This is a genomic window from Photorhabdus africana (assembly GCF_035181445.1).
In the GTDB taxonomy this organism is placed as follows: domain Bacteria; phylum Pseudomonadota; class Gammaproteobacteria; order Enterobacterales; family Enterobacteriaceae; genus Photorhabdus; species Photorhabdus laumondii.
Map to the genome: position 1 here is coordinate 1 of NZ_JAXBVE010000005.1, position 115,343 is coordinate 115,343.

The following is a 115,343-nucleotide window of genomic DNA, read 5'->3' on the forward strand; positions in this document are numbered from 1 at the left end:
TTGGCGCTTTAACCTTAAAAAAACATTCGAACAGCTTATTTATTCATGTATCCGGGCAGCACCTATACCTGAGTATTTACTCAAGCTAGCTGAGATTCGATGGTAATCAGGATTGTTTTTGATATTAAAGCAGCCGCATCCCGCCTCGAAATCTCCGCCCAATATTGGACGGAGATTTCCGACAATGTTGACTACAAAGAGATAACCCGTCGTGCGGCACCTATCGCACTGGTTCCATAATCTATCGCATTGGCGATCCCGGTTGTGGTCAGAACCCTGCCTCTGATCTGATTACCAATCATGCCAGCAAGATGATCTATACCACTACCAGCAGCACTTAGCCCTCTGGAAACCCAACTGTCTCTTCCCATCACTCTGTGCAGACCAGTTCCAATGCCACCGGCAAGCCCGCCGAGAACACTAAATATCGGCTCAAAGACAGGTCTGGCTATACTGAAATGCACTAATTGTCTGGCTAAACCGGCGGCATATGGGCTGACAGCCCGGCCTAAGAATCTACCCAAAAATCCGCCACCTATTACTCTGTTGATAGCCATTTCCGCCCCCAAACCAGCAGCATAACCCACCGCGTAATTCGCTAAATGCCCGGCGGGGTTACTGGCGACATCTAAACCAAAACCAATCCAAGAGCCATAATAAGTGCCAATACCGGCATGGATCCCGGCTCTAGTACTCCCTTGTGTACCGGTAATCATCCCACCAGCCGCACCACCCGCGGCTGCCGCTACTTCGTGTGTAAGGGTGGAGGAAGTCCCCAACATGGTATCAATGGTGCCTACCGCACTCCCGGCCCCAATAGCGCCTCCTATCCCTCGGTCAGCATTATTGATCCATGATCCCACCGCGCCCGTTACCGCCCCGGCGGCTGATGCAACACCAACGCCTTGCGCTCGGGCACCATAAGCCGCGGCTGAACCCGCCCCAGCAGCAGCGCCGGCCGCTGACTGTACTAACGTCGATTTTCCCTGTACGAGTCGAGAGAGTAATGCCCCGCCTTTTTCCAGCAAGCTACCGACGTTATATCCCATCAACGCACCAATCCCTGCGCCTACGGCCGCAACCCCCAGAATGACGGGGAGAGCCGCGCCAGCCGTACCCGCAATGGCAGCCGCAAGACCGCCAATCGCAAGCCCGCCAGCAATGGCTCTGCCAATTTTTTGTCCCCGTCTCATTGACGCAGACATCCCTTCATCAGGTTTACGAAACAAAAATGAAGCAAACCAAAATGTATTCCGATTTCGGTTCGGAGACGGTGCTAATCCGTCATGGTCCGTCAATGTGATGGGGTTATTCCTCACCATTCGGTACAAATTCAGCCCATCCACAGTTCCCGCCGGATCAGCACTCAACCAGCGGCCCACCCAAGGCTGATAATAGCGGTAGCCGTAATAATACAATCCGGTGGCATCCCGCTCTTTACCGGAGTAACGAACAAATTTGTAGCTGGCTTCTGTCTGATTTTTCGCTGCCCATACCGCGGTGCCGCCATACGGATAATACTCTTCCTGACTGAGAATCTGCCCTTCGCTATCCAATTCAAGCTGGCTGGAGCCAAGCAGATTATCGTAACTGTAGCGCACCTGATTGTTATCGATATCTGCTGGTTTGCCGCTTTCCCAGTGCAATACCCTTACCTGTGCGCGACCCGCTTCACCTACCGTAATCACCTGCAAATTTTGAGTTGTTTTATCTGCAATCTCAGTTGTACGTAACTCTAATCCCGGTAGATAAGCCACTCGTTGTACTTGAGTACTGCTACCCGTCTGCTGTTCGCTCACTTTTAGCAGCCGTACGCCATCACTGCTATAACGATACCATTCACTGTCACTGCTATTTTCGCGGTTCACCGGTGTTACTCGTTGCAATTCACCACGGAGATTCCAATCCAGATTCTGCCCCGGTATTAACGTCTTCTGATGACCGCCGGAATCAAATAGCGCATCCACTTGGGTTGGATCTGTCGTTAACGTACTCAATACCGCCCGGTTATTGCGGCTTGAAATGGTCATCTCCGTGGTGTAACTATTTTGAGTCGCGGGTGAACGGTGTCGGATTTGAACCAAATTACCGCCACGGTCATAACTATAAGTACGCTGGTAATTGGTATAGGTGCTGTTGTCGGCAGGAACAGGCATAGCAGGTGAAGGGTGTTGGTTGCTTTGCTGGCCGATATTAGCCATTTCACGCCCTGTCGCACTCATAAGCTGATACAGCGAATCATAAACATAGCGGTTCTCAGGCTCCACTTTCTGATTGCGCCAAAAGCGGGTGGCTTCGGCATCATTATGGATACTGATGACATTCCCCACCGGATCATACTCATAGCGGAGATCCTGCAATACTCTCGCCTCTGATTGGCTCTCTCCGGCACGTCGGGTGGTAATACCAATCAGCCGTTGAGTTTCCGGTTCATAACTGTACTCGGTAATCACGCCGTTACCGTGCTCTTCACGCAGCTTATAACCTGCGGCTGACCAGCTCAGGGACTTAACAATCACCTGCTCACGCTGGCCTTTCACCGTCAACCAACTGCCTTTTAACTGACCGGCAATGTCATAAGCCAGACGCTGAATATTGCCTTTCGCATCGGTTTGAGTCAGTAAAGCCCCGATGGCATTGGTTGTGCTTTGTGTCGTATAAACCTCACCTGCCAGCATTCGCTGCCAGACAGTTTCGTCGTCACCGCTCCAGTTAGCCTCCTGCCGCTCAGCCAGCAATTGGTGAGACTGGGATAACATGGCACCCGCCAGTGACTGACTCATTAACTGAGTGACTCCCGCCGTGTCATAGTGGCGTATACACAGACCGGAGAGGTTATATTCTTTCTCCGCTGTGGTATTCTCCGCCCAGATAAAGCGCTCTGTCACTTGAGAAGTTTCCTGATCAAAAACTTGTTCACTCACAGATAACAAGCGACCGGGCAACGTGTTGTCTTCATAGCGACGAGTCTGACGAACACCTGTCGCATTCATCGTCATTACCGGGCGACCTTCAATATCATTTAATGTGACAGTACGGCCAGCATCGACACTCTCTATCCGCAGAGCATGACCGGCCAGATCATGCTGCCAGACAAAATTAGGCTTCACCGAGTTATTGGTCTGTTTTGCATCATACAAGCGTGGGTCAATACTATAATTCAGGTGTCCACGGACATCATACTGGTAACGGGTGACGCGGGTATCAGTATCCCCGCCGATCACTACACGCTGAAAACCGATATCACGAATGGACAGGCCGCGATTATCTAACACGCTGACTGTTGGGGTTTGAGTATAAAGAGCAGCATCAGATGGACTCATATCATATTCCTTTTATTTTGTTTTAAAGCTTCCCTTCCAATGAAATGGAGAAAGATCGCAAGATTGATTTTAGGTATGACAGACCCTCTCCCACTCTGGCGACCAGAGTGGGAAGTCTTAGTTAAAAGTTAATTTAAAACAGTGTTTTCTTGACTTGGCTCGCAAAGCTGGCACCGCCGTCACAGGCGGTATAATGTACCTGCACCAGTACATCATCCATATTCGCCAACAGTGACACCTGTGTGTCATCCGCCTTCAATGTGTTGCCATCAATATGTTCATCCACCGAACGCGGGAAAGTAAGCGTCCATTTAGAAACCGCCCCCGTGCCCTCAAACGATAAATAGCGCTCATCTTCCAAACGCAGCTCAAAGCTACCGGCATCATTAATGCCAGAAGAGAGCGCCACTTGCTGGCTGGCCCGCAGATTGGTGACAATATGCGTCGCATCCCCCTCTTTACCTGTCGGATCATTGAGGCGTTTAACACCATTGATATCTGCTGCTAACAATGTACTGCTGCTGGTCTGGGTGAGCGTTGCCTTCACGTTTTGATATGGCCCGATCAACGTCGGCAACGTCACCGACACGGTTTTAATCTGGCGCAAATAGTGCCCCGGATAGTCGTTGTCAAACAGCTTTTCGCCTAATGTAAAATCAACTTTGCCCTCAGTTTTTAACTTATTGAAACCACCATCGCCCAATAAGCTTTTGAGCGACACAGTACGGATCACATTAAGACGGCGTTCGTGACGAACCAAATAGGCCGCTTCCATCTGGTGCAAGTTAAGTTGCAATGTCTCCCCCACTTGCAGACCACGGTAATGGTCGTTCCAAGTACCGGTCTGAATAAACGTGGTGGCGTAATCACCCAATTCATACTGCCAGCAAGCTTGGGCAGAGAGGCAGAGAGCAACCACGGCATCATACGCTTGATAGTACAACGCGGATAATTGACCACTCAGCCACTGGTACAGAGTCGCCTGGGTAAAACGGGTAGTCAGGTAAGTCAGCATGGTCCGAATTTGCACCTGCTGTGCCTTTGCCTGTTGCAGGGAAGTCTGAGCCGCTTTCTCGCGCACCGCCAGCGCATCCAACTGTTTCTGTAATGCGTCGACCTCAGATTGTGCCTGCTGGTACTGGATTTGCCACTCTTCACGACGGCGGCGGTAACTCTCTGTGGTTGCCAAACGATCAGCCACCACGCTAGTAGCCTGACCGGCAGCCATTAACCCGATGGCAATCGCTTCCGTTACCCCTTCATAGCGCGAGCCACCATCAGCCAAACCAAAGATATTCGGGATCACTTTCAATGCGCCACTGGCCGTTTGTACGCCAGTGGAGGAAGATATTAGGGATTGTGCTGACGTTTGGGTATCCATCACCAGTTGTTCCGCACTGGAAATGTTGTTTTGATACAAGGTGTAATAGTGGTCATGACGCTGTTGCGCCGTCGCTTGACTAGCCAACAGCGCCAGACGATCCGCCGCCAATCCATCCAACGCCTGTTGTTGCAATGTGATGGCATAGCTGGACATATCCAACAGTTGCTGTTGCGCCAGTTCTTCTTGACCGGCCCGTTCGCTACGTTCCAACAAGCTAAGCAGATTCTGACCAAAACTAGTCAGCGTCCCCACAGCGCTGTAAGCCCGCGGCAACATAGCGCTGAAACGGTATGGCGGCACCGTCAACATGGCGCCACTGACGCCATTCGTCAACGTGCCGGACTGAGCGCGTTGAGCCAACAACGCTACCGGATCAACTGGCGCAGCATACAGCGGCAGTGAAAGCGGCTTGCCATCAACAGTCAGGTTATGACGCAGATTGTATAACCGTGCATCCAACGTATCCCAGTGGGACAACATCAGAACATTGAGCGGTTGATTAAAGTAGCCATTATCTGACAGTTTCAAGTAGCTGACATTGCGGCCCGGCAATGCAGGTAAAGCGGTATTACTGTTAGCCAATTGGTGCTCAAAGTCACGTAACGCTGTTTTTTGCCCGGCGGCCAAGGTATCGAGGGTTTGCGGTATCCAAGTGCTGCTCAACGACACATCAGGACGAGGCCCTAACAATTCAGCGGCCAGATTGTAATAGACACGAGCCTGAGTCAAACCATCACGAGTCAACTGGCGATACCACATATCTCCCTGAGCAATCAGATTACTGACATAGGCGATAAACACTGCTTTCTGGTATATCACCGGATGGGCATAAGCCTGAGTATCCGGATCAATCGGATCGCCCAAATGACGTGAAAGATCGCTGTGTACTTCAACCAACGGACGTACATTCCAGTAAGCCGGAGCATTGTGTGGCTTGTTTTTCATCGCCGGATCAAAGATGTAATGCAAACTCTTTTGTGCCGGCGAAAATTGCTGTTCGTTGGCAAAGCGTGTAGCAACTAAAAACGGCAAGTGAAAGAATAACTCCCAGAAATAGAGACCGTTTGAACCATCAAAGTCCATCGGCTCACTTTTGCCGTCAGTGACCAGATCGGCCTCCAGAGAAGGATCTGCCTGCAAGGTGTAATCCAGCAAACTATCCAATCCCAGATTAGCCTTCTCAATCAAAGTACGCACAAAGGTGGTGTTAAGACGAGTTTTCGCAGGTAATGATGAGGTCCAGAAGTCTAAATACTGCACCAAGCCACGCTTGCTATCGTAACGGGAAATCAATCGAGGAATGGCATCCGGTACCTTACTATCCTGCAACGCGACATAGACATTGAACCACTTACTAATCCAAGAATAAGCCCCTTTTTTCCCTGATGGGCGGTCATAATGATCCCAAACAACATTCAAACAAACCTGTAGGTAGTTTTTATCCGGATCAGTGGAGAAATCCGCCTCGGACAAGGTATAAGTTGTAGAATAAGTTGCACCGCTGGCAAGTCTGAAAGTTTGCTCACTGTAACGTTTAAACAAGTTGCGTCCATCCGCCGTCTCAGCATTGATTTCCTGATAGAATTTGCGGTTATCGGCAATTTTACTGAAATTTTTGATAGTGGTTAGTGTTGGCCAATCTGGAGACGTAAATACAGCCTCAAGCTTATTAAGACCAATAGCAAAATTTATTTTATCAAACCAATCTAGCAACACGGTACCGTCTGGAATATACAGATTATAACCGGTAGGTGTCTCCCCTTCCCAAGCTATATAACTGCCCTTCACAGTAACAGTATGGAGAGTATCAAGCAGGGGGGCAATAGCCCATCCTTCATTAACCCTTTGCTCTAACGCCCACGTTCCATTAGGAACAGATCCTCCACCATATCCGGCAGGATAATAGGTGATTATTGCATTATGGAAGGTGTAATAATTGCCATCATGGTAATCCAGATAAAAACCTTCATCCCCTGACCAAGAAAAACCATAACCAGATTTAGAATCGTTTTCTCTGTCAGCACTCCCAAACGTATGGCGGTTAATAAAATCCCCATTAGTTGTGGTTTGGATATGGAGTGTCAGACCATCTTGATCGATATACACATAAGCGCCTGTGGTGCCCTGTTTCAAGTCATCAACTTTACCTACCCAACCGGTACTTTCAGGATCTTCTGTTGAACCTGCAATAACCTTAGTAATCACATACTTTTTATCATATACCGCAAATTGTAAGCAGTTCTGATCACTTGTTTCATCACGGTAAGTACTGAACAAAAAGTTCTTACTCAACGACCTGAGAACATGACGATTGAAAGCTGAGTCACAGTAGAGATAACCATAAACGGAGGGTTTATTTTTTCTATTGGCCCCATCGCCTTCAAATTGGCGTACAAACACTCCTAACATCAAACGGCCATACGGGTTACTGTCCGTTTCCTCCGTCGGGTCAATACTAAAATCAGTGGTAGCCAGTAAATTAACCTGCCGCAGTGTAGTCTTCGATTCATCAATCAGCAGGCTGGATCGCTGTGTTTCTGAACTTTCATCTGCTTGCTGCGTCATCAGCGTGGTGGTATTCGGTGCCGTCCAGGTATCATCATAACGTTTATAGCCAAATTTTATGCTGTAGGTATGGGTTTTTCCGATATTTTTACCGCCATCATCCTTCTGTACTGCCGGATCTCTTTCAACCCAAGCCACATACAGTCGATCGTTATAAAACACCGGACGTACTGTGTGCTCCAATACCGTATCACCAGACAGCGGTAAGGTGATTTCCTGCCAATCATTCCAGCAATTTGGCGTCACCGGATTCCCTGCTGGATCTTGACGATTTTTACTCAAATCCATCTGACGCCAGTAATACCGATATGGTTTGGTGGTGGTACGACCAATAAAATAGTAAATGGCCTGATCAAATTTATCCTGATTAATATAACCACTGAGCACATACAGATTACTCACCGCCTCAAACTCATTGAGGTATCCCAGAACAGCATCCTGCACACGATCCGGATCGAGTCGGTTCTGGTTTAAAGTCGTTTCCAGCTCCGAGAAATAATGGCTTTTTTCCTGCCGGGTGATGGGCGAAATATAGTTTTCAGCGTAATTTCGAACCTCTGCCCCCGCAGCCCAGATAGCATATTGGCTATCATTGTCACGCCATTCGTTAGCGGTAGAAGGTTCCATCGCCTGACGCCCCGGTTCGGAACCATTGACCAGACGAGTCATATATTGCTGTATGCTGGCAATCGCTTGAGCAACTCGGCTGGTCTCAACCTCATCAGCCACTTCCGGGTCAATCAGCAAATATTCGTACAAATCTTCCACTGTCACCGGCTGACCACTGACGCCTTTCAGTGTTGGCGCCACAAAATTCATATAGCCGGTCACCAACGCATCACGCTGGGATTCATTCAGTTGCTTTTCCATTGTCGATAACATAATTACACCTGCCTTACTTAAATGGCGGTTTAGAAATAGCCTCATTGGGCCATACGGAAAAATCAAATCCACTCAGGTAGTGAGCTTCTGCCATGCTCAGTGACTACCCTTAACATGAGATACGCCAGCCACCAGCGCCTGACCGGTGCTTTGCCAAAGGGTATAATCACTATCACGGCTCAGGACATAGCCTTGCTGTTGCTGTGTAACGCCAAGGCCAGTCTGGCTCTGTGCCTGTTGCAGACGCAGAAGCGTATCCAGTTGCGGTGTGGTTTTAGCAATCCCACCCAATACTGACCAAGCGGCTTGCAACTCGTTAGTCTCCCAACCCAGTAGCGTTGCCAACGTTTGTGCAGCATCAGCCTGACTCAACGGCGTAGCAGCATTAGCCACGCGCAGGTAGGCCAACACATCATCTTCCGTACCACCACCGGCTTTACCCACCTGGAGCAGTAGATCGCTGTAACGGCTTAAGGTATAGAGCATCCACAAACTGATATCGGTCACTGTTTCTGCGGAAGCGCCAAAATAGGCTGGATAGTCCAGCAAGGTTTGCACCATTGCAGGACTCAACGTAAATTGTTGGGTCAATAAGGAACGGCGTACCACTTCACGTAATTGACGCAAATAGTCAGCAGGAATATCGGCCGCGGTCTTAACGGTATTCTTCAATGCCCAAGTTGCACTCAGCCACCGGTAGGTTGTTTGCCCACTCCAGCGCAACAACAACGCAGGCAGTGACTGACTCACGTTCAGAGTTTGCGCCAACAGACTGACGGCCACGCCTTGCTGAGTTTGCTGCGCTTGATTCAACGTATTCGTCAGAGTAGTCATTGCCAACTTCTTATCTTCATCAGATAAGCTTTGTGTATTGACCACCATTGCGATAACACTTTCTATACCGGCATCGGTCACCAGACCAACCTGATCCATAAGCGGGCTATTACCTGCCGAGAGCAGAGCAAACCAGTCAATAGCGTGACCGTTGGTATCAACTAATGGTGCACCACTACGGGATAATAATGTTGCACTCACAAATGTACTGCCCAAGTTCTGCCACACCTGACGGATAAAATTCAATTGATCGTCAGTGCTCTGCCCGGTAAAGGTAGAACCGCTACTCAACAGTAAAAGTAAGGTTTCAATGGGTAAATCGTGCTGTTGTTGCCATTGAGCGATCGCACTTAACGCTTGCAGCAAACTCAGAATATCCGCCACCAGTGGGGAATCTTTTTGCGGTGCAGTGATGATGGGTTTCCCTGCCAGTTGCTGCCAGACGATGCCTGTACCTGCATCTAATCGATCAGCCAAAGCACAGAAAGCCTCTGGATTTATCTCCAATGTACGTGCCAGATTAGCCAGACGGTAGAACGCTGACACCACAAACAGATTACAATTGAGTGTACTTTGCGTGACATTCCCCTGTTGACGGGCAATATTATCCGCCAATAACAGGAACTGACGATGATTAAGGCCCAGTGCCGTGCTGATATGCTTAACACGTGCCCCATCACCTCCGGTGGTCAATGTATAGACAAAATCCTGATTATCTATCACAAACGGTGTATCAAAGGTGCCGGCGGAGTTAAATACCTGATCTAAGAATGGTGTTGCGGGTGTAATGGCAAACGGGGTTACCACGCGCAGCCAGCCAGCAAATTGTTTGGCGGTAACACCGTACTTCGCCTGATAATGTTTGAACACCCCCAACATACGCAGCGTATTGTCATTCATCAACAGCGCAGTATTTCCTGCTTCCGCATCCATAGCAGAAGTCACCAACAGGTCAATATCCTCATAGGGCAGATTCAGCCATTTTTGCAGGCGCACTGTGCGGTTAATACGGTCCAACTTGTCATCGGTCAGATTGTTAACCGTCAGCGCAAAATGCGCCTCCGATCCACTGCGACTCAGAGTAATCGCCTCCGGCTTACCGGCATGAATAAAGCGAGCACCGTAAGCAAATGGCGTCGCTGTCGTGTCACCAGAACTGACATTATCAGACTTAACCACCGTAGAACCCCCAACCGTTGAACACAACATCAGTTCTACCTGGGGTACAGTCAAACTTGTTCTATCAGTCAGTATGGTCATGTCGCTGAAACTGTTCGCCGTCAGCGAACTATCACCATAATTTAGCTGATAGAAATCCTGACCGACGGTTTCCACCATGATTTTCTGCTGCTCTGGCGAAAGCTGACTCGCCATGATTTGTAGTCGAGTCAAAGCACCGGCAGTCGCATCACTGAGTTTTCCTTTTGCTGTTGCCCAGAAGTTTTGCGGTAGATCCAGCGTCTGTGGCAAAGTGATATCTTGCAACGTGGTACCTAATACCGACTGAGCCGTCTGAATCTGCTGGTGACCATAATGATATGGCAAATTATTCGGGTAACGGGTGGTGGAGAGTTTGGCGTTTACCGCTTCTAGATCAGTCAAACTCAGTTTCTTCTGAATGGCTTTGGACAGAATTTCATTGACCAATTGTAATTGCGGTATCACCTCATTGATCGCTTTATCATTAATCAACAAAGCCCCGATATCAGGTCGGCGCTCCACCAGCGTATTCATAATGGCACTAGCACCACTCTTTTCCTGATCAAGGGCCAATTGATAAATATGAGTCAGATAAGCTACCGGCGCATCATTCGCTTCTGGTGACCCACTAGGTGCTTTATCTTTCCAGCCAGTATTTGCATCAAGAAACTGATTGGCGTAATCGGGACCTGACACAGAGAACGGACTTCTCAAGCTAAACTGAACCGCTTCACTAAGAGCATTACGGCGAAAATGGTGTAACACCTGATGGGCATAGCCCACTGCCAGGTCATACATTTTTTCAGCACTGCGCCCGAGATCAGCACGATGCTCACGAATAAAACGCTCACGCGGCATACGTACCACATCAAACACTGAGGTATAACCAAGATCGGTCAACTTACCGGGCAGGCTGTGGATCTCTTCGGTACGGGAAATCAGGGGACTGGCGAGTTGATTCATACGGACTCCTGAATTGAGGTTTATCATGAGAAACAGGTTTTTTCGCGCAAAAAATAATCACCATCGTTATGTGTAAGAAAGGCACCAGAACAAACACACGCCTTTAGAACATCAGTTAGCACGACCTTCCAAAGACGCTACACACAATGATGATGTGTGAGGAAAAATATAATAAATCACAAAACTTGCTTACATTAAAAAACAAAATACAGACAATAAAATAACTTTACCTTTATATAATTATTTAGAATAAATATTTACTTATATTGATGATTAATTTACAAAACAATCAATATAATGAATATCATTGGTGTATTTTCATTGTTTTTTTAAGAAAAATAGTTTATTGAAAAGTAATGAGAAATGAATAAGTCAAATTCCGCATATCCGAATAGTTAAAGCTCTAAATAAGAGTCTCTTTATTGATTACCAACGGATTTCTGAGGTAGGTAAAAAAGTCACTAGTCTGACTCGCTCCAGCAAATCGTAATCAACCTGCATGCTAATTGGAATACGGAAATCCAATAAGGTATATAATTCAGTCCAGCCAATTTCTCTAGTTAACCTTCGCCTTGGTGGAAGTGATTTTTCAGGTTCACCAAAATGTTCATGAATCCATTGCCGGGACATCAGCGGTATCAAAGGGGAAGGCAATTCATTAGAAAATATAAAATTAGGTCGTTTGTGATCAATTAAAGTTAACGTTATTTCAGTAAGTATTTTATTTTCTCGCAAAAATGATAAAAAAATCCCTTCCTTAACCATATCAAGAGATATATCAGAGTCTCCGGGATAACCTGATGGCTTAGTTTTATAAGGAATTAGTCCTTCATCGAAGATTTCCTGATAAGTTTTGCCTAAACTATTAATTAAAGCTTCAATGTTGATAGCCATTATTTATATCACCTCTGTTCTTGATTCAGCTAATTCATCTACAACTCTATTTTTCAAACTACCCGCAAATGAATTGGCTTTTAAAAAGAACCTATCATATATATTGATTACCAACGTACTTCTGAAGTGGGTAAGAAAGTCAAAGATTCAACCTGTTCAGTGATATCATAGGAAATCTGCATACTTGTGGGAATACGAAAATCAAGTAATGTATATAATTCTGTCCAACCAAACTGGTGCCTCATTACCATCTCGGGGGGATGAGATTTCTCAGGCTCACCAAACTGTTCATGAATCCATTTACGTGACATTTTAGGGATTAATGGTAATGGCAATTCACCAGGGAATAAATAAGCAGGTTTATCATTAACTAAAGTTAATGTAATTTCCTTTAATTTTCTATCTTTCCTATAAAAAGACAAAAAAACCCCTTCCCTTACCATATCCAAACATATCACTTCATCACCAGGAAAACCTTTTGGTTTCGTTTTATCGGGAATTAATCCCTCATCAAAAATTTCCTGATAAGCTTTCCCCAAGCTATTAATTAGGGCTTCAACGTTGATAGCCATTATTTATATAACCTCTATTCTTGGTTAAGCTAACTCATCTTCAATTTAACTTTTCAAGCTGTTGATTAATGAATTAGCTCTCAAAAGAACCTTCCCTTTCTGCTAACTACCAACGCACTTCACTTGTAGGTAGAAATGTAACTCGACTGACTCGATCTAGAACATCGTGCGATACTTGCATACTAATTTCCGACTTACCCTGATAGTAATAAAGATATGTCCAACCAAATTTATATGTCAATGCTTCAAATGGAGGTGCTGATTTAATTGGTTTACCTAAATTCTTATCTACCCATTGGCGGTTCATTTCCTTAATTAAGGGATATGGCATGTTGTTCGGAAAAACAAAACCGGGACGCTCAGGTATAAGTAAAGTTAAAGTCATCTCTATGAATGTCTTAGTTTCTCGATCAAATGATAAGAAAGTCCCTTCTTTAGCCATATCAAGAGATATATCAGAGTCTCCGGGATAACCAGATGGCTTGGTTTTATAAGGAATTAGCCCTTCATCGAAGATTTCCTGATAAGTTTTGCCTAAACTATTAATTAGGGCCTCAATGTTGATAGTCATTATTTATATAACCTCTTCTCTTGGTTTAGTTTATGCATCTTAGTGCGAGCTTCTTCTATCTGCTCTTCTGTTGCCCCATAGCTTTTCAACGCCGGCTTTATAGTATCTAAATCACGATTTAAGGCTGTTCTTAAGTCTTGTGCATCCTGCTTTATTTGAGACGAAGTATTCCGGCCTCCATAGGTAGCACTAAGTTTCTGATGGACCTCTGCTGGAATAATAATAGCCGCTACGTCTTTAGCCATATCACTGATCTGTTTCTTATCCAACATTGGATACAATTCCGCTAACTTAGTCTTGATAGCCGCTGCCGAAGGCATATGATCCGCATGTGTTCCATTCCTTAGCCGCCCAGCAAAGTTTCTGTATAAATCCACTTCAAACAATTTCACCGGCGGTTTACTCAGATACACATACACCGGCGGCATATTCGGAATGGGGAATACCAGAATATAATCGCGGAAATCCTTCTCTTCCGGCATTGGCAACGATTCAATATCACTGCCCACTTTATCCGGGATCGGCAACACGGTTATTTGCGACGGAATAAACGGTTGTTCTTCATTCCCAGTATGGGCTGGAGCCTTGAATTCCTGTTCATTCGGCGTCCATAAAATTGTCGGCCGGGTTTCTCCCGGTTCCCAGAACTCGTAATTACCGGTGGTCCGATTCAGCATCATCATGCGAACCGGCACTTTATCCAAGCCGCCTTCCGGGCTGACGTGATATCCCTGAACCGTCATCCTGCCGCTTTTTTCGTCTCTGATCCAGCGAAAACGTACACGAGTTGGTGCTTTTCCATACTGTTCCGCTATCTGTCTCAGGCGATACGGATCTAAGTAATCCTCTTCCCCCTGATTCAACGACGGTGAATAAAACAGCCCCATCAACCCAACCGTTACCGGATTCGGTGCCGCCAGCCAACGTCCAGCACTGGTAGCACCGCCACCAATGTAACGCATCACCAGCGTTTCCCCTTCCGCTACCGCGCTGCGGGTAGTGGCGGCCACAGCGGTAGCCGCCGCTTCGGCATTATCTTTTCCACTACGAAACCACCGCTTATACCACGGTAATTTTTTATCCCGCGGCTTATCCGGTTCCGGCGGGTGTTTCTTGTCCTGCGGGGGTGGTTCAGGCTTTTGCGCCGTGACCGGAGCAGGAGATGACGGCACCTGATATATTGCCATTCTGCCAAAGTTATTTGCCGATTCAGGCTCAGTTCCAGCGTCAGTACACCCTTTACCCCGCTGGCAGGACTTCGTAAACACCGGTATCGGCGGCGGAGGTACCTGCGTTGCAGGCGGGCTTCCCACATCCTTTACCGGAGAAGAGAAATGCTGTTGCGCCATATTCGTGGGAGCGACAACCCGGTCAGCAGTCTTATCTTGCTTCTCATAGCTGTCCATCTCCGAATTGATAAACCGAGCGCGACAGGGGCAAGTACTGACACTATCCAACGTGCCAGCCAACTTGCGCCCCATGTCAAACACATCGGATACACCACCAACAATCACGTAAGTACCGGGATGTTTGCCACAGGTAACCTTATCCCCTTCACGAGCGGTCGCTCGCCCATTAAATGTCATGGTGTGGTCACCGGTAATAATCTGACCACCACAGGTTGTTTTATCACCAACGAGCAGGAAATACCCTATTGCCATTTATTCACTTCTCCAATGATTTACAACATGAAGAGTGAATCTAACTGAAATCATCATCATGCTTTTGCCATTTATGGATTAATAAATGTTCAATAGTGCAATGAATTTCACTTAAAAATATATAGGAATATTCTGAAATTTAGAGAAATAATGTCGATTGATGCTTGTAATTCATCATATTTTGCAACATTTTTATTACATCTAATTATCAAAAATGAGAATTTAAGCAGCAGTGACGAATTGGCAGAAGTACACCGCAGATTTTTTCAAATTATGGTCAGACGGTTAACCACTATCCGTTCAAAGTGCTGACCAAAAGACCAACACTTTGTCAAAAATCTGCAAAACTATTCAAACTTTGACGGGCTTTACCAGATTACCTCTAATAATCGCAGGAAAACTATGCACCTGCACAAGCAAACATGCTTTGCTGGTGCAAACGACGAGCAAACTGGCAATCTAAGGTCAACTCTTTCCTACTATGTCCTCGAACCAATAAAGCTTCCCAATGGTGATGATGACCGGGCACAAACCCGGTACAGGCAAATCCCGCCTGCTGCAAAATTTCCATTGCCTGAAGCGTCCCTTCCCCTACCGGCAATCTCACATATATCAGTTTGTGTGCCGGTAACTCTGCCACCTCTTTTACCCGCTCGGTTGTCTGCTTTTCTATCCACACTTCCAACCGACGTCCATGATTGGTTATACGGATATCTGCATCAACCAACTCCTCCGGTTGCAGAGGCTCTTGACCAAACACTTGAGTCACCGATGTCAACCACCGTTGCCAACCAGAAGGCCAATGTAACTCAGGAAACGGCCAGCTTTGTAAAGGTAAACAACCCAGTACTATGCTTTCCGGTCGCGCCTGATCAAATGGTGATGTTACATAGTCCGGCAACAATCCCGTGGTGTGAAACCCCAGATTTTGAGCCAGACGCTGACTGTGGTTATGCGACGACACTTGCTTAATTGTGAGGATACTTAACCCCATTTTCTTAGCCTGATCACACAAGTATCGTCCAAGCGCGGTAGCAATACCCTGCCCACGTGCCTGTGGATGTACTGCGATCAACGCCAGTTCAGCGCTTAATGAGCAGTGTTCATCCCGCCACAGTGCTGCATGCCCCAACACGTGTCCATCCTGTACCGCAACAGCGGAATACCACTGTTTTGCCGCGTTATAACGGCCAAGCATGGTAGGTAAATAGACTTCCGGGTAGACATAATCTTCGCCGTAAACAACCCGAAATAACGCACTAATACCGGTAGAATCCTCTTCCCGGAATAATCGAACTAATGGTATTCCTAGATTCATGCTCATGCTGCCTTCTCTTCAGCACCATAACCACGATGATCAACCACCCGCATCAATTTACCGGAGCGTGGATGAGTGACCATATTTTCCAAAGCGCAGTAAGTGACTTCCACATGCAAAAATCCCTGATCACATAACTTTGCCATCGCGGGTTGTGCCGCCAACAATGCCTGATGCACTGATGTTGTCGATGACGCCAGTGATGAATCGCCAGCTAACAATAGTTCTATCTTATCCATGCCACCCTGACGGCTCAGCAATAACTGCCAAGCCAGTATGCCCTCTTGCTGTTGCAGTAAACGCGCAATATGGTCAGGAAAAATGGACAGTGAGAAAACTCGCACTCGGTGAGCGCTACCCGCTCGCCCCTGCAAAGCGAATTTGCGACTCGGCTGCCCTGACTCTTCACACCAACAGGCCATATCACCGGTAGGATAGCGGATAACCGGCATCAGACGCCGTTGCAAGTTGGTCACAACCAACAGGCCATTTTGGCCGGGCACCGTAATCGGCTGACCATTGGATTCGTCAATAATTTCGACAATGGTATCCGTATCAAAAACTCGATGTTCGCCGTAACAACAATCGGGAGACGCCGCCCCAATGAGACCCGCATCAACGCTGGCACAACCAACTGAACCAATACGCGCATTAGGAAATACCTGACTCAATAGTGTCGATTGCTCTGGAAACAGGCTTTCACCGCCGTACAACAGACGATCAATGCCGGGTATAGATTGGCCGCACTGCTGCAAGGTACTGGCAAAACGTAATAGTTGCGCCGTCACCCCGGCCAAAACATTAATCCCCAAGCTGACAACCGCATCGGCCAGTGCCCGATCATCAACTGACCAAGTAAACGGATACTCCACCACCGGCACTGGTGAATAGGACAAGGCACCATGAATAAACAATAAACTGGTATACAAATCACCAGCCACAAACAGATTAGCGACGCGGTCACCGGGCTGTAATTGCTGTGCAAGCCCTTGACCAAATGCGCGTACAAAAGCACGCCATTCGCTACAACTGAACACCGACAATCGACCATCACTGGTAGAACCACCGGTTTTAAAAACATGACCACCGTTAACAGGGCCGGTTAATACCGGCCAGTTTTCCAGCGATTGCGACTGCTGCCAATAGTCATCAGGATTGATCAATGGCAGATCAGTTAGCGCCCAACCGGATCGAGGCAGATCACGATAAAGATCCTTAAAAAAAGGCGCATGATTGCGGGCGTATTCAACCAGATCGTGTAATGATAGTGTCATGATTTACCCAAAAAGTAGTATTATTGGTCTCGGAATCGGCTATCCAGCACCAGCGGCGTTTTGCCACTTTGCGGGTGACGATGGAACTGTCCAACAGGTGTCGGGATAACTTCCAATTGAAGCAATCCACCACTGACGACCTGGTTCAGCATTCCATGTTGCAACAGATGCATACGTACCTGATCAGCATCCCCGTCGGCTAATATATGAATATAATCACAACCACTGGAGTTGTTCCCTACCAACCACTGCACCGGAAACGGCAGCCCGGCTGATAATTCTGTTGGGTTCAGAAAAATAGAACCTACCCGTAATAACGCACCATGACGGCCTCCCAGTTTAAACCGCGGCGTTGGTAATCCGCAGTCGCAGAGATCAGGGAGCCAATAACCTAAGTCGCCTATATCATAACGCTGGACCACCTGCCCTTCCCGTGCCAGAGGGGTAAACACCAATCGACCACTTTCCTCTGTCGCAACAGGCTGATCACTATCAAGAGCCAAGATTTCCAGCCATTGAATATCAGATAACAGATGGAACTCCCCTTCTTGGCAACAAGCACAAGCATGACCCAACGGACCGGCATCCACGGAACCGTAAATCGCCGAGCGAATTATCTGTACACCAAAACTGGACAAAAACCGACGTCGCTCTTCGCCAATATGCTCACCACCGGTAAAAATTTTGCGTATCCCACCATAGGCACGCAACGCAGCCTCTTCACATTCAAACAATCGGTGGATAGTGCTTGACATTCCTGCCAGCGTATTGATTCCCTGAGTGACAATAAAGTGCCTGATTTGGCTAAAATCATCGTCTATTGGCCCCCCCATCGGGTAATGCGGCACGGATAATTTATCCAGTACAGTGAAGAAACTCATCAGACCGCCATACAAGTTACTGCCATAAAACAAATTCATTACCCGGTCTTGGGATGGCTCCAGGCCAGCAGCAAATAAGCCATCTGCCGCAGCCTGCATTTGACTGTGATAATCTCGATGGCTGAAACCTGCCAACTTTGGCTCACCGCTACTGCCACCGCTACGGAAAAACACCTGTGCTTTTGCCGTCACACCGCCGCTCTGAAACTTTGCTTTATCCATCACTGGGATCCCTGCCAGTTCCGGCGGATTGGCCGACCATTTATCCAACGTGACATGGCCTGGCAGTTGTTCAGCTTTCAAACTGACGGAGACACGTCGCGCCAGCCGAGTCAATGCGTAAACACCATCATGTGGCTCACCCTCATAGCCATCATGCATAACTCCGGCCTGACATATCCGGCTAACACCGGCGGCCAACAACTGACGGCTCAACATCGGCAACTCTTTTTCTTTCGCTATCAGAGCACAACTTTGCAAATAGGGGCGCCACGGCAACAAAACCTCAACCAATTGTGCACGTGGTGCCGGACGGACTTGCAAAGTACGGTACAACGGTGATGGAGCAAGCTCTTGACGCTGTATCCAGGCTACTCGCCAGCCATTGCCCTCTTCTACCGAACCGCGGAGTTCAGCAAAAGTGTGATCCAACTTCAAAAATGCCATCTGACTGCTGATTTCCGCCGCTTCCTGTATGTCTGTCTGTAAGGCTGGCCATATTGGCGCGCGTCGTGCCAGTGCGGCGGCTACAGCACCAACGACTTCCCGTAAAACGTTCTCGTCAGTGCTATCGACCAATAAACACTGTGGACTGGAACACGCTTGTTGGTCAAAACGGCAAACATCATCAGCCAATGCATCGTAATCAGCATCACTGGCCGCCATCGGGTCCAAATAAGCAAAACTGATACGATGTCCCCAATCTATCCAACGGCAACTGGGCCGTAGTTGGCTACGGATAGCGGTCAGGGCGCTATTACTTCCCCAGGCGGATACTGCATCAGCACACGCCAATAATTCTGATAATTGATCAGATGGCAAAGGCAACACGGATATATAAGGTGCCAACTTGCCGCTCAGGTCATGACGTAGGAACTCAGCCAGTATCTGCGCATTAAGGCCGCGATCACTGCTACTAGGACGTAACCAGTTGACATTACCCACTAGCAAGCTCTCTAACACGGCCATAAATGGCAGCAAAGGCGCGTTGGCCGGTGTAATATGCACCACCAATCCCAACGGTTGCCAAGTTTCAAAACGGGGCTGTGTATAATCAAAACGACGCAGAGAAAAGGGCTGTTCTCCCAGTTCGCGCCGCAACTTTGCCTCTAAAGAATCGCGATGACAGAAGTGACGTAACGCGGTAATGGTGGCTGTATCCAGCGCAAGCTTAACAGCAACAGTATCGAGATCATCAACGAAGCGCTCAGCACACGCCAATACCTGTTGTACACTTGGGGGACAAGCCAGCGTCTCAGCCAAATTACCTTTCAGTTCCGCCAATACGCTAGCGGGCTCCAAGTCAGAGATAACCTTACCATTCACTAAATACATTTCAGGACTCCTTTATCAACTCAGAAGCGGCAATCGCACAACTGCGGCTTTTACTGGTACCGGCACGACCCAGTAGCTCAAACCAATCGGTAGCTAACTCACAGCCACATTCAGCAGCGGGATGCAGCACCGCCAAATCGCTCACCACAATACTGTGTGCCGGGCTGGAAGTGATATAAGGTGATACCAGATGCAGAAAACCTGGCTTACCATAGGGTTGAACCGCCATGTTAGCGGTATCGCGGATATAGGTTCGGGCATAGACCGGCACATGAAAATGGTGATTTCGGCACTCAACATAAGGCACCGGATGCTCCACCGAACCGTAACCATCCCGGCACCGCTCGTCAGGAATACCCAGTTGTTCCCCTAGACGCTGATACAGTAAGGATTTTGGAATGGCTTTATCCGCGTGCGTTTTCCAACCGCCACCTAAAAAGACCAGTGATTCAGGATGCAACCGCACCGGCGGCAACCCCATGTCCTGCATCCGCTCCAATGTGAACCACAAAAATGCCGGAAAGCCCAAGATCCGCACCGGCAGCCCTTGTGCAGCAAATTCTTGTAAGGATCGGATCACACCAAAAGGATCAAACTCATTGCTTTTTCCATTGTGGCGCAGTGCATAACAGGCTTGGTTTACCGGGGCATATTTGCACAGATATTGATCGGTATACGCGGTTCCCAACGTCACCATACCGGCAGGCTCATAGCTTAGCAGCAAGTAATTACAAGGCTGCTGCGGCGTATTCCAACCGTAATACTCAAAAATCCGTTCAACCATATTTTGAGCTGCACGCATACTACGTGCATCGTAACGCATACGGCTCTTTTGGCCGGTTGTCCCAGAAGAGGTCAGTTCCAATGCATTCCTACCCGTGGTACTGAGCAACAACTGGCGTTTGAAATAATTAGCGAAAATAGGCGGCAAACGCGACCAATCGTCCAGTTTCTCCAGTCTTTCTACTTCCAGACCGTTAGCCTTCAACCACTGAGAATAACCGGGAGTATTTTCACAGTGATACAGCGTCAACTCACGCATGGCAGCATCAAATAATGGGTCGCAAACACTATCAACCCGATAAGGATGATCAAGCGCACAAAGGGCGTCAACATAAGCAAGAGAGGTCAAAAGTCGTCTCCAGAAATTAAAGAAAATAAGGGCATTTACTCCCCTTAAAATAATAGGTACGTTGTTTCAACCTCCGGCAAATAAATTCCGCCGAAGAAAAAATAATGACATGTTGAATACAACGCCTTAACCAAATAAAAACAGGTCACCGTTCTGGTAAAACTAACATTTAATTTTGTTAATTCCTTGTAAGAAAAATAATAAAAACATAACAATTATGAATTAATAAACACTAATGTAATAAAAAATTTATATTTAATAACCTTATCAACGAATTTGGACATCATTATTTATGCGTAAATAACAGGAAAAAAAAGTCTATAATCACTCATCAAATATGAATTTATAGTCAATATTTACAATGCCTAAAAGTAATCAATTCATGATATTGCTAATACCAATCAAATTTTTTATCAACATAAAAATCCATCAAAAAATTAAAAATTAAAAACATATTTCTATACACATGATAGAAATTTGCTTTTATATAATTACTTTATCTATTTTAATAATCATTCATGTTAATATTTCTTTATCAACCATTATAACTCCCGGGAAGAATAAAATATTTCAATAACAACCAAAATAAGAATTGCCAATAAGCAATATTATATATAATGATATTTCAATAAAAAACCAAAAGTTTTTATTTTGCAAATATCTAAAATACACAAAATATAACACTTAATTTTATTCACAATCTCCATTTATAATACTAAAAATATAACATTTATATTTATAATTGCCGACATCAATACCTTATTTTACAATTTAACAAATAATTGCAATAAAAAACTATTTATTTTATTAAAATAATAAAAGTAAATTAACTAACATCTGATTCATAATGCATTTCAATATTAACCCGATACAATAATTACATTATTTATACCCGATGGATTTCAAGATGCATCGCGACGGCAAGCGAACGTGGACGCACATCAAAAATTATTTATCCAATAAAATAACTCATATTTACAACCGATAACTATATTTCTAGTTAATATTCCCAATACACAACTAAATGTTAAATAAAGATAAATTGCTTTTCATTTTGTTAAATTCACCTATTAACAGCAAAAACAGCCATAAGCGATAGCAAAAAATCCCAACGCTGTTTTCTACGATACTTGTGTTCGTCTACCTATACTTGCTACTGTTGTTCGGTTACAGCAGCACTTTTGAGCAGTATACTTTTGAATAAAGTCATTCCTGCTTATCTCCTGAAATCTCACATGCCGCGGGTATTTCAATAGAAAGGTTATCCTCATTATATGGAGAAATGGAACTTAACATTCATTCGCTGCTGTGCAGATAAACAATTATTCAACACCACAATTATTTAACACAACAAAGAGGGAAATTATGAACAACTTTGACCCCAAAATTTACCAACATACCCCCACTATCACTGTTCACGATAACCGTGGGCTGGATGTTCGTGAAATCCGTTATCACCGTACTACCGCAGAAGAAAATAGTGATATCCGTATCACCCGTCATCAATATGATGTTCTCGGACAACTGCACCAAAGTATTGATCCGCGCCTGTATGACGCCCAGAAGAGAGATAACACGGTGAAACCCAATTTTCTCTGGCAGTATGATTTAACGGGCAACGTCCTACGTACAGAGAGTGTCGATGCGGGTAATACTGTCACTCTTCATGATATTGAAAACCGCCTGGTCCTGACTGTAACGGCAACGGGTGTCAAGCAGACCCGGCAATATGAAGACAATTCTCTGCCCGGTCGTCTGTTATCCGTAACCGAGCAAGAACCAGAGGAAAGGGCATCCCACATCACCGAACGTCTCATCTGGGCTGGAAACACACCGGCAGAAAAAGACCAAAATCTTGCTGGTCAGTGTGTACATCACTACGATACAGCAGGAGTGACCCAACTGAATCGCCTTTCCCTGACCGGAGCGGCTTTATCACAATCCCGTCAGCTACTGGTTGATGGTCAGGAAGCGGATTGGTTCGGCGATGATAAAAAGATCTGGGATAAGAAATTAAGTAACAATGTATACACCACCGAAAACAAAACGGATGCTACCGGTGCTCTGTTGACGCAAACCGATGCCAAAGGAAATATCCAGCACCTGGCCTATAATGTGGCCGGACAATTGAAAGGAAGCTGGCTAACGGTAAAAGGCCAAAAAGAGCAGATTATCGTTAAATCCCTAACCTATTCAGCCGCAGGACAAAAACTACGCGAAGAGCACGGTAACGGTATCATCACCGAATACACTTACGAGCCGGAAACCCAGCGACTGATGGGCATCACTACCCGTCGCTCAACCGATAGCAAGGCTTTGCAAGACTTACGTTATGAATATGATCCGGTTGGCAACATAATCAGTCTCCGTAACGATGCAGAAGCGACCCGCTTCTGGCGCAATCAGAAAATGGTGCCGGAGAATATCTATACCTACGATTCCCTGTATCAGCTTATTAGCGCAACAGGGCGCGAAATGGCGAATATCGGCCGACAGAATCAGCATCTCCCCTCTACAGCACTCCCTTCCGATAACAACACTTATACCAATTACACCCGTACTTATGCCTATGACCGTGGTGGCAACCTGACCCAAATCCGACATAGCTCACCCGCGAGCCAAAACAACTACACCACCGACATAACCGTTTCGAACCGCAGCAACCGTGCAGTACTGAATACCTTAACCACTGACCCGACCAAAGTGGATGCGTTGTTTCAGGCAGGTGGTCATCAGGAGGAATTACTACCGGGACAAAACCTAAACTGGAACGCACGGGGTGAACTACAACAGATGACACCAGTAAAACGGGATAACCTCACTGACAGTGGCAGCGACATAGAGTGGTATCGCTATGGCAACGACGGAATGCGGCTATTAAAAGTCAGTGAACAGCAAATGCAGAATATCCTCCAGCAACGACGAGTCGTTTACCTGTCAGGATTAGAACTACGTACAACACAAAACGGTGATATCACGAAGGAAGAGTTGCAGATCATTACCGTGGGTGAAGCTGGTCGCGCGCAAGTGCGAGTTCTACACTGGGAGAGCGGCAAACCAGAAAATATCAACAATAATCAAGTACGTTACAGTTATGACAATCTGATTGGTTCCAGCCAACTTGAGCTGGATATCGAAGGACAAATCATCAGTCAAGAAGAGTACTATCCATTTGGCGGTACAGCGCTATGGGCCGCAAGAAACCAGACAGAAGCCAGTTACAAAACGATCCGGTATTCTGGCAAAGAGCGGGATGCCACCGGACTGTATTATTACGGCTATCGGTATTATCAGCCGTGGGTGGGAAGATGGCTAAGTGCGGACCCGGCCGGTACTATCGATGGCTTAAATCTCTACTGTATGGTGATGAATAACCCAGTTACGCTTGCAGACAATATGGGGCTCTCAAGTTTAGACTGGCTTGATCTAGCCATTCCGCAAAACAGATCTGATATTTCACCACTTTTATATAAACAAAATCCAAGAGTTGAGCAGAGATATAAATATTTCACCAACAGCACCGGTGAAATATTACAAGAAACAGAAAGAAATGAGAAAAAAATAGAGGGAATGAAACAGCAAGAGCAAGATGCGAAAACACCAAAGGAAGTAAAACAGAAACAAAAACAGAGAATAAAAGCATCCCAAGAAATGACGTTCACAAACGCAAAACTAAAAGGATATGCTGCCCATGCAGGTATTATGCATGATACTACCTATAAAGATAAATTTTTAAATCTGAGTGGTAGCTTAGGTGCAAAAAACACCTTCCCTGGAGTGCAACTTATCAGCGAAAAAGCGAAACCCGGTTTCGAACAATACCATCCCGATAAACTTCAAACCTCCAAACGTTGGAGGCCAAATATGGATCTTGGCAGCTATCGTGTTGCTAATGAAAAAGAATTTATCGCGGGTATACAAAAAGCGTATCAAGAATCAGGCACTGCATTACACCCACTGATTGAACAGAGGATCAAAGCACATATTAAGGAAAACAAAAACATTTTACCTAAAATGGCAGGTATTGCGGGCCTGCACGCTGAAGTACAAGCCTTAAATTATATGGTCACTGAATTTTCTAAAAATGGAGGAAATCTATCAAGTCATTTGAGTCAGACCTACATATTCACACAACGACTCGTTGGTGCAACAAATCAAGACTTCCCTGCTTGTCATAATTGTTCTGGAATATTGTCCGGCATAGAAAATGTCATGACAGGAAAAGTAGAAAATTACAGAAGAATGACACGTAGACACTCTGTAGCGTAATAACGTCATCCAGGGAAAGGATATTAAATATATTCTTTCCCATTACAGGTGACCGTTTACACGGTTGCCAAAATTGGGAAAAATTACTTAATATTAAAATTTGAAATGAATTTTCTATCACTTTTCATTTCTTCGATATTCTCAATGTAAATTTCGAACAACCGATGGCTGATAAGCCAACAGTGATTTCATGAATTTCAACATCATCAAGTTGATAACAAGAGAGTATTTTGGTTATCAACTGGCAGGTAAAATGCATGGCGATATTCATGCCAATACACTTTTTCGCGCCTACACCAAATGAAAGTGGGCAGCCTTCACGATCAGGCTGAAATTGGTAAGGATGGTCAAAAACCGTAGCATCGAAATTGGCTAATCCGGTATAAAACAGGGCTCGATCTCCCTTATTGAAACAGCTATTTTTATATATCAATCTCTCTTTAAATACTCTATCTACGGCAAGAACTGGGCTAGATATACGATAGGTTTCAGTAACAATGCTTTTAATATTATTTTCCGTCACTGTGATTGCATGGTTTTTAATATAAAGTAATGTGGCAGCTATCAATTGCATCGTCGTTTCATGAGCGGCAATAAATGTTACCGATAGATCAGCCACAAATTTCTCAATATGGATCACATCCACTGCCCCACCGTTAATAGTTATTTGCCGTAGAACTTGCTGATATATGGCAATAAAAGACTCAGCAATTGATACAAAATGCGCTCTTCCTCTCATTCTGCCGTCAAAAAACATACCGACATTCAGGGCATGAGCAGAAAAGAACGCCGAAGCTTTCACCCCGACTAAAGAAGCAGCCAATAAGTTATTCACTTCTCTTAGATGTTTTGCAGTCAAAATATCAAACTGTTTTAAAGGAGATAAAAGATCATTAGCGATTACTTCAAAATTCATTTCATTAAATTTGCCACATATAAAACTTACTGCATCATTATTATGCTTATCATCATTAAAAATGAGAGAATTATTAAGATAAAGAATGAATCTGGCAACTCTACTCTGGTCTGATGCAGAAAATATTTCCAGAGGAATGCTCAGCTTCTTTTTAGTCACATAATCTGAATTCAGAAAGTAAGAGCAGATATCATACGAATAACAATGCCACATTGCTTGCTTTGCATCGTAAAAAAATCCCTTTCCCTCAGGATCACCTAATCTTACACTATTCATTTTCTTCTTATATTCATTTATCAAAATATTCATCACAGATGCGCCTATGTAAATTTCATCTCTTTGAGTTATAAATTCTCACGCTATTTGACAATAAATATATTTATTGCCATCTATACCCTATGGATTTCAAGATGCATCGCGACGGCAAGGGAGCGAATCCCCGGGAGCATAGATAACGATGTGACCGGGGTGAGCGAGTGCAGCCAACAAAGAGGCAACTTGAAAGATAACGGGTATAAAAACCATAAGATATTTCACTGGCTATTATTTTTAGTCTGTTAATCCATTTATAATCGAGAGACCTTTTTTACCATAATGGCTGTCCTCACACTGATATAAACTCACCCCTTATTCTTATACAAAAAAAATAAAGCCATTCTAACCTACATTCAGGCCACATAATTAAAAACACAACCTTTAAAATAACTTAACAATATGACCTCAATTTGTGTATTTCTATTACATGTAATAACTCAAAATAATCATCATACAAAATTATAACAATACTTTAATTATTTTTAGTTCAATATGGTTACTTGTGCGAATTTTTTAATATAAATCGTGATAAATATCACAAAGTTTTTCCTCCCCCTAAAGACGAAAAATCGATTAAGTGATTAAAATCAATATATTATAAATACCCATATCATAATGGTCTATTTTTCCTACCAGCGATATCAACCCAATAAAATAGCGATTCAAACCATTTTCCAATGCACAATGAACCTTCACTGAATATTCATGTAAAACATTCATGATGATATACTTTACATTATGTACTTTTACGCTAATATAAAAATATATTATATATAATTTCTGATTATTACTCATCATAAATGAAATTAATTCATAGACAACAAACTATCCAGAACAGCAATAAAATACTGTGACTAATAGATCAATGAAAATCACCCATTTTATCCATTAACCAGGAGTTAAAGATGAGAGAAGCTGAAGAAAAAGAAAAAGGTGAAATGCTTGAAATTAATAACCATTATTTTTTCGTTATTAATCTTACCAATGAAAACTTAATCGGTGATGTGATTTGGAGCAGCTCTGGAAATACGAGCACTCTCAATGTTGATGGGTTACATCCAGCAACCGCTTCACTTACCCAAGAATTCTATCCAGAAAGTTGGAAAAATGATTATTGGCAATGGACGGCAAAAGGAAGGGGATATCAATTAAATTGTTATGACAATGATATCTATGTCGCTGTTGTAATTAGCGATTTTGGCATTAGTGTATTACCCACTGGCACCAGCCCGGATGCATGGAAATGGTAGCTTTTCTTCCACTTAATTATTTATACCCGTTATCTTTCAAGTTGCCTCTTTGTTGGCTGCACTCGCTCACCCCGGTCACATCGTTATCTATGCTCCCGGGGATTCTCTCCCTTGCCGTCGCGATCCATCTTGAAATCCATAGGGTATATACTACCATTCACAATCGGCGCTCTAGGGCGGCTTTTTCCTAATAATCATTCTTGTCCACTCGATCCTTTAAGGATTCTCATCCCTAATTTTGAGCAAACAAAACCGAATTTTAGCAAATCTAATAAAATCACTAAACTTTTTAAGCCCTCAGTATAAATGAAAACAGAAATTTCAGATAATCATCAGAATCTACTCTATATTTTCAACTATATACTTAGTAAAAAGAATAATTAAACATGTATAGGATAAATACCCATATAAATTACTCATCCGTAATTATTTATTTATGATAAATTATTATCAGACAATCCTTCTTTCTCACTCCATTTTTTTAGTAATAATATTCTATCTTGTATATATCTTTCAGACAATACTTCCAGTTTTTCTATTTTCCCTACCTGTAACTTAAGAAAATTATGGGTGAATTCACACCAAGAAACTAAAAAGAATTCATTATTGAAAAAGATCGACAGTGGGCAGGTCGTCTTCACAGTATGTGTATTATTTAAATCAAGAAAAGTTATCACTACTTTTGATTTATGGTATATCGCTCTTCTGATATCAGATAACATTAAGTTATTATTTGTAACTTTGCTGTAACCTTCTGTTTTTACAAACATTGGCGAATAATATAGCTGATCACGCTGTTCTTCAGGCAATACTGCGGCAATCTTAGATATAAAGCTATGAGCAGACTTAGCCAACACAACATCATTTTGTTCAATAACCCATTTATTGCCCAAAACTAAGGCATCAATTTCATCCATCGTAAACATCAAAGGAGGTAGCATGAAGCCCGGCCGTAATATATAGCCCAAACCTGGTTCACCCTCTATATTTGCCCCCTGACTATTTAATAAAGCAATATCTCGATAAAGCGTGCGCAAGCTTACATTTAAATCACTAGCGAGTAATTTACCACTGACAGGATACCTTCTTTGTCTCAAGTATTGCAATAATACTATAAGTCTTTCGGTTCTTGACATTTCCGTACTCCTCATTCTAATAAAAATCAAATAGGAAAGGCTTTACTGAATAAATAATATTGCGTTACTAGTCAGTTACCCAATATAACTATCTATTCTTAATTATCTATCATGGAACAATGTCGAGATTTCTCTATAAAACCATCAACTCAAAATCCTATATTTAATATAGACCTAAATTTTCAGGATTGACAAAAATACTATTGCCTTCTTACATAATTACCAAACTCTGTCAAGAGTAAATGTTCGATGCATTACGCTGGAACAAGGTTGAAGTCAATGTCGAACATCAAACATAGCGAAAATATTTAAAAGTTTAATATACTTCTCATTAATACAAAAAATAAAATTTACACTCAACAAGATAACTTATCATAAGTAAACTTACTATGTATTAATGATATAAGAAAACACAAATATTAAAGTCAATTTTCATACTGACAGTTAATACCTCAGCAGAAAAAGCATGGCCTTATTATTCGGATATATCGCTTCGTAATGCCTGAGAAGATGTTTTGATTTTATTACTAATGTAAAAGAGCAGCGGAACTAAAAGGCATACCAAAATAGGTTTAACCTTAACTTATGTTGAAAAAATAAATTTTTTAGACAAGATGAATAATCCATAGTTTATATTTAATTTATTTTTAATATCGAATGACAATATTACATAAGCACACTATTGTGTTTACTAAAGATAAAGTTAAAACCAATATTTATCCATAACAATACCTCAGTTGGTTAATAACTTTATGATTTATACCCGTCGTCTTTCAAGTTGCTTCTTTGTTAGCTGCACTCGTTCACCCCGGTCACATAGTTATCTATGCTCCCGGGGATTCGCTCCCTTACCGCCGCGACGCACCTTGAAATCCACAGGGTATAGTATAAAATAAGTTAGCCTTTTTTATAGCCATTTAGCCAAAATTGTTCACTAACCCAATCTGAAACTTGTATCATATATTCGTTTATTTTATTTAAACAAACATGAGCCTCTGATTCGTAACATAATAACTTATGATTATCACCCCATAATTGATCTAATTTTTTCACTTTATCGATCGGAAATATATCATCTAATTCACCATGAACAGTAAAAACCTTGGTTTTACAAGGTAAAGAGATATCCAATTTAATTTCGTCAAAAATAGACTGCATACGACTATTATCTTGCATAAATGCAAACTGGAAATCTTCTTTAAGCCTTCTTGGCAACTTATCAAACTCTGCTATTTCAGGCCCACCGGATAAATTGACGATACAACAAAATTTATCGCCAATTCTTTGCGCAACGCGTAGCGCAAAATAACCACCAAAACTAATTCCTAGGAAACAAAGAAGATTACTATTAATTCTTGCATCATCTTCTAATAATTTAACTATAGAGCTAACATATAATTCCATATCGATAGCTATTGGTGATTTTCCAAGATTTATTCCCTGTCCCGGTCCATCAAATATAGCTACCGCCATATTTTTCCCTAAGAAAAACTCAGCCAAAGATAATATTTCAATTTCAGTCATTGAATCCAATCCATTGGATAAAATAACACAAGGCAAAGGATGATTCTCTTCTTCTTTATACCCTTTAGGGAATATAAGGAAGAACGGCATATGAAATTTATCGATGGCAATATATTGGTGATCAACCAGCAAATCACTATATTTTATACTAGATAAAAAACATGAACGAATATACTCTCTGAGCTGTATCTTCCTGCTCCCATCACTAAAATACATAAATTCCGCCCAATGATAACAGGCAGCGGCACTCCTCAAAGCACGAACATGGCTGACTTCACTCTTAGCCGAGTTAGCGATATTAATATAGCTATCACCCACTTTTGACCAATTAATCATCCATTCATACCAAAACTCTTCAGAAGATAAGTCTAAGTTTCCCGCTGGAAAATGACTCAATGCCGCAACAACATCTCCCCAATGAACTTGGGGAGCATATTGAGAATTTAAGAAAAATAGTCTTGGCATAAAATAACCACAAGTAGCAAGAAGTTCTGGCGAAATTCTATTGGGTTTATTTTTATTATTCATCTTATTTTCCTTTGATTTACTAAATACGAGCGTCTAACCACTCTTTGCAGGCAAAAACCATTTTCTGACTATTTTCTGAAATAGCATTTTTTACTATCTCTTGTTGTTTCACTTTATCTTCCGTACCAAATTTAACGGCACATAAATCATGATTTAACTCAACATCATGACTAGAAACAATGAACGAACCCTTTCCTTTACTTAATATACGCCATGATCCACTATGGGACTTTAATACTAAAGGAGGCTCTGGTTGAAAATATTCAATCAATAAATTATCCGCATCACAGAATCGTATACTACGGAAAGTCTCATTTCCATTTGGTGTTGATACTTCCATATTAAATTCTTGATGTTTATCATCATTATAAATGACTTTTACTGAATCACAATGCGGTAATATCTTACTCCAGTCATCGATATTTAAAAATATCTTATAAACATCATCAACCTGATGAGGAATATAATACCCCGCCGTGAAAGTTAATAAATTTGATTTTTTATGACTTTCTACCTGGCTCTTTATACTATCCATCTCCATTCGAGTATTATCATTGATAAATGAGATAATAAAGGAATTAGCCTGGTCATGATTATCAACACCATCAACGATACCACTGATACCACTGATACCACTGATACCACTGATACCACTGATATCTTCTAATAAACCCCAGTTCCTTTGTACTGTTAGAATACAGCGTTGATCATTAATAGGAATGATTTGCCATCTGCCATTCATTGTTTTTAATAATGGCATCGGTGTAGGCATAACATAATCAATCCGGTAAATAGCATCAAAATAATATCGCTGTGTTTGCCAACTTACTGCTTTATTATTTTGTTTTGCTTTGATTTCAACCAATTCTTCATTACCTGATCTCTTTAAAACTTCTGCACCATCACAGAATGAAAAAATATCTGTCCAACAAGAGACATCTTTAACCAAAGTATAAACCTGCTGTGCCGGCGCCTCACATACGACTGAGTGAGTAATCGTTCCTTTTAATACTTTTCCCACTCCCTCGGTTGACTCGACGATATTTTTTATATTATTGAGCTCTTTAACTGAATTGGTGTCAATAGCTTTACTAATAAATTGGTGCGCCTGCTCTATTGTTTCAACACCATCAATTAACCCAGCGATTTCAGACTCAAGATCATACAAATGCTCCAACAACAGCACACATTGCTGAGAATTGATTTTAATCACGCGCCATGACGTTTCCATTTCTTTAACTAATGTCATTGGGGGATTCAATTTTGATTTTATACTGAATGTTTCTGGATAAAATTTACGATTTGATTCCCATTGCATTAATATACCATTAATTAAGGCTTTAACTTCTATTTTTTCACCTTTTTTATCCCTAAAGAGAGTTTTTACTTCCTGACAAGGTTCAAATATTTCTGGCCATTTATCAGAATTAATAACAATTTGATATACATCTTCCATCTGAGCGTTACAAATAATTGAATGTGATTCTACATAATTCATTATTGATTCCTCAATGTAAATAGTTTTTTAGGATCGATTGACTTAATTAACTCTGCTTTCAATATTTTATCATTATGGCTTTTTGGGAAGTATTCATCAGTAACATAAAACCAATCAGGCCATTTTTCTCGACTGAGTTTACAACTTAAAAATGATGAAATAATATCTTCAATTTCAGGTAATGATTTCTTCGATATCTCGCCACTCATACAGGCAACCGGTTGATCAATAGCAACCCCATTTTCATGGAATGAAAAACCAACAACCGTAGCCACATTCACATTGGGTATCCGAGATAAAATAGATTCAATTTCTTCAGGATAAATTCTATGTCCGTTAGCACTCATAAAAGTATTTTGCTTACGTCCTTTTAAGATTAAATAACCCTCTTGATCTATATAACCGAGATCACCAGTGGCAAACCACTCATCAGGGGGCATTATTTCTCCTGAAAGGACATCATAATATCCCTCCATAATACTTTCACCCTTTATTATAATTTCTCCAATATTATCAGATGAGCCTATAATAGGTTTAACCGCTACCGCCAATGTATTATCAATTTTACCAACACAATAAATTGAATTGAGATATCTTTTATCACGATGATCTTGCTCATCTACCCAACAGAAAGGACCATAAGTTTCACTTAACCCATATCCCTGCATCCATTCACAGCCAATTAATTGACGCCCTTTCTCCAGTACGCTAGGGGGCATAGCTGCGGCGCCATAAGCAACAACCTGTAAGTCAGAGAGATCAATATTACGTTCTGCGGTTGATTTAACGAATAACTTCATCGACTCTGGACGTAACATAATATGAGTGATTTTATTGCGAGAAAGATAATCAGGCCATCTCTCTACATTTCTATCTTCGGGTATAAAAAGTGTTGATTGATGTAATAATGAACCGAAAGAAAAAATCACTCCCGTTGTATTATTCAACAAACCTGACATGAATATTTTAGCATTCTGCGTGAATTTTAATTTCTCGGTCACCGAATAAATTCTTCGACATACTAATGATTCTGAAATACTGATGGCTTTCGGTTTACCGGTACTTCCACTGGTGAACAGGACAATAAAGTTAGCAATAGATTGCGGAGAATAAGTTATCATTGGGATTTCCGCGATATCATCATTAACGCCGATCTTATGATTTGAAATATCAATCACATTAATGTTGTTTTCTTTTAATTTTCCAACAAAATGTTTGTCTTTTTTGAGATAAATCACAAAATCGTATTGCACTTCATTGGTGAAATTAATCCACTCATCGATTGTCGCTGATGATAAATTATAGGGCATTAATAAATGCAACCCCATAGCACTAGCCGCAGCTAAAAAGAAAATACCTAATTCATCATGCTCAAATATAACAATGACTTTATTACCTTTTTGAACTCCTCGACTAAGTAAATCATCAATTAAATGGGAAACAGAAGATATTACCTCTTTTCTTGTATAATGATAATCCTTAGTGATAATACAATCATGATGTAAGTTATCACTCCCTGAATGTAACAACATAGAGATTAGTTTCATTTCTGTTTCCCTTTAATTAGCAGTTAATTTTTATCGTTTAAACTTGATGAGACGAAATCAAGAACTGCACTGCCTGTTTCCCAATGACTGAATTGACTTTTCGTCACGGAAATACCGAACTCTTTCTCAATCTCTTTTGCCAGGTCAGCTAATTCCGTAGAATCCATATCATAGGCATCAGCAAGGTTTGCATCCATATTGAAATCATCAATATTAATGTTAAGAAAAAGAGACAAAATTGTTTTTATTTTTACTTCCAGATGATTATTCATATATTTTTCCTCGCGTACTTACATATTTTAGAAATTAAATAGCTGAAAAACTCAACGCACACACATGACCTTGGTTACTGAAGCGCTGAATGATTATTTGGTTAGTATTTGAAAACTCATTAATTTTATTAGATTGTTGTTCCCCATCCCCATGACTTTCTGACAAGAATGATGACGCCAGGACTGAATCAATCACGCCACTGACTGAAAATTGATTATTCAAATAAGGCCTCAGATTTATAAATGATGTTTTTATCTCTTTATTTGAGAAAGCCTTACTCGTTATTTCTTTTTCATCATCATATATTCCATCCATAATAAACACAGCATTCTCATTATGGTTGAATAGTTCAGCGGTATATTCTAAGGTGTTATTTCTAGTATTTTTATCCGGTGCAAAATAATCAACAAAACCGGTTAATTCACACAATATCGAAGCGCCACGCTCTAAAGCGTGTTGTCTCTCTTCCAGCACCAGAAATGCAGCGCCTTCGGAAAAGTCTCCTGGCTGTTTTTCGCCAAAAACCTCAGAATGTTTCTGGCTTGACGTTTTCTCCAGTAAATTTTTAACTAATGGGCTGGAAAGATGTTCTGACGCACCACATAACATCACTTCCGCAACACCATTAGAAATCGCTTCCGCCGCATAGCCTATTGCTTGCATCCCTGCCACATCGGAAGTAGAAAACGTTTTAGATTGCGCACTAAAACCATAAAGTAGTGACAATTGCCCTTGAAGTGCCGCAGGGAACCATGCCGTGGCAACATAAGGTCCCATTCCCTTTATGCCTTCAATATGGAGCGCTTTAACTTCATCCTCAATATGTTGCCATCCACCAAAACAGTTTCCGACATATATTCCAACGCGATTAGGATCAAGCTTATCGACATCCAATCTACTCGCTTTTAATGCCATTTCAACGGCAACGATACCATAAACCGAAAATTCATCAATTTTGCGTCTTAAGCGGTTATTGATATATTTCGCGCCATCGAAATCACTCAATGTTCTTATTACAGAACTTGCGGTCGTATTATTTTTCGATTCTTGGCCCAATAACTTCTGGATGACTTTTGATTTTATGGCGGTAACATCATTGCCATCAGGATGTATTGCACCGACACCGGTAACGACAACTCTTTTACGCATTGTCTACTGCCCTCATAACAATAACACTGTGAATACCAGAAAAACCACTTGATAATTTCAACGCGGTCTTAATTGGATATGCGCAACCTTGGTTAGGAATATAATCTAAATCGCAATCAGGATCCGGCGTTTGATAATTAATTGTTGGGTGAACATACTGTTTTTCTATTTCCAGACATAATGCTACAGACTCTATCGCATTAGCGGCAGCTAAAGCATGACCTGTCATTGACTTTAATGAATTAATTGGAATATCGAATGCACTTTCTCCCAAAACAAATTTAATCGCATTTGATTCGTTAATATCATTTTGCGCTGTAGAACTGCCATGAGCACTAATATAATTTACCGTTGATGGCGATATCTGGGCATCCTTCAATGCCATATCAATGCATCGTGCCATTGCCATGCCATCCGCGGGCAAGTCAGTCATATGATAAGCGTTATTGACGGATGCATACCCTGCTAATTCAGCATAGATATGTGCTCCACGCTGCTTAGCGTGTTCATAAGACTCTAAAATTAATATTCCACACCCTTCTGCAATCACAAATCCATCCCGCTCAAGGGAAAAAGGACAAGTCGCTGCTTGCTGATTTTCCAACTCTCTTGATGATAGCGCCCCTAAAGCTTCAAAAGAGCCGATAGAGAGTGGACAAAGTGGTGCTTCACTTGCACCAGCCAGCATAATATCCGCTCTGCCATAACGGATATGCTCCATCGCAATGCCTAATGCATCAAGCCCTGCCGCACACCCGGTTGATATGTTACTGACGGACATAGATGCACCATATTTTTTCGCAACAGAGGTTGCGGCAGAGCTGAAATCAAAGCTGTCATAATCTTCTGATTTAATTAAATCAGGGTGAATATTCTCTTTGCCCCCTTTGGTGATCCTGAGTAAACACTCTTCCATTCCCGCAGCATCGGCAATCGCTGTTGCTATCGCAACACCAAAACGCCGACCATCAATGTCTGAGGGTCTTAAATTTGCATCTTGCATCGCCATCTCAGAGGCATCTAGCGCAAACTGGAGATATTTACGCTCACTTTTCAGAACAAACTCTTTGTTATTGCCATCACTGCCGTAAACTTGTCCTATTGCTCCGCTTTTAAAGCCAAATCTTTCTCTTCCCCACTCATATTTACTCACTCCCGATTTCCCGTTATGAATATTGTTCCAAAATTCATTAACGCCTACACCTGTCGGTGCAACAACACCTAGCCCTGTCACCACAACTCTACGTGGTTGAGATTCATTTCTGTTATTTATTATCACAATAATTATCTCGATAGAAATAGAATAAACATTTACTCAGGCAAGTTTTATTAATATAAAAGTTACCCATTTTCATTTAAGAAAATCGTTATCTGCAAGTAGTGATATTAAACTACTTTATCTATAAAATCACATTTGTCATATATATTTGATTTTTATCTCCTAACCAAAGTTCTTGAAAATAAGCACCAAACCATAACTCTATTTAAATACTCATTTGGTTATTTCACTGTTCTTTCATCTATTTAAACTGCAAGAATAGTATGAATACTCCAGTCTAAACCAATCCTTTCACTCTGCATATGGATAGAATAATGAAGCTTTTTATTAATATACCCGTTATCTTTCAAGTTGCTTCTTTGTTGGCTGCACTCGCTCACCCCGGTCACATAGTTTGCTATGCTCCCGGGGATTCACTCCCTTGCCGCCGCGATCCATCTTGAAATCCATAGGGTATATTTCAATTTATTCTTAAAAATCATCCAGAAAGGAGATGACAAATTTATTATCATAGAGCCGATATACCCACTCACAGTACAACATAGCCAAACAACATGGCTAAACAACATAGCAAAGATAATATATCCTTTTCTAACTTATATCTTATATATCGCCTTGATCATTGGAATTTCCGATCAAACGGCGTATCTACTCTGCCTCTAGTCATTAATTTACACTGAGCTTTATCTTTGTGGATTTAAATCATGCAATGCACAACTTATACCTTAAGCCCCTTCTTTTAAAGATCTAAGGCATGCTCAAGCATATTGGTCATTAGATTTTCTATTAAATCTCTTTTCTGCTCATATTCTTCCCGTCTTACCCAGTAATTACCTATTATTATAATATTGCGACCACTCGACTCCATGAAGCATCTGCTTTCTCTAATTTTATTGGAAAACAGCTCACTTTAAATCCATAAGGTTTAGGAATGCTGGTTAAATTACAAAGCCGTTCTATCTGTAAATAAGGGTGATCCCGCCCGATAAAATGAGACGGCCATAAGCAATCTTTATTCCCAGTTTTTTTATAATCGTTAATCATCTCTATGAATGGCCGATCAAAGCTAAATGCATCTGTCCCAATAATCTTTACCCCTTGCTCTACTAACCATTGAACAGCACTGCTTTCAATTGCTCTATAGTGAGTAAAATAGGATTTTGCCCCCATGAATTTATCAGCTCCGGTATTGATCAGGACAATATCATTTTCGTTTATTTTATAATTAATCTTCTTTAATTGGTTTTCTACCGCCTGTTTATCAATTGACTGATTATCATGACTAAAATCAAGTAATACACCGTGGCTATAAAACCAATCCAAAGGAATATCAGTAATTGTTGCTGGCTGATCTTGTCCTTTATGCCACCCATAGTGATAGGGAGCATCAATATGCGTTCCGGTATGTGTGGTCAATTGGTAATACATCAGTGATAATCCCATACCATCAGGAAAATCATTGTGATCAATGATCCATTTTTTACGTTTAAATAGTTTTACAAAGGCTCTTTTCCACCATGAATTGGTATGAAAATATAAATAACTTTCACCTAGTTTATTAGCGCCCTCTTTATGATCAACGACTCCCCTAGTTACTTTTTCAGGTTCCCAAAAATCACAATCTATAGGAACACTTAAGTCAATAATATTACTCATCTTTGTTCCTTATAATTTCGGAATAGTTTATTTTCTTGATATTTGGTGTAGAAATTACCTTCTTTTGAGATAAGGCACAAACAAATTGCTGATGATGAATCAATAATGTGCTCGCCTCTAATTCTTGCATATCTTTAACAGAATCAGAGTTATTAGCCAATAATTTCTCATGTAAAGTCGAAGCAAATAATTTAATATATGCTTCAAGTCTAACCCAATAATACAATGACATTAAGTGATAATAATTTTTAAATCCGGGACTCACTCCTGATAGTTGTTTTAACATTACACCTTTCATATATTCCAACTCCTTATCCTTAATAAAACGTTCAATAATTTCAGAAAGTTTTATCTTAGAAGGAGTGACTTCAATATCAACACCTATTTCCCTTGAGCTAAAACCGATGGCACAATAGTTTCCTGATGCACTCAGAGAAAAATAATATTTGAAGTCTTGCTCCGTGGATATATAAGGTTTACCATTATCATTCGTTATGATTTCATAATCAGATAAATATTGATTTAAAACATAACGTAACGCAGCCCGTCTAAATATGAATCTTTTTCTTCTATCCGCTAAACAAATTTGGTTATGGCGAACTCTATCAGAACGGTGAATTAACTGTTCAATAGAAGCTAAATCAATATCGTCGATTTTTATAATCCAAAGATCAGAAAAATCAGAGGATAAAGAAATATCGTCCATGATTAGTAATTACCTAATCCACCACACACATTAAGTGCTTGAGCGGTTACAGCCCCGGCGAGAGGAGATGCAAGATAAGCAACCATTTCAGCGACTTCATTAGGTTCAACATATCTTCCAATAGGAACACGCTCTTCTACTCTTCTTTTCGCCTCTGCTACATCCGTGCCCCAAATTTTGGCGTAATGTTCTCTGACACGCTCCGCCATTTCACTCTCAACAAACCCGGGACAAACTGCGTTAACCGTAACACCTGAACCATTACGTGCTAATTCAAGCCCCAAGGATTTAGTCAGGCCAACAACACCATGCTTAGAAGCAGAATAAGGCGTACCATGAATAACACCTTGTTTCCCGCCGGTGGAGGCAATATTGATAATTCTGCCGCCAGACAACATTAATTTTCTTTTCAAAACTTCATGTATAACAAAATAAGTGCCATTTAAATTAACGTTTATGACATTTTGCCAGGTTCGTGGGCTTATTTCAGCAGTAATACCGCCACCAGCAATACCAGCGCAATTCACAAGTACCGTCAGCTTATTATCTTCAAGCTCTAGTTGGTCAAACGCTTTTTTAACATCTTCATGATTAGAGACATCACAAACTATTTTCTTTGCAAATTGACTACCATATTTATTGCGTAACTTGCCAATTGCGCTATCAAGACGCTCAGGAGTACGCGATAATAATATTGGTTCAAAGCCATCCTCAGATAATCTTTCTGTAATTGCGAAACCAATATCTCCTGTCGCGCCGGTAATAAAGGCATATTTCATCTGAACTATTCCTATCGTTATTTATACCCGTCATCTTTCAAGTTGCCTCTTTGTTGGCGGCACTCGCTCACCTCGGTCACATAGTTACCTATGCTCCCGGGGATTCACTTCCTTGCCGTCGCGATACATCTTGAAATCTATAGGGCATATATTATTGCTATTCACGGAAAAACACGATTACCCCTAACAAGCATTATTCATAAACTAGTGACAGTTTTTGTCAGCATTTACGAAAAATATTAACCGTTTTACGTAAAGACCAATAATATATCGGTGTTACATTTACAATAACTTATAATACCAAAACTCTTTATCATGTTACTATACAAATTCATTTTTTCTGAATAATTAGAGAATCAAATAAAGGATCAGCAATAATCGCTGCATTTAAAAAAGGTTGAAAACCATGATGTTATGGATTAACCGTTAGGTTATGTTTTCATAGAATGACAATAGAATAGGAAGGGCAAAGATCAACATAGAGAAACCTGAAAACTTTCATCATCCATTACCCAAACAAGCTTATGCACCCAATTAACTCTATTGTTGGCACAGAGTGATGACGAGACATATTCCAAACACGTACTCTTACCCTCAGTATGTCAGACCGTTTAAAACCGGCGATCGACCAAAATTAATCACCGGCTGGCTATGTGACAATTTAATGTATGCCTGATTCCCCTACAGAATATAACTTTTGGTTATATTAAATATAATCAAGAAATATATTCCAACAACGTTATTAAAAGGCATCAAATATAAAAACAATGACTTAAAACTATTCTCCACCAGAATAGTTTAGATATTAATTTTATAACAAATAATTCGCTTATTAATAAAAATTCTTAGCGGATATTTATGATATTCATGCGACTTTTATTATTTTATCTACAGCGACAGTCACCATACCTTCGTGATAACTAAATTCGAAATTCCAACCGAGCCGATTTAGCATGTTGAATAATTTATCAATAGTGTGATTTTCCAGCTTTCCATTAATGATCTCGCTAATTCTCGCTTGAGTCGTTCCCAAAAGCTCCGCCGCTTTTACCTGACTTAAACCGCGCTCCTGAATCATCTTGCGGATGATCACCATTAATTGAGCGCGAATATGTTTATACCCGTTATCTTTCAAGTTGCCTCTTTGTTGGCTGCACTCACTCACCCCGGTCACATAGTTATCTATGCTCCCGGGGGTTCGCTCCCTTGCCGCCGCGATCCATCTTGAAATCCATTGGGTATATACTCATCAACCTGCGTATTAACCTATCTCACTTCATTAAGCAGATTTGTTCTTTATTACAATAAACGGTGAACGAAATAGTTTAATGAGATAGGTATTAGAGAAATAAACGATTTCTACGCGTATCAGCATTTCAATAACTTAATTATCAGTTCAAATAAAAACCGGCCTAATAGTCAACAATCTAAACTATCGACAAGGCAATCAAAAATACTGAACAACACGCGGAGAAATGCTTTCATTTCAACGAATGTCTATTGGTACAGCACGTTATCCGATATATTCAATATCACATAACGCTATATCATTTCCAGATCAATATTATTATCATTAAAATTCAATGTCAGTATCTTATTTCCTCCACCTCGATTATTACCTGAAATTTCTAATGCATCATCGTAAGTAAATTCCTTATTTATGGAATATTTAACCGCATTTTTATTCGGTGGATTCCAATAATCCTGAAATATCCAAATATTAAATCTGAATTCAGATCTCAACCCCCTTTCAGTATAGATATGAATGGCTTTATTAGGTTCATATTTATCACTTATCCAAGGTGCCCATAAATCGCCATGCCATTCAGACATTTTATCCACAGAAAAATTTCTTCGGACAACATATCCATGTTCGACCACAATTTTACAAGGCGTTTTATTATAAATGGATTTAATATTTGTTACTCCCGCGATAATATTAACGGCTGGTTTATTCTGAGTGTTATTTGATTTTCTTTCCATTTTATTCACCTATGTCAATTAGTAATTTCAATAATAATTATGATAGGATTTATACCCTATGGATTTCAAGATGCATCGCGGCGGCAAGGGAGCGAACCCCCGGGAGCATAGATAACGATGTGACCGGGGTGAGTGAGTGCAGCCAACAAAGAGGCAACTTGAAAGATGACCGGTATATAATAACTTCATCCTTTCGCACACTATAATCCAGCATTGACCAAATTTATTCTTGTAATATTAATTTCCTCCAGTGACATTACACTTCAAACAACATTTAACTCTTACTAATCACGCCTGTCTTCTTATATCAATGATTAGCCTTAAATTCAAATATAGCGCAAAATCTTTATTTTACCATTAAGGCTAGATCACATATCTATCGTTATTTTCTCTTAATTGCTACGCTAAGCATTATTCATTAAATTTTTCGCCCCTCTTTTCATCACCTGAGCTAATTTCATTACATATATCGGTAATATCAGGGCGCTAACCATAGTCAGTATGAAAATAGGCCGAACATTCTCAGCAATAATCTCCTTACCGTCTAAAAAAATGGAGGAGAAGAAGAACACTACGCCGGCGCCTAAATTGGAAAATGCCATCTGGAGGGCACCAAAACCCGCACGATTTTCAGGCGTCGAGGCATAGGAAGCGAGCACGTTTGCAGCCATCACCTGTACATAAGTCGCGAACATAAAAAGTGAGAAGAAAACGTATCCATCGACTTTTCCCGTCAATCCCAGAAAGATATTGACAATAAATAACGTCGCCGCAGCGATGGTAATTCTCTGAGGCGGATATCTATCGCAAAGTTTCCCGGTTAAATAAGTTCCCAACCAAGACGCGATACCACCGCAAAAGAATACCAGTGAAACCTGATTTTCCGGGATATAAAATACATTCATTAATAGCGGAGCAAGTATCGGAATAAGCATGAAGGGACTAAAATTACTGACACCACTTGCCATTCCAGCTAATGTTATTTTTTTGGTCAGCACAATTTTATTCCGACTATTTTTTACTTTCTCTGCGCCTGGAATAAAGAAGAGGATCAGAGGCACACTCACTACGCATAAAATAACGATGAGTAAAAAAGAGACTTTCCAGTTAAAGCTTTCGGCTAAATATAAACATAACGGTATACCTAAAATGCTAACGAATGAAAAAGATGAAAACGCAATGCCCAGCACCCTCCCCCGCATACTTTCCGGGGAATTATTAAGTAAGATCCCAATACCTACCCCCAATGTCACACCACCAAACAGACCGGCAATGATACGTAGCAGAATAAGTTGGTATGGTTCCGAAGAGAAAATCGTCAGGAACGTAATCAAACCGAGAAACAGGGTGTTTAAAATGAGAACCTTTCTTTTATTAAAGCGATCAATAAAGAAAAAGGATGCCAGGCCAGAAAATACGGAGGAGAAAACATAAACACCCGCAATAACTCCCGCCATCGTAATCGGCATGTGAAAATCTTTCGACATATAAACAAAAAGCGGAGTGACCATCATGTACTCTAATGCATTAATAAATTGAACTAATGCGACAACCATCGCAATAACAACTATATTATTAGTTCCAACTACCTGATTATTTCCAATTAACTTCGACATTATGAATCCCAATTTTTGTTGGCTTAAATTTCATCGACACAGTAAGCAATTTACATCACATACAGAGCAAAAAAAAGCACCGTGTATCATCCAGTGAATGCACGGCGTAATCAGGCTTGAGATGAAGCTGATGGCGGTAAAGTAGAATAATCAAGCAACAACAATTTCAGCAGCCCAATTCATTGTTAGAAGTAAGTAACAAAAGCATTGCCTTTACCGAATAATCATTAGGGTTGATACTCAATCGGCAGACGTTTATCGCTACTGCTATCCCGACTAAGAATCACAAAAAGTGCAGCCTCCGACTTATCACAATGGCTCAATTTAAAAGATTATTGAGCGGTAATAGATGAGTTCAGAACAATTTCAAGGGATATATCAACGATCAAAAACACATAACCAACTTTCTGGAGAAATTAATGGATAATATAATTAGGTATGGCGATACCGTAAAAATGTTGAATAGCTACAAAAACTGGGAGGGGGGATATCTCAGTGTATATGGAGAAGACAAAAGAGCTGGCGCAAAATATGGCGTACTCACTATCGAACCCGCTTTTTCTAATCTAGGAGGAATATGGAGAATAGAATCAGGCATAGGAAAATCTGTAGGCAGTGAGATAATTAATAATGATATTATCTTGCTTCATAACCTTTATAAATGTGATGGTGGTTATTTAACTTGCTATGGTGAAGCGGGTGATACAGCACCACCTGAACTTTATCAGGTTAATACATCAGATATCAATCTCTATCCCAAAACAACGATGTTATGGTATATTAATCAACAAAACATTTCTCGCGATGGAAGAATCACCGAAGAAGGTATTTTCGCTCTCTTTAATCGGTATAATCAAAGGGGATTCCTTGATACCCACGGTGATGCTACCTTTCCAAATACGAAATACCAGGTATTTTCCTCTAAAACGACTACACGTCTGCCCGGCACGGGCCTGTGGCGAATGGAAAAAGTGAATGATCCTTGTGCGCCAAATAAGCCATCCAATTGTGGCGGGGAATGTGGAACCAATGACACCGGTAAATATTGCTTCCAGTTACCTCAAAGTATTCGATTTGGTCTGACCGCTTATGTGAATACGAATATTCACCAGCAAATAATCAAAGTGTATATCGACGACCTTCTGGTAGATACATTAACCAAAACAGGAACAGACAATGTCGTTGGGGTTAAAACCTATACATCAGGTACAGGCAAAATCTGTATTGAGATTATCGGGGATGGCAAACCCTGTAAACTCCGTTATTCCTATAACACCCTTGAAGGAAAACCTGGCTCCATGATTATCGGTGCTGAAAATGGTACCAATAATAATTACAACGACAGTGTGGTGGTATTGAATTGGCCACTGGTGTGAATAAAAGATTTATCAATAAATCGAAGCGGTATAATGCCGCTTTATTGCCTCATGCCACAATAGGCATCGTAGATTAAATAATCTATCAACAGTTAGAAATAAATAACTGACTTTCTGGAGAAATTATGGCGAATATACTTAAATATGGCGATACCGTAAAAATATTAAATAGTTTCAGAAACTGGGATGGTGGATATCTCAGTGTATATGGAACGAGTGGTATCCCAGATGGAAAACATACTGTGATAACCACTACTCAAGCCGGAACATTCTGGCGAATTGAATCAGGAACGGGAAAACCTATCGGCAGTGAAGTTATTAACAACGATACCATTTTACTCCACAATCTTTATCAATGTGATGGCGGCTATTTAGGCCATTATGCATCATCAAGTCAACAGGTTCCAGAAGGCGAAATATACCCGATACACACCTCAGATAAAAACATCCGCCCAGAAACATTAGAGTGGATTATTTATTCTGACATGCCATCGATTGATGGGAAAATCAAAGAAGATGAAAGTATTACGCTATATAACCGTTGGGGAACCCGAGGCTTTCTTGATACTAATGGTTGGGTTGGAGTCCCTAACACAGTATGCCATGTATACACTGCTGCTAATAACCTTCGTAAACCCTATACCGGCCTGTGGAAAATGACACTAGTTAAAGATCCTTGTCTCCCGGTTACCAAACCTTCCAATTGTGCCGGAGAATGCGGTACTAGTGACGGCGGTAAATATTGTTTCCAATTACCTCAAAGTATTCGATTTGGTCTGATAGCTTATACGAATACAACTATCCATCAACAAACAGTAAAAGTCTATATTGACGATCTTCTGGTAGATACATTCACTGGCAAAGGAATCGATACTAAAGCCTATACATCAGGAACAGGAAAAATCTGTATTGAGATTATCGGGGATGGCAAACCCTGCAAGCTCCGTTATGCCTATAATACCCTTGATGAAAAACCCGGGACAGCCACTATCGGTGCTGAAAACGGTACCAAGAATAATTACAATGATTGCGTTGTCATATTAAACTGGCCGCTGGTGTGAGTTATACATGCCTTAAAAATCACACCACAAACAAAAGTAAAATATCACATCCCTGAGAGGTAATGCTGTTCGGTTAAGATACCTTGAACAACTTCACATTTTTAAAATAATTCAGAGAATATCCTGTTCTCTGGATTATTTTATCGAATTAACCGAAAAATCTCCCCATGAATGACTAGGATCTAAACTTTGAGAAGATATTCAATCAATAAAATGCATCTGATCTCCGCTAAGTTCTGTCAGGTTCACTTCGAAATCCTTTCATCATGCAATATTAACTCACGAGCAGACAGAAATGCTTGAGCAAACTTTTGGTTGTATTTGTTTCGTCTATAACGACTTAAACACGGTTCCCAATATTCATATTAAAGGGTGAAAATATTCTCAGGCTAATTATTTAATTGTGGTGGTAGGGAATATTGACACGTTAAACGTTTGTAATGAGCAACGTAAGACTAAAGCAATTTCATATTGATATGCTACTGTCAATGACGACAAGAATCACATTGCTTTAGCTAGGTGAGTTTCAACTCATCAAAAAATGACCTTGTAGGAGAGATACAGTGAATAACTATTATGATGTTTTGATTATTGGCGCGGGTATTGCAGGCATTGGTACAGCATGTCATTTAACAAGGAAATGCCCTGATAAGAAGTTTATTATCTTAGAACGTCGCCAAACGATAGGCGGTACTTGGGATTTATTTCGCTATCCAGGCATTCGCTCAGATTCAGATATGATGAGCTATGGCTATACATTCCGCCCTTGGACAGATACCAGTGTTTTTGCAGATGGGCCTTCAATTCAAAGTTATATCCATGCAACGGCAAAGGAGTATGACATTGATAAGAAAATAGAGTTTGGGCTAAAAATCACGCATACTGATTGGTCAAATGCAACTCGCCAGTGGACCGTTACCGCGCTTGACGAAATAAGTGGGGAAACTCGGCAATTTACCTGTCGCTTTCTCATCGCTGCAACCGGTTATTACAACTATGATGAACCTTATTTACCTAAATTCCCCGGCATTGAAGATTTCAAAGGCCCGGTAATTCACCCTCAACTCTGGCCTGAAGGGTTGGATTACAAAGGAAAGCAAGTTGTAGTCATTGGTAGTGGTGCAACAGCAGTGACTTTAATACCAGCAATGGCACATGATACTAAACATATCACGATGCTACAGCGCTCCCCGAGTTATATTCTTTCAATGCCTGGCAGGGATAAAATAGCAGAGTTCTGCAAAGGCATTATTCCACAGCGCTGGATTTACACATTGAGCAGAAAGCGCAATATTTTTCTATTTCGCTTAATTTATAAAATAAGTCGACATTTACCTACATTATTGAAATCGTTTTTACTGGCGTCGGCTCGCAAGCGTGTCGGCCCAGATTTTGACATGAAGCACTTGACGCCAAAATATATGCCGTGGGATGAACGGCTCTGTCTTATTCCCAGCAATAACCTATTTAAGGTACTAAAAGAAGGTAAAGCCTCTATTGTGACTGACCATATTGTCCGTATAACTGAAAACAGTATCTTATTAAAATCAGGCGAGGAATTACCCGCAGATATTATTGTTACCGCCACTGGACTGAAATTACATTTTCTTGGTGGAATTGAACTCTCTATTGATGGACAAAAGCAACAAAGTCATGATCGCATGCTTTATAAGGGAACGTTGATACAGAATATTCCTAATTTTGCCTGTCTGTTTGGTTATATCAATAACGCCTGGACGTTGAAAGTTGATCTATCCGCGGATTATATCTGCCGCTTATTGAACGAAATGAAGCGTCGCGATGCTACCGTTGTAACACCACATGCTCAGCCGGGTGAGATGCAGGAGGATGAACATATTTTTGGCGCTTTGCGATCTGGTTACGTAAAACGTGCAAACGACTCGCTTCCTCGTCAGGGATATAGTCCAAACTGGCAGATTCCACATGATTACAAAAAAGATAAACAAGTTTTGGGACAGCCTATAGATGATGCCGCGTTGAAATGGATATAACCGCCCGAAATTAATGAATATCTGAAATGGGGATAATCTACTTATCCCCAATACCATATACCCTATGGATTTCAAGATGCATCGCGACGGCAAGGGAGCGAATCCCCGGGAGCATAGATAACTATGTGACCGGGGTGAGTGAGTGCAGCCAACAAAGAAGCAACTTGAAAGATGACGGGTATAAAACTAATGACGCGTTATTACCCATCGCTTCGATAACCAAGAGAAAACCAGCCCAGATATTGCGCCAAAAATATGGCCTTCCGTTGAAATATTCGTTTGCCACGGTAACAAGCCAAACACAATCCCACCATAATATACAAACACGAGAATCGCAAAGAAGAAATCTTTTACTCTTCTCAGGAAAAAAGCGTTAGCCAACAGCAATCCCCATAAGCCAAAAATCCATCCGCTGGCACCAATATGAATAGCCGAACGTCCAAATAACCAAACTAATGTTCCGCCCACAAAGATAATAAACAAGCTGGCTATCACATAATAACGAATGGAGTGGGCCATCAATAACGCACTCAATACTAATAATGCGGGGAGATTGCTGAACAAATGCCCCCAGTTACCATGTAAGAATGGAGATAATGGAATACCAATTAACCCTTGAGCGTATCGGGGAATGATGCCGAAATGACTTAGTGCGCCACCGGTTAAAGTATCAAATAATTGGATTATGATCAGTATTGCTGCTAATCCTATTAGCATATGAAAGCGTTGTTTTAGCCCTGTTTTCACCGTGTTGTTGCCTTATGATTTATTGGAAATCAAAATGAACTTTGTCTCAATAAAGGTGTTATGGTCAAAGTTGACACTACGACCACCACTATATCCCGAAAGTTTGGAATTTAACAGTTTTGATGTAAAAACTAAATTCTATTTTGACACAACCAATTCGGTTTGGTGATAAAAAACAATCATAAATAACTTATATGGACACCCACTCTTTTTATTCTCTGCTATTCATGTAGGGGGATGAATTTAAAAACGTTTTCACTTTCTCAAGTAACTGCCACATATACTGACAGCCATGATTTCGTGTCACCGTTTCATGCAAGGATTGCCACAGACGCTCAATTTTATTCAGCCGGGGAGAATAAACAGGTAAAAACAATAGGTTAAATTTAGGATGACGGGCCAACCAATCACTGACCTGTCGGCTTTTATGGATATATACCCGTTATCTTTCAAGTTGCCTCTTTGTTGGCTGCACTCTCTCACCCCGGTCACATCGTTATCTATGCTCCCGGGGATTCGCTCCCTTGTCGCCGCGAAGCATCTTGAAATCCATAGGGTATATGTCAGTAATAATAGAAGGTGCTGATGGATAATTTTATGTTTAATAAGGCGTCATTTCGCTCCCTATAAATAAGAACAAAAATGCCGATCTTGAATATCGGCATTTTACTGTGAAAGAGAAGATTAATTTAATGCTTTAACATTTCAATTTTATCCCGGCTCAGTCCGGTACTGGTGACAATAATGTCCAAACTCACGCCATGCCGTAATAAGGCACGAGCCGTTTCCACTTTACCTTCTTCTCGGCCTTCTTCTCGACCTTCTTCTCGGCCTTTCTCTCGGCCTTGCTCAATGCCTTGCTTGATACCTTGCTTGATACCTTGCTCGCGCCCTTTTTGTTCAAGCTGTTCTGCAATAGTCATCAACATCGTTTCATGCTCCGGAGATTGTTCAATCAGTTGATGGACAAATTGTGAGAGATCCAACGTATGTCCATTCAGTAAAATATAGAGTAACACCACATTGCGCTGCTCAGTTGTATTATACCCCGCATTCAAGAGTTCCACCAATTGGAGGAGCCATTCCTGCATATCCCGGCAGCGGATGTGTTTTTGCACCAGCTCCATCAGGGCAACCCCTTTATGTGTCAGGATTTCTTCATCGCTGAGCACACTGACGTCCACCAACGGAAACGCCTGGTGGTATAAGCGAGCAGCCTGTTCAGGGAGTGTAAAACAATCCAGCCACCGGTTTGAGTAAGGATACGGCCGAACCTCACCATGATAAAACAGCAAAGGCACCACCAAAGGGAGTTCAGTATGGCCTTTTTTCAGGTGAGCCGCCATGGCTGACATGGCATAATACATCAGCCGCCAGGCCATCAACGGGTCAGGGGTGGACTGATGCTCAATCAGACAATAGATATAGCCTTGTCCCCGAGCCGTTTCAACCGAGTACAGCACATCACTGTGCAGTTGACGTAAATTCTGGTCCACAAAACTGCCGGGTTCCAGTTTCAATGTGGCTAAATCACACAACGACTGGACCTCTCCGGGCAGATAAAGGGATAAAAACTCCCTGGCCGTTTCAGGCTGCGTTAAAAAATATTTGAATAATCCGTCATGGTGAGGCCGTTTTTCTTTGTTTGCCACAATCTGTTTCTCTGTCTTATTAGTTAGTCATTACCACTCATAGTATCTCTGGAAGACCCACAACCAAGTTACAAAAAACATTGTCTCAGATTTCCTCAGGCAAATCTTTACCGAATGCATTAATAGAAGAGCCTAAAGAATCAAATACCAGAAAAGAAAAAAAGAGAAAACATTATATTTACAACAATTACTTTATGAAAGACATTCATTTAAATGAGTTTTTAACTTGCATTCGCATAATGATAATCCCTTTATCAAAATATCGATTATTTATATTTCCGTTAATCTTGGATGTTCAGATCGCAAAAATTGGACTGAGTTCCATCCAGATGATCTATTAGGTATAAATGTTATTTATATCAAAGTATCAATTTATTAGAGTTGTATCCTTCGTGTCAATAAAAATTAAATTTTTATTTTTCTATCGTTATTAAATCAAGCGGTATAATGCTATTTTTCCACAATTCAATATAGAAATATAGTAAATTAAATGAAAGTAATTTTAGTGATATATTCATTGTCAGAAGCAAGAAACAAATCCTCTGCCTTTCTTCAACAACCATTAATATTCATAATTAATCCAAATCAAGCGTTAATCATTTTTTAGGATTACAAAAAAGTTGAGCATTTCGCTGATTTTAATAACCTATTCTGAAATAACCCATAAAATTATGAAACAGAATAATTAAGCCAGGGTAATTTCAGTGTCATACTCATTGTTAAAAATAAACCACAAACATTAAGGATAAATTATGGCGGATATACTTAAATATGGCGATACAGTAAGAATATTAAATGGTTACAATAACTGGCAAGGAGGATATCTCAGTACACATGGAAGTAACGACATCCCGGGAGCAAAACATAACGTATTAACTGTAGCTCCTTCCTTTTCTGATCTAGGGGTAATATGGCGAATACAATCAGGAACGGGAAAAGCTATCGGCAGCGAAATAATTAATGATGATATTATTTTGCTTCATAATCTGGCTTTCTGCGATGGTGGTTATTTGGGATATTATGATGGCCCAAATCAACCGGTACCAAGTGGCGAAATACATCCGATAGTCACATCTGATATAAATACATATTCTCCAAAAACATTAGAGTGGATTATTTATTGCGAGACACCTTATTCTATAAAGGGAAATATCATAGAAGGAGCAATTATCAGCCTACATAATCGATGGGGAAATAAAGGTTTCCTTAATAGTTATGGTAATGCCAACAAACCAAACACGTTATATGGTGTATCTCTTTCTGGTAATAGCGCTCGTAAAGTACATAAGGTAGACCAGTGGAAAATGGAAAAAGTCAATGATCCTTGTCCGCCTACCAAACCCTCAAATTGCGGTGGAGAATGTGGTACTAGCGACACCGGTAAACACTGTTTCCAATTGCCTCAAAGTATTCGATTTGGCCTGACAGCTTACAATAATACGAACATTCAGCAAACGGTAAAAGTCTATATTGACGACCTTCTGGTAGACACATTAACCGGCAAAGGAACAAATAATCCGATGGCGACCAAAACCTATACATCAGGTACAGGAAAAGTTTGTATTGAAATTGAAGGAGATGGCAAACCTAGCAAACTACGTTATTTCGATAACACCCTCGATGGAAAACCGGGAACAGTCATTATCGGTGCTGAAAATGGTACCAATAATAATTACAATGATTGCGTGGTAATATTAAATTGGCCTCTGGTGTAAATTAAAAATACTTTGGTAAATTTCACCATAAACGAAAATAAAAACCATCAGTAAATTAAAGCGGTATTATGCCGCTTTTTTTGTACGCCACATTTGGCAACGTCAATAAGATTATAATAAAAATCACTTTCGATATTACAACAATCAGGGGCTAATAAGGAAGCCCCTTGGTATATATCATACAAGATGGTTAAATAACCAGATTCAATATTCCATATTAAAAATCTTGAAAAAATATCGCTCGATCAAACGGTGTTCGGTAAAGCGAATTTTGTTGATCTACTGTGGTAGCCTGAGAAGACATACCAAGAATAATCCCTATCTGACCAGACGCAAGATTTCCCGTCATCAGCGTGTTCATATTATATTGGCAAAGCTCTACCTTCCATTTATCTGCCACAACATTATACCACTCAATGATTAATGTTCCGTTATTTGCCGCAAGCAAGCCAATACGCCAACGTGACCAAGAATTTTTTGGCCATTCATAACTCAGAGCAACACCAGAACGAGTATTACCTAACGTCGGTTGCCCTTTATAAATACCATCTGTTTGTTTACCAACAAAATTGACTGACTGAATCAAATTAGCCTGAAGATTCCAAACCATGACATAAGGCGTCGCCGTGTCAATCGAAGTCCCTAACGAAATATTTGGTGGCATCCATTGAGGCTTACCTTTATACCCCCCAGTCAAATGAATCGCCATATAGCCGTAACCAATATTTTGATATGTACCGCTTGCACTCGTTTTGTTGGATAGCACACACACTGAAATGTCAGGATATGGATTACAAAACAGGTCAAGCTCACAATAGCAATGTCTGGCATCAATCGGTGTATCTGTTGCAATCCCGAGACAGTGACTGCCAATATTGCCAAATTTAGACAAAGTTTGTGCCTTAAAAGCTTTCCTTCCCCCAACACTAACAATATCCCAAGCGCTAGTCCCATAGCCTGAGTCCTTAAACAACACGCCTGCTCGCTGTGTTGTCGCATCTATCCATCGACCTTCTGGATATAAATTTGGTTCCCATACCGTTATTGGAACCGCAGTAGAATTAGAGAAATCTTCAATTGAGATTGAGCTTTCATGTTGTTCTAATTTCATGACTAAAATATCTCCTATAAAAAATATAATTACACATTAATCTTGTATTTTATACCTTAGATAAGTTCATCTTTAATTCTTAAATAAAGTAAGCCACATAAAATCCAATAATATTAAATCCATTAATGAGTTATTAATATATAGTGTTGCTTATAACCTATCATCAGAATTAATTTAAATAATATGAATCCCCCTATTCACCAGACAGATGATCAATATTATAGAGTTAAATCGGTGTATCTTAATATTATTCTCACCCTATTTCAGTGGTAAAAAAATTCAAACGAAATATTAAACCCCAATCACCAAAAAAGATATATATAAATGAATACATCAAGTTATCTTTTTCTTGGTTCAGAAAATATTAGACACCATCAGAAATCGTATGAGGCAGACATCGGTTATCCCCGGCCTATAAATAACGATTGGTCTGATCTTCCTATCGAATTTCAAAGACATATTGATGATGTGATTAATTTAAATGGTTTTTTGTATTTTTTTAAAGGCTCCCAATACCTTAAATTCGATATCACCAAAGCCTTGGTGATTGATGGGCCAAAACCCATTATTGAGGGATGGCCGGGATTGAAAGGTACCGGATTTGAAAATGGTATCGACGCAGCCACAGAATGGGTGGATACAAAACAAGATGTTGTCTGTTTCTTCAAAGGCAGAGATTGCATCGATTACACCGTCAGTTCACACACGATTAATAAGAAAACCATTTCAGACCGATGGGGCACTATTGGGAAATATGCAGGATTTAGTGAAAACCTCGATGCTGTTATTTTATGGAAGAATAGTGCCGGCTCTATTATTTACTTTTTCAAAGATAGTTATTACATCCAATACAATACAAAATCGCATGTTATCGATGGTGAACCCTCCTTTATTCAAGCTTACTGGAACGGAGTCACCTTCAAAAAAGTTCAAGCCGCCGTATCGGTTGATATCGATTCATTAGGTAGCGAGTATAGAAACTGTGGTGGAATCTGTGGCAGCAATAACACCGGTAAACACTGTTTCCAGTTACCTCACAATATAAAGCTCAGCCTGTCAGCCTATGGTAATACTACCCACCAGCAAACGATAAAAGTGTCTATTGACGATCAGTTAGTCGATACATTAATCAGCCAAGGTGTCAATAGTGTGTTGGGCTTTAAAAATTACTCATCAAGCACCGGCAAAGTCTGCATTGAAATGATAGGCGACGGTAAACCCTGCAAACTCCGTTACGCCTATAATACCCTTGACGAAAAACCGGGAACAGCCATTATCGGTGCCAGCAATGGAGGCAATAATAATTACGATGACAGCATAGTCGTGTTAATTTGGTCACAGTCCTGAATAAAAAAGCCAAAATACACTACGCTGGCAACATCAGTAGAGATGACATTTATCAATAAATTAAAGCGGTATTATGCCGCTTTTTTCTGTATATCACGGCAGATATATCGGTAAAATGATACCGTTTTTGCTGATATGAACACGGTTAAAAACAGAAAAAACATGGCTTACCTTTTCAAGTAACATGATAATAAGCCAAACTCACTCATCCTCCAAATAATCCCCTATCTGATAAAAATTAACTTTTTGATCTTTTCTTTTCCTATCTCCCATTGCTATGAATATTCAACAGTGCAGGAATTCAACCCTATTTTAGGCCCACAAGGGATCAGATAAAAGGCGAGATAACCTGTTGATGGCAATAACCGAATCCTGAAATGACACCAGAAGTTATGCACTAATAACATCATCGGAGGGAAAGTCATTTCAGGGTAAGTATCAGTTGTTTGAAAGGCAATAACATATTTTCCGAGGAAATGATGGATATGGATAATGTACTTAAATATGGCGATACCGTGACAATATTAAACAGCTACAAGAACTGGAGCGGGGGGTATCTCAGTGTATTTGGCAACGGTAATAAACCCGGAACAAAATATGGCGTGGTAACTGTAGACGCTTCTTTAGCTATTTATGGCGGCGCCTGGCGAATTGAGTCAGCAACAGGAAAATCTGTCGGCAGTGAAATAATCAATAATGATATTATTTTACTTCACAACCTGTATTACTGTGATGGCGGTTATTTACGATATTATGATGTGGTGGATCAAAATGAACAATTAACCGAAATACATCAAGTCTACACTTCAGATATCCGCAAAAAAGCGGCATTAGAATGGGTTATTTATTGTGAAACCACACCACCAAATGCAAACCTCAGAGAAGGCGATAATATCTCCCTCTATAATCGATGGGGAAATAAAGGTTTTCTTGATACCCATAATCATGCCGGCGATACAGGCTCGTTATATCAAGTCTTCATGTCCAATAATGCGGCCCGTAAAAGCCATACCGGTTTGTGGAAAATGGCAAAGGTGAATGATCCTTGCCCTCCCCCTGATGTGTTGACCAATATCATGCCATTGTGGCGTAAGATGCGGTAATAACAACTCACTTTATCGCTCAAGACAGATGCTCGCCCAATGCGACATAAGTATCTCCATAATTTTCGTCAAAAATGGTATTGATGCCTTCAACTTTTCTATCGCCGGGCTCGATGCCCGGCAGAGGGATAAGGAATATGATTCTATCGCGCTGCAACAGGCGATTATTAATCGGAATACCGCATTCGATGACTTCTTTAATCCAAATTTAATCCGAAGCTGCGGGCGAAGTTTCCAACATTTAAACGTCAACATGGAAAACAATCAAGTCATCATCGTGTTGGCGATAATGCGATTAAACAAACGCTACGGGCAGTGTCCGATATGCCAAATTGAGCCTGATCGTGCTTGTCATGCACCAGCGACGGCCTTTGAAGTGGGAAGCCTCTCCCGATAGGATGAGGAGCAATCACCAAGATTAAACTTATTACCAACAAATAATTGACCCACTGTCGCCAGGAAATAGCGACCACAACGACGCCCAAGGTGATAATCCCGCCTAAGTGCTGGCAAACGGCTGCCTAACGCACTGGCAGTTAATGGTGCAGGCGGATAAATTTCAAAAATCTGCACATCATCAGGTGGATTTTCAATAAATTTCTGGGTGCGGTGGTAGCTTTTCGCATGTTGTTGTAGCATCCGTACCATCTTTTGCAGACCACTATCTCCCAACCAACGTTCCATTCGTTGCATCCAATCAGGCGTGTAATAGAGCTGTGAAGGGACCGTACGGATCACCACGATGGTATCCGCACCACGCCGATACGCCTCTTCTACTGGGATAGCATCACTGATACCACCATCATAATAAACAACACCATTGATCGTCACACCATTGCGATAAAACCCAGGAATGGCGCTTGATGCCTTACTCACTTCCAGCCAGTTATTCTCATCAGGCTGAAAATAGGTAGGTTCAAAATTATCTGCACGACATGCGCACATATAAAACTCACATCCAGCCTCGAATTTGCGTAAAGCTGTCGGGATATCCAATGGCAGTTCCTGCGAAACAGTCTGCACAAACCAATCTAAATCAACTAAATGACCACCACGTACAAAACGCAAAGGGTTAAAGAAGGCGGGATGAGTTGTATAGCGACTGATCGCTCGCCGGGCATATCCACGCTGCCCACAAATATAAGCTGAAAGGTTCTGAGCGCCTGCCGAAGTGCCAAGCAGTAGATCAAATGGGTTGAATTCAACACGCATAAATTCATCCAGCACACCCGCAGTAAAAATGCCGCGTTGCCCTCCACCTTCACAAACCAGTGCAACCTTTCCAGATTTAATAGACGACTCATATTTATAGGATAACAGATCAATATTTCCCAACGTTATCGGTATACGTTTCCCCACACAGCCCCCAAAAAAATAAATGACGGATAGAGAGCATAACTTGGAAAGTTATTATCCGTCATTATATTATGGTGCTACATAGCCAATATTTTGATAAAAGTACCCCTGGTGAGGGCGCATATCTGGTTAGTGCTATTCGGTTTAGTACTATTCGGTTTAGTACTATTCGGTTTAGTACTATTCGGTTTAGTACAACGTAAAATTATCTGAATGGAAAACAACCACTCATAACAAAATATATTATTTTTTTATGGTCAGACCGTTTTGAATCGACTTGACCCCTTTCACTTTAGAGATAATCTCTATAATTTCTCTGGATTGTTTCTCGCTTTTCACAAAACCAGAAATATAGACAACTCTCCTCTCTGTTTTTACTGAGATATCACGACTGTTGATCCCTTTTGCTGCCAACAACTCACTTTTAATCTTCGCTGTGGTCGCACTATCCCCCATATAACCATCGATGTTTTTCATTGAATCATCGATTTTCTGACCAGCACTGTCGAGTGCTTGTGTCGCTTTATTTTTAAAAGACTCCTCCGCCAGTACACTATTGCTAACGACAGCGGTACCCAAGGCAATAGCCACCAACAAGTGGGCCAATTTAACATTCTTCATCCTATACCTTCCTTAATTGCCGGTTAGATTTCTGAATCTATAAAGCCATTCAAACCGTTTTTACACAGTATGCTTTTACGCAGTGTGTTTTTACACAGGTGTTTTTACACAATGCATCTTTACACAATGTATCTAAGTAGAATCGTAATCTAAGCAGAATCACAATCTACATTAGAATTAAAAACAGGTTATCGCTCCCAATAGCTGAGAGGCTAAATCGGGAAATAAGCACATCGATACAGCAAAGACCGAGGAAATAGTAACAGGAAAATAAAGCAAAGTGCTATAAAATAAGACTGATCTTACCCGACTAAATTATAAATTATTCTTGTGTTACATATATTTTTGTAAAGAAAAAGGCTAACTTGTTGTTAGCCTTAAAAATATTAATGTTCCCGTGTTTTACGGAAATTGATGTCAGGATAACGTTCACGGGTCAAATTTAGGTTAACCATCGTTGGGGCAATATAGGTCAGATTATCACCACCATCGAGCGCCAGATTCTGCTCACTCTTACGCTTAAACTCTTCCAGCTTCTTAGCATCATGACACTCAACCCAACGCGCCGTTGAGACGTTCACCGGCTCATATAAGGCTTCAACGTTGTATTCACTTTTTAAACGGGCTACAACCACATCAAACTGGAGAATACCAACGGCTCCCACAATCAAATCGTTATTTGCCAGTGGACGAAATACCTGTACAGCGCCTTCCTCCGATAATTGAACCAATCCTTTCAGGAGCTGTTTCTGTTTCAGAGGATCACGCAAGCGAATACGACGGAATAATTCCGGGGCAAAGTTAGGAATACCGGTAAATTTCAGATCTTCCCCTTGAGTAAAGGTATCACCAATCTGAATTGTCCCGTGGTTATGCAAACCGATAATATCGCCCGGATAGGCATGATCCACATGAGAACGATCACCCGCCATAAATGTCAGCGCATCAGCAATCACCACATCTTTCTTAATTCTTACCTGATGCAGCTTCATGCCTTTTTCATATTTACCTGACACTACACGCAAGAAAGCCACGCGGTCACGGTGTTTAGGGTCCATATTGGCCTGAATCTTAAAGATAAACCCGGTAAATTTATCTTCCTGAGCGGAGACTTCGCGAACATCTGTCTGACGCGGCATCGGCGCAGGCGCCCATTTAACCAAACCATCCAACATGTGATTAACGCCGAAGTTACCCAGTGCAGTACCGAAAAATACCGGTGTTAGTTCACCTTGCAAAAATGCCTGATGATCAAACTCATGAGAAGCCCCCTGCACCAGTTCCAGCTCCTGACGCAATTGTTCAGCCAGATCTTCACCAATTGCAGCATCCAGTTCAGGATTATTCAGCCCCTTAATTGCGCGGACTTCCTGAATCGTGTGCCCTTTTCCGGTCTGATACAGGTAAATTTCATCGAGATAGAGGTGATAAACCCCTTTAAAAGACTTACCGCACCCAATTGGCCAGGTAATAGGAGAACAAGCGATATTCAACTCATTTTCCACTTCATCCATCAGCTCCATCGGATCACGGATATCGCGGTCAAGCTTGTTCATGAATGTTAGAATCGGGGTATCGCGCAGACGAGTCACTTCCATCAATTTACGTGTCCTATCCTCAACCCCTTTAGCGGCATCAATGACCATCAAGCAACAGTCAACCGCCGTCAATGTACGATAAGTATCTTCGGAGAAATCTTCATGCCCTGGCGTATCCAGCAGGTTAACCAAGCAATCTTGATAAGGAAACTGCATCACAGAAGTGGTAATGGAAATACCACGCTGTTTTTCCATTTCCATCCAGTCAGATTTCGCGTGCTGGTTTGAACCACGACCTTTCACCGTACCGGCTTTCTGAATCGCCTGCCCAAACAGCAATACTTTTTCAGTAATCGTCGTTTTCCCTGCATCAGGGTGAGAAATGATAGCAAAAGTTCGCCGTTTAGCGACTTCCTGCTGAAAAGGGGAATTTGACATTAATAACAATCTTCTGCTTTATATACGGGCTTGTATTCAACATCAGACGCTTCCCCGCAAGGAGAACGGTTGCCAAACCCGTAGGTGAATGAAAAATTGGCGCTCATTTTCGCTGAAATTGGTGTTATAAACAATCAATCAATTTTATAGCACTTATTAGACAAACAGCGGCAACGCCATGATAATGGCATCTTCTTTACCTGTCGCAGTAGGATAGTAATGCCGACGAACAGAGACTTGGTTAAACCCTGATTGTTCATACAACCTAATAGCGGAATGATTCGATTGTCTGACTTCAAGCCATAAGGTATGCACACCTTTACCCGGTAAAATTGATATTAAATACGCTAATAATGCCTTACCATAACCCTTACCTTGGTGATCAGGATCAATAGCAATATTAAATAGGGTTGCTTCATCTAATATCACTTGGGTTATGGCAAAGCCGATAAGTTGTTCATTAATCGCTATTTTATAATTCAAATACCGCTCCCCCTGATTACCGAAGAATGTTTTTTCACTCCACGGGAACGCGTGACTGGCTTTCTCAACCAAAAAAGCGGACGGGAGATCAGCGGGAGTTAATAGAGAAATGTTGTTCATGTTGAAAAATCTGTTGCCAGAGAGAACGTTTTGCCTGTCCATCACAATATAAATCATTTAATGCCGGGCTTCTCAAAGAAATTCCCGGCCATGATAGTGTAATATCCACCCCTAATAGCCAACATGGGCACTTAACCTGTTCCGGTAACATTGCAACATTATTTGCTGTAATGCAGTAAACAGAGGATTTATCCAACCCCATGGCGGTGAAAATATCTATTAATAATGAATGATTTAAATCAATGTGGTCGTTAGTAATAATCAGCAGACGGGTGGTATCAGGTAAGTGAACAGCTAATTCACCTTGCAAAACCGCCGGATTACGTAAAGTCCATTGGGTAATTCCCAATTGAGCTAATAACCTGTCGCGCCGGGTTACCATAATCTATTTACCTGCTGTAAAAAATAATCGGTAACATGTTATCAGAGACCACGATCTGCGCCAATATTGGGTTGAGATTTATCACTATCTGATACTTGAGTACAGAACCATTGAAGGAGCTTATAGACAAATGTCTGCGTTAACCCCCGCCAGTGAAGTTATTTTACGTCACCGTGAGCAATTTAGCTCTCATCACCTGCTCTTCGCCGGTGATATCCAGGATACACTAGCAACCCAAATTGATGCTGCCAGTGTACGAGTGCACACTAACCAATATCATCGCTGGCAATCACTGATCCGCACTCTGGGTGATCATGCCTGGTTTGGCCTGGTAGCCGAAAAAGCATTTACTCAGGGTTGTGACACCCTGATCTACTACTGGCCTAAAAGTAAGCAGGAAGCTCGCTTTCAATTACGCAGCCTGTTCTCTGTTTTGCCAAAAGGTATCAATATTTTCATTGTCGGTGAAAACCGTAGCGGAGTACGTAGTGTAGATAAACTGATGGACGGCATGGCAACGTTTCGAAAAATCGATAGTGCCCGTCGTTGTAGCCTGTTCTACGGCCAGTTAGAACATGAAGTGCAGTTCGAACAAGATAACTGGTGGAACAGTTATCAAGTGGAAAACGTCATAGTGAATACGTTACCGGGTGTATTTAGCCAAGATGAACTGGATGTGGGTAGCCGTTTATTGCTTTCTACCTTTGACAAACCGCTCTCCGGCAATTTACTGGATATCGCATGCGGTGCGGGTGTTCTGGCAGCGGTATTGGGTAAGAAAAACCCTGAGTTAGCACTGACTCTCAGTGATGTTAATGCAGCAGCGATTGCCTCCAGTAAAGCAACCTTAAAAGCCAATAAACTGGAAGGTAACGTTGTTGTCAGTAACATGTATTCCAATCTTGAAGATAAATTCGACTGGATTATCTCTAATCCCCCTTTTCATGAAGGATTAAAAACCAGTTTACTGGCAACCGATGATCTGATCCGCCAAGCTCCCAAGCACCTCAAACCCGGAGGAAAATTGCGGATTGTTGCCAACGCATTCCTCCCTTATCCCGATTTACTGGATAAAACTTTTGGTACTCATGAAGTCATTGCTCAAACGGGGAAATTCAAGGTTTATCAGGCAACAAAAAAATTCTAATTTACTCAGCCTGTCCTTGATTCAAGGACAGGTTATCTTTGATAACAAACAAAGAGGCAACTTGAAAGATAACGGGTATAAATAATGATTGACGTCGGCTACAAAACCTCTAAAATGCGCCTCCGTATTATCAATCAACAGATTGATAATGTCTGAATTTGCGAGGGTGGCGGAATTGGTAGACGCGCTAGCTTCAGGTGTTAGTGTTCTTACGGACGTGGGGGTTCAAGTCCCCCCCTTCGCACCAAATCAGACAGCCGTTGATTGAATTCGGCCGATATTAAATTAGGCAATAAAATATAAATTAAGCAATAAAAAGTAAAATGACAGTACCTGCGAGGGTGGCGGAATTGGTAGACGCGCTAGCTTCAGGTGTTAGTGTCCTTACGGACGTGAGGGTTCAAGTCCCTCCTTTCGCACCAATCTGTCTGTTTTTCTTATCGAACTTCTCTCCATTTATTCTGCTATAAAACGTCAAAAACAACCCAGTCGATATGCTCCAGCCAATAAGGCACATAACACAGCAAACCCTGATGGTATTAATAGAAAATGGCGTGACTTCTGGTTTAGCAGCATAAATAGCGTCAGCAACATCGCTAATACTACCCCAATTTTAAACTGCTCAATTCCGGGATTGACAAGGACGAATAACATACCTGCTAAGCTAGATAAACCTATTCCCCACAAGCTGGTGATACCCTGCCAGAAAAGCGATCTCTCTCTGTCTTTAACCCTGATCATAACTTGCACCCAGACAAATGATAATGATTACCAATATCATATACAAAAAAGCGTGAAGTACAAGTCAGTTGCAATTGCTAATCTGGCAGATCAAATCAATATCTTGTGACACCCGTTCAAACTATTCCGATTCAACATACTACAGAGTTGAAAAATCGTGGTTCGAAAATATTACAAAGCACTAACTCAAGCACTCAATATTGGGATGGCAATTACACAGAATTAAGAAGAAGGCCGCTTAATGCAACTAATCTCCCTTTCTCTTAAATCCAACTTTGGATATTCCAAACGACTGTGGGTAAGACCAGCTCTTATCATCATCTGTAAATAACCCAATGCAACTGCTGTAGGATCAATTATTTGAATCGGCATTCCTACAGCCTTCATCTCTTTGGATAAATACTTTGACATCCCCATCATGCCGGTACAACCTAATACTATGGCTGTTACCTGCTCTTCTTTAATCAGCTAACATGTGATTCATCATTAATTCTCCTATTAACTACATTGTTTCGCAAATCAATTAAGACAAACAATGAAAATAACAACCCCATAGCAATTATTGATGATACTACAATTGCTGAATTAAACAGTTTTCCAGTAAATGCCCATCCTGAAATAAGGACACTGAAACTGAAGAAAATAAGTCGAAAAAAAGTTAATAAGGATGATGCTGAACCAACTAATTCAGGGTACAACGCCAAAGAACGAGAAAACACCATACTATATTGAAAAGCAGAACCTATACAGATAACGGCCATCGACAGTGTAAAAAGTATTGCAGATTCAGGATAAATATGACTAAATATCATTAATGAACCACAACCTATCAAACAAATTATAATACTCAAATAGATACAATTCGCTGATCCAATCTTTCTATTCAAATCACCTGAATAAAATCCAGCCACCGCCAAACATATTCCTAATATCGCTTGATGCACTGCAAATATGTAGTAACTCATTCCCATTTTATCTATATATAAAAAGGGAACAACAGATACATATGCAATACATGCAGATACTAATAGCCCAGGTGTAAAAGAATATATTAAGAAACGCGTATTGAATATAAGTTGGCAATAATTTTTGACGACCTTATTTACACTCAACTTTACCGTATTACGATTTGTTTCAGGAACGATGAACACAGCCATAAGAGAAAGAAAGCTCAGTAAAGCCACTAAATGGTAGGTAAATCTCCAATTATAATGTGCAACAATAAGAGAACCGGCAATGGGAGCTATAATGAGGGCCATTGATATTGCCGCGTTGAGAATGCCAAAAACCTGTACTGATTCCTCATCTTTATAAGTATCCGAACAAATTATAAACCCGACAATCCAAATAGCACTGCATCCTGCCCCTTGGATAAATCTAAATAAATACAATTGATTAAGATCAACCACGGTTGAACAACCTATGCTCCCAATAAAGAACAGAGTAGCGCCGATTAAAATTATTTTTCTTCGCCCATATGATTCTGAAAGTGGGCCGAAAATAGGCGTGAATATACATAACCCTAAGAAATTTACTATTAAAGTAAATTGCACTGCCGATTCAGTTGCAGAAAAAAAATTTAGCATTTGGGGAAATGCTGGCAAAGTAATATCAACTTCTATAAATGATGGAACCATTCCAATGATAAGTATTATTGGTAATAACCTTAATATTAACGGTGGCATAAATCAATTCACCTCTGAACATTATGAATCCTATCTAATATAAACACAAAAAGCGGCCATCAAACAACACCTATACCCGTTATCTTTCAAGTTGCCTCTTTGTTGGCTGCACTCACTCACCCCAGTCATATACTCCCGGGGATTCGCTCCCTTGCCGTCGCGATGCATCTTGAAATCCATAGGGTATATATTTCCCTTGGATTACTGTTTTGCTGAAAATTTTATCTGCAATTTATATTGCCTTTTTATCAACAAAAAATTAAGGCCAGAGAATATCCGGCCTTAACTCTTTATTCCTCAACCACTTATTCCCCAACCACCCAAAAATTACTTTAACTTCATCGCATCACGTATCGTGAAGAACAAATCTGTCTGGTCAGTCAGGCCCACAACATTGGCTGCCTGAGGACCATAAGCGGCCACTCGTAGCTGAGTACCCGTATGTTCCTGTTCCTTACCCTCAGAAGTACCGTAGCTAACTGCCATCACCGAACCATCTTTCGTGATTAATGCCTGAGTCAGCCCCGGAGTTTTTATATGTGCTTCAATAATCTGGCTGGAGTGAGCATGATCAGCCGTGACAATCACTAATGTATCGCCGTGTTTACGCGCATATTTCAAACCAACTTGTACCGCTTCATCCAATACGACGGTTTCTCCAATCTGTCCACAAGGATTAGCTTTGTGATCCTGCTTATCAATCGAAGCGCTCTCCACTTGCAGGAAGAAACCATTCTTATTCTCTTTTAACAGATCAATGGCTTTCTCCGTCATCTGTGCCAACGTCGGCGCATCAGGATTCCGTTTCGAGTTGACTTTACAAGTCACTGGGGGATTATCAATATTACCGTGATAAACGGCTTTAGGTCCTTCCCAAGCAATGTCCATATTGTCTTCATGGAACAGACCCAATAGCGGTTTTTTCTGATCTGCTCTAGTCAGGGATGCCAGTGACTTAGCATCCCTGACCAACTGATAACCCTGTTCCTGTGCCTGCTGTTGCAACGTTTTATCCTTGCCAGCACCAGCAACCGATTTCTGATCGAAAATCTTGGCGCCTCCACCTAATGTGACATCAGCACGAGCCACTAATAATTGCTCAGTGATCGAACCACGCCCGCCATTTTCTAGCGCATTCGTTGGACATTTTTTTATCGTCTCTTGCGGACCATAACAGCCACGGTCAGTGACATGCGCATACAGTGCTGCTGGCGTGGCATCCTGCACTCTAGCCGTCGTTACGTTGCCTGTTGCTTTACCATTCGCTTTTGCCAGCTCAAGCAGAGTTAGGTGATCTTTGCCAAACACATCGACACCCAACGCGCCATTATAGGTTTTTACACCAGAAGCCCAAGCTGTGGCAGAAGCGGCTGAATCCGTCGCATAGTTGGGTTTACGACTCTTTTTATCCAGAGAATAGTGAGTGTATTGACCCGTAAACGGCAAGGCATCAATTCCTTTAAAAAATCCACCCGCACCTTCTGCATAGTTACGGGCAATAGTAATCTCAGAATCCCCCATACCATCACCAATAAACAAAATAACGTTCTTAGCTTTATGATTATTTATCGCTGCTTTTAATGCCTCAGTCTGGTTTTGAGTCATACGGCGAGCACCACCAAATTCCGTAATATTACCTTTTACTGCCCGACCTTCCGCCATAATTTGATTTGCATTTTGATCATCAGCCGCCGATACCGGTAAGCTGACACTTGAAATTAAGGTTGAGACCATGACTGCAACCAAACTTTTCTTATACTTGTTTGACATTAAGGTTTCCTTATTAAAACGTAATCGGAGTAAAAATTATCTTTATCTGATAAAGGGATACTAAAGAAACTATGTGACAATTATGTGAAGAAAATAGAATTAACTTACCATTTCGTTACTAACGACCGTGTTCCATAGTACAAAGTTTCACACCACGAAATGTAATTGTGACCACTAGAAACTTCACTGGATTCAACCAGATAACCTTTCTGTAATAACGTCTGTTTCATGCGGCGATTATTATATAAAATACCTTCCAATTCCCCGCGATTGGTTTCAAATAATCCTGCCTGTAAATAGAAACGCAGTGGTTTTTTCTCTGCTTTAGCAAACTCACGGATCAACCATTCAGGCGCTTCTCCCTGAGGAGCCCACCAATATGAACCAGACATACTGAGAACATTGCCAAACAACTCAGGATGATTAAATGCCACCCATGAAGATGCCAATCCACCATAACTGGAACCTGAAATAATGGTACGCTCTGCCGGTGCTTTAATACCCTGAGCAGCCAGCCACGGTATTAACTCACTCGCCATAAATGCAGCAAAATTAGGATTAGGTGGTAATTCCTGACCTCGACGTGCACTATCCAGGCTATCAATAAACACCACATACATAGGAGGGATCTTGCCCTGTTCGATCAGGGAATCGAAAAATCTATCAATATAATACTGTTTACGGTAAATCTTCCCATCAAACAGCACCAACATAGCAGGCTGTTTCATCAGAGTAACTGGTTGATAAATCGCAATTTCTCGACTGTTACCCAAAATCTTACTTTCAAGCTGATGAAGCTTAGTCGCTCCCTGAAGAGTCAATTGTTTAAATTGTGCGATATCACATAACGTTGGCCTTAGTGCCAACAATGAATCATGGTTAAACATATCCTCTGATACAGTCGGCACGACATTTTTATTCAACGGATCGGCCTGTGCCGTAATTAAAATCGACCTACGCTGTTCGTCAGCCGTGCCTTCGACTTGCGGCAAATCCGGTGCCAATCTATATTGCATCAAGGTATCTGACGGAACGATATAGCTGCGAAACCAAACATCAGTACCAGCTAAATGTGACATCGGATCATGATCACCACTCGGTGCCCCCAGAATAAAGACATTCGCTTTTGCGCCGCGCCACAGGAAAGTGACTCGCTTATTTTTATCATCATAATTTTCAATTAACGGCGTACCCTTGCGGGTTATTTCCCGCCAGAAAGCATGGGTGCCTTTTCCTTGTGCGATTTCAGTTTGAAGTTGTTTCAGACGCAAACTTTCTGGCTGCTGCCGATAATCATTATCCTTGGGAATATAAGATGGAAATGACAATGTAAGCTGCCACGGTTCCCCAGCTTTGCCCTTGGCTGCCAACCGATATTTTCCTACCTGAGGAACGGTAAAGCCAATTGATTGACGAGCATCCACCGGGTTATCAGTAAATAGCGTACGAATATGTTGTTGATTACCCTTCTGTACCACCAATTTCTGCATACCCAATGCCGATCCACGTACATAATGTTCAGGCTGAATATTAAACTCAATACACGCTCCCCTCTGAGAATTAAAATTCCCAGTTATTGTTTGCTGATCTTGCTGAAATTTTATTTGGTGACACTGAGAAGCAAAGACATTAAAGGAAACCATAAGAGCACATATCATTATGTTTATTTTCATTTTTTTCTCTTTTTTAATTGTTGATTATGGGTATTCAATTTTTTTAACGCGGCAAATCATGCACTAAATCTTTATTTAAGAATAAGAACAATTACTATAAATTGTGTATTAACTTCCATTAACAATATATAAATAGGTTAAAACCTTTCAGAGAAATGATTCTCTAACATGATGAAATAATTTAACATGCTGAAATGATATTGGTCAAATCATCTCATCTTTTAAAAGATTAAATAACAAAAAAACGGGATATAATCTATCCCGCCACTTCAAATTTGATAAAAATAAAACAAGTTAGTTGCATCTGAATTAAATACAGAACTCAACTAACATCAATAGAATCTAAAATCCCTCGGCTCATATTCTTAGCAAAATCCCAATCATATTGATCATATAGACGAGACAGAGCAACATAATGCGCTCCTGAATAGAACATTTCATATTGAGTATGACGTGATGCAAACTCAGAACCGATAGCATCCCACACTAATTTCAGTAATTTCACACGTTCAATGGGTGGCAGTAGCGTTGAATATTGTGTTTTTTCTATTAAGTCACGGATTTCTGGATTTGCTAAGTCAATATAATTTGACGGTAACATAATCACACCACCACCTGAAAGTTTTCTGATGCTTTCTATCACCTTTGGATAAGTTGACTGCAATACAACCTGACAAGCATATAGTTGTAATCGATTGGGAATATAGTACTCATTATGCCGATCAGGATTGCTAATTAAACCACGAAACAGCCCTTCAATATTAGTGGCACAGCAAGCAAGCTCAGCTAATGATTCACGAACGGCAGGAAACTCATTGACGCCTGTAGTTTCAGTAAGCTGATGAGCCAAACCCGTTAAGAAATGCAGCTTAACGGCATATCTAGCCATACCTTGAACATCCATTAAAACATCAGCGCCAGTTGCCTGAAATTGTCGGCGACACATATCCGTATTTTTATAAATAAAAACTCTTTCCCACGGAACAAAAACATCGTCGAAATAAATGACAGCATCATTCTCATCAAACTGATGCGCTAAAGGGGAATCAAATTTATTACTGCCTGTTTCATAGGATTTTCTGGAAAGAATTTTTATTCCTTTAGTATTCAACGGTAATGCAAAAGACAGTGCATATTTATCATCAACGCCCTCTTTGAGTGGATTAAATACGCCAACAACAACTTCTTCTGCAAGGACGGCTGCTGTTCCTAACATCTTTGCCCCGCGAACAATTATTCCTTGCGGTTTCTCCTCCAATACACCAAGAGTATGAAAGACGTTTTTTATATGTTCACTGGGCGTTTTGGATCGATCACCTTGTGGATTGACTAATGTAAAAGCCAAATAAATATCTTTATCACGGGCATATGAATAGTAATTTTTTAACGCCTCGGCCCTATCCTTGGAATATTCCTCAAAGACTTCCAGGTAAGTCATCATTCCGGTCAGAGCAGCAGAAACATGATCTGGGCTTCTACCTAACCAACCACAACTCTGCATTGCCCAGGCATACGCAGCCTCACCTCTGGCAATTAATTTCTCTCGGGTATTAGGAAGTTCCCAATATAAACCAACGCGTTTACCACTAGGCGTTTCGAACGTCATCTGATCAGCGTGTGCTGCCTGATAATCATAAAGTGAAGCTACGGTTCTAATTGCATTCCGAAAAGCAGGGTGATCCACGTGATTAGTGATCTTTTCTCCATTCAGAAAAATAGTTCTTCCATCACGCAAGCTTTCAATATATTCCTCACCAGTTCTAGACATTAACAATTTCCTCCGAAATATATCCGTTATCTTTCAAATTGCCTTTTTGTTGGCTGCATCTTGAAATCCATAGGGTATAGAATTGATTTTAGGTAAATCGATCTTCAAAGGCATGACAATTCCTTTCCCTATTGTCGGGCATTGCCATTTAAGGGCCGGTTGCCGGCTCCGGTATCATAATCCCACGCTGTACTGCGGGCCTCAAGGCAATACGATCATGCCAGGCACTTAAATATTCATGATGACTAAAATCAAAGTCAATAATTCTGGCGATATGGGTCCAGCCAAAATTAGCAATATCAGCAATGGAGTACTCATCTCCGGCGAAAAAGGGGCGATCACTAAGCCGTTTATTCAGCGTAGAGAAAGCCTCTTCCGTTAAGCGACGATATCGTTGTATAGCCATATGATTTTTTTCAGTTACAAATAATTCAAAATGAACCCGTTGTCCTAATATTGGCCCGACGCTGGAAGAATGAAATGTTAGCCATGTAATCGCTTCCCAACGGCTTTTAAAATCCTCCGGCAACAGTTGCTGAGTTTTCGATGCCAGATAAAGCAGAATCGCCGACGATTCAAAAAGGGTCGTCTCAGTACTTTCATCAACAAGTACAGGTATACGCCCGTGAGGGTTTAACTGTAAAAACTCAAGCTCTCTATTTTCACCCTTTTCAATTCGTACATGCTTTAATGTGTATGGCAATCCCAACTCTTCCAAAGCAATTGTGATCTTATAACCATTTGGTGAACTATCAGTGTATAAGTAGATCATCTCTATACCCGTTATCTTTCAAGTTGCCTCTTTGTTGGCTGCACTCGCTCACCCCGGTCACATAGTTACCTATGCTCCCGGGGATTCGCTCCCTTGCCGTCGCGATGCCTCTTGAAATCCATAGGGTATCTCTCTCCCCTCAAGACAAACGCTTAATAATTTAACTGCTAAAATATCACTCGCATTTAAAATATTACCGATAGAGAGTCGGCATTCAATTTCTCTCTATACCCGTCATCTTTCAAGTTGCTTCTTTGTTGGCTGCACTCACTCACCCCAGTCACATAGTTATCTATGCTCCCGGGGATTCGCTCCCTTGCCGCCGCGATGCATCTTGAAATCCATAGGGTATATACCGCTAAGTAAATGAAAATACCATTAATTCTCAGAAATTGGAAATGAATATCACGGTGTTCATTTCTACACGCATAAATTACATTTATTGATTTATTGTATTGTCAGTAAAGAATGCGAACATCAATACGAACATAAAAGTACGCAAGAAAGCTATTTATCTTCTTGTGGATTAATTAATCGTGAAAAACCACGATGACATATCACAATGACTCAGATTGGTTCCAAACTAATGAACATTACTCCACACAATCGTCAGACAAATTAGACTGCTCAACAAGCCAATCAATAATATTAACAATTTCAGGTCGGAACAGGGTTTCCGGCAATGTCACCGCATAATAAGCAAATCGGGAAGGCCATTTTTTTTCTAGTGCAACTTTGAGCCGGCCAGAACGCAATTCCTCTTCAACACAAAATTCGGGCACCAATGCTAAACCCTGACCGGTTAAAGCGGCGCGAGCCAGCAAAAAATCATCTTCGAAACTGGAGCCCTGTCTTACTTTCGCCTCTTCATTAATTCCGTGTGCTTTTAACCACAAATGCCAATCAGATCTATCTGAATCCTGTAACAAAGGATAATTCAGACAATCTTCCACATGTTTTATCGGTGGTCCTGATCCTAAAAGTTCCGGCGTACCCACAGGAATTAATACCGGTGCAATTAACCTGGTGGATATTAAACCTGGGTAATTACCAAGCCCATGCCGCACAGCAATGTCTGTAGAACTTCTTTTTAGGTCTACCAATTCATTGGAAGCTTCTATATTAACTTCAATATTAGGGTATTTCTCATTAAAATTTTTTAGTCTGGGAATCAGCCACGATGCGGCGAATGACGAAGTGGTATTTATAGAGACTTTATGTTCGAACTGCATTGCTTTAAGAGACTTAATAGATTTGTCAATATTATCAAACGAAAGTAATAACGTCTCATAAACCCGATCTGCTTTAGCAGTAAGCTTTATACCTTTAGGCGTTCTTAAAAACAACGCAAAACCAATTCTCTCCTCCAAAATACGAATCTGTTGACTGACCGCCCCAGGAGATACGCCCATTGCAGCCGCCGCAGCTTTAACACTGCCCCGCCGACCAACTTCAGTAAAAGCTCTGAGAGCTAACAGAGGCAAAATAGAACTCATATTTTATTCTCCAGTGTGCACTGTATGTCCTCTATACCCTATGGATTCCAAGATGCATCGCGACGGCAAGGGAGCGAATCCCCGGAAGCATAGATAACGATGTGACCGGGGTGAGTGAGTGCAGCCAACAAAGCGGCAACTTGAAAAATAACAGGTATATATGACAAAGATACTACCATGCCAATTACAGATATCAATATATAAAACTGAACTTCAACACCCATACGGGAAAATGGTAAATGTAAACAGAATAAGACATGCAAATTTAGAAAAACTACGGTTGGCGTTTAAATAATATAGCTTTAATTCACTTACTTTTAATGCTAGCTTCTTGATAATTATTAATAACTGAAATAATTATTCAAGTCAGCTAAAAGTTAAAATAGCATTGAGGATTTATTATGTTCAATTATTCAAAGCATAAGACGTATACCAATTTATTCAAGGAGAACAAAATCAGCATCGGCATGTTTTTACCTCTCAGAGCGTTAAATCAACAAGCTGATATTAAACCTGAAATCGATCTCATTCGTGAAATCGAACAACAAAACTTTTCCGCCATTTGGCTGAGAGATATCCCGCTGTTCGATCCCAATTTTGGCGATATAGGTCAGGGCTTCGATCCATTTGTCTATGCCGCCTGGCTAGCCGCATTAACCAGCAAAATCGCCATCGGTTTCGGCAGTGCCATATTTACACTGCGACACCCCATCGATTTAGCCAAGAAAGCAACGTCTATTGATCAATTATCAAATGGCCGGTTAATACTGGGTGTCGCCGCAGGAGACAGAATGTCAGAATTCCCTGCCTATAACATACCTTATAATGAAAAAGGGATGCGGTTTGTCGAATCAATCAATATGTTCAGAGCGCTGTTGGATAACAACAATCGCACCATTAATAGCCCATTAGGTTATATTGATGGGAATTTACGCCTAATACCCAAGGCGGTCAATGATTTTATCCCTCTGATAGTCACTGGGCGTGGGCAACAAGATATTAAATGGATCGCGGAAAATTCGGATGGATGGTTTACCTATCCTATTCAAACCCATAATAAAGAGGGCGTCGCCAGACTCGGTAAGAATATTAGCGAATTTAGACAAAATATCCCTAGAAATATGTTCAAACCGCACTTAACTAATGAATGGATTGATTTAGTTGAGGATAAATATTATCCCAGAACCCCCACGAATGGCGGGTTTACCCTGAAAACCGGTCGCCTGGGGCTGATTGAATTGTTGGAAGAGTGGCAAGAAGTCGGGGTTAATCACGCGGCTCTTGGCATTCAGTATGGCAAAAGGCCGCCGAAAGAGGTTATTCAAGAAATCGGCGAAGAAGTATTACCTGCTTTTATCTAAAAAAATAAAAAAATTATTACTAATAAAAATTTAAATATTTAAGGAATTTTACATGAACCAGGTGGAATACGATATCATAGGCGTAGGATTTGGGCCATCCAATATTTCATTAGCTATAACACTGGAGGAAGAATTACCCCATAAAAAAGTGCTTTTCTTTGAAAAAGAGCCATCATGCGAATGGCAGGCCGGGCTGTTATTAACAAACTCTGATATCCAAAACCACCCTTTACGGGATCTTGCGACACCAAGAAACCCCAAAAGCCACTACTCATTCATCAATTACCTGTTTGAAAATAACAGGTTATTTGAACATTTAAATTTGGGATTATATTTTCCATATCGTTATGAATACCGCGACTATATCAAATGGGCGGCCAAACATTTTGATAAAGTCGTTCGCTATTCAACATCGATAACATCCGTGAAAATTATTGATAATTATCATGGGGAAAATACACTCATTGAAGTCAAAACAGACGGAGGAGAAACCTATCAATGTAAAAACCTGATAGTCGGAACAGGAAGAACCCCCTATATTCCTTTATCTCTGCGACAACTTGACCATAACCATTTAATTCACGGTGCAGAATTTAACAAAATTATTAATCATATTTCCAGTGGGAAAATAAAAAGTATCGCGGTAGTCGGTGGCAGTCAATCTGCCATCGAAATCATGATATTTTTAGCAGACAAATTTCCTCACCTTGAAATTCACGGTGTATCAAGGAAATTTGGCTACCGACTGAAAGATACCTCGCCATTTACAGGCGAAGTCTATTTTCCTGAATTTGTAGACACATTTTTCAACAGTAAAGAGGAGCATAAAGCGAGATTAAAAAGAGATTTAAATCTGACAAATTATTCCGCCTCCGATGGTGATGTTCTCGATGAACTTTATCGGACTATCTATAGAGATAAATATTTTGGTCAGCATAAAATCAAAATTCATAACTCTGCGGATATTGTTGAATCTAGCGTGAAAGATTCCATTATTTCATTACAAATAGTAAAAAATCATGGTTTAGAAGAAACATATCAAATAGATGTCGATATGGTTGTCTCCGCCACAGGTTTTAAAGATATTGGTAGGGAAGAATATCAGGAAATCTGTCCACCTCTTCTGGCAGAACTCTATCCATTAATGAGTAAAAATAGCTATAACGGGATCATCATCAACAGGGATTATAAGATAGATCTGATCAATGCTACCGATATAGGCATTTATCTAAACGGATTATGTGAATCTTCACACGGCTTAGGTGATGCCGGCTCATTAAGTTTAGTTTCAATTAGATCCAAGCACATTATTGATTCTATCGAAAAAAATATAAAAATTAAAAAATCTATTCATAATAAAAATAAAATCGAGGCTTAAAATGAATAAGGTTAATATTCACACCACAATACCAGGTCCATTTTCAAAAATCGCATTAGCAAAACAGCGAGAGCAAGAATCAAGTGCCGTGTCATACCCTAAAAGGATTCAGATTTCGCTAGAAAAAGGCAATGGCTGTTATGTTCAGGATATCGATGGTAATGTATTTATTGATTTTTTATCCGGTGCCGGCTCTTTACCTCTGGGACACTCTCATCCTGAATTAATTGCCGAAGTCAATGCACAAGTATCAAAACTCTGTTTGGGCTTGGATTTTCCCACACCTGCCAAAGAACTTTTTACCGAGGCGCATTTAAGTATGCTACCTGAAAGCCTGCGCAACAAATATAAAATACATTTTTGTGGGCCAACAGGTGCGGATGCCATTGAAGCAGCCATTAAGCTGGCAAAAATAGCTACCGGGGCCGAAGAAATTATTAGTTTCAGGGGTGGCTATCATGGATGTACTCATGGCGCTATTGCCGTTACTGGCAATAGAAGTATGAAGAAAAATATTCTGGGAAAAATGCCGGGCGTCCATTTTTTCCCCTATGGCTCAGAATCTCAATCCTCGGAAAGTTGGGTACTCAATTCAGATCATCTTGATGCCGGATTATATCTTGAATCCGCCTTAAATGATGCAAACTCTGGGTTAGGAAATATTGCCGCAATCATTCTGGAGCTTATTCAAGGTGAAGGTGGCGTTTATTCTGCACAAAAATCATTCGTAGAGAGTATTATCCGTGTTTCAAAAACGTATTCTATTCCGGTTATTATTGACGAGATCCAAACCGGTTGCGGCAGGACCGGAACCTGGTATGCTTTTGAACAGTACGGTATTGAGCCTGATATATTTGTTACCTCAAAAGGCACCAGTGGAATAGGATTACCCTCTTCCCTTATGTTCTATAAAAAAGATTTCAATAATTGGACATCAGGTATTCATATTGGCACATTTAGAGGAAATCAGTTGGCATTCGCCTCAGGTACAAAAGCTATTGAAATAATAAAGCGTGATAATTTATTAGAGAATGTCAAACAGAGATCAATACAAATTAAAAAGCATCTCGCCGCGTTGAAAAATAATTTTAACATCATTGGTGAAATTCGTGGTAAAGGCTTGATGCTAGGTGTTGAAATTCTTAACACCAGTACAGGTAAAGCATGTGAAATAACGGCAAAACATATTCAAAAAATAGCCTTAAATAGAGGATTAATAACAGAATTAGGTGGCAGAAACGATACGGTATTACGTATTCTTCCGCCACTCAATGTGAGTAGTGATACCATTGAAGAAGCCATAGAGATTCTTCGAAATACATTTCGAGCCTATATGAATGAATTTCAACTTTTAGAGGAAGGTGTATGATGAATATTATTCGTAAAATGGATTGGGATTCAATGGTTCATGAATATGATCTGGACGGTTCAAGACTTTTACCGTGGGAGGGGCTAAATACGCCATTTGGGGGTGCATGGTGTATTGTACGACCAGAAACCAAAAGTTTCCGCCATTCCCACAATGAATATGAATTATTTATTGTTATCCAAGGTAATGCCATTATAAGAATAAATGACGAAGATTTCCCGGTCACCAAAGGGGATTTAATTCTTATTCCATTAGACTCTGAGCATCATGTAATAAATAACAACCAGGAAGATTTCCACTTTTATACAATATGGTGGGACAAGGAAAGTACATTGAACTTTCTTACCCGATTAGAGCAGGATTAATAATGAATAAATACATTGTCACCATTACGCCACCAACACCAAATGGCGATCTGCACGTTGGTCATATAGCAGGACCATTTTTAAGTGCAGATATATTTACTCGCACTCAGCGTTTAAAGGGTGAAAAGTGTTATCTGATATCCTATTCAGATGATTATCAATCTTATTTACAGCGCAAAGCAGAAGAAATAGGCATAAGTGCACCAGCATTGGCAAAAGAGAATTCGAAAAAAATACAGGAATCATTGAGCTTAATTGATATAAAACTGGATCATTGGCTAGAGTCATACGATAACCGCTATTTTGAAGATGCCGTCAAGATGCTCTATCACTCTTGTTTGGACCAAGGCATTATTGCACCAAAAGTGAGTTTAGAACCTTATTGCGAAAAATGTGAAAAATGGGGCTATGAAGCCTTTGCCAGAGGTGAATGTAATCATTGTGGTGAAAGCTCAGATCCAAGCCAATGTGAATCCTGCGCAATGGCACCGGACGCATTTGAAATGAAAAATTTGCGTTGTATTTTGTGCAATGAAAAAGTTGTTTATAAACATGTTGAGCGCAACTTTCTATTACTGCCGGTGATTGCCGAGAAATTAAAAGAGAAGATTCTTAGTTCTCCTATGAGGCCACAATTAACAGCATGGGTCGAGGAAGTTTTTGCCCATGGTATAAAAGAGTGGGGCGTGACTCGCCCCAATGAATCAGGGCTGAAACTCTATTCTGATGAAAATCACCGTATTCATACCTGGTTTATGGGGTTAGCCGGATATTTAGCAACACTGAAAGAACTTTCTGAAAAAAACGCCGATGCAGATAGCCCTTATGACCTTATTTATGATGATAATACTTGCATGGTCAATTTTTTAGGTATGGATTGTTCTTACAGCCATATTCTTGCGTACCCGGCTCAAATATTATTGAACGACGAATTACACTTTAAACATGCTTTCTATACTAACTTTTTCTTAAAATTAGATGGAAAAGATTTTTCAACCAGCCGCAATCATGCGATTTGGGTGAAAGATATCGTCAAAAATGCCTGTTCTGACAGTGTCAGGCTCTATGTCTCTCTAATATCACCAGAACACGCTTCTGAAAATTTTGTCGTAGAAGAGTTCTGGACATGGCGGAATCATATCTTTAATTATCTGCTGCCCAAAATATCTGATAATTTGGAAAAAATGAATGCTGATAATATTACCAGCCCTATCGTATTATCAGAATCAGAAACAAAAATTATCGAAAGATGGCAAACCTATTCCAGATACGATAATTTCTCGATTAAGGAAATTGCTGCTGGATTAATGGAGATGTTAGATTTATTAAATGCAAAATTAAATTACAATATTTTAGACAAGAATCTTGCTATTTTATTTTCAATTTTGTCTGAACCGATAATACCCAAAACGTCCCAAAAATTAAAAGAATATATTACTCACCATGATATAGAGGCTTTTTGTTCATTGTTAAATTTATCAAGACCAGGTGTTTGATTATGCAAACAGATAAAACCATACGAATTACCATTATAGGAGGGGGAATAGTTGGCGCAACAGTTGCTGCAAACTTGGCATTGAAAGGACTCAATGTCTCCCTCATTGAGCAAGAGACGATTGGCGGTAATGGCGCGACTAAATTCTCCGGTGCATTATTCCGCGTACATGATCCTGATCCGGAAATTGCCAAGCTCACACGAAGAAGTGTCGAACTAATGCAAGAGAGTCAGGCAGGAAAAATATTTAAAAAAACGCTCAAACAGACAGGTATTATTTATGCCGCCGAACTCAATCAGAAAAATATTGAATTAGTCAAAACAAGTATCAGGGATTATAGCGATAGTCTCTATCCTTTAGAGCTCATATCCGTCGAAAAAGCTTTCGAATTAACCAATGGTTGTTATTCCAAGCATAACAACCGAATTATCCTTTTTGAGCCCAATGGCGGATTTGGCTATATTAGAAATGCAGCCTTAAACTTAGCACAAGTTGTTAGAGATACGGGGAATCTAGTATTAGAAAATACCAAAGTACACGCAATAACAACCGAAAATGGTAAAGCCATCGTTCAACTTGCTCACTCAACCATTGAAGCGGACTATATTGTTTTAGCCATCGGTGCATGGACAAAAACACTAGCATATAAACTGCCCGTTAATGCTAAAAGTATCCCTCTGGCAAATATCCGTACTTCCTACAGTACAAATATGCCAATTATAGATACCGAAACCGGCACGCATATCGTGCCACTTGCTGAATATTTCTATCAAGCCGGATCTAAGATTAGAAATGCGGCCGAGACACCAGAAGATATAGAATATAATGATAATATTATTGAAAACGATATCAGCGAAAGACTGCTAAAATCAAAATTTAAACATGAGCCAAGCAATATTCTCTCTATCATTAAAGGATATGATTCATATACGCCAGATGAACGCCCTATTCTTGACTTTATCGATGAAGAAAAGAGATGTTTTGTTGCGGCTGGCTTCTGTGGCATAGGATATAAAATTGCTTTAGCGGTGTCTGAGATTATTACATTAAATCTATTCCCAGCTGAGCTTTCGACTGATTTTCTCAAACAGAAAAATCAGATTTTCTCCTATTCACGATTCACTTATTAAGATAAATAAAATGAATAGCAAGCTTATTTGTGGCATTTCCGCCATTTTAGATCCTGAGAGATCGGTACATGCATTAACTGTCATGCGTGCTATTGAGATATTTAAAGATCTACATAACAATAGCACACTGGAATTTATCTTCAGTGAAGATTATGGCTCAATTGAAGGCGGTGCTAAAGCAGCACACTATAATATTGAGAACAATGTCGATATGGTCATAGGTCATTTTTCAAGTAACGCAGCAATAGGTGCGGCGGAAGTCTACTCATATCATAACATTCCTGTTCTGTTACCTACTGCAACTGAAACTACCTTGACCATAAGAAATAGCAATATATTCAGAATGTGCTTCAATAATAAAAATATTGCCCATGCACTTACTGTATTAACAAAAGAAGATGGAGATCACTATTATGAAATAAAAACCGATGGCTCAAAATATAGTGATAATCTGGCAGAAGATATTCGCAGAATGTTGAGCAGAGACGATGCTGCGGTAAAACCCAATGACAATACCGATCAAATTATTTTTATTGGTACCATCGGTAAAAGTGAAAAATTTCTGCATAGTTATTTCTCTGAAAAGAAAAATGGAAAAATTATCCTTACTGATGATGCTGCATGCAAACAACTTAATTTGCCAGAAAATGTGGAAAATGGACAAATTACCGGTATCGGGTTTGCTCCAGTCGAATTCATTAACCCACTGGAATCGTGTATCCAACACTATATCCAACAATACCACCAATTCCCTAACATCTTCTTTCTTGAAACCTTTGCAGCATTGGAAATTGCTCATCAATTAGCAATTCCTGATCACTTATTACGTCGTTTGAAAAGAGAGACATTCCAGACAATCCTCGGCCATATTAAGTTCATTAAAGGGGAATGCTCAGCCGCTAAATTATGTTTATGGATGAATGAGAACTCCACTATGAAGCCACGCTATATTTTACCCATTAATTCGAGAGCTTAACAATGAATATAAATAATGAAAAATTTATAGATGTACTCAGCATTGGCTTTGGACCCGCAGGTCTCGCATTAGCTTGTATATTTGATGAGAAAAAAATCGAACACCAGTATCAATTGCAAAATAATTTCTTAGCACTTGAAAAAGCAGATTCTTGCGCCTGGCATCCTAATTTATTATTGCCAGGCACCGATATTAATCATCATGTTTATCGGGATTTAGTGACCCCCAGAAACCCACAAAGTCCTTATAGTTTTGCCATGTATTTGAAAGAAAAAAATCGCCTGTTTAAATTTGGCTTATTAGGTCGCCCAGCAAGTCGCTTTGAATGGTCAGATTACATGATCTGGGTTGGACAAAAATTGGAAAATTATGTGCAATACAAGAAAAACGTGACTCATATATATCCGGTTATCAACCGTGGATTACTGGATGGCTTTAATATCTCCGGGGAAGATTTTGAGTATGTTACTAATACGCTGATATTATCAAGCGGGTCAACGCCATTTACGCCAAAAATGTTTGATAACTTGCTGGGTGATCATGTTTTTCATACCTCTGCATATTTAGAAAAAATAAATAATTTCCAAAATAACATACCTCGAAGATGGATGGTTATTGGTTCTGGTCAAAGTGCCGGCGAAGTGATTGCTGATTTAATTAATAAAAAAGATGATATTGACATTCTCTCGCTGCATCGTTCAATCGGCTTTAAGATCGCGCAACTAGGCCAATTTCCCAATCTGGTGTTTTTACCAGAAAACATCGAATACTTTAAATCTTTAAGCCCGGAGAACAAAAAAGTATTTTTCGAACACGTTAAAAGTACAAACTATTCAGGCATTGATATTGATGAGAGCCAATCGCTATTTTCAATGATGTATGAAGATGAAGTCATTGGCAAAGCGCGTCTTCACATGATGGTCAATTCAGAAATAATTACTATTGACCACTCTCACGAAGAATACCAAATTGTTATTAAAGACACATTTACTGGTGAAGAGACTAACCATATTTGTGACGCTATCGTGTTAGGTACGGGATATTATCAAAACCCGCTACCTGATCTACTGGCAAAATTCGATCAATTTTTGGTAAAAGATTTTGAAGGTGGGCTTACCATCGATAGTGACTATAAAGTGAAATTAAAAAATTGTGATGCCGCTCATCTTTATGTCAATGGCCTTTCAGAACGAACTCACGGTATTAGCGATGCTCAATCTTTTTCTGCGGTCGCGATAAGAGCAGAAAGAATATATGAGTCTATTAAAGCGAATACCGGAACGACTGATGATTACGCTATTTAATCTTTACAGGAGGAGATCCATCAAATGATAGATACAAATGACAAATGGGATATCAGCAAAGAAATCATCTCTTCACTATTTCCTGAGATGCATCAACGTAATGATATTATCGAATTCTTAAAGAATTCAGTTAACAATCACATTGCTGAGTTGCCGACAATGGGAGTGAATCCTTCACTTTCCAAAACCGATATTTCCCACGCTTTATCAAAATACACCTTTGATGGCAATTTTTCGCCAACAGAGGTTTTAAATGATGTATTACACCTTATGGAAAAAGGGATTGTTCATGTCACCAGCCCGCATTATTTTGGGCTATTTAATCCATCATCAACTTTCTGGGGCGTTATTTCTGACTTCATTACTGCGCTATATAATCCACAATTAGCGGTCTGGAGTCACGCCCCGGCCTGCGTTGAAATAGAGGAAAAATTAATTAAGTATTTTGGTGGACTGGCAGGGTTTAATGCTGATAATAGCGGAGGTACATTTACTACCGGTGGTGCAGAAGCAAATTGTACCGCGCTTATTTGCGCCTTGACAAAATATTTTCCCGATTATGCCCAACAGGGTTTACAGTCAATAAATGGGCAACCTATTTTTTATATCTCTTCAGATAGCCATCTTGCCTGGTTAAAAATAGCATTACAATCTGGCTTGGGACACAGTGCTGTCAGATTAATAGCGGTTGATCATGCAGGAAAAATGGATATTTCAGGTTTAACCCAAGCTATTGATAATGATATAGCGAACGGCAATAAACCTTTCATGATTGTTGGGACCGCCGGAACGACAAATGCAGGTATTATCGATCCGCTGCCAGAGCTTGCCGCTGTGGCAAATAAATATCAACTGTTCTTCCATATTGATGCAGCATGGGCAGGCGCAATCCTGTTAAGTGATCAATATTCCCATCATCTCAAGGGTATTGAACAGGCTGATTCCATTACCATTGACGCCCATAAATGGCTTTCTGCCCCAATGGGGACTGGCATGTTTATATGTGCAGATAAACATATTCTGACAACACCTTTTGCTGTTTCCACCAATTATATGCCGGTTAGTGATGATATTCATTCCGATCCCTACATTCACTCCATTCAGTGGTCCCGACGTTTTAATGGATTAAAACTATTTATGCCTCTGGCTATTCTTGGCCGAACGGGATTTAGCAATATGATCGATTACCAGATCAATCTCGCTGATTATTTGAGATCGCAACTGGCGAAAAATGATTGGCAGATATTGAATCCCTCTGCTTTGCCTGTTATTTGTATCCGTGATAATGGGGATTTTGATGTTAATAAAATTTTAGAGAAAGTATTAGAGACCAAAAAATGCTGGATCTCTATCACTACTTTCGCCAATACAAAAGCCCTGCGCCTCTGTATATCCAGTTTTAGATCCAGCAAATCAGATATTGATCAGCTTGTCGATACTTTAAATATGGCGAGAAATTCTGTGCCAATGTAAATATCTATTTTCGCTCACATCACCACCGACAACTCTTGAATAAAGATCGGTGGTTTTTTTAAGTCTAATTTGCGATCCACACTATGTTCACTGAAATAGGAAAACAGGTTATACCCGTTATCCTTCAAGTTGCCTCTTTGTTGGCTGCGCTCACTCACCCCGGTCACATAGTTATCTATGCTCCCGGGGATTCGCTCCCTTGCCGTCGCGAAGCATCTTGAAATCCATAGGGTATAGTAATCTTTTTCCACAATAGAAATAGTACCGATACCTAGCACATCGGCAACATCTGCAAATAAACCTGATAAATCATCCATTTAACCGGCTATTCCCCACCGATAACACCCGTTTAAAACGGAATGTGGTTTTAATTTGGGTATAAGCGGGAATCTGTGTTGATTTACCGCCAGTATAGGCAGCAGAAGCTCCATCCAAATGGTATTTCACCTTTAAACGCTCTAACGCTTCAAGAATAACCGCATCAGAGCCTCCCGGAGAAGCAGGCATTATTTTCCCAGTAACGCTATTTTTCCGAGCCTTGGTGTAAACACCGTATCCCACTTTCAGCAATTGACCTTCTTTGACCAAACCGCGCAGTATCCTTCCTACCTGATCGTAACCAGCAATATCTTTAAAGTCGTCACGAATGAACACATAACGTTTTGATCGCTTCAAACGCGCCTGAATACGCTCTTTAATCATCATGGGGCTCTCCAGAAATTATGATCGATAAGCGTAGCAAACATACGACATTTTTACTAGCAAACAAACGACATCCAACACTGTAAAATATTAGATCTTTTCCATGAGTTGACTAAACATCAGCAACGAACTGAGCAACAAATAACGCTGCTCAGAAGTCAAACGCAAATAACGACGACTGGCCGGCAATCGGCTGACAATCTCAGAAGCAGCAAAATGTTCCACCTCAAGTTGCCATTGCCCTTGATGAATATTCAATACCAGATCCCGGAAATCCAGCTCTGCTAATGTTTCTCCAATTAATGGATATTGATTGAGTAAATCAATAATCTGTTGCCCATATTCTGCACCATGATAACAGTAATAAGTCACGGTTTTTCGCCGAAATATCCCCTTTATCTTGGCTTTAATGACGATTTTTTCCTTGAGTGATGTGATTCCCTGTAAACGAAAACAACAACTGACAATATAGGCCAGAAACAGCGTCTTCGGCTTTTCACAAACGTCAATCTGCAATCCATCAGGTAACGTCACTTGCAAACTTTCTGCGGATAAACGCTCACAACAGTAAGGCGATAAATTCTGTTCCAACCGGCTTAGCGTTATACCTGCCTGATAGCCAGTAGGATAGCGGGATTTATTTAACCGCCGCCAAATACCCTCAATTAAGGGAACGAAGTGGCTCAAGTTGTACCTCCGGCAATTCATCCTTAGTGAAAGTATGTGAAAGTACCTGCTCAACGGGTACGGGTTTAAATGGATTCACCCGTTGTACACAGAGCGTCCAAAACAGGGCATAGCTAGCGGTCAGGCCCAACATGATAGCGAATGGAATATACACATCACTGGGATTCATTCCCAGAGGTGTAATGTGAATGATCGCCAAAATAATTCCTACACTAGAGACAATTTGAGGTAATGGGAAAAAAGGGGATTTATAAGCACGATGTAAATCAGGTCTGCGAATACGCAGTAATATCACAGAACATGTCACCAGCAAATAAGCGACACACCAAGCACATACCGCTGCCAGCACCAAAGGCATAATCCGGCTCAAATCACCTTGAATAATAAAGGCATGTAAACAGGGGATCATTACCGCAACCAAAATCCCAAATATTGGCGTTTTAAAACGGGGATGTAGATAAGCAAAAATACGCGGCAATGCGCCATCTAATGCCATACCATAGAGAATCCGTGGGACCGCCGCCATCAGGGTATTAATCGTTGCCGCTCCCGCCAATAATAACCCGATACCAATCCAATATTTACCAAAATCCCCCATCACCTGACCGGCAAAAGCAGGAATGGCCATTGGCGTTTCCAGCAAGCGAACATTATTTTCTACATCCACCAGCACATTTTCTACCTGATGACTGATTGACGCCCCATATAGACCCATACAGAAAACCACCCCACACAGGCCCGTCATCATTGCTCGCGGCAAAACTTTGGCAGAATTTTTAATTTCCGGCGCCATTGGCGTCACAAGTTCACAACCGACAAACATAAACATTGCCATACCTACCAGACTCAGCACTGCCAAGGGATCGCTCAGATTAAGCCCCTCACCAAACCAACTCTCCAGCGGCACAGCAAACGGCATTAATAATCCGCAAATACTGAAAATAACCAAAGTACTCCACATGCAGAATGTCAGCACAATTTCGACTTTACCGAACGCTTCAATACCCAACGCATTCAGTAATCCGAACGTAATAACGAGCCCAACACCAACCATCCATGAAGCGTTATGACTTTCCACCATCGTATTAAGGCTGTCAAAATTCACTAATGCCATAATACCGGAGAGGATCGTTTCTGCCGTACCCGCAAAAATATGAACAACCAAATAAGCCGAAAGTGCGCCAGTAATTGCCCAGAACCTCCCCATGCCACAAGAGATATAGTCATAAACAGAGCCGGAAGTCGGCAAAATAGCGGCTGCCTCCGCAAACGTCGTCACTTGGGCCTGCATCATGATAAAACTGATCAGCATTGCCAATACGAAAGTATCACCACCAACCCCAAAACCACTGGTCACGGTCAGAATTACCGGGCTCGCCATGATCACCCCGACGGAACTTGCCAATGTAGTAGGAAACCCCACCACTCCCTTTTCAATATGCGAAGTCAGTCGTGTTGACATCTTCATTTATTTTCCCTCTTAACTTCCGGTCATAAAAATAATGCTCACAACGATTTATTTGTGAATTTTTTGTAAACTTTATTGAGGATAAATACACTATAGAAAGTGAAACGGAATACCGACTATCGTCCTAAAGAACGATACCTAAAGGGGGATTCATAGCCGAAAATCTGTGACGAAAAATACCAGAAAAAACAAAAATCAAAAATAATCACTTAAATATCAATCAATAAACAACAGATTACTTAATCAATGCATTAAGAAATTATTTCAGATATATACCAAAATCTCTATTCTTAACAGGTGATCATCACGGTGAGAAATTTCATTTATTGCAATCTATATCACGTTATTAATATGTTTACTTTGTGTTGATTTTGCATTTTAACTAGCATTCGATTAATCATCAGCATTGATTTATCCAATTAGACATTATTCTAAAAGGAGAACTTTCTTGTCTACTGTACTACCAAATAGCCGTGAAAATGCGTTAATCCACAGTTGCTTAAACACCATTGCACATCTGGTTCCTATCTCAGCCGCAACATTCTATCTGGTGGATAATGAATTACGCCCTGAGAATTACATTCTATATGGTATTTCCGACGAAACTCACCAGAATTATCTGACTCATTTTCAGCATTTAGATCCGTTAAAACCGGCTAATTATCAACAAAATGATATCAATATGGTTGGCATGGATCAGAAAACACTGACGAAACATAATAAATATTACCATGAATTTATGCAGCCAAATAATATACAGGACATCACCGAAATATTTATCCGTCAACACAACCGAATTATTGCCGGCGTCTCTTTATTACGAGATACCCCATTTACACCAAAAGATTTTAACCGCCTCAGTGCTATTCTGCCATTAATTGAATTAGCTGTCAGAGACTTGCTTCCTGAAACACCAACTATTCTGACAACTAAAGAGCAAGAAATTATTAATTTAATAAGAGAAGGATCAAGTAACAAACGTATTGCACAGATACTTAATATTTCTCTGTCTACTGTTAAAACTCACTTACGTAATATTTTTGCCAAAACCAAAGTGACTAATCGTACTGAACTGGTTTCCAGTGGGTTTATTACTCGGTATTTGTGATTAATAAAAATAGCTATAAGCTTTCGCCTAATGCCAGCAAAGATACAAGGCGAAAAGCCCAGAATGAGTCAAATAAAATCACTATTCGCCTCATTTGGTGAGTAGAATAGAGCCTTATTTGACTCACAGGTGACGCCAATGTGGAACCATTGGCATGATTCAGTATTTAACACGGTTTATAAAATCTATAATTTACGGCAGTTATTGCCGTGTATTTTTGTTTTTATAAACCGTTGTATTGCTTTTGAAGGGACGGGCTTTCTTTGTACTTGTTAAGCAATGAATACGACCATTCGTCTTACCAAAAGCATTTTCCTTACTAATATATACCCGTCATCCTTCAAGTTGCCTCTTCAGGGGGCAATCCTTTTCTAATAAAACAGTTTTGGTAATTTGATACAACACCGCGCCACCAGTAGACATGAGTTTTGAATGCCGTTGAGGTAACCTTCGACTATAGTGTTACCGCAATCTAATCTACACCAAGTACATGACACAGATTTTGACATGCCTTAATATGTTTATCCGTCCCCATCTTCGCCAAATTTCTCTGTTTCCAAAGGATGGCAGGCAGTTGCTCAACACTTTCTAGTCCCAGCAATGACCAGTATGGAGTTCGGTTTTTAAAGGACAACAGAAAAGCACGCTCCTGTTCAGTTAAAGAGTCGTTAATCAACTCAACCAAGCGTCTTCGCGTCGCTTCCAGTTCGGCCAGTTCGACGTGCTGCTCTGTCATATTCAGAAACTCACCACGATAGACACCAGCAATGTCCTTGAAAATGGGCCTAAGCAATTCTGCGATAGGACGGTTATGGCTAACCATGTAGACGATCAAAGCCTTGCGAAGATCATCAGTAAGGCCCTCGTTATCCAGCAACCATTTCACATCGAACAAATCCCTAGGATGTTGCCTATCCAGTGCAGCGCAGATTTTCCCGGCATAGAGATCAGCATGGGAAACGATTTGGATTTCGGCGTAGCCAAACTCATCCTCAACAACCTCGCGGACTGTCATTATCTTTGGTTCAAACACAGTACCACGCAAGACCGGTGACAACTCAATTTTTATTTGAACGCCTGATTTTCCTACAATCAACCGCAAAGCATCATCTTTATCCCGGAAAGATTCGGTAATTTCCGCGTCTGTCATAGCAGCCCGGATAGCAACCGCAATCTTACTCAGAGCGCCGTTAAGGCTTCTGCACGTTGCAGCATTGGTAAAAATACTAGATCAATATCAACCGACAACCGAGGCAAGTTGCGAACGAACAAATTGATAGCCGTACCTCCTTTCAAAGCAAAGCACTCCTGTTCAGCAACAAAAGGCAGCAGTTGCAGTAACAACTGAACTTGTCGGTAATAAATACTGTTACGATCCATAGCTCCTACCTACATATCCTTGGGCACCGTGATGAGCCAAGTATTATCCAATCGCCCTTCGGTAGCAATGACTCGTTTACCAGCCCCTAAGTTATACTTCTGAGGTTCCAGCTTTTTAAACCAAGCGTGCTGATGCCTTTCTGCTAACCAGAGGAAGAGCCGCTTTACCCTGATACTGGAGCAGGCCAGCAGTAAAGCATCAAGTTTGCGCGGTGACAAATTGTATAATCCCTGCATCAGTTGTTCAGCATGTTCAAAGCTGACAGCTTTGGGTACATCCACCAAAACTTCGAAGATAGCCCTTTCCGAACAGGAGAATTGGAATGCAGGCATTCCCTCCCGCCATTGTTCTTGCCTAAGCCAAGTTGGGTCAGCTATCAGATTTTCCGGCCATAACGCTCTGGTCCGGTGCCCTTTAAAATACACATCTAAAGGTACTCTGGTCAGCCAGCGAGGTAACGGCTCACTAGAATACAAGTGAACTGTTCGGATATAAGAGCGGGTGACGTAGTGAGCTAACCCGGCTATCTCCAGCGCGGTCAGCCCACCGAGGTGAATAGGTGTTTCAGACATACGCTGCAATGAAGCAACAACACCTTGCCAGTTTAGGTGGCAACTGAATTGACTAAACACACCAGTAGCAAGAGGGATAAGTGTTTTACTACGCACAGCATTGTCTACAAAATGAAGTTTAAGCCCTTGGGCAACGAGCCATTGTTTGGTAGCCAACATACCAACAGGAAGTAATTCTTTAAGTTGTCGGCGTGCTTCAGAGTTTAACATAGTTTATAAAATCCATAATTTACGGCAGTTATTGCCGTATATTTAATAGATCATAAACTAGCAGATTCTTTTGTGGTTTAGAATATCTATTTTTTACGGCAATTATTGCCGTATATTTTCACTTTTATAAACCATTGCATTGCTTTTGAAGGGATAAGCTTTCTTTATACTTGGTAAGCAATGAATACAACCATTCTCCTTACCAATAGCCAAAATGCTTTCAATTTGGCACGAAAACGATTTAGCGTTGACAATGGCCCCTTTCAATCAAGGGGCCTTGCTTATTTTGATCCGAATATCAAATCAATAGCGAACCATCACGGATTTCAATTCAGTATAGTGCTCAATAAAAGCGCTACCGAATTCACGACCTATACCTGAGGATTTGGTGCCACCAAATGGTAATGCCGGATCGAGGAATGTATGCATATTAACCCAAACAGTTCCAGCCTCAATACGCGGGATCATACGCATGGCTTTGCTGAGATCATTGGTCCACAAACTCGCCGCTAAACCAAACGGAGTGCTGTTCATCAAGCCAATCAGCTCTTCCTCATCGTTATAGCTGAGGAAAGTCCCAACAGGACCAAATGTCTCTTCCTTCATCAATGAATCTTCAGGACTGCTAGCACGAATCACTGTTGGTGCCACAAAGAAACCCGGTCCGGCCAGAGCATGACCACCGTAAACAATCTCACTGCCTTCTTGACGCGCTTGCTCAAACAGGGACAGGATCTTGTCATAGTGTGCTTTGTTGGCCAACGGCCCCATTTCTGTTGATTCATCCAGAGGCGAGCCAATTTTCATTGCCGCGAGTCTTTCAGACAACAATTTCAGCACATCATCCATATGGCTTGCGGGAATATAGAAACGTTCCGCCGCCGCACAAATCTGCCCTTGATTGAGATAACCAGCTTCCAGAATACCATCGACAATTTTTTCAACAGGCATGTCCGCTAAAAACGCTGCACCGTTCTTGCCACCCAATTCCAACGTGGCGCGAGTCAATCCCTGTTCCATTGCTGATTTACCAACAGCAATACCCGTTGGCACCGATCCGGTGAAAGTGACCTTAGCACATAATGGATGACCTATCAGCGCAGGACCAAGCACCGAACCTGAACCATTAATCACATTAATGACGCCATCAGGAATACCCGCTTGTTTGGCTAATTCAACCACTCTGAGCATAGTCAACGGGGTGTATTCACTGGGTTTCAGCACAATGGTACAGCCGCAAGTCAGTGCAGCCGCCATTTTCCAGATAGCAATCATGATGGAGAAATTCCACGGAATAATCCCAACCACAACACCAACCGGTTCACGACGGGTAAACGCCGTGTATTGTTCACCCTTAAAAGAGGGCAAAGAGACATTCAGGGTTTCGCCGCTGATCTTACTTGACCATCCGGCAAAATAACGCAGGAACTGAGCAGAAGAATCAATTTCCAGCATACGGGATAACTGGATGGTTTTACCGGAGCAAAAGGTTTCTAGCTGTGCCAACTCTTCCCGATGTGCCAGTAATAGATCTGCCAGACGATTCAAGCAATGACCGCGCTCCATCGGTGAAGTTTGGGCCCATACCCCATGAAATGCCGCATGTGCCGCTTGCATAGCAGCATTAACTTCCGCTTCACCGCCTTGATTAACAGTTGCAATGATTTCATCAGTCGCCGGGTTTATGACAGAAAATGTTTCACTCCCCTGACCAATGACGGGCTGACCATTAATATAATGTCCGTGATTATGCTGCAAAAAGGCCGTCACTGACTGTAATAAGTTAATATTACTCATTATTTACCTCTATCAAATATACCCGTTATCTTTCAAGTTGCCTCTTTGTTGGCCGCACGCACTCACCCCGGTCACATCGTTACCTATGCTCCTGGGGATTCGCTCCCTTGCCGTCGCGATCCATCTTGAAATCCATAGGGTATAAGTGTTTTTTAACCTTTATTACAAGCCAGATAATGCTTCACAAAACGGTCAGCAGTGATTTCCCACAGTACTTCTGTTCCTTTCGGCGCAAACCAAGAATCTCCCGGATGATATTCAATGGTTTCACCACTCTTCACATCGGTCAATTTTACTGAACCTTCTGTCACGGTTGCGTGCTCATCAAACGGATACACCATACTGAACTTGCCATGAGTACAAGCGAAAATACCACATGTCAGGCTATCCGTTGGTTCACCAAATATCAGTGCCATACTGGCCTGCGGATCGCCTTCCAACACAGTCGCTCCCAGATTGCTTACGCTACCAATGTCCAATAATTCAGGCAGGGATTTGTTCAGTAAAAATGATTTAATCATAATGTTCTCGCTCCAAATAAAATAATTTATGAATTGTCGAATGAATACTATTGATATCAATAAATTAACGGCGACCTTTCCAATACCCTGACGTTTGATGCCAAATTTTGCCCGCTGATACCATCAGATGTCGCAACTTATCTTTGCCAATAATATTCGCATGAGGAATTGAACTCATCAGGTCATAACGCTCAGATCCTTCGCTCATCCCTTCAGCCAACACTTTACAAACGATATGGCTTGGCGTGACCCCAAAACCGGAATACCCCTGCACATAGAACACATTATTGTGCTGCGGCAAAGAGCCAATCTGTGGGAACAAGTTTGCACTGCAACATAACGGCCCTCCCCATGCCAGTTCAACTTTCACATCTTTCAAATAAGGGAAAACTTTCAGCATCAAGTGGCGGTTCCAGGCTTTCAAATCAGATGGGATATGCTCAATAAAGGGGGTTGCACTACCGAATAAGAGACGGTTTTCTTTCGTCACACGGAAGTAATCAATAACCGGACGAATATCACTGTATGCTCCGCGAATCGGGCTGATTTTCTCAATCAAATCATCCGGCAATACTTCCGTCATTAATTGGAAGGCATAAGTGTTAACCACCTTTTTATAAATATATGGCTCAAGACCACTATTAAGAAAGGCATTACAGGCCCACAGCATTTTATTAGCACGAACCGATCCCATCGCGGTACGAACCGTTACTCTGGGACCATATTCAATATTCAATACCTGGCTGTTCTCAAAGAGTTTTACGCCAAGGTCTGTCGCCGCTTTTGCCTCACCTAGCAACAGGTTTAGGGAATGAACATGCCCGCCGCCCATATGTTTCAACACACAAGTATAAGCATCAGAACCAATCACCTTTTTCACATCAGCGCCAGTGTAAAGCTCAATCTCTTCATCAGGAGAAACCGCCTTAAAATCTTGCAACCAGCTACGTAACGTCTTTTCCTGCCTCTTATTCATACCAAGATAGCCATAACCACGGCAGAGATCCGCATCAATATTATATTTAGCGATACGATCACGAATGATGCCGGCACCCAGATTGCTTATCTGAAAGATCGTTTCTAACCCTCGCTCACCAATATGGCGTTTGATCACCTCCAGATCATGACCGATACCCGCCATAACCTGACCACCATTACGACCTGTACTGCCATAGCCAAGATGACTGCCTTCCAAGATCGCAATATTAGTGATACCTTTTTCCGCCAGTTCAAGCGCAGTATTGATACCGGAAAACCCACCGCCGATAATCACGACGTCTACATCCAGATCTTCTTGTAATGCAGGAAAACGAAGATCATACTTCTTGGTCGCAGCGTAATAAGTTAATGAATCAAGATGATTGTTCATGTGATAGCCCAATTAGCATCCAACATAATCACCGGATTATCTGTAGCGCAGAGTCACATCACCATGTCCCTTTAGGGATATTTGCAACACAGTTTTAACATTTGTGACTCAGACAAAATAACGGGTAGGAGGCACCATAAACAGGCTAAAAAGCTCTGCTTGTGATCTAATTTGTAGTTTTTGATAAATATTTTTCCGATGGTTTTTCACCGTCCCCGTACTAATAAAAAGTTTCTCGGCAATCTGGGGTGAGCCTTTACCTTGCAATATCAACTCCACAATCTCACATTCTCTCGGAGTCAAGGCATAACGAGTCTGAGTATCCAGACAAACCATTTCAGCAGCAGGTGTTTGCTGCGTCATATCATCATGTAATCGCGCCACACTGCGGATAATTTCCAGTGCAGTTTTCAGGTTTTTCCAATGTTGTTTCTGGATGAAAAATGGCTGATTTTCCTTACCAAAAAACAGGCCAAGTTGCCTTTGGGGAGAGAGCTTCAATAAAACCCCCGTTTCATCCTGCCAACCGGTCTTACGATAAAAATTCAGATAATAATCAGTATGATAAAACCCTGAAGGGACAAGTTCCCGTAAGGTAAATAGATCAGTGTCAGCCCCATCTATCAAGGCTTGATAGAACGGATCTTGCAGATAAGCGCCCTGTTGATAAATCTGATTTATTGCATCACTGTTTTTCTTCTCGGTTTTACTCAAACAACGCGGAGAAGAACCTTGCTCGAAGGCATAGACAATAGCGTTATCAAAAGTAATAAATTGTTCCAGCCAAGTCAGTAAATTAGGATAAAATTCACTGGTTGCCACCGACTCAATCACTGTTGATAATCTATCTACATGAATATCCATTCAAGCCCTCGCAATTATTCATAAATTAATAATAAATCCGAAGCAGATATTGCCCGCCAATTCCATAGCGAAACTATATAAAAATCACACTCAAACTGGCTCCACAACTCAATTATCGTTTATGTGTTAATCAAATCACAATTATGAAACATTTTACTAATTATTTATGAGAGCACTCACCCAGATCTAAGATTTTGTCACGGAATAGACGTTTTAACTGGATTATGCTCATTTTTTATATCACTTTCTCTGGCAAGGAGTAAAAATGACCACCAAAAAAATTATTCTTGATTGCGATCCGGGACATGATGACGCCATTGCGATGTTATTGGCGCATGGCAACCCTAATATTGAGCTATTAGCCGTCACGACGGTTGTCGGGAATCAGACACTGGATAAAGTCACTCGCAATGCGCTGGCGATAGCGCATATTGCCGGTATTACCGGCGTGCCCTTTGCCGCAGGCTGTCATCGCCCATTAGTTCGCGATATCGAAACGGCCTCGGATATTCACGGCGAATCTGGGCTGGGTGGCGTGAAGTTGCCTAAACACTCTCGAACTCTGGATCCTCGACACGCGACGGATCTGATCATTGATACTATTATGTCTCATCCGCCCAAAACGGTGACTTTGGTTCCCGTTGGCAGCTTAACCAATATTGCTCTCGCCGTCCGTAAAGCACCGCAGATCGTTGAACGGGTAAAAGAAGTGGTATTAATGGGCGGTGGATATCACACTGCGAACAGAAGTGCAGTAGCAGAATTCAATATCAAAATCGATCCAGAAGCCGCTCATATCGTTTTCAATGAAAAATGGCCGCTGACGATGGTCGGCCTTGATCTGACACATCAAGCACGCGCCACATCAGAAATCACCAAGGCAATTTCACGTATCAATACCAAAGCGTCTCAGTTTGTCGTAGAACTACTGGATTACTATGGTCAACGTTATCAGGAGAGACATGGTTTCAACAGCCCGCCAATACATGATCCTTGTGCCGTCGCCTATGTTATTGATCCTACAGTGATGACAACGCAAAAAGTCCCCGTCAATATTGAACTGAATGGTACCTTAACTGTGGGAATGACCGTAGCGGATTTCCGTTATCCACCATCAGAAGATTGCCATACCCAAGTTGCGGTCAAACTCGATCAACAGCGATTCTGGCAATTGATTATTGATGCGTTGAAAAACATCGGCGATACCTGCGATTAAGATGGAAAATAATCACAGGTAAGGAACGATCATTAAAGCCGTTATTTTCACTATTAAACGGCTTTTAACACCGCTCGAAGTCGCGGATATCGACGAGCCAAACGCCAACGCAATCTAAATCCACGGGCATTTTTCCAGATCATTGACCAAATACCGCGCTCAAACAATTCATGAACGATTTGTTGTTTTACCGTAGAGGATTCTATCTCATTAATGGTATGCAAAATCCCTAGCCCCTCTTTCGCGATCTGCCAATGACACGCCGGCACCTGCTTGACTTGCTGTGGATAACGCTGATTAATCTTATTCAGCATCTCCAAGATTTTCATATAGTGATGTGCTGTCCTTACCTTAATACGATCATCCGCAGGAACATGGGACACCGAAGCGGCGTGAATCAGATAATCATAAAAAGATTCATCAATATATTGCACCCGATTTGCCGTCAACAAGAGTTCTGTCGTCCAAGGAATATCTTGATGATGCAACCCCGGTTCAAACTGATAATGATGTTTTGTCAGAAAAGCCCGTTTATAGATATTTAGCCAAGTTACATGCAAGAATTTGCGTGAACTCAGTGCTTGTTGCAACCATTCTGGTCCGCTCAGAACCGCGGTAGAAGAGAGGCGATCGGAAGGAAAAATCTTTCGAGCTGGCCGACCATCATCATAAACATAATGACCGTTGCAAGTAGCAATATCCAGATCATTATTCTGAGCAATCTCTAACAGCCGGTTATACATACCCGGATAAATGACATCATCAATATCAGGGAAAGCCACATAATCACCTCTGGCTTTCACTAACCCCGTATTACGGGCAACAGAAACCCCTTGATTCTTCTGCGCGATAATTTCTATCTTTGGGAATTTTTTGGCATATTGCTCAATAATCTGGCGACTATTATCTGTTGAACCATCATCAACCAAAATTAATTCAAAATTAGCTAGCTTTTGCCGAGATAAATTAACAAAAAACTGCGGTAAAAACCGCGATCCATTATAAATAGATACGACAATGCTGAGTTTTAGTGATATAGACATAAAATCAATATATTCCTTTAGCCCAAAAGTGTTACTTTTTTATATTGACATCATCTGGATATTTATCAGAAAAATAATTTCCACATACAAATATAAATTCAATAAATATTTATTACCTTTACATTATATTTAAAAATAAAATAATAATAATTTTTACCACTCAAACTTACCGACAGACGAAACTTTCACCAATGTTACCCCTGAAACCAATAATAGTTCAACCGCAGTTAAACAATTACTCACTACATTTCACATTAACTAATGTAATGATGTTATTGTTCTTGAAATCCATTGGATATAGTAAAAAGCAGATAATAATGTGGGGTTTTACCGGACCCTAGATTTTTATCTTCCACTCCTAGAAAAGGAATCTAATATTATGAAAAAACAGGAAAAAACAACCTCCCGGGCAATTATCGCCGCCAGCTTGCTGACGCTGATAACGGGCTGTAGCCATATGGAAAAAATCCATATGCCAGAAAAAAATAAACCTGTCCTTTCTACTAAGCTGAACATCCATCAGCCAACATCGATTATTGTTCCTATCACTATTTCCGGTAAAAAATATCAATTCTTGCTGGATACCGGTGCCAGTTATACCTTCATCGATAATAAGCTGGCAAAAACGCTGACACAACCCACACCGGAATCAAAAATACCGGTTACATTCCACCGTATGCTGTCCGATGGACTGGTTACAACCAGTGAAAAACGCTTACACAAAGCTGACCTAACATTATGGCAACCCCTGACGATTACCCTCGGTAATCATACGGTACCGGGCTCTGATCCCTGGATTGGCATTGACATGAGTCTCTTTAATCAATCCATGGGTCAGGAGCTGGATGGTATTCTCGGCATTGATACTTTTCGTCAGTTAAACTGGGAAATAAATAACCTGAACCACACATTGACAGTATGGCGCCATGCACCTTCAATCCTAAATTATCAACAATGTGAACCTTACAGTGATAGCTACGGCAAATCTCCCGCAATCCAGGTTTCTAATGTCGTTTTTAATATAGATACCGGGGCCGATTACAGCTATGTTTCTCAGGACTTTATTGCATATCTGAAAAAAGAGCATAAAGATAAAATCTCTGAAGGAACCAGTGCCAAATACGCGTCCGCTAGCGGGATTGGCAGTAGCAAAGAGTATCTAATTGATGGCTTTTATTTACAGCAACTGCCGGTAGGTCGTCTGAGAATTGGCGAGAATCAAAATGATCTCTACAATCTTGGTATGAGTTTCTTCTCGCGTTTTGATGATTATCTGTTTATCCCAAATAAAATGTTGCTCTGTTTTAACGCCAAAAACTTTACCCGTTATGACAGTCCATTACTTCGCACGATTGCAATCCGTTATTTTAATAACAAAGTAGAGATATTTTACAACAATCCCAAAGATATTGAAAAATTTGGATTAAAGAACGGTGATATCGTACTGGAAGTTAATGGTCAACAAGCCTTTCCTAAGGATATCACCTATCTTCGTAATCAGTTGTCAGAAACACCATCGGGTAAATTGACAATAAAAATTGAACGAGATAACACCCAGAAAATTATTACCATTTAATAAAGCTATTTATTGAGGGAGATATATACCCGTCATCTTTCAAGTTGCTTCTTTGTTGGCTGCACTCTCTCACCCCGGTCACATAGTTATCTATGCTCCCGGGGATTCGCTTCCTTGCCGCCGCGATGCATCTTGAAATCCATTGGGTATAGGTTCTTCCTCAATAAACTTATTTCTCAATTTACCGTCAACCCATTCGTTCAACTTTATTTAAGGTTAGCACGGTAATTCGCTCCAACAAAAATTGCTAAGAAATAAAGAGGAAAGCGACTGTTAGCCTTTTGATTTAGTATTGAAATCAAACAGATCTGTTAGCTCAATCTGCAAACCACTCGCAATAATATTGATGATTTCAAGCGTAGGATTTCTAACCCCACGCTCAATACCACTGATATACGTCCGGTCAATTCCACATTTATCGGCAAAAGCTTCCTGAGACATGCCAGACGATTGCCTGAAATACCTAACTCTTTGTCCAAAAAGGAATTTTACAGCATTTGGCTTTTTCATCCGATAAGTATCGAATTATGTTACTTATCAGACCACGGACTATGAGTCACTTTTTACGGTAAGTTATGTTATCATACGTGACTTATCGTCTACTACGTAACGACTTACCTTTTCATATCAAAGTTATCCGTAACTCGGAGGATTAATAATGAAAAATCAGGACTGGCACCCAGCAGACATCATAGCAGAGCTGAAAAAACGTGGTACATCGTTAGCCGCCGTTTCAAGGAAAGCAGGGTTAGCATCATCGACCCTTGCCAATACCCTGCAACGCCGCTGGCCAAAAGGTCAACGGCTTATTGCCACGGCTTTGGATCGCGATCCCGCTGAAATATGGCCTTCGAGGTACACAAAGTAAGTGGCTGTAGATCAAAACGGAGTAGTTTATCAATAAGGTAAACTACTCCAATCTACTTTATCTCATTCGGTAAGAGTAATGATTGCTTGCATTTATCTTTTCCAGTTCGCAATCCATTTCCTTGTGTTCACTTTAAGTGTGTTTTTGAAGTGTGCGATGAAACATAGAGTTAACGTAACTTTTGATAAAGAAAATTATCTGATCCTGAGTTCAGCCGGTATAAATATTTCAGGTTTTGTTAATGAAGCCATGACCAGAGAAGCTCAACGAATCAAAGCTGAAAGTTGGAAAGCAGATAATCGCAAAGGATTGGAGGAAGTTGCTCAATTTATTGGACAATATGGCTCATTTGCTGATGAAAACAGGAACTGGTAAATGCAATTTGTTATTTATCAATATAAACGGAGCGAAAGCAAATACAGTATCTATTTCCCACGTCTGGCTTTCAGTTTTCTTCATTTGTGCCGCTCTGCTGCGTCTGTATGAATATTTTTCTGTAAACAGAGGGGGTGATGCCCGTATTTTTAACAAAGGCCCTGCGCATCACATCGCTGCTTCTGTATCCGCAAGCTCCCGGTATTGCCTTGAGCGGGAGCCTGCCTTCCTCAAGTAACGTCCGCGCTTTCTCAATACGTGCATTCTCCAACCATTTTAAGCCTACAGGAGCAGGCTCAGAGAAGATTTGCCTAACTCTTTTTCTCCGCGTCAAAGTCAAACAGATCTTTTAATTCGATCTGTAAACCACTTGCTATGACATTGATAACTTCAAGCGTAGGATTTCTGACACCGCGTTCAATGCCACTGATATAAGTGCGATCAAGCCCACATTTATCGGCAAAAGCTTCCTGAGACATACCAGATGCCATTCTGATATATCTAACTCTTTGTCCAAAAATGGATTTTATCGTGTTAGGTTTTTTCATTCGATAAGTATCGAACGATGTTACTTATCAAACCACGGACTATAAGTCACGTTTTCCTGTAACTCGTGTTACTAATATGACTTAACGCAAAAATACGATGAATGATATTTTAATAACAAAGTGATTTTGTCATTGGGAGGATTAAAAAGCGCAATTATCATGGCACAAAAGGCATATATAGCTTCTCTTATCATTAGCTTCCTTATGGCATAGACGCTACCGCCTTTGTTTGGGGATTACGCCAAACAAATATAACGTTACAAACCAAAAATATGAAAAATCTTTAAACACATTAATTAAATTAATTTATTTTATCAATAAATTTGCCAATCTGGTCGCAAGTATTCTTTATTAAGTACGATTTTTGCGCGTATAAGCCGCTAATACCGTACGTTCTGACTGCTCCAGATAGCTTTTTAACTCGGAGGCCGCACTTTCTGGTTCACCTTTCTCAAGTAACGCCAAAATATGGGCATTCTGATCAATATAAGGAACATAAAAAAGTTCAGGATCGTTCAGGTAACCAAAAGCCAGCCGCAATTCCGCAGAAATATGCCCATAGAATGTTATCAACCGTTCACTGTCAGTCAGTTCAACAATAGCTGAATGAAATGCCATATTTGCAGTTCCAACACCGAGCCAGTCCTGAGTATCACGGCACTGTTTAGCCATTCCGATTGCACTGCGCATATGTTCAACCGCAGGATGCATAGGATAAGATTGCACCAATGCCTGACATTCAATAAGCCGCCGGATTCGATAAATATCGATAATAGAAGCGATACTCGGAGTGGCGACGAAAACACCACGGTTAGGTTCATACCGCAGTAACCCTTCCTGAGTCAGTACACGAAAAACCTCACGTAATGTATTACGCGATATCTCAAGTTGTTCGCTCAGAGCCACTTCTGATAGTCGTTGACCGGGTGATAGCTCCCCAATAATCAGTTTTTGCCGGATAATATCTGCAACTTTTTCACTTAATGTCTTAGGAGAGGAATTATCTTTTTTCATAATAATTAATTGAAAGAGCGGACCAAATGTCGCAAACCTGACCACAAGTTCCCGGCTGCTAAAGATAAGAATGGCAGGCATCTTCACACATTCACCTACTGCCAGCAAGCATAGAGATTCCTCCCCACTGACTGTTTTCTACGCCAGAATAATCATTGCCTCATAATGGTGCATTCAATGCACCGCTATAGAACATCACTATGGTAAAAAGTGATCTGCATTTCATTTTTATGATTAAAAAATAATTTTATTTGCCTATTCTTTCGCCTCACTCTATTTATTGTTCAACAATATAAAAACAATAATTTAACAATAAATGCAAATCATCCAACGATGGTACGCATATTGCTTAGATATCAATTTATCTACCACACAGGAATTCAACCTATGACGACACAGCAAGCAACCGCGATTTTTATCCACCGAGGTGACACACCATGCAACAGATTGTGAATCTATGGCCGTTGATTGGCATCGCGGTTATTGTCGTGGGTTTTTTACTTAGGTTTAACCCGGTATTGGTGGTGATTGTCGCAGGGATCATTACCGGGCTGGCCGCACATATGCCGATCACGGCGATTCTGGAAAAGCTAGGTTCCGGCTTCCTTAATACCCGAAATTTGCCACTAATTTTGCTGTTGCCGCTGGCAACTATCGGCCTTTTAGAACGGCACGGCTTAAAAGAACGAGCTCAAACCTGGATTAGCAATATTAAAACAGCAACCGCCGGGCGATTGCTGATCATCTATCTGTTCATTCGTGAAATAACCGCTGCGCTAGGACTCACCAGTTTAGGAGGACATCCGCAAATGGTACGTCCATTGCTGGCGCCAATGGTAGAAGGGGCTACGGAAAACCGTCATCATGACCTGCCTGACGATATACGTTATCGCCTGCGGGCCATGTCAGCAGCAACCGACAATGTTGGCCTTTTCTTCGGTGAGGATATTTTCGTCGCCTTTGGTGCAATCATCTTTATGCATAACTTTATGCTAGAGTCTGGCGGCATCCAAACGGAACCGCTACATATCGCTATGTGGGGAATTCCTACCGCCATCTGTGCCTTCCTGATCCACGCTTTCCGCTTGTCTCGTCTTGACCACCAGATCGCTACCAAGCTAGCCGCACTGAATGGCATGGACAAAAATCGAAGGAAGGGGAAGTAATGTTTCAGCAACAGTATCTTTATTGGCTGGCAGGCGTAGTTCTGCTAGCCGTAGCGATAATGTCCTGGCGTGATCACACCAACCCCCGCCGCCTGACCACCAGCCTGTTCTGGGCGCTATATGGCATCGTATTTTTAGTAGGCGACTGGACTTACCGCTTAATAGCACTATGGGCAGACAACGGAGCCGAGGCCCAAAAGATGCTGCATATCGGTGTCGGGCTAATCGTCGTATTGATGGCACTGACGGCAGGTTTTGGCGGTGTCCGATTGGGTAGCTACCATCAACGCACACCTCAGCAACGGCAAGAAAGTGCCTCCCGTTTGGCTAATCGCCTCTTTCTTCCCGCGCTGGCAATCCCTATCGTCACCGTGATAGGCGTATTACTATTTAACCACATCCCCGGGTTACAACAGGCGCTGTTCGGTAGCGGCAACCATGCCACCTTGGTAACGCTGTTTTCCATGACAGTAGGCTGCTTAGTCGGATATGGCGTTGCACTGAAAATGACGCATGAAAATGTAACTCAATCAACCCAAGAAGCGCGTCGCCTGCTGGATTCCATCGGTTGGGCGTTTATCCTGCCACAGATATTAGCGACGCTAGGACTATTGTTTACCGTAGCAGGTGTCGGTACCGCAATTTCTCACCTGACTGAACATTATTTAGCGGTGGATAATCGATTGATCGCGGTAGCGACATATGTACTCGGCATGGCGTTATTGACGATGATAATGGGCAACGCTTTCGCCGCGTTCCCGATTGTTACCGCCGGGATCGGCATTCCCATTCTGGTACTGCAACATGGCGGTAATCCAGCGGTCATGGCCGCTATCGGCATGTTCTCAGGCTATTGCGGTACATTGATGACCCCAATGGCCGCAAACTTCAATATCGTTCCAGCCGCTCTGTTGGAATTACCAAATCGCAATGCGGTCATTAAAGCACAAATCCCCACGGGAATAGCGCTGCTGATTACTAATGTTTTTCTGCTCTATTTTTTGATGTTTTTGTAAGGATATCCTATGAAAACCGTTCTGATTACCGCTTTTGAACCTTTTGACGGTGAAACCATCAATCCATCGTGGGAGTCGGTCAGGCAATTGCAAAACCAACAGCTATCTGGCGCACAGATTGAGACACGCCAGCTCCCATGTGTATTCAACACTTCTCTAACTTGTCTGTACGCAGCTATTGATGAGATACAACCTGAACTCGTCATTGCCGTGGGACAAGCAGGAAGCAGACCAGATATCACGGTGGAACGCATAGCGATTAACATCAACGATGCACGTATTCCCGATAATCAGGGCAATCAACCCATTGATACCCCAATCGTGGCAGCAGGGCCTGCGGCCTACTTCTCCACCCTACCGATTAAAGCGATCGTCAGTGGTCTGCAAGCCGCAGGGGTTCCTGCTTCGATTTCACAGAGTGCCGGCACATATGTCTGCAACCATGTCATGTATGGCCTACTGCACCATCTGGCACTGACTTATCCCAAAGTACGCGGTGGATTTATCCATATTCCCTACCTGCCTGAACAGGCGGTAAAACACCCCGGTACGCCAAGTATGGCGCTGGAAACAATCACAACAGCACTGAAAATCGCTATCAAGCAAGCATTAAATAACCGTGAGGACATGGTTATTGGTGGAGGTACAACACATTAATTCAACGCCCATTGGCGTAGCGGAAATTACCATCTGGAAATTACCATCTATAAAGTTATAAGCACTCTACATTTTTCACTGCTTTTTTGAATATCATTTTATTAAGGTGACGACTATGAACGTTATTGATTTAAACAGCGATCTTGGCGAAGGCTTTGGTCAATGGAAAATGGGTGACGATAATACCATGCTGAGCATTGCCACCAGCGCCAATGTCGCGTGTGGATTTCATGCCGGTGATCCCGCCGGGATCCTTCAAACCCTAAAAGCCGCCCGTAAAAATCAGGTGGTTATTGGTGCTCATGTGTCTTATCCAGACCTTGTTGGATTTGGTCGCCGTAATATGGATGTTTCCAGCAATGAGCTGATTGCAGATGTTATTTACCAGATTGGCGCGTTGAAAGGGTTAGCAGCGGCGGCAGGAACCACCGTAAGTTATGTTAAACCACACGGTGCACTGTATAACACCATTGCCCATGATGAATACCAAGCCCTTGCCGTTATTACCGCGATTCGTGAAGTGGATGACAATTTAGTGCTGGTTGGATTAGCTGGCTCAAAACTATTGGATTTGGCGAGGGAAAACGGTTTACGTACTGTTGCGGAAGCCTTTGCTGACAGAGCTTACACGCCACAAGGCACACTAGTTTCCCGCCGAGAAAAAGGGTCTGTGCTTCATGACGCTAATCTCGTTGCCCGACGCATGTTGCAATTGGTGACCGAAGGGGGAGTTGAAGCCATTGATGGCAGTTTTACCCGCATTCAGGCAGATTCCATCTGTGTTCATGGTGACAGCCCGGACGCGGTAGAAATGGCACGTCAGGTGAAACTAACCCTGCAACAAGCCGGGATCACCGTACGCGCCTTTATTTAAGCAAGTGGTCATACCCAGGAGTACCTAGTGCGTTTTTTACCTGTTAATTTAGATGCCATTATTGTCGAGCTTTATGATCTGAATGAAACGCTGGCGTTATTTGATTCACTTAACGTCCGCCCTATCGCAGGTGTAGAAGAAATTATTCCGGCGGCCAGAACACTTCTGATTCGATTTCGTCCCAATGTTGTTTCCTCGGCCAAACTTGCCAAAGAAATCAATAGCCGTAACCTGAATACACTGGGTAAAACAACAGGAAAACTCGTTGAAATCCCGGTGTATTACACAGGTGAAGATCTGGAAGAAGTGGCAGAAATCCTCGGTATCACCACACAGGAAGTTATTCAGCGACATACCGAAAGCGAGTACACCGTTGCTTTTACCGGATTCGCCCCCGGATTTGCCTATTTAGTCGCAGAGCCAGATCGTTTACATGTTCCTCGCAGGACAACCCCAAGAGCCCGCATTCCGGCGGGATCAGTCGGCCTGGCTGGAGAATTCAGTGGAATATACCCTCAAGCCACTCCGGGTGGTTGGCAAATCATCGGTATCACGCCAGAGCGCATGTGGGATCTCTCACGTTCTCCCTCTTCCCTATTGCAACCCGGTTTCCGGGTGCGTTTCAGAGATCAAGGTAAAGGCGCAACAATCACTAAACCTGTCCCCCCTGTTGCGCCTATAGAGAACGTTTTATCTTCGCGGGTTGATAAACACACCTCACTGGAAATCCTAACCACCGGAATACAAACCCTTTTTCAGGATTTAGGGCGTTCAGGGCAGGCTAGTTTAGGTATTTCCGCTGCCGGAGCGCTGGATAAAACCGCGCTGAGAAGCGCCAACCGGATCGTCGGTAATCCCTCGGATAATGCCTGTCTGGAAATTGTGCAAGGAGGATTAAGCTTTATCTCTCATGGCAATGTCATTATCGCTGTCACAGGTGCTGACTGCCCAATCACGGTTCAAACAGCATCTGGTCGAAAGTTTCAGGTTGATGGCTATCAGCCTGTTGATCTGAGTGAAGGTGATACAGTGACGCTAGGAGTGCCCAACGCGGGGGTGCGTTCTTATTTGGCTGTACGTGGTGGTTTCGCCAAGCAGCCAATTCTCTCCAGCCTCTCTTACGACACGCTGGCTCACATTGGCCCCAATCCAATCGCTATAGGCGATATTTTGGATATTCTTACTGTGACGCAGGGTTCTGCGGTATCAATGGATGAAAGCCCGGCTTTCAATATGCCCACCACTGACGATATCGTTACACTGGACATTATTCTGGGACCACGCACTGACTGGTTCACCGCAGAAGCGTTATCCCTGCTAAAAAGCCAACTTTGGCAGGTTACACCACAATCTAATCGAGTCGGTATTCGTCTGTATGGCAATACACCACTGTCGCGCCTTAACCATAAAGAGTTACCGAGTGAGGGAACGACCACCGGCGCAATTCAAGTTCCTGCCAGTGGTCAACCGGTTCTGTTTTTAGCAGATCACCCTTTAACCGGCGGTTACCCCGTGATGGGTTCCGTTGCCAGCTATCATCTCGATCTTGCGGGACAAATTCCTGTCAATGCCCGTATTCGCTTCAACCCCATCACTGAATTTCATGAAATAAAAGAGAGCGATTGCCGCTTATGAGTACCGCAATGACCATGAATATTAAAAACTATCCCATAAAAAAAGTTTTGATTGCTAACCGCGGTGAAATCGCCGTCCGTATCATCCGTGCCTGCCGGGATTATGGTTTACAATCTATCGCCGTCTACGCTGATTCGGACATCAATGCACAACATGTACAATTGGCTGATGAGGCTTATCGTTTAGGCGGAAACAGCCTCGCTGATACCTATCTTAATATTCCCCAATTATTGGATATTGCGAAACGTTCAGGTGCCGACATGGTACATCCCGGATACGGATTTCTGGCTGAACGGGCAGAATTTGCCCGTGCAGTTATTAATGCAGGGTTGATCTGGGTTGGCCCTGAACCAGAGACAATTGATATTCTGGGTGACAAAGTTAAAGCACGCAAAATTGCCCAACAGGTAGGTGCACCACAGGTTTCAGGTACAGAAGAACCGGTGAAAAACGCGGAGGAAGCTCTGACGTTTGCTGAACAATATGGCCTGCCAATTGCAATTAAAGCAGCATATGGCGGTGGTGGACGTGGCATGAAAGTGGCATGGCGGCTCGATGAAGTCACCGAACTCTACAATTCGGCTGTTCGTGAAGCAACCGCGGCCTTTGGTCGCGGAGAATGTTTCATTGAACAGTTCCTGGATAAACCTCGTCATATTGAAGCGCAAATTCTGGCTGATAAACATGGCAATGTAGTGGTACTTGGTACACGTGATTGTTCACTGCAACGGCGTAACCAAAAATTGGTAGAAGAAGCACCAGCCCCATTTTTGACCGAACATCAACGCCAGCGTATTCATCAAGCGGCACAGGATATTTGTACCGCCGCTCGTTATATCGGAGCCGGAACAGTAGAATTTCTCCTCAGTGTAGACGGCACGATCTCTTTTCTGGAAGTCAATACTCGCTTGCAGGTTGAACATCCTGTCACCGAAGAAACCACAGGGATTGACATTGTGGTAGAACAATTTCGGATTGCCGAAGGTAAACCTTTATCATTGACCTCAACGCCGATCCCTTTAGGCCATTCTTTTGAGTTCCGCATTAACGCAGAGGATGCGGGTAAAGGGTTTTTGCCGACGCCCGGAACCGTGACGCTTTTTTCTCCCCCTTCCGGCCCGGGTGTAAGATTGGATTCCGGTGTTGCGGCAGGTTCCACCATTCCTGACACCTTTGATTCGCTAATGGCTAAGCTGATTGTCACCGGAGCAACCCGCCAACAAGCTATCGCTCGTGCGCGGCGTGCATTACAGGAATTCAGCATTGAAGGCGTTGCCTCAGTATTGCCTTTTCATCGAGCAGTGATGGAGCATCCTGATTTTATTTCCGATGACACATTTAACGTCCATACACGTTGGATCGAAACTGACTTTATCAATGACATAAAAATATCTCCGCGTCAGGAAAACCATTATCAAGAAAAGGTAACACGTACTTTTATTGAAATTAATGGCCGTCGGCATGAACTCGGGCTACCAGCCGAATTATTAAAAGGGCTTTCATTGCCTGAGTCTGGGCAGAATTTCATCACTGAGAGTAAAGTTAGTGAAGCTGAGGAGACAATAACAGCACCGAATCCCGTCTCAGCACCAATATCCGGCGTTTTACAATCCTGGTATGTGCAGGAAGGTGATGAAGTTAAACAAGGTGATGTCATTGCTGTCATGGAAGCGATGAAAATGGAAACGCAACTCACCGCACATCGTTCTGGGAAAATCGTTATCTATGCAGAAGAAGGCGGTTATCAACAGGCAGGAAATGTGCTGGCAAGTATTAATGATGACGATAATAGCCAAATTAGTCACAATTAATTGGCTAATTTGACACATAAATTCACATTACCCAATACAACATCAAATTGTGCGGATAATTTCCGTACAATTTTAATGAAGAGATTAAAATTAAAATGCAAGCAATATCGTGAAAAAGAAGATAATTACCCCCTTTATGAATAGGGAAAAATAACTATTAATGGCAATGTTTTTAATCATTTCGTTAATATTGACAATAAGATAAATAAGTTATTACACGATTTAATACTGGTTTATTTATTGGACTCAATGAATTTTTAATAAAACTCTTTTTTTATCTTGAATAAATATTTTTAATATCATGCGTTTCAATTAAAAATTAAGAAATTATTAAAATCAATAATAAACGTGAAAATACTCAAACAAAATAAAGAATAAAAAAATAATTTACCCATGATTATTAATTGATAACGGTTATATATATCTATCTAGTGGATAACAAATAACATGATAATTTGCGACTATTTTTATATATATTTAAGCAATTAAGAAATCATTAACTCGCTATAAATTATCGGTTATAAATAGTGTACGAATTTATTTTCTACATCTGACAATATAAATACATTTACCAAATAAAAAACAAAACAAAAACATACAGTTAAAAATATTAAATAATATCAATAAGATACCAATAAAATCCCACAAGAATAAATCAATAAAAATGTTATAAGCCATATACTATACATGTTGATATTTTCAAGAAATAGATTAAAGACAACCTCTGATTTTATTCTAACCATAGAAATATCATTTCATCAAAAGATAATGTTACTCATTTAATAACCCCTTATATAGATATGATAATTGTGCACATATCATATACATCTATTTGAATAGTATATAAACGTACTATTACAACAATATCATAATATTAAATAATTTAGTTGTTTTACATTTCCTTTACAATTATCAACACAATTTAAAACTATAATAAATTCATATATGCTTTTACAAACACATTTTTATATAGATTAGCATCACAATTTCAACATTACTCAACAAAAGAATAAATCAAATAATTGCAATTACCATTAAACATAATACTATATTAATAGTGGAATAAAATTTTTATTTACAATATTTTCCTAATGGTTAAAAAGAAGACCAAGATAAAAAAATTCAGAAGCATTGATTAAAAAGGAAAAATATTCGTTACTTTAAATTATACCCTATGGATTTCAAGATGGATCGCGACGGCAAGGGAGCGAATCCCCGGGAGCATAGATAACGATGTGACCGGGGTGAGTGCAGCCAACAAAGAGGCAACTTGAAAGATGACGGGTATATAATAATAGTGACGGCTAAATAACCCGGAGAATAATGTGATAACAAACGATTACGAGTTAATGACTGCGCCAAACAGTGCACCAGTGAAAATGTGGACTCAGGGTGTACCGGTAGAAGCGGAAGCTCGTGAACAACTGTTGAATACGGCAAAAATGCCTTTCATATTCAGCCATTTAGCCGTTATGCCTGATGTACATCTTGGTAAAGGTTCAACCATCGGCAGTGTCATCCCGACTCGTGGGGCAATTATTCCAGCCGCGGTAGGCGTAGATATCGGCTGTGGCATGATGGCAGTACGTACTTCATTGAATGCCAAAGATTTACCGGACAACCTATATGCTATCCGCCATGCTATTGAAATTGCCGTACCACACGGACGCACAGCAAACCGTCGCGGTCAGGATAAAGGCGCTTGGCAGCAACCACCAGAAACCGTCGATCACCATTGGAGCGTGTTGCAAACCGGGTTTAAACGGCTAACCGATAAATATCCACAATTGCTGAAAACCAATAACCATCTGCACTTAGGGACACTAGGTACCGGCAATCACTTCATTGAGCTGTGTCTGGATGAATCTAACCGGGTATGGGTAATGCTGCATAGCGGCTCACGCGGTGTAGGAAATGCCATTGGTAATCTATTTATCACCCTTGCCCAACAGGACATGAAACAACATATCGCTAACCTGCCTGATCGTAATCTGGCCTATTTTGAGGAAGGCAGCCGTCACTTTGCTGATTATATGGAAGCGATCGATTGGGCACAAAACTTCGCCCGCCATAATCGCGAAGTCATGATGCAACATACACTGGCAGCATTGGCGACGGTAATAACAAAACCATTCACTGCCACAATGGAAGCAGTAAATTGTCACCACAATTATGTGCAACAGGAGCAGCACTTTGGCCAAAACGTGTTAGTCACACGCAAAGGGGCAGTCGCTGCACACCAAGGCGTCATGGGCATCATTCCTGGCTCAATGGGTGCGAAAAGCTTTATCGTACGAGGTCTGGGAAACAAAGAGAGTTTCTGCTCATGCAGTCACGGTGCAGGACGAATATTAAGCCGCACGGCAGCGAAAAAACGCTTCACCATAGAGGATCAAAAGCGTGCCACGGCACACGTGGAATGCCGCAAGGACAGCGACGTCATTGATGAAATTCCGATGGCCTACAAAGACATTGAGGCCGTAATGGCCGCTCAGTCTTCACTAGTAGAAATCGTTCACACCCTGCGTCAAGTGGTTTGCGTAAAAGGATAATCAAGATGAAAGAAAAATTTGGTATCAGTGACATCATGAAGCAACACATATGCCAAAAACTGGCGCAACTTGAGACAGAGCTGCAAATACGAATACTCTACGCCTGTGAATCAGGTAGCCGCGGTTGGGGATTTGCCTCGACAAACAGTGATTACGATGTACGTTTTATTTATGTACATACGCCATCATGGTACTTACGCGTCGATCCCTCTCGGGATGTCATTGAACTACCGATCAGCAACGAGCTGGATATCTGTGGTTGGGAACTGCGTAAAACTTTAGGGCTGCTGAAACGAGCCAACCCGACATTGATGGAGTGGGCAGACTCACCGGTAATCTACAACGAAGACGTAGAGTTCATGGCGGCACTACGCGCCCTATTACCAGACTATTTCTCCAACAACAGAGCGCGATATCACTATCTGTCAATGGCAAAGAAAAACTTTCGTAGTTACCTGCAAGGCGAGAAAATTCGGCTGAAAAAATACCTTTATATACTACGCCCATTGCTGGCGGTACGTTGGATCGAAGCTGGTAAAGGTATCCCCCCGATGCGCTTCGACACCCTGCTGGCCGGAACGGTTACAGACGCGGCGCTGATGCAGGAAATACAGACTCTGCTTGCCATCAAGCGTAACGCTGACGAAACGGAGTATAGCCCACGTTTTAAACGTATTCATAACTTTATCTGCCGCGAATTGGATGATTCAGTTACCCGCCGCGAACTCAAAGACAAAAAACATCTCCCAGATACCGAATTGGATCTACTTCTGATGCGCACCGTACTTCACCATAATAATAAAGAAGAAGGAGAATACCTGTTAAAAAATGGATGAAAAATCATACAAATATGACATTTCAGCAATCAAGTTGGATGTTTATTCAGAGCCAGAAAGCAGGGTCCTTCCGCCCTGCTCCAGAAATAAATATATACCTGTTATCTTTCATTGTTGGCGGCATTCACTCACCCCGGTCACATCGTTATCTATGCTCCCCTCTATTTTAGGCTGGAAAATTTCTTCATAAGAAACAGATAGTTAGGATATTATAGAGCCATCAATCTAAAATAATATGAGGCACAAATCGTGATGTATCCTTGGTGATCCTGCCAATATCTTCCCTAACCGATAGACCCGCAGGCGTATCATTAACGAGCCAACTACCAATAAGAACATGGCTATTACCGATCTTTGGCAATGGGGTGTACTGCTGCACAATGTAACCCTCTTCACCGTAAGGACCATCTACTTTTTCAACCACTTTGCCATCTTTATGAATACTAATATTCGCGCCCTCACGGCTGAATATCGGCTTCATAACGTAGTGATTTAGGCGCTTGGCTTGCGGATCATCGGCAAAATAAGCTTCAAGCAGATTTGGGTGTCCTGGAAACATCTCCCAAAGCAATGGCAAAATTGCCTTATTCGAAGTGATGCATTTCCACATTGGCTCAAACCAGTTAACACCCGCAGTGACCAAGTGCTGAGCATATTCTTCACGAAACATGAACTCCCACGGGTACAACTTGAATATAGAATCTATAATCTTGTTATTACTATCCGTAAACTGACCACACTCGCTAAGCCCAATATCTTCAATATAGACAAACTCGGTATGAATACCGGCATCTTTGGCACAATCAGCCATGTAATCAACCGAACCTCTGTCTTCTTCCGTACCCTTACAGCAGGCAAAATGAAGCGTGTTGAATGGCAAAAAAGGTTTCAGTTCACAGAAGCGATTAACAAGCAGCTCCTGTAATAAGTTGAACTGATCAGCAGTATGAGGCAATTCACCACGGTTAACCTTATCTTCCAACCACAGCCAGCTAAAAAAACCATGTTCATAAATAGAGGTCGGCGTATCTGAGTTAATTTCCAATAACTTAGCCGGGTTTTTACCATCATAGGCAAAATCAAGACGACTATAGAGGCTTGGGTCTCTGCGCTTCCAAGATTCACGAACCAATGACCACATGGCTGCTGGAATTTGAAATTTAGCCATCAATTCATCACTGTTGACCACTTGCTCTACCGCTTGAAGACTCAACCGGTGGATTTCCGCTGTCGGCTCTTCAATATGTTCTTCAATCTGCTTGAGAGTAAACTGGTAATAACGGTCTTCCGTCCAGTACGGTTCATTATCGATTGTGTGGAAACCAAACCCAAATTCTTTTGCTCGCACTTTCCAATCATGACGAGGTGTTGTTGGGATCTGAAGCATGACATTAACCCTTTGATAATGCTTATTTGAATCTTGGAAAAAATCATCGTACAAATGCTTAATGCGGCAATAATAACTCTATGCAAGACACTGATAACAAGAAGCCTGCGAATAAAATGTCAACGCCGGTTAACCACCCCAACTGTATTTAGCGGAAGATGTTGAACCGAAACCACCGGAAGACTTGGTAGTGACAATTGGCTTGCTATCATAGCCAGAATAACGGGAATCGCTACTTTTAAGCCTCTGCTCCTTTTCACGCATCATGCGTTCTCGATACATTCTCTCTTTGTGCTCACGTTCTGAGTAATCACCTACATAAGTAGTTGATCGAGGGCTCAATACTGGGGGGATTATATTTGTGATTACATTGCTAGAATTTGCACGGAAAGCGCCATTTGCATTTGCTGTAGTCTGAGAAGCTTCTTTCTCAATTGGCAAGCGAACCGTTTCCAGCGGATGCAAATAACGTCGGTTCATCTCGTACTGGATATTGCCAATACCGGAATAATCACCAATAACCTTACCATCAGCGAAAAAAAGCTTACCGTACAAGTCGCCATAGCCTGATGTTGAGGTAAATAGTGGCTGGTAGAACACATTGCGATACTTTTCAGCAATGCCGTACTTGTTAAACTGTTCTGGCTTCACCTCCGCCATCATAAAGGCGGCCATCTTCGGTCGATAACCCACTTGCCCCGGCATTGTTTCACACTCACCGTACTCAAGCTCACACATGGCTTTCTGGCGAAATTTCTGCGAAGTCCGCTCCGCTTCGCGTAATGCCGCTTGGTACGTGGTTTCACATTGAGCAGCGATCGTATTCTTCGGATTATTCTGACAAGACGCCAAATCCTTATAAACATGAATTGACAGCTCATCCGCCGATTGACCACAGCCCACGAGTGAACCAACACTGAGCGCCAATGATGTGAATGAGAAACCACGCCAATATTTACGCTTACTCTCAATGTTAATAGCTATGCTGCGCATTCTGCGCTTTTTGTTCCCGTTCGTCATACAATCCCTAAATCAGTAAGTCATGCAGGCTGCATTTAAAAGACCAACAGAAATTGACACCGCCGCCAGCACAATCGCAGCAGGGACCTCATTATTCTCAATGCGGGATACAATCTTTGGCATCATGAATATGCGAACCATGAAGAAACCAGCAATCTGAGCCAACAGCGCAACAACACTCCACATCACGAAATCAATAACACCCACAGAGTTGCTTGCCGCACTTGCAACGGCAATGCAGTAACCAACCAGCGCACCACCAAGCGATATCGCCGCGGCGCTATTCTTCTCTTGCTTGATAAGTTTCCACTCATCATGCGGCGTAATTATTGTGTAGATGAATTTGAAAACGATGAAAAAAACCAGCGCCAACCCAAAACACAAGCCAAAATTGCCTACACCATGCATAAATTGCGTGAAAGCCTGTTCTTCATTCTCCAATGTGATCATTTATGCCACCACTTTAAAATCAGTTTGGTTAAGTTGAATACCGGTGCTCAGTACCATCAATCTATCCAGGTGACTCCCTACCACTTTTTCCTCTCCCACAACCTGAAGTTCTTCTGTTCTGTTATGAGCAACCTGACGCGTATACACCATCACAAACTGATCGGTTTCAGCTATACGCCCCTCTTTAGTGTAAGTTTTCTCGGTAACAGCTACAGGCTTAATGTTGTCCCACAACCGAGAGAACTGGGTGCCATCGAGATCATATTCCCCATTTGGCGTGACAATACCGTTCTCAATCAGCGCATCCCATTGAGCTTGTGAATCGATCGGTTTAGTTGCGTAAAAGTACCACAGGCTCACTTCCTTCACGCCGTCATCCCCTTCACCTTCTTGAAGCACTTGAAGATAACCTTCGTCATCCGTGTAATAACGAACCAAACGCACGTTATCACCTAAATCGACTACACCAACAGAGCATATAAGCTGAGTTGAAGCCGCATTTTCGATCGTTAGATCAGATTCAATCAGTTTTAGCATCAGCGGGTCTATCTCAAGCGCACCACCAATACGCAAACCTAATACTTCCGGCACCCTTGGAACAGCGGGCGCAACCGTCTTACCCCCGAATGCGCTCTTAAATGCATCTGCGATTTTGGAAAGCATAGAAATATCTCTTGATAGGAAGATCCCACTTTAAAAAGCAGGATCTTAATTTAACAACTGGGTATTTACTTGCCAAGGATACGAGCAAGTTCATCTTCTGCGGACATAGAACTTGACGTTATGCCAGCCTCTTTAAGCTTTTTATCCAGATCGCTAGAAGTCATACTATCGTGGAGCTCCTGCTGAGCCTCGAACTGAGCCGCTTTCTCAACCTGACGTGACTTAATACGCTCAAGGGAATCAAGAGCGGTAGATGTTTTTGAAGAAGCGCCAACGACAGAACTGTGAGTCGCCGCCTGGGCTTTCTGCACCTGTTCAGTGGCCTTAACCAAATCAACTTGGTTCTCAAGCTGAGACACCTTCTTTTTCGCCTCTTGTACAGTGTGTCGGTGCGTCGTTTCAGCCTTCTGGAACGATTCAAACAACCCTTGTTCTCTTTCCAGTTCGTCACGCAAGGTCGCCACTTTCTGAGCACACTCCAGAGCAAGCCCATTGTCACCTTTACCCGCAGCAGAACGAGCATAACCCTCGTACTCTGTAATACTGCTTTTGATATCCGCAACCTTTTTCTCTGCCATTTTTCGTTTAGCAATAATGCTAACCAAGCTTTCATCCGCACGGCGGATTTCTGCTTTTGCTTCTCGGATTTCCTGATCAAGAATCGTCAGAGCATTACCATCAGCGACAGCTTCTGCCGCGTTATTTACCGTTCCCTTAATTGCCTTAAAAAGCTTTTTCCACACGTTCATTAATATTTGCCTCTATATTGTTATTTTAGGAACTCAGAATACGCATCAAGAAGTTCAGTGATGTTGGCAAACAACGTAGAGACTTCGATAACAACGCTTTCCTGTTTTGATTCTGATGCCAATGAACCAAAAGCGGTATAGTAAGATTGACCCTCTACTTTAGTTATTCCAACTGAAGTCAGAGGAATCATCTTGTGCGTTTCTAAAATAAACTGATTTAAAGAAGCGGGATCTAAAACATTCTCTTCCGAAAACAGTAATGCTTCCACTGTAATTTGTCTGCCACAAATAGCCAGATGTGCTTTAATTCCGTCTTCATTAGTCATTGCAAGACATTCACCTATTTGCTCTACACTCCAGTTATTACCGGATTCATTAAGAGCTTTAATCACTTGATTTAATTCCAAACTATCTACTCCACTGGTTTGTTTTATCATTAAAATCAGTATATTAAGTTTAAATTATCATCAGATTAAACATTTTTCAATAAGTATTGCGTTAAAATAGCCCAGTATTAAACCTAAGATATTCATAAGTATGGTAAATACTAAAAACGCATAAAACCTTAAATATAGCATTACTTAACATTATTAAAGCTTCATACCCTTTGCTCAGTAACTTTGTGCTATCTCAATACCTCTTGCACAAAACACCATTAGAATACTCGCATAAAAAAACTTATCCTGGTGGGTGATTAAAACCACTCTTAACTAAGGTTGCTTTATCGCCTTGGCGTATCACAGTAAATAGAGAATTGCAGGGTAAAATAAGAACGTCCAGTAAAATCAACCGATATTGATAAAAGTATCC

Annotated in this window: 97 protein-coding genes, 2 tRNA genes and 3 pseudogenes; 37 read left to right on the forward strand and 65 right to left on the reverse strand. The window is 41.4% G+C overall.

Annotated elements, in window-relative coordinates; translation table 11 throughout:
- Window positions 1-106 (forward strand): annotated as a pseudogene (locus SLS51_RS04005) (IS1595 family transposase); the annotation flags it as partial.
- An 85-nt stretch (window positions 107-191) separates the two neighbouring features.
- On the opposite strand, the gene tccC reads toward SLS51_RS04005, so the two are convergent.
- The 11 genes from tccC to SLS51_RS04060 form a co-directional block, all read right to left on the reverse strand.
- Window positions 192-3,323 carry an insecticidal toxin complex protein TccC gene (tccC, locus tag SLS51_RS04010; protein ID WP_323835766.1) on the reverse strand — a complete coding sequence of 1,044 codons (3,132 nt, stop codon included), beginning with the start codon at window positions 3,321-3,323 and terminating at the stop codon, window positions 192-194.
- A gap of 133 nt (window positions 3,324-3,456) precedes the next feature.
- Window positions 3,457-8,154 (reverse strand): insecticidal toxin complex protein TccB, encoded by a 4,698-nt coding sequence (gene tccB, locus SLS51_RS04015; RefSeq protein WP_323835768.1) that lies wholly within the window; start codon window positions 8,152-8,154, stop codon window positions 3,457-3,459.
- A gap of 96 nt (window positions 8,155-8,250) precedes the next feature.
- Window positions 8,251-11,151, reverse strand: a complete 2,901-nt coding sequence (gene tccA / locus SLS51_RS04020; RefSeq protein ID WP_323835770.1) for an insecticidal toxin complex protein TccA — start codon at window positions 11,149-11,151, stop codon at window positions 8,251-8,253.
- Window positions 11,152-11,577: 426 nt separating this feature from the next.
- Window positions 11,578-12,045 carry a DUF6392 family protein gene (locus SLS51_RS04025; protein ID WP_323835772.1) on the reverse strand — a complete coding sequence of 156 codons (468 nt, stop codon included), beginning with the start codon at window positions 12,043-12,045 and terminating at the stop codon, window positions 11,578-11,580.
- Window positions 12,046-12,152: 107 nt separating this feature from the next.
- Entirely contained in the window at window positions 12,153-12,617 is a 465-nt protein-coding gene (locus SLS51_RS04030) for a DUF6392 family protein (protein ID WP_323835774.1), read from the reverse strand.
- Between the two features lie 106 nt (window positions 12,618-12,723).
- Window positions 12,724-13,188, reverse strand: a complete 465-nt coding sequence (locus SLS51_RS04035) for a DUF6392 family protein (RefSeq protein WP_323835775.1) — start codon at window positions 13,186-13,188, stop codon at window positions 12,724-12,726.
- Entirely contained in the window at window positions 13,188-14,849 is a 1,662-nt protein-coding gene (locus SLS51_RS04040; protein ID WP_323835777.1) for an S-type pyocin domain-containing protein, read from the reverse strand. The genes SLS51_RS04035 and SLS51_RS04040 overlap by 1 nt, the downstream gene beginning before the upstream one ends.
- A gap of 400 nt (window positions 14,850-15,249) precedes the next feature.
- Window positions 15,250-16,173 (reverse strand): GNAT family N-acetyltransferase, encoded by a 924-nt coding sequence (locus SLS51_RS04045; protein WP_323835779.1) that lies wholly within the window; start codon window positions 16,171-16,173, stop codon window positions 15,250-15,252.
- The gene (locus tag SLS51_RS04050; protein ID WP_323835780.1) at window positions 16,170-17,441 is read right to left on the reverse strand and encodes a phenylacetate--CoA ligase family protein; all 1,272 of its coding nucleotides are present in this window, start codon (window positions 17,439-17,441) and stop codon (window positions 16,170-16,172) included. The genes SLS51_RS04045 and SLS51_RS04050 overlap by 4 nt, the downstream gene beginning before the upstream one ends.
- A gap of 20 nt (window positions 17,442-17,461) precedes the next feature.
- Window positions 17,462-19,876: an acyl-CoA reductase gene (locus tag SLS51_RS04055; protein ID WP_323835782.1), complete on the reverse strand. Its 2,415-nt coding sequence runs from the start codon at window positions 19,874-19,876 to the stop codon at window positions 17,462-17,464.
- Window position 19,877: 1 nt separating this feature from the next.
- Window positions 19,878-21,008, reverse strand: coding sequence for a LuxE/PaaK family acyltransferase (locus SLS51_RS04060; RefSeq protein ID WP_323835785.1), 1,131 nt, complete (start codon window positions 21,006-21,008; stop codon window positions 19,878-19,880).
- Window positions 21,009-22,373: 1,365 nt separating this feature from the next.
- Between SLS51_RS04060 and SLS51_RS04065 the strand changes: the two genes are divergently transcribed.
- Window positions 22,374-25,277, forward strand: coding sequence for an RHS repeat-associated core domain-containing protein (locus tag SLS51_RS04065; RefSeq protein WP_323835787.1), 2,904 nt, complete (start codon window positions 22,374-22,376; stop codon window positions 25,275-25,277).
- 124 nt (window positions 25,278-25,401) lie between these two features.
- Here SLS51_RS04065 and SLS51_RS04070 read toward each other — a convergent pair whose 3' ends face one another.
- Window positions 25,402-26,502, reverse strand: a complete 1,101-nt coding sequence (locus SLS51_RS04070; RefSeq protein ID WP_323835788.1) for a cytochrome P450 — start codon at window positions 26,500-26,502, stop codon at window positions 25,402-25,404.
- Between the two features lie 911 nt (window positions 26,503-27,413).
- Here SLS51_RS04070 and SLS51_RS04075 point away from each other — a divergent pair.
- A complete protein-coding gene (locus tag SLS51_RS04075) occupies window positions 27,414-27,758 on the forward strand; it encodes a hypothetical protein (RefSeq protein ID WP_323835790.1) in 345 nt (114 codons plus the stop codon).
- 434 nt (window positions 27,759-28,192) lie between these two features.
- Here SLS51_RS04075 and SLS51_RS04080 read toward each other — a convergent pair whose 3' ends face one another.
- The 7 genes from SLS51_RS04080 to SLS51_RS04110 all read right to left on the reverse strand — a co-directional run bounded on the left by SLS51_RS04080 (window position 28,193) and on the right by SLS51_RS04110 (window position 36,692).
- Window positions 28,193-28,894 (reverse strand): helix-turn-helix transcriptional regulator, encoded by a 702-nt coding sequence (locus SLS51_RS04080; protein WP_323835792.1) that lies wholly within the window; start codon window positions 28,892-28,894, stop codon window positions 28,193-28,195.
- Window positions 28,895-29,791: 897 nt separating this feature from the next.
- Window positions 29,792-30,946, reverse strand: coding sequence for an alpha/beta hydrolase family protein (locus SLS51_RS04085; RefSeq protein WP_323835794.1), 1,155 nt, complete (start codon window positions 30,944-30,946; stop codon window positions 29,792-29,794).
- 19 nt (window positions 30,947-30,965) lie between these two features.
- Entirely contained in the window at window positions 30,966-32,444 is a 1,479-nt protein-coding gene (locus SLS51_RS04090) for an SRPBCC family protein (protein WP_323835796.1), read from the reverse strand.
- On the reverse strand, window positions 32,444-33,991 hold the full coding sequence (locus SLS51_RS04095) for a class I adenylate-forming enzyme family protein (RefSeq protein ID WP_323835798.1): 1,548 nt from the start codon (window positions 33,989-33,991) through the stop codon (window positions 32,444-32,446). The genes SLS51_RS04090 and SLS51_RS04095 overlap by 1 nt, the downstream gene beginning before the upstream one ends.
- A 23-nt stretch (window positions 33,992-34,014) precedes the next feature.
- Entirely contained in the window at window positions 34,015-34,263 is a 249-nt protein-coding gene (locus SLS51_RS04100) for an acyl carrier protein (RefSeq protein WP_323835801.1), read from the reverse strand.
- A gap of 34 nt (window positions 34,264-34,297) precedes the next feature.
- Window positions 34,298-35,413: a beta-ketoacyl synthase N-terminal-like domain-containing protein gene (locus tag SLS51_RS04105; RefSeq protein ID WP_323835803.1), complete on the reverse strand. Its 1,116-nt coding sequence runs from the start codon at window positions 35,411-35,413 to the stop codon at window positions 34,298-34,300.
- On the reverse strand, window positions 35,406-36,692 hold the full coding sequence (locus SLS51_RS04110) for a beta-ketoacyl-[acyl-carrier-protein] synthase family protein (RefSeq protein WP_323835805.1): 1,287 nt from the start codon (window positions 36,690-36,692) through the stop codon (window positions 35,406-35,408). Before SLS51_RS04110 ends, SLS51_RS04105 begins: the two co-directional genes overlap by 8 nt.
- A gap of 314 nt (window positions 36,693-37,006) precedes the next feature.
- Between SLS51_RS04110 and SLS51_RS04115 the strand changes: the two genes are divergently transcribed.
- Window positions 37,007-37,135 carry a hypothetical protein gene (locus SLS51_RS04115; protein ID WP_323835807.1) on the forward strand — a complete coding sequence of 43 codons (129 nt, stop codon included), beginning with the start codon at window positions 37,007-37,009 and terminating at the stop codon, window positions 37,133-37,135.
- Between the two features lie 397 nt (window positions 37,136-37,532).
- Here the strand turns inward: SLS51_RS04115 and SLS51_RS04120 are convergent, their stop codons facing one another.
- The 6 genes from SLS51_RS04120 to SLS51_RS04145 all read right to left on the reverse strand — a co-directional run bounded on the left by SLS51_RS04120 (window position 37,533) and on the right by SLS51_RS04145 (window position 43,432).
- Window positions 37,533-38,348: a cyclase family protein gene (locus SLS51_RS04120; protein ID WP_323835809.1), complete on the reverse strand. Its 816-nt coding sequence runs from the start codon at window positions 38,346-38,348 to the stop codon at window positions 37,533-37,535.
- A complete protein-coding gene (locus SLS51_RS04125) occupies window positions 38,341-39,054 on the reverse strand; it encodes a 4'-phosphopantetheinyl transferase family protein (RefSeq protein ID WP_323835811.1) in 714 nt (237 codons plus the stop codon). Before SLS51_RS04125 ends, SLS51_RS04120 begins: the two co-directional genes overlap by 8 nt.
- Before the next feature lie 2 nt (window positions 39,055-39,056).
- Window positions 39,057-39,833 carry an SDR family oxidoreductase gene (locus SLS51_RS04130; RefSeq protein ID WP_323835813.1) on the reverse strand — a complete coding sequence of 259 codons (777 nt, stop codon included), beginning with the start codon at window positions 39,831-39,833 and terminating at the stop codon, window positions 39,057-39,059.
- Between the two features lie 865 nt (window positions 39,834-40,698).
- A complete protein-coding gene (locus SLS51_RS04135) occupies window positions 40,699-41,007 on the reverse strand; it encodes a helix-turn-helix domain-containing protein (protein ID WP_323835815.1) in 309 nt (102 codons plus the stop codon).
- A 368-nt stretch (window positions 41,008-41,375) separates the two neighbouring features.
- A complete protein-coding gene (locus SLS51_RS04140) occupies window positions 41,376-41,816 on the reverse strand; it encodes a hypothetical protein (protein WP_323835817.1) in 441 nt (146 codons plus the stop codon).
- A gap of 404 nt (window positions 41,817-42,220) precedes the next feature.
- The gene (locus SLS51_RS04145) at window positions 42,221-43,432 is read right to left on the reverse strand and encodes an MFS transporter (protein ID WP_323835819.1); all 1,212 of its coding nucleotides are present in this window, start codon (window positions 43,430-43,432) and stop codon (window positions 42,221-42,223) included.
- A gap of 419 nt (window positions 43,433-43,851) precedes the next feature.
- On the opposite strand from SLS51_RS04145, the gene SLS51_RS04150 reads away from it, so the two are divergent.
- The 4 genes from SLS51_RS04150 (at window position 43,852) to SLS51_RS04160 (ending at window position 47,881) form a co-directional block, all read left to right on the forward strand.
- Window positions 43,852-44,808, forward strand: coding sequence for a fucose-binding lectin II (locus SLS51_RS04150; RefSeq protein WP_323835821.1), 957 nt, complete (start codon window positions 43,852-43,854; stop codon window positions 44,806-44,808).
- Window positions 44,809-44,933: 125 nt separating this feature from the next.
- Window positions 44,934-45,869, forward strand: a complete 936-nt coding sequence (locus SLS51_RS04155) for a fucose-binding lectin II (protein WP_323835823.1) — start codon at window positions 44,934-44,936, stop codon at window positions 45,867-45,869.
- Between the two features lie 271 nt (window positions 45,870-46,140).
- Complete coding sequence (locus SLS51_RS24110; RefSeq protein ID WP_369293937.1) at window positions 46,141-46,245, forward strand: helix-turn-helix domain-containing protein; 105 nt, start codon at window positions 46,141-46,143, stop codon at window positions 46,243-46,245.
- A 187-nt stretch (window positions 46,246-46,432) separates the two neighbouring features.
- Window positions 46,433-47,881, forward strand: coding sequence for a flavin-containing monooxygenase (locus SLS51_RS04160; RefSeq protein WP_323835825.1), 1,449 nt, complete (start codon window positions 46,433-46,435; stop codon window positions 47,879-47,881).
- Between the two features lie 186 nt (window positions 47,882-48,067).
- Here the strand turns inward: SLS51_RS04160 and SLS51_RS04165 are convergent, their stop codons facing one another.
- The 3 genes and pseudogenes from SLS51_RS04165 to SLS51_RS04175 all read right to left on the reverse strand — a co-directional run bounded on the left by SLS51_RS04165 (window position 48,068) and on the right by SLS51_RS04175 (window position 50,280).
- Window positions 48,068-48,628 (reverse strand): rhomboid family intramembrane serine protease, encoded by a 561-nt coding sequence (locus SLS51_RS04165; RefSeq protein ID WP_323835827.1) that lies wholly within the window; start codon window positions 48,626-48,628, stop codon window positions 48,068-48,070.
- Between the two features lie 211 nt (window positions 48,629-48,839).
- A pseudogene (locus SLS51_RS04170) lies at window positions 48,840-49,061 on the reverse strand (transposase); the annotation flags it as partial.
- A 256-nt stretch (window positions 49,062-49,317) separates the two neighbouring features.
- Entirely contained in the window at window positions 49,318-50,280 is a 963-nt protein-coding gene (locus SLS51_RS04175; protein WP_323835829.1) for an Rpn family recombination-promoting nuclease/putative transposase, read from the reverse strand.
- Window positions 50,281-51,032: 752 nt separating this feature from the next.
- Between SLS51_RS04175 and SLS51_RS04180 the strand changes: the two genes are divergently transcribed.
- Window positions 51,033-51,995, forward strand: a complete 963-nt coding sequence (locus SLS51_RS04180) for a fucose-binding lectin II (RefSeq protein WP_323835831.1) — start codon at window positions 51,033-51,035, stop codon at window positions 51,993-51,995.
- 217 nt (window positions 51,996-52,212) lie between these two features.
- On the opposite strand, the gene SLS51_RS04185 is transcribed toward SLS51_RS04180, so the two are convergent.
- On the reverse strand, window positions 52,213-53,106 hold the full coding sequence (locus SLS51_RS04185; protein WP_323835833.1) for a hypothetical protein: 894 nt from the start codon (window positions 53,104-53,106) through the stop codon (window positions 52,213-52,215).
- Between the two features lie 324 nt (window positions 53,107-53,430).
- Here SLS51_RS04185 and ppxB point away from each other — a divergent pair, with 324 nt between their 5' ends.
- From ppxB to SLS51_RS24920, 3 genes are all read left to right on the forward strand, one after another.
- A complete protein-coding gene (ppxB, locus tag SLS51_RS04190) occupies window positions 53,431-54,453 on the forward strand; it encodes a photopexin PpxB (protein ID WP_323835835.1) in 1,023 nt (340 codons plus the stop codon).
- Window positions 54,454-54,938: 485 nt separating this feature from the next.
- Window positions 54,939-55,556 (forward strand): hypothetical protein, encoded by a 618-nt coding sequence (locus tag SLS51_RS04195; RefSeq protein ID WP_323835837.1) that lies wholly within the window; start codon window positions 54,939-54,941, stop codon window positions 55,554-55,556.
- Between the two features lie 28 nt (window positions 55,557-55,584).
- Window positions 55,585-55,953: a hypothetical protein gene (locus tag SLS51_RS24920; protein WP_500690688.1), complete on the forward strand. Its 369-nt coding sequence runs from the start codon at window positions 55,585-55,587 to the stop codon at window positions 55,951-55,953.
- 47 nt (window positions 55,954-56,000) lie between these two features.
- On the opposite strand, the pseudogene SLS51_RS04205 reads toward SLS51_RS24920, so the two are convergent.
- The 5 genes and pseudogenes from SLS51_RS04205 to SLS51_RS04225 form a co-directional block, all read right to left on the reverse strand.
- Window positions 56,001-56,915: pseudogene (locus tag SLS51_RS04205) on the reverse strand (patatin-like phospholipase family protein); the annotation flags it as partial.
- Window positions 56,916-57,155: 240 nt separating this feature from the next.
- The gene (locus SLS51_RS04210) at window positions 57,156-57,533 is read right to left on the reverse strand and encodes a BON domain-containing protein (RefSeq protein ID WP_323835839.1); all 378 of its coding nucleotides are present in this window, start codon (window positions 57,531-57,533) and stop codon (window positions 57,156-57,158) included.
- 386 nt (window positions 57,534-57,919) lie between these two features.
- Window positions 57,920-59,509: a peptide chain release factor 3 gene (gene prfC / locus SLS51_RS04215; RefSeq protein WP_323835841.1), complete on the reverse strand. Its 1,590-nt coding sequence runs from the start codon at window positions 59,507-59,509 to the stop codon at window positions 57,920-57,922.
- A 156-nt stretch (window positions 59,510-59,665) separates the two neighbouring features.
- Window positions 59,666-60,112, reverse strand: a complete 447-nt coding sequence (gene rimI, locus SLS51_RS04220) for a ribosomal protein S18-alanine N-acetyltransferase (RefSeq protein ID WP_323835843.1) — start codon at window positions 60,110-60,112, stop codon at window positions 59,666-59,668.
- Entirely contained in the window at window positions 60,081-60,494 is a 414-nt protein-coding gene (locus tag SLS51_RS04225) for a DNA polymerase III subunit psi (protein ID WP_323835845.1), read from the reverse strand. Before SLS51_RS04225 ends, rimI begins: the two co-directional genes overlap by 32 nt.
- A 130-nt stretch (window positions 60,495-60,624) precedes the next feature.
- Between SLS51_RS04225 and rsmC the strand changes: the two genes are divergently transcribed.
- The 3 genes from rsmC (at window position 60,625) to SLS51_RS04240 (ending at window position 62,063) form a co-directional block, all read left to right on the forward strand.
- Window positions 60,625-61,641, forward strand: coding sequence for a 16S rRNA (guanine(1207)-N(2))-methyltransferase RsmC (gene rsmC / locus SLS51_RS04230; RefSeq protein WP_323835847.1), 1,017 nt, complete (start codon window positions 60,625-60,627; stop codon window positions 61,639-61,641).
- 160 nt (window positions 61,642-61,801) lie between these two features.
- A tRNA-Leu gene (locus SLS51_RS04235) sits at window positions 61,802-61,888 on the forward strand.
- A gap of 88 nt (window positions 61,889-61,976) precedes the next feature.
- A tRNA-Leu gene (locus tag SLS51_RS04240) sits at window positions 61,977-62,063 on the forward strand.
- A 52-nt stretch (window positions 62,064-62,115) separates the two neighbouring features.
- Here the strand turns inward: SLS51_RS04240 and SLS51_RS04245 are convergent.
- From SLS51_RS04245 to SLS51_RS04285, 9 genes are all read right to left on the reverse strand, one after another.
- Window positions 62,116-62,382 carry a DUF1435 family protein gene (locus SLS51_RS04245; protein WP_323835850.1) on the reverse strand — a complete coding sequence of 89 codons (267 nt, stop codon included), beginning with the start codon at window positions 62,380-62,382 and terminating at the stop codon, window positions 62,116-62,118.
- Window positions 62,383-62,604: 222 nt separating this feature from the next.
- Window positions 62,605-62,802 carry a hypothetical protein gene (locus tag SLS51_RS04250; protein WP_323835852.1) on the reverse strand — a complete coding sequence of 66 codons (198 nt, stop codon included), beginning with the start codon at window positions 62,800-62,802 and terminating at the stop codon, window positions 62,605-62,607.
- Between the two features lie 44 nt (window positions 62,803-62,846).
- Window positions 62,847-64,067: an MFS transporter gene (locus tag SLS51_RS04255; RefSeq protein ID WP_323835854.1), complete on the reverse strand. Its 1,221-nt coding sequence runs from the start codon at window positions 64,065-64,067 to the stop codon at window positions 62,847-62,849.
- A gap of 327 nt (window positions 64,068-64,394) precedes the next feature.
- On the reverse strand, window positions 64,395-65,837 hold the full coding sequence (phoA, locus tag SLS51_RS04260) for an alkaline phosphatase (protein WP_323835856.1): 1,443 nt from the start codon (window positions 65,835-65,837) through the stop codon (window positions 64,395-64,397).
- 104 nt (window positions 65,838-65,941) lie between these two features.
- Window positions 65,942-67,510 (reverse strand): alpha/beta hydrolase-fold protein, encoded by a 1,569-nt coding sequence (locus SLS51_RS04265; protein ID WP_323835858.1) that lies wholly within the window; start codon window positions 67,508-67,510, stop codon window positions 65,942-65,944.
- A gap of 322 nt (window positions 67,511-67,832) precedes the next feature.
- The gene (locus tag SLS51_RS04270; protein WP_323835860.1) at window positions 67,833-69,278 is read right to left on the reverse strand and encodes a 4-hydroxyphenylacetate 3-hydroxylase family protein; all 1,446 of its coding nucleotides are present in this window, start codon (window positions 69,276-69,278) and stop codon (window positions 67,833-67,835) included.
- Window positions 69,279-69,426: 148 nt separating this feature from the next.
- The gene (locus tag SLS51_RS04275; RefSeq protein ID WP_011148356.1) at window positions 69,427-70,050 is read right to left on the reverse strand and encodes a glutathione S-transferase family protein; all 624 of its coding nucleotides are present in this window, start codon (window positions 70,048-70,050) and stop codon (window positions 69,427-69,429) included.
- A gap of 593 nt (window positions 70,051-70,643) precedes the next feature.
- Window positions 70,644-71,546 carry a LysR substrate-binding domain-containing protein gene (locus SLS51_RS04280; RefSeq protein WP_323835863.1) on the reverse strand — a complete coding sequence of 301 codons (903 nt, stop codon included), beginning with the start codon at window positions 71,544-71,546 and terminating at the stop codon, window positions 70,644-70,646.
- A gap of 38 nt (window positions 71,547-71,584) precedes the next feature.
- The gene (locus SLS51_RS04285) at window positions 71,585-71,713 is read right to left on the reverse strand and encodes a hypothetical protein (protein ID WP_323835865.1); all 129 of its coding nucleotides are present in this window, start codon (window positions 71,711-71,713) and stop codon (window positions 71,585-71,587) included.
- Window positions 71,714-71,947: 234 nt separating this feature from the next.
- Here SLS51_RS04285 and SLS51_RS04290 point away from each other — a divergent pair, with 234 nt between their 5' ends.
- Genes SLS51_RS04290 through SLS51_RS04330 form a run of 9 tightly spaced genes read left to right on the forward strand, consistent with a single transcriptional unit; the run spans window position 71,948 to window position 82,398 of the window.
- Entirely contained in the window at window positions 71,948-72,907 is a 960-nt protein-coding gene (locus tag SLS51_RS04290; protein ID WP_323835867.1) for an LLM class oxidoreductase, read from the forward strand.
- 52 nt (window positions 72,908-72,959) lie between these two features.
- Complete coding sequence (locus SLS51_RS04295) at window positions 72,960-74,285, forward strand: lysine N(6)-hydroxylase/L-ornithine N(5)-oxygenase family protein (RefSeq protein WP_323835869.1); 1,326 nt, start codon at window positions 72,960-72,962, stop codon at window positions 74,283-74,285.
- A 1-nt stretch (window position 74,286) separates the two neighbouring features.
- Window positions 74,287-75,654: an aspartate aminotransferase family protein gene (locus tag SLS51_RS04300; RefSeq protein WP_323835871.1), complete on the forward strand. Its 1,368-nt coding sequence runs from the start codon at window positions 74,287-74,289 to the stop codon at window positions 75,652-75,654.
- A complete protein-coding gene (locus SLS51_RS04305) occupies window positions 75,651-76,019 on the forward strand; it encodes a cupin domain-containing protein (RefSeq protein WP_113026251.1) in 369 nt (122 codons plus the stop codon). The genes SLS51_RS04300 and SLS51_RS04305 overlap by 4 nt, the downstream gene beginning before the upstream one ends.
- A gap of 2 nt (window positions 76,020-76,021) precedes the next feature.
- A complete protein-coding gene (locus tag SLS51_RS04310; protein ID WP_323835874.1) occupies window positions 76,022-77,515 on the forward strand; it encodes a methionine--tRNA ligase in 1,494 nt (497 codons plus the stop codon).
- A 2-nt stretch (window positions 77,516-77,517) separates the two neighbouring features.
- Window positions 77,518-78,645: an NAD(P)/FAD-dependent oxidoreductase gene (locus SLS51_RS04315; protein WP_323835876.1), complete on the forward strand. Its 1,128-nt coding sequence runs from the start codon at window positions 77,518-77,520 to the stop codon at window positions 78,643-78,645.
- 10 nt (window positions 78,646-78,655) lie between these two features.
- Complete coding sequence (locus SLS51_RS04320) at window positions 78,656-79,621, forward strand: ABC transporter substrate-binding protein (RefSeq protein ID WP_323835878.1); 966 nt, start codon at window positions 78,656-78,658, stop codon at window positions 79,619-79,621.
- A 2-nt stretch (window positions 79,622-79,623) separates the two neighbouring features.
- Window positions 79,624-80,925: a SidA/IucD/PvdA family monooxygenase gene (locus tag SLS51_RS04325; protein ID WP_323835880.1), complete on the forward strand. Its 1,302-nt coding sequence runs from the start codon at window positions 79,624-79,626 to the stop codon at window positions 80,923-80,925.
- A 24-nt stretch (window positions 80,926-80,949) separates the two neighbouring features.
- Complete coding sequence (locus tag SLS51_RS04330; protein WP_323835881.1) at window positions 80,950-82,398, forward strand: pyridoxal phosphate-dependent decarboxylase family protein; 1,449 nt, start codon at window positions 80,950-80,952, stop codon at window positions 82,396-82,398.
- A gap of 14 nt (window positions 82,399-82,412) precedes the next feature.
- On the opposite strand, the gene SLS51_RS04335 is transcribed toward SLS51_RS04330, so the two are convergent.
- The 4 genes from SLS51_RS04335 to SLS51_RS04350 all read right to left on the reverse strand — a co-directional run bounded on the left by SLS51_RS04335 (window position 82,413) and on the right by SLS51_RS04350 (window position 85,255).
- Window positions 82,413-82,715, reverse strand: coding sequence for a hypothetical protein (locus SLS51_RS04335; protein ID WP_323835883.1), 303 nt, complete (start codon window positions 82,713-82,715; stop codon window positions 82,413-82,415).
- The gene (locus SLS51_RS04340; RefSeq protein ID WP_323835885.1) at window positions 82,708-83,103 is read right to left on the reverse strand and encodes a DUF6088 family protein; all 396 of its coding nucleotides are present in this window, start codon (window positions 83,101-83,103) and stop codon (window positions 82,708-82,710) included. The genes SLS51_RS04335 and SLS51_RS04340 overlap by 8 nt, the downstream gene beginning before the upstream one ends.
- An 87-nt stretch (window positions 83,104-83,190) precedes the next feature.
- On the reverse strand, window positions 83,191-83,787 hold the full coding sequence (locus SLS51_RS04345) for a DUF3156 family protein (RefSeq protein ID WP_439126844.1): 597 nt from the start codon (window positions 83,785-83,787) through the stop codon (window positions 83,191-83,193).
- Window positions 83,762-85,255, reverse strand: a complete 1,494-nt coding sequence (locus SLS51_RS04350; RefSeq protein WP_323835887.1) for an APC family permease — start codon at window positions 85,253-85,255, stop codon at window positions 83,762-83,764. The genes SLS51_RS04345 and SLS51_RS04350 overlap by 26 nt, the downstream gene beginning before the upstream one ends.
- Window positions 85,256-85,703: 448 nt before the next feature.
- On the opposite strand from SLS51_RS04350, the gene SLS51_RS04355 reads away from it, so the two are divergent.
- A complete protein-coding gene (locus SLS51_RS04355) occupies window positions 85,704-86,363 on the forward strand; it encodes a response regulator transcription factor (RefSeq protein ID WP_323835889.1) in 660 nt (219 codons plus the stop codon).
- 472 nt (window positions 86,364-86,835) lie between these two features.
- Here the strand turns inward: SLS51_RS04355 and SLS51_RS04360 are convergent, their stop codons facing one another.
- The 7 genes from SLS51_RS04360 to SLS51_RS04390 all read right to left on the reverse strand — a co-directional run bounded on the left by SLS51_RS04360 (window position 86,836) and on the right by SLS51_RS04390 (window position 93,077).
- The gene (locus SLS51_RS04360; RefSeq protein ID WP_323835891.1) at window positions 86,836-87,513 is read right to left on the reverse strand and encodes a nucleotidyl transferase AbiEii/AbiGii toxin family protein; all 678 of its coding nucleotides are present in this window, start codon (window positions 87,511-87,513) and stop codon (window positions 86,836-86,838) included.
- A 29-nt stretch (window positions 87,514-87,542) separates the two neighbouring features.
- A complete protein-coding gene (locus SLS51_RS04365) occupies window positions 87,543-87,743 on the reverse strand; it encodes a nucleotidyl transferase AbiEii/AbiGii toxin family protein (protein WP_323835893.1) in 201 nt (66 codons plus the stop codon).
- A 9-nt stretch (window positions 87,744-87,752) separates the two neighbouring features.
- Window positions 87,753-88,526, reverse strand: a complete 774-nt coding sequence (locus SLS51_RS04370; RefSeq protein ID WP_323835895.1) for a type IV toxin-antitoxin system AbiEi family antitoxin domain-containing protein — start codon at window positions 88,524-88,526, stop codon at window positions 87,753-87,755.
- Between the two features lie 303 nt (window positions 88,527-88,829).
- Complete coding sequence (locus SLS51_RS04375; protein WP_323835896.1) at window positions 88,830-90,323, reverse strand: aldehyde dehydrogenase family protein; 1,494 nt, start codon at window positions 90,321-90,323, stop codon at window positions 88,830-88,832.
- A gap of 152 nt (window positions 90,324-90,475) precedes the next feature.
- On the reverse strand, window positions 90,476-90,844 hold the full coding sequence (locus SLS51_RS04380) for a cupin domain-containing protein (protein ID WP_323835898.1): 369 nt from the start codon (window positions 90,842-90,844) through the stop codon (window positions 90,476-90,478).
- A 64-nt stretch (window positions 90,845-90,908) separates the two neighbouring features.
- Complete coding sequence (locus SLS51_RS04385; protein ID WP_323835900.1) at window positions 90,909-92,213, reverse strand: NAD(P)/FAD-dependent oxidoreductase; 1,305 nt, start codon at window positions 92,211-92,213, stop codon at window positions 90,909-90,911.
- 108 nt (window positions 92,214-92,321) lie between these two features.
- Window positions 92,322-93,077: a helix-turn-helix transcriptional regulator gene (locus SLS51_RS04390; protein ID WP_323835902.1), complete on the reverse strand. Its 756-nt coding sequence runs from the start codon at window positions 93,075-93,077 to the stop codon at window positions 92,322-92,324.
- A gap of 265 nt (window positions 93,078-93,342) precedes the next feature.
- Between SLS51_RS04390 and uriH the strand changes: the two genes are divergently transcribed.
- Window positions 93,343-94,293 (forward strand): uridine-preferring nucleoside hydrolase UriH, encoded by a 951-nt coding sequence (gene uriH, locus SLS51_RS04395; RefSeq protein ID WP_323835903.1) that lies wholly within the window; start codon window positions 93,343-93,345, stop codon window positions 94,291-94,293.
- A gap of 53 nt (window positions 94,294-94,346) precedes the next feature.
- On the opposite strand, the gene SLS51_RS04400 is transcribed toward uriH, so the two are convergent.
- Window positions 94,347-95,336 (reverse strand): glycosyltransferase, encoded by a 990-nt coding sequence (locus SLS51_RS04400; protein WP_323835905.1) that lies wholly within the window; start codon window positions 95,334-95,336, stop codon window positions 94,347-94,349.
- Window positions 95,337-95,715: 379 nt separating this feature from the next.
- Between SLS51_RS04400 and SLS51_RS04405 the strand changes: the two genes are divergently transcribed.
- Window positions 95,716-96,912, forward strand: coding sequence for an aspartyl protease family protein (locus tag SLS51_RS04405; protein WP_323835907.1), 1,197 nt, complete (start codon window positions 95,716-95,718; stop codon window positions 96,910-96,912).
- Window positions 96,913-97,185: 273 nt separating this feature from the next.
- On the opposite strand, the gene xreR1 (SLS51_RS04410) is transcribed toward SLS51_RS04405, so the two are convergent.
- The gene (xreR1, locus tag SLS51_RS04410; protein WP_323835909.1) at window positions 97,186-97,422 is read right to left on the reverse strand and encodes a cell morphology transcriptional regulator XreR1; all 237 of its coding nucleotides are present in this window, start codon (window positions 97,420-97,422) and stop codon (window positions 97,186-97,188) included.
- A 148-nt stretch (window positions 97,423-97,570) separates the two neighbouring features.
- Here xreR1 (SLS51_RS04410) and xreR2 point away from each other — a divergent pair, with 148 nt between their 5' ends.
- Window positions 97,571-97,780 carry a cell morphology transcriptional regulator XreR2 gene (gene xreR2, locus SLS51_RS04415; RefSeq protein ID WP_011148389.1) on the forward strand — a complete coding sequence of 70 codons (210 nt, stop codon included), beginning with the start codon at window positions 97,571-97,573 and terminating at the stop codon, window positions 97,778-97,780.
- Window positions 97,781-97,936: 156 nt separating this feature from the next.
- Complete coding sequence (ccdA, locus tag SLS51_RS04420; RefSeq protein ID WP_323835912.1) at window positions 97,937-98,155, forward strand: type II toxin-antitoxin system antitoxin CcdA; 219 nt, start codon at window positions 97,937-97,939, stop codon at window positions 98,153-98,155.
- A 70-nt stretch (window positions 98,156-98,225) separates the two neighbouring features.
- Here ccdA and SLS51_RS04425 read toward each other — a convergent pair whose 3' ends face one another.
- The 3 genes from SLS51_RS04425 to SLS51_RS04435 all read right to left on the reverse strand — a co-directional run bounded on the left by SLS51_RS04425 (window position 98,226) and on the right by SLS51_RS04435 (window position 99,717).
- Window positions 98,226-98,495 carry a helix-turn-helix domain-containing protein gene (locus tag SLS51_RS04425; RefSeq protein ID WP_323835914.1) on the reverse strand — a complete coding sequence of 90 codons (270 nt, stop codon included), beginning with the start codon at window positions 98,493-98,495 and terminating at the stop codon, window positions 98,226-98,228.
- A complete protein-coding gene (gene xreR1 / locus SLS51_RS04430) occupies window positions 98,467-98,703 on the reverse strand; it encodes a cell morphology transcriptional regulator XreR1 (protein WP_011148394.1) in 237 nt (78 codons plus the stop codon). The genes SLS51_RS04425 and xreR1 (SLS51_RS04430) overlap by 29 nt, the downstream gene beginning before the upstream one ends.
- Window positions 98,704-99,054: 351 nt before the next feature.
- On the reverse strand, window positions 99,055-99,717 hold the full coding sequence (locus SLS51_RS04435; RefSeq protein ID WP_323836066.1) for a GntR family transcriptional regulator: 663 nt from the start codon (window positions 99,715-99,717) through the stop codon (window positions 99,055-99,057).
- A 437-nt stretch (window positions 99,718-100,154) separates the two neighbouring features.
- Here SLS51_RS04435 and SLS51_RS04440 point away from each other — a divergent pair, with 437 nt between their 5' ends.
- The 8 genes from SLS51_RS04440 to SLS51_RS04475 all read left to right on the forward strand — a co-directional run bounded on the left by SLS51_RS04440 (window position 100,155) and on the right by SLS51_RS04475 (window position 110,264).
- Window positions 100,155-100,883, forward strand: a complete 729-nt coding sequence (locus SLS51_RS04440) for a DUF969 domain-containing protein (RefSeq protein ID WP_323835916.1) — start codon at window positions 100,155-100,157, stop codon at window positions 100,881-100,883.
- Window positions 100,883-101,899, forward strand: a complete 1,017-nt coding sequence (locus SLS51_RS04445; RefSeq protein ID WP_323835917.1) for a DUF979 domain-containing protein — start codon at window positions 100,883-100,885, stop codon at window positions 101,897-101,899. The genes SLS51_RS04440 and SLS51_RS04445 overlap by 1 nt, the downstream gene beginning before the upstream one ends.
- A 9-nt stretch (window positions 101,900-101,908) precedes the next feature.
- Window positions 101,909-102,556, forward strand: a complete 648-nt coding sequence (gene pcp / locus SLS51_RS04450) for a pyroglutamyl-peptidase I (protein ID WP_323835919.1) — start codon at window positions 101,909-101,911, stop codon at window positions 102,554-102,556.
- 115 nt (window positions 102,557-102,671) lie between these two features.
- Complete coding sequence (locus tag SLS51_RS04455) at window positions 102,672-103,430, forward strand: LamB/YcsF family protein (protein WP_323835921.1); 759 nt, start codon at window positions 102,672-102,674, stop codon at window positions 103,428-103,430.
- 27 nt (window positions 103,431-103,457) lie between these two features.
- Window positions 103,458-105,065, forward strand: a complete 1,608-nt coding sequence (pxpB, locus tag SLS51_RS04460; protein WP_323835923.1) for a 5-oxoprolinase subunit PxpB — start codon at window positions 103,458-103,460, stop codon at window positions 105,063-105,065.
- 14 nt (window positions 105,066-105,079) lie between these two features.
- Window positions 105,080-106,876, forward strand: a complete 1,797-nt coding sequence (locus SLS51_RS04465) for an acetyl/propionyl/methylcrotonyl-CoA carboxylase subunit alpha (RefSeq protein WP_439126846.1) — start codon at window positions 105,080-105,082, stop codon at window positions 106,874-106,876.
- 1,349 nt (window positions 106,877-108,225) lie between these two features.
- The gene (locus SLS51_RS04470) at window positions 108,226-109,428 is read left to right on the forward strand and encodes an RtcB family protein (RefSeq protein WP_439126847.1); all 1,203 of its coding nucleotides are present in this window, start codon (window positions 108,226-108,228) and stop codon (window positions 109,426-109,428) included.
- A gap of 5 nt (window positions 109,429-109,433) precedes the next feature.
- On the forward strand, window positions 109,434-110,264 hold the full coding sequence (locus SLS51_RS04475; RefSeq protein WP_323835929.1) for a nucleotidyltransferase domain-containing protein: 831 nt from the start codon (window positions 109,434-109,436) through the stop codon (window positions 110,262-110,264).
- A gap of 220 nt (window positions 110,265-110,484) precedes the next feature.
- Here the strand turns inward: SLS51_RS04475 and SLS51_RS04480 are convergent, their stop codons facing one another.
- From SLS51_RS04480 to SLS51_RS04505, 6 genes are all read right to left on the reverse strand, one after another.
- On the reverse strand, window positions 110,485-111,651 hold the full coding sequence (locus tag SLS51_RS04480) for a glutathionylspermidine synthase family protein (protein ID WP_323835931.1): 1,167 nt from the start codon (window positions 111,649-111,651) through the stop codon (window positions 110,485-110,487).
- Between the two features lie 129 nt (window positions 111,652-111,780).
- Window positions 111,781-112,671 carry a DUF1190 domain-containing protein gene (locus tag SLS51_RS04485; protein WP_323835933.1) on the reverse strand — a complete coding sequence of 297 codons (891 nt, stop codon included), beginning with the start codon at window positions 112,669-112,671 and terminating at the stop codon, window positions 111,781-111,783.
- 12 nt (window positions 112,672-112,683) lie between these two features.
- Window positions 112,684-113,121: a DUF350 domain-containing protein gene (locus tag SLS51_RS04490; RefSeq protein ID WP_323835935.1), complete on the reverse strand. Its 438-nt coding sequence runs from the start codon at window positions 113,119-113,121 to the stop codon at window positions 112,684-112,686.
- Complete coding sequence (locus SLS51_RS04495; RefSeq protein WP_323835937.1) at window positions 113,122-113,784, reverse strand: YjfK family protein; 663 nt, start codon at window positions 113,782-113,784, stop codon at window positions 113,122-113,124.
- Between the two features lie 65 nt (window positions 113,785-113,849).
- Window positions 113,850-114,533 (reverse strand): PspA/IM30 family protein, encoded by a 684-nt coding sequence (locus SLS51_RS04500; protein ID WP_323835939.1) that lies wholly within the window; start codon window positions 114,531-114,533, stop codon window positions 113,850-113,852.
- Between the two features lie 20 nt (window positions 114,534-114,553).
- Complete coding sequence (locus SLS51_RS04505; protein ID WP_323835941.1) at window positions 114,554-114,970, reverse strand: DUF2170 family protein; 417 nt, start codon at window positions 114,968-114,970, stop codon at window positions 114,554-114,556.
- Window positions 114,971-115,343: the final 373 nt, after the last annotated feature.

What these genes read in the sequence shown, in the direction of transcription:
- tccC (WP_323835766.1), bottom strand. Translation starts at nt 3,323, where the DNA reads ATGAGTCCATCTGATGCTGCTCTTTATACTCAAACCCCAACAGTCAGC.
- tccB (WP_323835768.1), bottom strand. Translation starts at nt 8,154, where the DNA reads ATGTTATCGACAATGGAAAAGCAACTGAATGAATCCCAGCGTGATGCG.
- tccA (WP_323835770.1), bottom strand. Translation starts at nt 11,151, where the DNA reads ATGAATCAACTCGCCAGTCCCCTGATTTCCCGTACCGAAGAGATCCAC.
- SLS51_RS04025 (WP_323835772.1), bottom strand. Translation starts at nt 12,045, where the DNA reads ATGGCTATCAACATTGAAGCTTTAATTAATAGTTTAGGCAAAACTTAT.
- SLS51_RS04030 (WP_323835774.1), bottom strand. Translation starts at nt 12,617, where the DNA reads ATGGCTATCAACGTTGAAGCCCTAATTAATAGCTTGGGGAAAGCTTAT.
- SLS51_RS04035 (WP_323835775.1), bottom strand. Translation starts at nt 13,188, where the DNA reads ATGACTATCAACATTGAGGCCCTAATTAATAGTTTAGGCAAAACTTAT.
- SLS51_RS04040 (WP_323835777.1), bottom strand. Translation starts at nt 14,849, where the DNA reads ATGGCAATAGGGTATTTCCTGCTCGTTGGTGATAAAACAACCTGTGGT.
- SLS51_RS04045 (WP_323835779.1), bottom strand. Translation starts at nt 16,173, where the DNA reads ATGAGCATGAATCTAGGAATACCATTAGTTCGATTATTCCGGGAAGAG.
- SLS51_RS04050 (WP_323835780.1), bottom strand. Translation starts at nt 17,441, where the DNA reads ATGACACTATCATTACACGATCTGGTTGAATACGCCCGCAATCATGCG.
- SLS51_RS04055 (WP_323835782.1), bottom strand. Translation starts at nt 19,876, where the DNA reads ATGTATTTAGTGAATGGTAAGGTTATCTCTGACTTGGAGCCCGCTAGC.
- SLS51_RS04065 (WP_323835787.1), top strand. Translation starts at nt 22,374, where the DNA reads ATGAACAACTTTGACCCCAAAATTTACCAACATACCCCCACTATCACT.
- SLS51_RS04070 (WP_323835788.1), bottom strand. Translation starts at nt 26,502, where the DNA reads ATGAATATTTTGATAAATGAATATAAGAAGAAAATGAATAGTGTAAGA.
- SLS51_RS04075 (WP_323835790.1), top strand. Translation starts at nt 27,414, where the DNA reads ATGAGAGAAGCTGAAGAAAAAGAAAAAGGTGAAATGCTTGAAATTAAT.
- SLS51_RS04080 (WP_323835792.1), bottom strand. Translation starts at nt 28,894, where the DNA reads ATGTCAAGAACCGAAAGACTTATAGTATTATTGCAATACTTGAGACAA.
- SLS51_RS04085 (WP_323835794.1), bottom strand. Translation starts at nt 30,946, where the DNA reads ATGAATAATAAAAATAAACCCAATAGAATTTCGCCAGAACTTCTTGCT.
- SLS51_RS04090 (WP_323835796.1), bottom strand. Translation starts at nt 32,444, where the DNA reads ATGAATTATGTAGAATCACATTCAATTATTTGTAACGCTCAGATGGAA.
- SLS51_RS04095 (WP_323835798.1), bottom strand. Translation starts at nt 33,991, where the DNA reads ATGAAACTAATCTCTATGTTGTTACATTCAGGGAGTGATAACTTACAT.
- SLS51_RS04100 (WP_323835801.1), bottom strand. Translation starts at nt 34,263, where the DNA reads ATGAATAATCATCTGGAAGTAAAAATAAAAACAATTTTGTCTCTTTTT.
- SLS51_RS04105 (WP_323835803.1), bottom strand. Translation starts at nt 35,413, where the DNA reads ATGCGTAAAAGAGTTGTCGTTACCGGTGTCGGTGCAATACATCCTGAT.
- SLS51_RS04115 (WP_323835807.1), top strand. Translation starts at nt 37,007, where the DNA reads ATGAAGCTTTTTATTAATATACCCGTTATCTTTCAAGTTGCTTCTTTG.
- SLS51_RS04120 (WP_323835809.1), bottom strand. Translation starts at nt 38,348, where the DNA reads ATGAGTAATATTATTGACTTAAGTGTTCCTATAGATTGTGATTTTTGG.
- SLS51_RS04125 (WP_323835811.1), bottom strand. Translation starts at nt 39,054, where the DNA reads ATGGACGATATTTCTTTATCCTCTGATTTTTCTGATCTTTGGATTATA.
- SLS51_RS04130 (WP_323835813.1), bottom strand. Translation starts at nt 39,833, where the DNA reads ATGAAATATGCCTTTATTACCGGCGCGACAGGAGATATTGGTTTCGCA.
- SLS51_RS04140 (WP_323835817.1), bottom strand. Translation starts at nt 41,816, where the DNA reads ATGGAAAGAAAATCAAATAACACTCAGAATAAACCAGCCGTTAATATT.
- SLS51_RS04145 (WP_323835819.1), bottom strand. Translation starts at nt 43,432, where the DNA reads ATGTCGAAGTTAATTGGAAATAATCAGGTAGTTGGAACTAATAATATA.
- SLS51_RS04150 (WP_323835821.1), top strand. Translation starts at nt 43,852, where the DNA reads ATGGATAATATAATTAGGTATGGCGATACCGTAAAAATGTTGAATAGC.
- SLS51_RS04155 (WP_323835823.1), top strand. Translation starts at nt 44,934, where the DNA reads ATGGCGAATATACTTAAATATGGCGATACCGTAAAAATATTAAATAGT.
- SLS51_RS04180 (WP_323835831.1), top strand. Translation starts at nt 51,033, where the DNA reads ATGGCGGATATACTTAAATATGGCGATACAGTAAGAATATTAAATGGT.
- SLS51_RS04185 (WP_323835833.1), bottom strand. Translation starts at nt 53,106, where the DNA reads ATGAAATTAGAACAACATGAAAGCTCAATCTCAATTGAAGATTTCTCT.
- ppxB (WP_323835835.1), top strand. Translation starts at nt 53,431, where the DNA reads ATGAATACATCAAGTTATCTTTTTCTTGGTTCAGAAAATATTAGACAC.
- SLS51_RS04195 (WP_323835837.1), top strand. Translation starts at nt 54,939, where the DNA reads ATGGATAATGTACTTAAATATGGCGATACCGTGACAATATTAAACAGC.
- SLS51_RS24920 (WP_500690688.1), top strand. Translation starts at nt 55,585, where the DNA reads ATGCTCGCCCAATGCGACATAAGTATCTCCATAATTTTCGTCAAAAAT.
- SLS51_RS04210 (WP_323835839.1), bottom strand. Translation starts at nt 57,533, where the DNA reads ATGAAGAATGTTAAATTGGCCCACTTGTTGGTGGCTATTGCCTTGGGT.
- prfC (WP_323835841.1), bottom strand. Translation starts at nt 59,509, where the DNA reads ATGTCAAATTCCCCTTTTCAGCAGGAAGTCGCTAAACGGCGAACTTTT.
- rimI (WP_323835843.1), bottom strand. Translation starts at nt 60,112, where the DNA reads ATGAACAACATTTCTCTATTAACTCCCGCTGATCTCCCGTCCGCTTTT.
- SLS51_RS04225 (WP_323835845.1), bottom strand. Translation starts at nt 60,494, where the DNA reads ATGGTAACCCGGCGCGACAGGTTATTAGCTCAATTGGGAATTACCCAA.
- rsmC (WP_323835847.1), top strand. Translation starts at nt 60,625, where the DNA reads ATGTCTGCGTTAACCCCCGCCAGTGAAGTTATTTTACGTCACCGTGAG.
- SLS51_RS04245 (WP_323835850.1), bottom strand. Translation starts at nt 62,382, where the DNA reads ATGATCAGGGTTAAAGACAGAGAGAGATCGCTTTTCTGGCAGGGTATC.
- SLS51_RS04250 (WP_323835852.1), bottom strand. Translation starts at nt 62,802, where the DNA reads ATGATGGGGATGTCAAAGTATTTATCCAAAGAGATGAAGGCTGTAGGA.
- SLS51_RS04255 (WP_323835854.1), bottom strand. Translation starts at nt 64,067, where the DNA reads ATGCCACCGTTAATATTAAGGTTATTACCAATAATACTTATCATTGGA.
- phoA (WP_323835856.1), bottom strand. Translation starts at nt 65,837, where the DNA reads ATGTCAAACAAGTATAAGAAAAGTTTGGTTGCAGTCATGGTCTCAACC.
- SLS51_RS04265 (WP_323835858.1), bottom strand. Translation starts at nt 67,510, where the DNA reads ATGAAAATAAACATAATGATATGTGCTCTTATGGTTTCCTTTAATGTC.
- SLS51_RS04270 (WP_323835860.1), bottom strand. Translation starts at nt 69,278, where the DNA reads ATGTCTAGAACTGGTGAGGAATATATTGAAAGCTTGCGTGATGGAAGA.
- SLS51_RS04275 (WP_011148356.1), bottom strand. Translation starts at nt 70,050, where the DNA reads ATGATCTACTTATACACTGATAGTTCACCAAATGGTTATAAGATCACA.
- SLS51_RS04280 (WP_323835863.1), bottom strand. Translation starts at nt 71,546, where the DNA reads ATGAGTTCTATTTTGCCTCTGTTAGCTCTCAGAGCTTTTACTGAAGTT.
- SLS51_RS04290 (WP_323835867.1), top strand. Translation starts at nt 71,948, where the DNA reads ATGTTCAATTATTCAAAGCATAAGACGTATACCAATTTATTCAAGGAG.
- SLS51_RS04295 (WP_323835869.1), top strand. Translation starts at nt 72,960, where the DNA reads ATGAACCAGGTGGAATACGATATCATAGGCGTAGGATTTGGGCCATCC.
- SLS51_RS04300 (WP_323835871.1), top strand. Translation starts at nt 74,287, where the DNA reads ATGAATAAGGTTAATATTCACACCACAATACCAGGTCCATTTTCAAAA.
- SLS51_RS04305 (WP_113026251.1), top strand. Translation starts at nt 75,651, where the DNA reads ATGATGAATATTATTCGTAAAATGGATTGGGATTCAATGGTTCATGAA.
- SLS51_RS04310 (WP_323835874.1), top strand. Translation starts at nt 76,022, where the DNA reads ATGAATAAATACATTGTCACCATTACGCCACCAACACCAAATGGCGAT.
- SLS51_RS04315 (WP_323835876.1), top strand. Translation starts at nt 77,518, where the DNA reads ATGCAAACAGATAAAACCATACGAATTACCATTATAGGAGGGGGAATA.
- SLS51_RS04320 (WP_323835878.1), top strand. Translation starts at nt 78,656, where the DNA reads ATGAATAGCAAGCTTATTTGTGGCATTTCCGCCATTTTAGATCCTGAG.
- SLS51_RS04325 (WP_323835880.1), top strand. Translation starts at nt 79,624, where the DNA reads ATGAATATAAATAATGAAAAATTTATAGATGTACTCAGCATTGGCTTT.
- SLS51_RS04330 (WP_323835881.1), top strand. Translation starts at nt 80,950, where the DNA reads ATGATAGATACAAATGACAAATGGGATATCAGCAAAGAAATCATCTCT.
- SLS51_RS04335 (WP_323835883.1), bottom strand. Translation starts at nt 82,715, where the DNA reads ATGGATGATTTATCAGGTTTATTTGCAGATGTTGCCGATGTGCTAGGT.
- SLS51_RS04340 (WP_323835885.1), bottom strand. Translation starts at nt 83,103, where the DNA reads ATGATGATTAAAGAGCGTATTCAGGCGCGTTTGAAGCGATCAAAACGT.
- SLS51_RS04350 (WP_323835887.1), bottom strand. Translation starts at nt 85,255, where the DNA reads ATGAAGATGTCAACACGACTGACTTCGCATATTGAAAAGGGAGTGGTG.
- SLS51_RS04360 (WP_323835891.1), bottom strand. Translation starts at nt 87,513, where the DNA reads ATGACAGACGCGGAAATTACCGAATCTTTCCGGGATAAAGATGATGCT.
- SLS51_RS04365 (WP_323835893.1), bottom strand. Translation starts at nt 87,743, where the DNA reads ATGGATCGTAACAGTATTTATTACCGACAAGTTCAGTTGTTACTGCAA.
- SLS51_RS04370 (WP_323835895.1), bottom strand. Translation starts at nt 88,526, where the DNA reads ATGTTAAACTCTGAAGCACGCCGACAACTTAAAGAATTACTTCCTGTT.
- SLS51_RS04375 (WP_323835896.1), bottom strand. Translation starts at nt 90,323, where the DNA reads ATGAGTAATATTAACTTATTACAGTCAGTGACGGCCTTTTTGCAGCAT.
- SLS51_RS04380 (WP_323835898.1), bottom strand. Translation starts at nt 90,844, where the DNA reads ATGATTAAATCATTTTTACTGAACAAATCCCTGCCTGAATTATTGGAC.
- SLS51_RS04385 (WP_323835900.1), bottom strand. Translation starts at nt 92,213, where the DNA reads ATGAACAATCATCTTGATTCATTAACTTATTACGCTGCGACCAAGAAG.
- SLS51_RS04390 (WP_323835902.1), bottom strand. Translation starts at nt 93,077, where the DNA reads ATGGATATTCATGTAGATAGATTATCAACAGTGATTGAGTCGGTGGCA.
- uriH (WP_323835903.1), top strand. Translation starts at nt 93,343, where the DNA reads ATGACCACCAAAAAAATTATTCTTGATTGCGATCCGGGACATGATGAC.
- SLS51_RS04400 (WP_323835905.1), bottom strand. Translation starts at nt 95,336, where the DNA reads ATGTCTATATCACTAAAACTCAGCATTGTCGTATCTATTTATAATGGA.
- SLS51_RS04405 (WP_323835907.1), top strand. Translation starts at nt 95,716, where the DNA reads ATGAAAAAACAGGAAAAAACAACCTCCCGGGCAATTATCGCCGCCAGC.
- xreR1 (WP_323835909.1), bottom strand. Translation starts at nt 97,422, where the DNA reads ATGAAAAAGCCAAATGCTGTAAAATTCCTTTTTGGACAAAGAGTTAGG.
- xreR2 (WP_011148389.1), top strand. Translation starts at nt 97,571, where the DNA reads ATGAAAAATCAGGACTGGCACCCAGCAGACATCATAGCAGAGCTGAAA.
- ccdA (WP_323835912.1), top strand. Translation starts at nt 97,937, where the DNA reads ATGAAACATAGAGTTAACGTAACTTTTGATAAAGAAAATTATCTGATC.
- xreR1 (WP_011148394.1), bottom strand. Translation starts at nt 98,703, where the DNA reads ATGAAAAAACCTAACACGATAAAATCCATTTTTGGACAAAGAGTTAGA.
- SLS51_RS04435 (WP_323836066.1), bottom strand. Translation starts at nt 99,717, where the DNA reads ATGAAAAAAGATAATTCCTCTCCTAAGACATTAAGTGAAAAAGTTGCA.
- SLS51_RS04440 (WP_323835916.1), top strand. Translation starts at nt 100,155, where the DNA reads ATGCAACAGATTGTGAATCTATGGCCGTTGATTGGCATCGCGGTTATT.
- SLS51_RS04445 (WP_323835917.1), top strand. Translation starts at nt 100,883, where the DNA reads ATGTTTCAGCAACAGTATCTTTATTGGCTGGCAGGCGTAGTTCTGCTA.
- pcp (WP_323835919.1), top strand. Translation starts at nt 101,909, where the DNA reads ATGAAAACCGTTCTGATTACCGCTTTTGAACCTTTTGACGGTGAAACC.
- SLS51_RS04455 (WP_323835921.1), top strand. Translation starts at nt 102,672, where the DNA reads ATGAACGTTATTGATTTAAACAGCGATCTTGGCGAAGGCTTTGGTCAA.
- SLS51_RS04465 (WP_439126846.1), top strand. Translation starts at nt 105,080, where the DNA reads ATGAATATTAAAAACTATCCCATAAAAAAAGTTTTGATTGCTAACCGC.
- SLS51_RS04470 (WP_439126847.1), top strand. Translation starts at nt 108,226, where the DNA reads ATGACTGCGCCAAACAGTGCACCAGTGAAAATGTGGACTCAGGGTGTA.
- SLS51_RS04475 (WP_323835929.1), top strand. Translation starts at nt 109,434, where the DNA reads ATGAAAGAAAAATTTGGTATCAGTGACATCATGAAGCAACACATATGC.
- SLS51_RS04480 (WP_323835931.1), bottom strand. Translation starts at nt 111,651, where the DNA reads ATGCTTCAGATCCCAACAACACCTCGTCATGATTGGAAAGTGCGAGCA.
- SLS51_RS04485 (WP_323835933.1), bottom strand. Translation starts at nt 112,671, where the DNA reads ATGACGAACGGGAACAAAAAGCGCAGAATGCGCAGCATAGCTATTAAC.
- SLS51_RS04490 (WP_323835935.1), bottom strand. Translation starts at nt 113,121, where the DNA reads ATGATCACATTGGAGAATGAAGAACAGGCTTTCACGCAATTTATGCAT.
- SLS51_RS04495 (WP_323835937.1), bottom strand. Translation starts at nt 113,784, where the DNA reads ATGCTTTCCAAAATCGCAGATGCATTTAAGAGCGCATTCGGGGGTAAG.
- SLS51_RS04500 (WP_323835939.1), bottom strand. Translation starts at nt 114,533, where the DNA reads ATGAACGTGTGGAAAAAGCTTTTTAAGGCAATTAAGGGAACGGTAAAT.
- SLS51_RS04505 (WP_323835941.1), bottom strand. Translation starts at nt 114,970, where the DNA reads ATGATAAAACAAACCAGTGGAGTAGATAGTTTGGAATTAAATCAAGTG.